The following is a 113,110-nucleotide window of genomic DNA, read 5'->3' on the forward strand; positions in this document are numbered from 1 at the left end:
GGCCAGCTTGGAAGAGCCTCGCACCAACAAGCTGGCACCCATGACCAGCAAGAAAAGCCCGCCGAGAAATAGAAGGATGTTCATGACTGAGAACTGTAGCTAAGAATCAAGTGGCACAGCTTACCAGAGAGCCTCCATGCATGCCATAGCTCGCCATAAGTCCTCCTTATCGAGCGTCGGCTTCTGGCCGCGTGCCGCCGGCTACAGGCGATGACTATGATCGTCGGGCCACGTGCTCACGTGGCCGGATGGCCTGTTCAGTAACAGTGGTATCCGCAGAGCACGACGTTGCTCAGTAGGTACTTCGAGGTCCCCGGACACGCTGCGAGCACGTTGGATGAACCTCGCCATGGGTTCGGTCAGGCGCGCCAGGGGATGCAGGAGGTAAGCCATCACGACGGTCGGTGCGCCAGCCAGCGGCCGCGCGGCGATGCCGCGGTTCAGGTAGCCAGCAAGCCTCGCAGACGGCGCGACGACGAGGCCGTACCCGGCTGACACGAGCGTCATCGCGATGTCGAAGGAGCTGACCAGCTGCTCCCGATCCTGCAGCGCATCCCCGAGGACACGCTGCGCCACAGCGCGCCACGGCTCGCCGGCCGTTGACTGCGCACGGATCAACGGCTGCTTGAGCACTTCCTGGCACGGCACTTCACGGTAGGCCAGCAAGTGGGAGCGCTTGGCCACGGCGACCGCCAGCGTGTCATGCCACAGCGGTTCGCATACCCAGCCAGGCCACTGCCGGGCAACCGCAGACAAGGCGAAGTCGAAGCCGTCGCCCGGCAGCTCCGCGCCCCGACCGGGATCTGTCCATCCAGCCAGGACGGCATGGGTCTCCGGCTCTTCGGCGCGCTGCAGGGCTAGCACGTCGGCGAGCTGGGGAGGCACCCATTCGCCGAGGACGGCCATGCGAATTTCGGCGGTGATGTCGCTCGATTCCACGTCCAGCTCCCCCCAGGCGGTGAATGTCGTGGCAACTGATCTCGGAGCCATTGAATGAGTTAAGTTTAACGTGGTTTAAATCGTGACCTTGTTCGACGCTTTTGGCAATGCAAAAGCGTTCGATCCAAAGAGGCCGCCCCGTCGGCACTACTACCTACGAAGCGGAACCAGCCATCGCGTTTGGGGCCGCCGTGCGGGAAGAAAGAACCAACCAGGGTATCGCTCAGGAAACGCTGGCCCACTTGGCTGGCATCGAACGGTCGCACATGGGCAAGATCGCCCGCGCGCTGAAATGCAGTTCTGCTCACTTGATGACTCTGACCGAAGCCAAGCTGGCGGAGTCGGCCCCATCCGCAGATTGAAGCCGGCCTTACCCCTGATCGTCGTTGTCCTTGCCGCCAAAGGCTGAATCTTCGCGCTTTGCGGCCTCGTTGAGGAGCCGCAGGTATGGGTTGTCTGGCGGCGTCTCCTGGAACAGCGCATCCGGGCTGGCGAGCAGATAGCCGTGCAGCCGGCGCGACTTGCGCGGCCCCGTGACTTCGCAGGTCCAGATGTTCAGCCCGCTGGGCTGCTTGCGGTGCTGCCCCAGCTTCTCGAACCGCTTCTGCACCCACTGCCACCCCTCCAGCTTCTCCTGCTTGGCCAGCGCGGCGACTTGAAGGTACTCCTGTGCATAGCGCTGAAACACGCCGGGGCTGACGAGGTAGGCCGTGCCGGCGACGGTATGCACCAGAGCCTTGGCGTCGTTGATGATCAGCTTGCGCGTCTGGATGCTCTGACGCAGCCAGGCCATGAAGTGCGCCCCGGAGGGCTCCGCGCGATCCTGGGAAGGCACGAGGTTCATCTGCGGCGGTGGCACGGTCAAAGGGGCCGGCTCGGGCTCGGCAACAGGGCAACTCGGGATCTCCGGTGCTGTAGGTGCAGTGGTGTCGCCCAGCAGGTCGAGCAGCGCGGCCACGCCCGGGTCTGTGGCTGCGGATGCGATCGGCGCCGTGCTCGCGGGTGCAGCATCGATGCCTTCCGCGCGCGGCACATCGGCCACCGCCGGCGCCTGCGGCTCCGCTTGTTCCTCTTCGACCTGCACACGGCCTGCGAACGGCGCCGGCCGATCGGCGGCATCCCAGATCATCGCCGGCGAGAGTTTCAGGAAGGTGAAGGCGTGCGACCAGCCGGCGTCGCTGGTGACGGTAGCCTTCCAGATCGCCTTGCCATCCGGCGTCGGTTGCACGATGCCGTGATCCTGCAGCACGTTGAACACGGCCGTATTGCTCGCCGGGATGCCGTCGATGCCCTGCGACAGCAGATGTGCGCGCAGCTTGTCGGAGACGGTCTTGCTCACCAGCCACAAAGCCTCTTGGGTCAGCCAACCGTCCGCCGGGCCGCCCTGGTTCAACTTGAACTCTTCCTTGAGCAGGTAGCGCAAGCCGTCGAGCAATTTGCGTTGCAGCGCATGCTTGGGTGCCGCCAGCGCCTTGCTGGGATCGCCGCCGAGTTCCTGGGCGACCGATGCCTGGTCGGCCTGCACGACCAGCTCGCCGAGCGTGCCGGCGTGCTCGTACTGGCCGGCCAGCACGTACAGCAGCGCGGCCCAGAGGTCGGGATAGCCGCTGAGCCAGTCGAAGATGTCCCGATCGAGAAGGCGCGCGTAGAGCAGCCCGGTGGCGGCGCTGTGCAGGCGGTACTCACGCTCCTTTCGGTAACGAAAGCGGTAGGGCTTTCGCACCGGGCCGTGCCAGGGATGCCAGGCGCTGCCGTCGGCATGCTCGACGTGCAGATCGACCGCTATCTTGCCGATGTCGTGCAGCAGGGCCGCGTAGGCCGTGCCTGCGGTCCAGGCTTCGGCCTGCGCCGCCTGTGCCTCTGGCGTGACGCCCGCAGGCAGCAGGTAAGACTGCCGCAATTTCAGCGCGTAGGCGACGATCTCCAGGCCGTGGTCCAGCATGCCGCCCGGATAGGCGTGGTGGTGGCTTTCGGACGCAGGGAACTGCTGGACCAGTTCGGCGTAGCGTTCCAGCGGCGCCAGGTACAGCGTGGCGAATTGCCCGCGCGACAGCGAGGTGCGCTGCCAGATGTGTTCCAGCAGCTTCTGCCGGCGCGGTGTTGCCAGCAGCGATGCGGCCGACTCGGGCCGCGTCAGCCCTTTGGGTGTCTCGGTGGAGGGAGTGGATGGTGCGCCGGAGGCCGGCAGCATCCGTTTGCGAAACAGCGAGAGCATGGCGAACCTCGGATGAGAGGCTGCTCAGGGGTGCCTTTCGGCCTTTTCGGGTAGGGCCTTTCCCCTTGGCCCCATTCCCTTGCCCCTTCCCAGCCCTTGCGGCCTTTTTGGAAGCCTTTGGGTATAGGGGCAGCGCGTGTCGCGTGCCGCAATCAATGCGGCATGGGGCAACCCCGGCAAGCCGGGAATACTTCTGCCGCCGCGTCAGATCTGGCCCAGGCCGGCATCGAGCGCAGCGGCTTGCGCGGCGAAGTCCTTGGGGCGCTTTTTGCGAAAGGTCTCCAGGTTGTTGAGCTTCCAGCGCAGTGCCGGCAGTTGCGCGGCGTGCTGGCATTGCACCAGCGACCAGTCCGGTTCTGCGCGTACCAGGCCGCTCAGGAACCGCCTGTGCGCCTTCGTCAGCCGTTGCTGCAACTCGCTTCGCAACTGCGCGCGAGCGTCCAGCAGCGTGTCCAAGGGGCAGTCCACTTCGGCCATACCGACAAAGGCCCGTTCGTACTCGCCGGCGATGTCCTTGTCGTTGCCGAACAGCACTTCGTGGGGCGGCCGGTTGTGCCCGGCCAGGTAGACCACGAAGCACTCGACCATGCCATCGCTGATGCCGCCCGATTCGTAGAGCTGCCACACGTCGAACAGATCGCGCGGATGCTGTCGATCCAGCGCAGCCACCAGCTTGCTGGCGTACAGCTCGTCCGGCGCCAGGATCGGCAGCTCGAACTCGACGCCGAACAGATCGCGGGTCTTGGCGCTCAGTGGTCGCCGCTCGACGGGCAGCACACTGCCACGGAACACGACATTGACCTCGATCTTCACCTGGCCGACGTCGTTCTCGACGATCAGCTTGGTGTCCCCCAGGTCCTTGGCGCGAACCAGGCGTGTCTGCACACCCAGTGGTGCAACGCGCGCGGCGATGGCGGCCAGTTCCTGGTTGATGGCTTGCAGCGCTTCGTCGCGCGGCGTCTGCCACGGGAGGTACACCACGTCGATGTCCACCGACAGGCGTGGCATGTCCTGCACGAAGAGATTGATGGCCGTGCCGCCCTTCATAGCGAAGATGCCATTCGCGAAAACATCGGGCGCGACAGCCAGCAGCAGGCGAACGGTGTCCGCGTAGGTCTTATCCATGGGACTTCAGACTCAACAGGCTGCCGTCGTCGAGTCGGCTCATCCAGCGCGTGGCGCTGCCGGTGCGAACCGGGTACTGTTCCAGCAAGGCATCGACGTCCACGAGGCTTGTTTCCCGCGCCCAGGTGAGGAACAGGCGCACGGCCTTGACGCTGGTACAGCAGGACAGCAGTTGTCCGAGCATGTCCTTGCGGGGCGAGCGCAGTCCGTCGAAGACGTTGCGCGCTTCTTCGAGGCTCTGCTTGACACCGGCTTCGTACAGCAGCTCCAGAACGGCACGCTCGGGGGCTGCCACCCGCAGATCCTCGGGCAGGCCAGGCGGCGTGGACAGGGTCTTGCTGGCCAGCGCCGTGTCCGGCCAGTCGAACAGGCGGGCATGGACGTAGCGGGCCGGGAAGCGCGAGGTGAACCAGACCGGCAGCGCGTAGCGGTTGTCGCCCCACAGCACCAGCGTGTCGCGGCTGCTCAGGTTGTGCCGCACGCCCTGCAGGGCCAGGGCGCTCTTGCCGCCGACATGCAGGCCGGGCACGCGCTGCCGCAGGAACTTCAGCGCACCGTAGACCCCAAAGTCATCGTTCGGGAATGCATAGACACCCTGGGCCAGGCGCACGAGCCAGCCCCCGTCGGCGTAGTGGGCAGCGAGCTGGGGCGACACCCCGAACTGGCTCAGGGTGGCCAGATCGAACGGTGCTCCGCGGGGAAGCTCCGCCTGCAGACGCTTGATTACTTGGTGCTTGGAATTTCCATCCATGTTATAAAAATAACACGAAATCCAATCACGCCCTAGCGCTGCCACAGACATTTGCACAGAAAGTAGCATCATGTTTTACTTTTGGAGCATAATCTAATCATGATCGGCAGCCCAGGCCAATCCGACTCGCCGATCGCAACCTCGCCTTCTGGATCGCGGTCTATGCTGGAGGGCGAACGACAACGCCTCCCCCCATGAGGTGAGGCACCACTGAAACCGAGGCACATGAGCATGACCACCAACACGCACAACGGGCGCTGGAGCCACCGGCTGGGCCGGGGGGCTGGCCGCGCCTGGCGTGGCTACCTGCGTCGTGAGCAACGTGCCGCCGGCTGGCTGGTGGCGCGTGGAGTGCCTGCAGATGCGGCCAAGGCGGTGCTCTGGATCGTCAAGCTCGCCGTGTTCGGTGTCCTGCTCTACGCTGCATCCTGGCTGGCCTTGCTGCTGGTCTTTGCGGTGGCCGCCGCATGGCTTGCGCGGAACGCCGATGCGGATGATGAGAACCAGCCAGAGTGGCGTGAAGGACACTCCGGCCATGGTCTGTACGACAAGAACGAGTGGCGCCACGACATGGGCGACTCTGACGAGTCGTAGCTGCCCCATCGGTACGAAAGGATGCGTTTTACTTCGCGCCGCCTTTCGATGCAGCTGTCATCGCAAGGCGAGAACCACTACCTCCAGCCGCCTTTGCGTCGCCGGTAGCGACGGTAAGCGCACCAAGGATATTGCCTGCCCGTACACCAGCCCAGGCCAGTGCCATCACCCAGAACGTCGGCAGCACGATGAACATCATCGCCATGACGAAGTTCAGCAGCATGTCCCCGAACGCATTGTTCAGACCGATCAAAGGATCGAAGTTGCTGTGCGGCCGGTTCGCGCCGAAGCCCCAGCCGTAGAGCGCGTCGAGGATCGTGCTGTCGATCCAGCGCGCGAGCTGGAACCAGAAGTCCACGAAGAACAGCGCGAACTTCACGCAGCTCACCGTCACCGTCGTCTTGAGGTCGTAGGTGCCCACCAAGAGCACCAACGGGATGCAGATGACGAGCGCCATCTTGAGCATCGTCAGCACCATCGGCAGCGCCTGACGCACCACGTCCATCGCCGGGAAGAAGCCCAGCGAGCCCACGGTCAGCCCCAGGTCGCTCGCGCCGCGCGTGACGATGTTCGGCAAGGTCTTGTCGATCTGCCCGCCGTAGTCGGTGTAGACGGCGCCCTGGTTCATCTTCTGCTGTCGCGGTGAGACCACGGCGCGGATCACCGAATCATTGACCTCGCTCTGCGACAGGAAGCCCGCCCAGCGGCCGATGCGGGTCAGCAGGTCCGGGTCGACCTGTGCCAGCAGCCGGCTGCGCAGTCCCTGGCTGCCATCGGCCCACCACTGCCGGCAGGACGGATAGCCGCCGCCACTGTCCACCTGAGCCAGCCCCGCATCGCGCGTGGCGTCATAGGGCCAGACGATGCGCGGCGTCTTGGAGCGGTAGGTGTCGTAGAAGCCCGGCGTGCTGAGGAAGTAGCTCGACCCGATCCATGTCACGTCGTTCATCTGCTCCTCGGTGAGCGTCGGCCGATTCATGAACAGCTTGGCGCGCGAAGGCCCGTAGCAGTCGTGTGTGAAGTCTGCGACCTCCTGGGCCAGCACCGGGTCGTCGGTGCGCGTGGCATCCACATCCATCCGTATTTGCCGCAGGTCCGTGCCGCAGGGAATCGCTGCAACCGCCGCGCCCGTCACGGCTTTCGACAGCGCGTGCATGGCGAACCACCACACCGGCACGAGCGCGCTCTGGTTGTTGAGCGTGGTGTAGGCGTTGGACCAGCCCGTGTCCTGGGGCTGCGGGACATTGACCTGGCATTGTGCGGAGCGGGTCGTGTCGAAGCGGATGATACTGAGGTCGACCGGAACGAACGGGATGCCGGCGAACAGGATCACCACGATGGCCACCCACACACGGTTCTCGATGCGCAGCGAGGACAGCACGCCCTTGTTGCCTTCGTCCGCGCCCTCGCTGCGCGCCCGGAGCCATTCGTGGATGACGATGACAACGAACGGCAGCGCGAACACGCCGCTGGCCACCAGCAGGTTCCAGATGCCGTTGTTGACGATCCAGCCCACCAGCGTGAGGTAGTACTCCAGATAGTCCGTCGTGTAGAGCGTCATGCCCGTCTCCCGGTCTCAGCCGTGCCGCAGCAACTGACTGCCTTCCAGCAGCACGAGGGCTGTCACGGCCGCGATCTCCGTGCGCCGCAGGCGCTGATGCGCCTCGGCCGACGGTTCACGTTGCCGCAGGCGCCCGCGCATCCACCACCAGCCGTAGGCTGTTGCTGCGTAGAGCAGAAGCCGCCACAGGAAGAAGTGGCCCGCATGCGCCCTCAACCAGTTCTCCCAGCCATCGACGCCGCCGACCACGTGGATGCCCGCGATGTTCACCGCCACCGCGGCGGCGACCACCAGCAAGGTCCACAGCAGCGCCACGCCAACGCGGCGGTTGAACAGCCACGGCAGCCGCAGCCAGGCCAGCCGGCTCATGGCGTACCGCTCCGCGGCTTCTCGATCTCCCGCAGCCGGTCGCGTGTGGTGTCGCCCTCGAAGACACCGCGCGAGCCGGCGGCGCGGGTGCTGTGGCGCTGGATGATCGCCATCGCCGAGTTGCCGGCCAACGTGCGCCGCAGCTCCAGCTCGGTCTTGAGGTTGTTGATCTCTTGCTCCAGCGCGGCGTTCTCCTGATCGACCGCCTGCACGGCCAGCTCGTTGGCTGCGACGTTGGGCTCCTTCTTGCCCGTCAGCAGCGTGCGCTGCAGCAGCAAGGCTTTTTCCAGCACGCTCGACAGTGCGGCCTCGGATGCGAGACGCCGGCCCAGCACGTCCTGATCGGGCTCGTCGCGTAGCGCTTCGATCACGCCACGGGTGATCGGCAGCGAGCTGCTGCCGGCGGCTTCGAGATGGGCCGGCGTCGTCGGCCGCGCCCCTGTCACCAGCTCTTGCAGCGACTGCAGCTTGGTTTCGTACTCTTCCTGGATCATCGGCGTGAGCCCGACGCCTGGGGTGGTCTGCGTCTTGGTGCAGCTCTCGCAGGTGCGCTGCTCACGCTCGCCCAGCACGCGGATCGCCCAGGCCGAGGCCGCCTGCGGCGATGGCCAAGTCTGGCAGGTCAGGCGGTTGCCGCAGGCGCTGGACGCAATCGGCGACGCATCGCCGACGCTGCGGCCGTTGAGCAGGTTGTAGCCCGCACGCGTCACGTCGCCCACCACCTTGATCGAGCTTTGGCCGTTGCCGCCGGCATTGCTGCCGCCAACCCAGGGCACGCCGTTGTTGCCCCGGTTGGTCTCGGCCTGCTCGATGGCGGACACGGCATCGGTGCTGGCGACCGCATCGCGCAGCGCCAGGCCCTCGGCGAGCTGGTTCCAGCCGGCTTGACCGCCAGCCATGTCGGCCATCCGCTCGGCGATCGCACGGCAGGTCATCTTGGAGCGGTCGAAGTCCAGCCGCGCCTGCAAGATGCCGTTGGTGAGCAGGTTGTAGAGCCCGGGATCTGCGCGCTGGATGATCAGCGCCGGCAGCGACGCCACCGCGGCAGTAGCGTTCTGGATCACGTTCGACATGATCGTCTGGAAGCCATTGGTGAGGCCGTTCAACTGGTTCTGCAGCGTCGTGGTGATGCTCATGTCGCCGCAGATGAGGTTGCTGTTCCAGCCGATGCCGACACCGATGCTCTGCATGTTCCCCGCACCGCCCATGGACACGGCGCGGCCACCGCCGATGCTGTAGAGCACGTCGTCGCCGATCACGCTGCCGCTGACATTCACGCCATTGGGGTCGATGCGGGTCTGCGCCCAGGCGGCGCCGACGGCCAGCGTGATGGCCGCCACGAGCAGCGTGGCCCGCAGGTGCGACTTCGCGCGGCGCAGGAAGTCAGGGAGGGAGGCGTTCATCGTGGGTTCCTCACATGAAATCGACGCTGCCGAGGAAGACCTGGCCACGGCGCCGGCAGCAGGAGTACGGCCGCCACAAGGCCCAGGCGTAGTCGCCTTGCTGGGCCTGCACGCGGGTGCGGCTGTGCGGGAAGACCACGCAACTGTTCGAGAGCGTGGGCGTCAGCTCCTGCCACTTGCCCGTCGAGGCGTCGGTCTCCATCAGCGCGCCGGCCGGCCAGTAGCCGTCGCGGGCGTTGGCCAGCAGCGGCTGGTACACGTGGATCTGGCCGCGGCGCGTCACGATGTCACCCGCACGCTGCGCGACCACGGCACCGCTCTTGTAGTCGTCGGTCTGGTGCAGGAAACCGCCACGCGGATAGACGTTGCCCCACAGGTTCAGGCCGGCGCGCGTGCCGATCTCGCGCCGTCCGGGAATCAGAGCTTCGGGGTAGAACGCTTCGGGGATGTTGTAGCGCCAGGCGATGGTATCGAGCGTGCTCAGCAGGTAGGGCATGAAGGCCGTGCCCGCACCCTCGCAGGAGTAGCCGGAGGTGGCGGCGAACTGGCTGAACACCAGGCCGGCGGGGTGGCCGATCACGTCAGCGTTCTTGAACTTCGCCAGGTTGTTCTCGTTGTCGTGGTTGGTGGTGCCGTCGCCGCCGGCCTTGGCGGTCGGATTCGGCATGCTCATCGCCCGCACTTCCAGCCAGGGGTTCTCACCCGTGTTGCTGTAGCTCGACACGACGGCATCGGGCACGTAGTGGCGTACCTTCACCGAGGTGCGCACCGAGCAGCCGAACGGCGTGCAGTACAGCCAGTAGCAGATGCCGACGACACGGTACTCCAGGCAGTCGGGCGACAACGCCGAAGAGACGATGGTGGCGGTGTTCAGGGCGAACGCCGAGGTGGCCGCGCCCAGCATCAGCGAGGCGACGATGGCGCGCAGGCGCCGGGAAGTCATCAGGCGGCTCATGGGCGTGCGCTCCGGTAGGCGTCGATGCGCGCGACGGCGCGGGCCACGTCGGGCTCGCCGTAGACCACGTAGCGCCGATCGACCACCACAGCAGGGATCTTGACGATGCCCAGTCCCCAGGCATCGGCGACGCCCTGGTAGGCCTGGCCGATTCGGCGCTGCAGGTCGGCGCCGCCATCGAGCAGCCGCTGCCGTACCAGGGCCTCCGCCTGGGCTGGGTCAGCGGGCAGGTGCGCCGTGAGTTCGGCCTCGATGTGCGCCGGCTGGTCCAGCTCGATGACACGCACGCCGGCCAGGGCCTGCACCGGATGACGGCTGTCGGTGACGACGAGCACGTCCGCCGCCACCGCAGCCTGGCTGAACATGAACAGAACTGCCCACAGTCCGGGGGCAATGCTGATGATCAGCAGCTGGGGCGAAGCCCTGAAGAAGGGGGCCGGCATATCGGGTGTCCTTGAAATCGATCAAGGTCGCAGTCGACTTCAAGTGCCGATGTGGCGCGACAAAGAAACCGCAGTCGGGCCCTGCCGGTTTCATGCCTATGCCGTTGTGAGCATTGCGTTTGCCTCCTGTAGGAGGCGGAGGTCAGGCGCGCGACGCTGAGGTGCCCGCGAACCCAAGAAACGCATGATGCAAGCGAATCGGCATCGACGGCTTGGAGCGCGCATGTAGGCTCTGCCAAGTCCCTTCACTGATGTCGCTCGGGGCGAGGCGATCTACCGAGCGCGAAACTCGTCTCAAGTAAGCGTTGACGCCATCCGCGGAGTCCGGAGGCGAGCCGGAGAGAACATAGCCCACCATGAAGCCGATTGCGTGGTTCTCCCCGTACGGAGGTGGATATTCTTGGTGGTCAGCAGCGGGAGCCGTGCCGACAGGTCGAAGCGCATCTGATGGCCGAACAGGCTCAACGTCCCGGTGCCGGTGCGGTCGCTTTTTTTAGCGCCCCATGCGCGAGGACGTGACGCAACAACCGCAGGAATTGCCGCTCCATCGAGTCGCCGCTTCCGCTCATCGCATTGCCCCACGTCCATCGATCTCCGACAGGACGCGCCGAACCGCGCCCGTCAATAGCGAAAGGTCCTGCGGCTCGATCACGTAGGCCGGCATCATGTAGACCAGGCGGCCGAAAGGACGCAGCCAGATCCCGGCCTCCACGAATCGCGGCGTCAGCGCGCGCAGGTCCACCGGCGCATGCATCTCGATGACGCCGATCGCGCCCAGCACCCGCACCTCCCGCACCGTCGCCAGCGCGGCACAGGGGGCCAGTTCCGCGCGCAATTGGCGCTCGATGTCCCGCACCCGCGCCTGCCAGTCCTGATCCAGCAGCAGGTCGACACTCGCCACGGCCACGGCGCAGGCGAGCGGATTGGCCATGAAGGTCGGCCCGTGCATGAAACAGCCGGCGCCGCCGCGGGAGATGGTCTCCGCGACCTCGGCGGTGGTGAGCGTGGCGGCGAGCGTCAGGTAGCCGCCGGTGAGCGCCTTGCCCAGGCACAGGATGTCCGGGGCGATGCCGGCGTGCTCGCAGGCGAACAGCCTCCCGCTGCGCCCGAAGCCGGTGGCGATCTCGTCGGCGATCAGCAGCACGCCGTGCGCGTCGCACAGGGCGCGCACCTGGCGCAGGTACTCGGGGTGGTAGAACCACATGCCGCCCGCGCCCTGCACGACGGGCTCCAGAATCACCGCCGCGAGTTCGTCGCGGTGCGTCTCGATCAGGCGCGCGAACCCGGCGATGTCGGACGGATTCCAGGCGTCGTCGAACCGGCAGCCGGGGCGCGGCGCGAAGAGCTGCTCGGGCAGTGTCCCTCTGAAGAGGTGGTGCATGCCGGTTACCGGGTCGCACACCGACATGGCGGCGAAGGTGTCACCGTGATAGCCACCACGCAGAGCGAGCAACCGGCGCTTGTCCGGGCGGCCCCGGGCCTGCCAGTACTGGATCGCCATCTTGATGGCCACCTCCACCGCCACCGAACCCGAGTCGCACAAAAATACCTTTTCGAGCGGAGCGGGCGTCAGCGCCACCAGCCGCCGCGACAGTTCGATCGCCGGCGCGTGGGTCAAACCGCCGAACATCACGTGCGCCATGCCCCGTAGTTGATCCTCCACCGCGCGGTTGAGCCGGGGGTGGTTATAGCCGTGGATCGCCGCCCACCACGAGGCCATGCCGTCGACCAGTTCGCGCCCGTCGGCGAGCTTCAAGCGCACCCCCTCGGCACCGATCACCGGCCACGCCGGCAGCGGATCGGTCATCGAGCCATAGGGATGCCAGAGATGGGCGCGGTCGAAGGCCAGCGCGTCCGCCCAGTCCGGCCCAACCTTGACTTCGCTGTCAATTCCCATCGGCAGCCTGTGCCAGGGCGGCTCCCATCGCTCGAGTCAGATCTGTCATGGCTTCAATCGGTCACCGCCCCCTTGCTCGCCGACGATACCTGCTTGGCGTACTTCGCCAATACGCCCCGCGTGTAGCGGGGTGCAGGCGGTTGCCAAGCTTTGCTTCGGCGCGCGATTTCGTCCTCGGGCACGTTGAGTTGCAGCAAGCGTTGTTCCGCGTCCAGGGTAATCGAGTCGCCCTCCTCGACCAGCGCGATCGTGCCGCCCACAAAGGCCTCGGGTGCAACGTGACCGACCACCATGCCGTAGGTGCCGCCGGAGAAACGGCCGTCGGTGATCAAACCCACGCTGTCACCCATGCCCGCGCCGACCAGGGCGGAGGTGGGCGAGAGCATCTCGCGCATGCCGGGGCCGCCCCTCGGGCCTTCGTAACGGATCACCACCACGTCGCCCGCCTTGATTTTCTGCGCCAGGATCGCTTCCATGCACGCCTCTTCCGAGTCGAACACACGTGCGGGGCCTGTGATCCTCGGAACCTTCACCCCGCTGGTCTTGGCCACCGCCCCCTCGATGGCAAGATTGCCTTTGAGGATGGCGAGATGGCCGTGCGGATACATGGGCCGGCCCCAGGGCCGGATGACATCCTGATCATGGCGCGGCTCTTCGGGCACGCTCTCGAGCGCCTCGGCCAGAGTCTGGCCGGTCACGGTCAGCGCGTCTCCGTGCAACAGGCCGTGGGCGAGCAGCATCTTCATCACTTGCGGGATGCCGCCCGCTTGGTGTAGATCGGTGGCGACGTAGCGTCCGGACGGTTTCAGATCGCACAGCACCGGCACGCGCCTGCTGAATGCATCGAAATCATCGAGTGTCAGCTTCACTCCCGCGGCGTGCGCGATGGCGGGCAGGTGCAGCACGGCGTTGGTGGAGCCGCCCAGCGCCATCAACACGGCGATGGCGTTCTCGAACGCCCGGCGGGTGAGGAGGTCGCGCGGCAGGATTTGTTTACGGATCGCCTGCACCAGCACCTCGGCCGATTTCGCCGCGCTGTCGGCCTTTTCCGCGTCCTCCGCGGCCATGGTCGAGGAATACGGCAGGCTCATGCCCATGGCCTCGAAGAGCGAGGCCATGGTGTTGGCGGTATACATGCCGCCGCAGGAGCCCGCGCCCGGGCAGGCGCGGCGCTCGATCTCCAGTAACTCGTTTTGGTCAATTTTATGCGCGGTGTACTCACCGACCGCTTCGAAGGCGCTCACAATGGTGAGATTGCAGCCCTTATAGTGGCCCGGCTTGATGGTGCCGCCATAAACAAAGATCGCCGGGATGTTGAGGCGCGCGATGGCGATCATCGCCCCCGGCATATTCTTGTCGCAGCCGCCGAGGGCGAGCACCCCGTCCATGCTCTGGCCGTTGCACACGGTTTCGATGGAATCCGCGATCACCTCGCGCGACACCAGTGAATATTTCATGCCCTCGGTGCCCATCGAAATGCCATCCGAGATGGTGATGGTGCCGAACATCTGCGGCATGGCACCGGCTTTTTTCAACGCGGCATCGGCGCGCGCGGCGAGCGCGCCGATGCCCATGTTGCACGGCGTGACGGTGCTGTGCGCGTTCGCCACGCCGACGATGGGTTTGTCGAAATCCCCATCGTCGAACCCCGTGGCGCGCAACAGGGCGCGGTTGGGCGAGCGCTGCACGCCTTGGGTGACGGTTTTGCTTCTGCGGTTGTCGGGCATGATTTATCTCCTGATATGAGCCGTGCCCAAAGCGCCGTGACCGGGGACATTGGGTGTGGAATCTTGCAAACGAATGCCTTACGAGTTCACTCTGCCAACCGCCACGCAATCGTTTCCCCGGCGCGCAGCGGCACGCCTGTTTCCTTTCCGAAACGCAGCTCCTCGGGCACGGTCCAGTCCTGGCGCTCCAGTGTGATGCGCCCCGTATTGCGCGGCAGCCCATAGAAATCGGGGCCGTGGAAACTGGCGAACGCCTCCAGCCGGTCGAGCGCGCCGGCCTGCTCGAAGGCCTCTGCATACAGTTCGATGGCGGCGTGCGCGGTGTAGATGCCGGCGCAACCGCAGGCCGACTCCTTGGCGCGGCGCAGGTGCGGGGCGCTGTCGGTGCCGAGGAAGAATTTCGGGTTGCCGCTGGTGGCGGCGGCAATCAGCACCTGGCGGTGCGGCTCGCGCTTCAATACCGGCAGGCAGTAGGCATGCGGGCGGATGCCGCCGGCGAACATCGCGTTGCGATTCAGCAATAAATGGTGCGCAGTGATGGTGGCGGCCACGTTGGGGCCGGCCCGCTCGACGAACGTGACCACCTCGCGCGTGGTGATGTGTTCCAGTACCACCTTGAGGCGCGGAAAACGCTCGATGATGCGCTGCAGATGTCGCTCGATGAACACCGCCTCGCGGTCGAACACGTCGATCTCGGGATCGGTCACCTCGCCATGCAGCAGCAGCGGCAGACCGGTCTCCTCCATGGCCGCGAACACCGCGTCGCAGCGCGCGAAATCGGTGACGCCAAATGAAGAGTTGGTTGTTGCGCCAACGAGAAAGGCTTCACCCACCGCGTGCACGAAACCGCTCGCCCTGGCCCGCAGGATCTCTTCGGGCGTGGTGTGGTCGGTGAGATAGAGCGTCATCAACGGCTCGAAGGCCATGCCCGCCGGCAGCGCTGCCAGGATGCGCGCGCGGTAGGCGCGGGCCTCGTCCACCGTGCGCACGGGTGGATCGAGATTGGGCATGACCATGGCGCGCGCAAACCGCCGCGCGGTGTCGGGCAGGACCGCGGCCAGTGCATCACCGTCGCGCAGGTGCAGGTGCCAGTCGTCGGGACGGGTGAGGGTCAGGCGTGCTGTGGCCATTGATGGGATCTCATGGATTGCAGTAATCGCAGCGCCCCGGATCGGCGTACTGCGGCTCGGGGCGCTCGCGCGTTTCGCGATGCGCGCACTTCAGGCAGCCGTACACCTCGGCGCGGGTCTCGCGGGTCGGGGCGCCGCAGTCGCCACAGAGCAGGCCCGCAATGCGCTCGACGAGCCAGAACCCCGGCGCGCCGCAGGCCGGACAGGGCGAGCCGAGCTTGGCGACCAGGTCCTCGGCCGCAAGCCGGATCATCTCCATGCGCGTGGGGTTGGCGTGGGCCCGCAGGTCGGTCTCCAGGAACACCTGGCCGCTCGCCGATTGCGCCTGCGCCCAGGCGAACGCGGCTTTAAGCTCCTCCCAGGCGGCGATCCCCTTGCGCAGGCGCGGGTCGTTCTCGCCCTCGGGGCGCACGACCAGATGGTGCGCGGGAAACGCCGCCTGCCGGGCGAAGGCCTCGGCCGCCGTCCAGTCGCCGGTCAGAAGATGCGCGTGGATCGCCTTGCCCTGCGCGACGCCGACGATCTCGAGCCCCTGCTCGTCGTCGATGAAGATGAGGAACTCCACGTTCCAGGGGAACATCCCCACCATCGGGTCCGGCCCGAACGAGCCCTCGCTGGCGAGCCCGAGCGAAAGTCCGGACATCTCCATGCCGAGGCGCGCCTTCTTGCGCGCCGCCTCGAGCTGCTTGCCGGCGCGCGGGATCTCGCGGGTGAAGGTGCCGAGGAGATCGGTGTCGTAGCCGCCGACCCGTTCCACCTGGCAGCCGAGCGCTGTGTCGAGCACCGAGGCAATCACGCGCTCCTTGCCGTGCTGGGTGAGCAGGGCGATGCGTGTTCCGGCGTAGACAACGCGGGTCATGGCGCCGCAGCGGTCGGCAGCGTCCGATGGCGCGCCAGCAGCACAATCAGCGTGATGACTGTGAGCGGCAGCACGAAGCCCAGCATGGTGGCGCTGTACGCCGGCAGTGCCATGTGCTGCGTGGCCGCAAGAATCAGGTACGACACATAGACGGCGTAATAGCCGAGGAACAGCGCCCCCTCCCAGCGCGCGATCCGGTGGCCGGTGGCGAAGATGGGCAGGCACGCGAGCGCCACCGCGATCATCACCGGCAGATCGAAGCGGACCAGCGCGGCGGCCACGTCGAGCCCGCCGGGCGTGACCAAGGCGGCGATGCCGGCGATTGCCAGGAGATTGAACAGGCTGCTGCCGATCACGTTGCCCACGGCGATGTCGCGCTCGCCGCGCAGCGCGGCCACCAGGGAAGTGGCCAGCTCGGGCAGGCTGGTGCCGACGGCGACGATGGTCAGGCCGATGACGATCTCGCTCACCCCGAAGGCGTGCGCGATCGCCACCGCGCTGTCGACCAGCCAGGTGGCGCCGAGCACGAGCAGCGCCAGGCCCGCGGCGATGAAGACGATCTGGACCGGCAACCGGTCGATCCATGCGCTCGCGCCGCCGTCGAACTCCCGCGCATATTCGGCCTGTATTTCCGGGCTTTCCTGGCGACTCTGGCGGATAGCGAAGACCGTATAAGCCACGATGCCGGCCGTGAGCAGCAGACCATCGAACAGGCCGATGCGGCCATCGAGCGCCATGACCCAAAACAGCACCGACACACCGATCACCAGCGGCACGTCGAAGCGGACGAGCTGCTGCTGAACCACCAGCGGCGCGATGAGCGCAGAAAGCCCGAGCACCACCAGCACGTTGAAGATGTTGCTGCCAACGATGTTGCCGACGGCGATGTCTGCCTGTCCCGAAAGACCGGACTGAACGCTGACCGCCAGCTCCGGCGAACTGGTGCCGAAGGCGACCACGGTGAGTCCGATCACCAGCGGCGAAATCCCGAAACGGGCCGCGAGGCGCGCGGCGCCGCGCACCAGCAACTCGGCGCCAGCCACCAGCAGCACCAGGCCCAGCACCAGAAAAACAACAACCGTAAGCGTCATGAAATCAAAGCCTCAAGAAGTCTGACCAAAAGATGCGCGCACTGTGGGGAAAACCCGCATCGCCGATCACCGCCCGCGCACCATGGCCATGACCCGCCCCATATCGAGCGTTGCAGCCTGTTGCTGGATCTGGGGCAGGTATTGCGTTTGCATCTGCTTGGCGGGGCCGAGCAGGTTCTGGAACGTATCCTTAAGCATCACCGTATTCATCACCCGGCCGCCGGCGTAATAGCGTTTGGCGAGCTGCCCCAGGGCGTAGGTGGTGGCGAAGGAGAACGCCATGCCGGTGGCCGCGCTTCCCACCTTGCCGAAGGTCCTGCCCGCTGCCTTGCCGAGCAGGCCGCCCAGCAGCTTGCGGCCGAACTGCTCCAGATATTGCGAGGTGAGGCCGACCCCGGCGGCGGCGATGAATTCCTTGATGTGGCCCTGGTCGAGCTGGACGCCGTGGGCGCTGCCGATGCCGTAGACCATCTTGATCTGCAGCGGGATGATGGCCATCGATGCCCAGGACTGCGGCAGTAGTTCCAGCGCACCGTTCATCAAGGCGTAGTTGAGGATGGACTTGTCGAGTTCCGCCTCGGACACGTTCGGCTGCGCCGCCACCACCGGCCCGGGCGCGGCGGCTACAGCGGCGGCGCCTGCCGCGGCTACGGGGGCCGCGGCCTCGCTGAGCTCGACAATGGCGTCGGCCTCGCGCTCGAAGGCGGCGGTCTGCCCCGCATCGAGCTTCAACAGGGCTTTCAGCTCGTTCAGGAAGCGCTGCTCGGCCTCGCTCTGGCGACCGTCGGCGTCGCACACGCACACCGCCATTTCATAGGCCAGCTGGCGTTCATGCCCTTCAGGGTGCTCGCCGGGGTCTTGCAACGCGGTAACGGCGGCATCCAGGCTGATGCGCTTGAGCAGCACGTCCTGATAGAGGCGGGCGAGATCAGGCGCGCCCGCTTCGCCGCCCAGCGACTCGGCGATGCGGCGGATTTCCTCGCGCTCGCGGTCGTGCTTGGCGCCGTCGGCGAAGGCGGCGTGGAGGGCGATGGCGAGGATGGCTTTCTGCTGTTCGGGGTTCATTGCGGGTTCTTCCATCTGATCTGGAATTCGATTTCTTCCGACTCGCCTTCCCGTTCGTGTTCGATGTTGCAGACCGCCCGCACCGGCACCGAGATTCTTTCGCCCGCGATCTGGATTTCAAAGCGTTCGCCCTGTTCGAGCGCATCGGCCAGGCGCCGCAATTTCGCAATGAACTCCGGCAGGGGGTAGGTTTTTTCCACATCGCGTTCAGGTTTGCTGTTCATGCGTGTCCTTTCAGTGCTTCGGTGAGTTTCAGTCCGGCCAACTCGCGGAGGGAGCGCGCCAGGAAATAGAGCGCGGCCATCATGATCAACATGGAGGGCAGCGCGATCATGGGATAGCTAAACAGGGTGAGCCGCCCCAGCTCTTCGTTGAAGGCGGGGGAGCCGGATGGACTGGTGACGATCCAGGTGGCGAGAAAGTAGTTCATGACGGAGGAAAAAAAGAACGAGCCGGCCAGCATCCAGGTGGCGGCCCGCAGGCGCGTCTTGAAGGCGGCACGCTTGCCGCGTTCGTCCAGGCCGCGCTGAATCCGCTCGACATCCATCAGCGCCGGCGTGAACAGCAGCACCCGCACCAGCGGGTAGCGGCTATGGGCGGAAATGGCCACGGCCAGACCGATCAGGCCGGGAATGGCGGCTTCCTTGATGGCCAGCCACCGCGTGTCCAGTTGCAGCAGGCCGATCCCGCCGGTAAGCAGGATGCTGACCAGACCGAGCACGGCGAACAGGTTGAGCTTGCGCCGGGTAAGCAAATCCCGCGCGCCCCAGGCCAGCGGGAAAGCCAGCGCCAGCAGCAGCGCGTTGACGGCGCCCAGGTCTTCCGGGCCGCTCAGCTTCATCAGGATCAGAGAGGGAATGACGATAGCGATCAGCAGTTCGATCAGTGGGTTGTTTTTCCCGGATGCCGAAGAAGGTGCAGTGGAATGGCACGCCGCCCCCCGGCGCGCCCCGTGCTTGATTTCAGCCACGATTTCGCCACCACTTCTCGAGACCGATCACCGGCAGGATGAGGGCGCCGACAACGATGCTCAAAAGCACGTCGCCAGCGGAGAGGGGCGCGGACGCGAAGATCTCGTGCATGAACGGGGCGTAGACGAACAGCGCCTGCAGCACGAGGATCGCCGCGATCCCGACGAACACGGTCTTGTTGCTGAACACCCCGATCTTCAGCATCGAGTCACGCAGCGAGCGGCAGTTGAGCAGGTAGAAGATCTGGAACATGATCACCGTGGTGACGGCCATCGTTTGCGCCTTGGCGAGCGCTGCGGGTCCGCTGTCTCCCGCGGCTCGGAACTCGTAGAGGAAGAGCCCGAGCGCCCCGGCGGTCATCAGGATCGCCACCACGAAGGTGCGCATGACGACGAACCCGCTCAGCACTGGCGCGGCCGGGTTGCGCGGTGGGCGCCTCATGACGTTGGGCTCTTTCGCCTCGAACGCGAGCGGCAGCGCCAGCGCCACCGCCGCTACCAGATTGATCCATAGCAACTGCGCCGGCGTCATCGGCATCAGCAGCTCGCGCATCGTATGGGCGACGCCGTCGATGACGTGCGTGACATCGGCGAACGGGAAAAAGGCTACCGCCCACATCAGGATCAGCGCCAGCCCGAGGTTGGTCGGCAGCACGAAGGCGAGCGACTTGATGAGGTTGTCGTAGACGCGCCGCCCTTCCTCGACCGCCGCGGCGATGGAAGCGAAGTTGTCGTCGGCGAGCACGATCCCCGCCGCCTCCTTGGAGACGCTGGTCCCGGTGATCCCCATCGCCACGCCGATATTCGCCTGCTTGAGCGCGGGCGCATCGTTGACGCCGTCGCCGGTCATCGCGACCACTTCGTTGCGGCTCTGCAGGGCACGCACCAGGCCGAGCTTGTGCTCCGGCGCGACGCGCGCAAAGACGTTGCACGCGCCCGCCGCATCACGCAGCTGCACTTCGGACATCTGCGCGAGCTGGGCCCCGGCGATCGCCTTGGGTGCTGCGGGATTCTTAGGGAGGATGTTGAGCTGGTCCGCGATCGCCTGCGCCGTGCCCTGGTGGTCGCCGGTGATCATCTTCACGGTAATCCCGGCCTGATGGCAGAGCGCGATCGCCGCGATTGCCTCGGGACGCGGCGGGTCGATCATGCCCTGGAGCCCGAGGAAGGTGAACCCGCTTTGCGTGTCGTGCATCTCGATGCCAGTCTGCCCGCGCGCGGGCTGGGCGGCGAACGCCAGCACCCGCATCCCCTTGGCGGCCAGCTTTTCGACCTCGCGTAGCACCGCCTCCATATCGAGCACACGGCCGCCCGGCGTCGTGGCGCAACGCTTTAGCACGGCCTCCGGCGCACCCTTGAGCAGGATGCGTCCGCCGTCCTGCGCGTGGAGTGTGGCCATGAACTGGTTCTCGGACTCGAACGGAATCGTATCCAGGCGCTTGTGTTGCGCCCGCGCTTTCTCCACGTCCAGCGCGACCTTTTCCGCGGCGACAACGAGCGCGCCCTCCGTCGGATCGCCATGGATCTTCCACTGCCCCTCCTCGTTCGCGAGCGAGGCGTCGTTGCACAGCACCCCGGCGAGCAGCAGATCAGTCAGGTCCGCAGGCGCCGTCTTGACGAGCGTTCCCTCGCGCTGCAGTTGCCCCTTGGGCGCGTAGCCGACGCCCGACACGGCAAAGGCGCCGGAGGCGGGCGTCCAGAGCTCCTGCACGGTCATCTCGTTGCGGGTAAGGGTCCCGGTCTTGTCAGAGCAGATGACGGTGGTCGAGCCGAGGGTCTCGACGGCGGGGAGCTTGCGCACCACGGCACGGCGCGTCGCCATGCGCTGCACGCCGATCGCCAGCGCGATGGTCACGATCGCCGGCAGCCCCTCGGGGATGGCGCCCACCGCCAGCGCGATGGCGAAGATGACCGTCTCGCGCAGGGCCGGAAGCCACTCGACCCCGGTCTCGGCCATGGTTCGCCAGGTCCCGAGCAAGAGGATTCCGATCGCGATGACAACGATCGCGATGGTGATGTACCAGCCGATTTTGGCCAGCGCCTTGGTGAGCGGAGTCTGCAGATCGGTCGTTTCCCTCAGCATGGTGGAGATGCGGCCGAGCTCGGTCCTGGCGCCGGTCTCGACCACCACCGCGGTCCCCGTCCCGTAGGTGACCAGCGTGCCGCCAAAGACCATGCAGGTTCGGTCGCCGATGCCCGCCTCGGATGCCACCGGGGCGAGCCGTTTCTCCGTCGGCACCGACTCGCCGGTGAGCGCCGCCTCCTCGATCTGCAGGTTGCGCAACTGGATCAGGCGCATGTCCGCGGGCACCTTGTCTCCGCTGGCGAGCAGGACCATGTCGCCGGGGACGAGATCCGCTGCCGGGAGGGTGAGTTTGCGGCCCTCGCGCAAGGCGGAAACATTCTCCGGCACCATGCGGCTGAGCGCCTCGATCGCCTTGCCGGCCTTGAACTCCTGCACGAAGCCGATGATCGTGTTGAGCACCACCACCGCCAGGATCACCAGCCCGTTCTTGACCCCGCCGGTGGGGTCGACAGCCATCGCCACCAGCGCCGACACGATCAGCACCCAGATCAAGGGGTTGTTGACCTGCCGCCAGATCAGGTCGAGGGCGGTGTCCCCTTTGCCCCGGGGGATCACATTGGACCCGTAGGTCTTCAGACGCTGCACGGCTTCCGCGTTGGTGAGGCCATCCGGACGCGTCTCCATACGCGCGACCGTCTCGTCCACGCCCAGTGCGTGCCACGGCTGCCGATCCGGCATGCCCGCAGCGCCGCTGGAACCACCATTCATAGCAGACGCGTTGCTCGTGATGGCTTGTTGCGCCGTTGCTTTCATGCTCAGCTTGTGCACGCGTTCTTCTTGGTTGCCAGGGAGTCGACTCATGGCAATCATTCGGCGGCTGCAAAGAACAACGATGCCAAGCCCGTGCCGACGCCGGCTGGAATGCCGTAGCGTTCCAGCGGGGACACCGGGTCTCCTGCCACAACCTTGACCGGGACGGTCGTCAGCTCAATCACCTTGTTGATCGTCGAGTTCTCGACCATCCGGATCAGCGAGCTCTTGCGTGCGGCACCCACCACGATATGGTCGCAGTGGAGGCGGCGCGCCGCGTCGGTAATGACGTATGCCTTTTCCCCAAGTTCCATGTGCGCTTCATAGGGCACCCCGAACCTGTCTAGCATCTGTCTGCTTGGCAGCAGCGCCAACTCGGCCTGATCGCGATGGAAATCGTGGCGATCTCTTCTGCTCACGAATCGTGAAACGTATTGGGAAAATGGCGTCTGAACATTCAATAGATGAATTTCCAACGCCGCGTTCTTCCTGAATTCATTGACGACGTGCAGCACCGCATGGAGCGAGTTGCTTGAGCCGTCGACCGGAACGAGTATTTTCAACATGGCGCGGGTTCCTTTCCAATGGCCAGCTATAGTCGGGAAATCAGATCGAACGGCAGTAGGACTCAGACCACCACCGCGCCCAGCAACAGGCGGGCTGCAAGCCGCGTGCGCATTCATTGCGCTGCCTTGAGCGCCGCGATGCGTTTGGTCAGCGGCGGGTGGGTCATGAACAGGCGCTTGAGACCCGACGCACCTCCGCCGGCGATGCCGAAGGCCGTCATCTTGTCGGGCAGGGACGCAGGCTGCAGCGCACTGAGCCGCTCCAACGCTGCAATCATGGCGCCGCGCCCGGCCAGTGACGCGCCGCCCGCGTCGGCGCGGAACTCCCGTTGGCGCGAGAACCACATGACGATGAGGGAGGCCAGGATGCCCAGCACCAAGTCGGCGATGATGACCGTCACCCAGAATGCCGGGCCGTGCCCGTTCTCGCTCTTGAAGATTATCCGGTCCACCGTGTGGCCGATCACCCGCGAGAGGAACAGCACGAAGGTGTTCACCACGCCCTGGATCAGCGCCAGCGTCACCATGTCGCCATTGGCGGCGTGCGCGACTTCATGGCCCAGCACGGCTTCTGCCTCCTCGCGCGTCATCTGCTGCAAGAGGCCGGTGGAGACGGCGATCAGCGCCTTGTTCCTGCTCATCCCGGTGGCGAAGGCGTTGACGTCGGGCGCGTCGTAAATGCCTACCTCGGGCATGCCTATGCCCGCCTGCCGCGCGTACTTGCGAACCGTATCTACCAGCCAGGCTTCGGTCGTATTCGATGGCGCCTTGATCACCCGCACGCCCATCATCTTCTTGGCCATCCACTTGGAGACGGCCAGCGAGATGAGCGATCCGCCGAAGCCCATCACCGCGGCGAAGATCAGCAGCGCCGTCAAGTTCAGTCCCTGTTCGTTCAGCCATGGCTCCACCCCCAGCAGGCGCATGCTGACCGAGAGCACCAGCAAAATGGCCAGGTTGGTGGCGAGAAACAGGACGATGCGCTTCATGCTCGGCTCCCTGGCATCATTGCCGTGAGGAATGTTGCAAACGAACTTCGATCAAACCGCCCGGGCGGCGCATCAGCGCGAACTCGATGGACTCCTGACTATGTCGAAACCGGTGCCTTTCCTCCTCTGGCATGGCGGAAATCACCTCCTGGACGAACCCGGCGTCGGCGAAGCCCCGGACATAGTGCGCCAGCGCCGCGTCGAAACCCGCGCGGCCGGCGTAACGCACTTCGGTCGTCTCGCCATCGCGCGCGTAATGACTGCGCACCAGGCCTGGGAAGCGCGGGACCGGGCCGAGGTCGGTGCCGCTGACATCGCGCGCGGGCGGCGCTTCGCCGAGGCCCGGCAGCCACCGGTCCGCCTGCTCCTGAATGCCCGGCAGCCAGCGCTCCGCCTGCTCTTTGAGACCGGGCGCTGCCTGTTCAACCGTTGCCGCCGCCTCGTCGGCCAAACGCTTGCCGGTCTCCGTCGCCACCGGCGCCTGCGCCCACAGCCAGGACAACAGCGCGATGCCGGCCCAGACGAGCAGGCCGACGATGGCGAAGGCGAGCCCGCCCAGGATCAGCCAGGTGCGCGCCCGAATATTTCCCAGCCACGATGCGGCCTGCGCCAAGTTTCTTTTTGCCATCAGAACTTCTCCGGCCGCAGCACCGCGACGTCGGACACGAACAGGATCATGGCGTAGTTCTCGTAGTAGCGGGCCTGCAGATGTGCGGCGATGGCCTCGGCGGTCGCCGCATCGCATACGACCTCGATGCGGATGTTGCTGCTCGCATCCCACGCGGAGCTGCGCACGCCCCGGCTGCCCTTGCCGCGGGCGTCGGTAATGGTGTAGCCCCGGACTCCCAGGCGTTCGAGGTCCTTGATCAAGACGCTCTCCAGGGCGGCCTCGGTGATGATGGTCAGCAGTTTGCGCATCGAACTGTTCATGAACCTAGCCTCCGGTCAGGGCGAATGCTTGCGTCGCCATGGCGTGATAGAGCGGAATGCCGACCAGGACGTTGAACGGGAAAGTGACGCCCAAGGAAGCGGCCAGCGACAGCGTCGGGTTGGCCTCCGGCACCGAAATGCGCATGGCGGCGGGCACGGCGATGTAGGACGCACTCGCTGCCAGGATGGCCAGCATGGCCGTGCCCCCCAGCGACAGCCCGAGTCCGTAACCCAGCGCGATGCCCACCACGGAGGAGAACAGCGGCATGCCGATGCCGAACAGCACGAGGAACAGGCCGTGCCGCCGCAGGCTGCCGAACTGGGCGGCCGTGATCAGCCCCATTTCCAGGAGGAACAGGGCAAGGATTCCCTTGAACAGATCGAAGAACAGCGGCTTGACGGAAGTCAGTCCCTCCGGGCCGGCGGCCCAGCCGATCAGCAGCCCGCCGACGAGCAGCACGATGCCCTTGCCCAGAAACACCTCATGCGCGACCGTGCCGATCCGCATGTCACGGGAGAACCCGCGGGCCAGCAGGATCCCCACCAGGATGGCCGGGATCTCCAGCACGGCGAGCAGGAACGGCATGTGCGACTCGAACTCGATCTGCCGGCTGGCGAAATAGGTGGTGGCGACGGCATAGGTGCCGACGCTCACCGAGCCATAGTGGGCGGCAACGGATGCCGCGTCCGCACGGGGGAAACGCCCCATGAACCGCAGCACCGGAAAGGCGACCAGCGGCAACAGTACGCCCATCGCCATGACCGCGAGGGCTTGCAGCGCGAGGTCACCGAAGGGTTGCCTGGCGAGTTCGATGCCGCCCTTGAGGCCGATGGCGAGCAGCAGCAGCATGCTCACCAGTTCATAGACGGCCGCGGGCAGTCGCAGCTCCGAGCGCAGCAGGCCAGCGGCCAAGCCGAGCAGGAAGAACAGCAGGACGGGGTCGAGGGTGCTCAAGATGGCGTTCCTTCATCGTGCGGCTGCGCCGATGGCAGGACCAGGCTGCCGCCGGCGTCCTGGTAGATCGGCGGCAGCACGAGTTCCGGGTAGCGTGCTTCGAGCACCTGCAGCTCCGCGCTCACGCTGGAGTCGGGCGCATTGCCTGCGAAGACCGGGATGAAGCGTGCGGCGAGCGTGGTCGCGTCTTCATGGCCGAAGCAGTCCAACAGCGCCGCCACCAGGTCGACGCGGGAGACGGCGCTTGCCGCCGTCTCGAGCCAGCACAGCATCCAGATCCCGTTGATCCCTGTTGTCTCCAGGATACGGACGGTTCGCCGCGCGCCGGCCGCATCCGGCAGAACCAGCGCGCACGGCAAGTTCGCCACGCCTTCTTCGTCGATCCAGATGCCTTGCACGGTTTCAACGTCGCTGGCGGGCAACCGGCGGCGCAGAATCGACAGGTAAGCGGCCAGATCTTCGCTGGCGCGCTCCAGATCCCCATCGCTGCGCACGAGCAAGAAGGCGCTTCTGGACTCGGTCGGCATGTCTTCATCCCCTGCGTAGGTGGCGGGCACTGGACGCTTCTCACCACGAGCGCCTGAGGCGCGAAAGGCCGTGCAGGACCCGTCCTGTTGTTACCCGGAAGGTAACCTGGTGAATTTTGACGGTCTGGATGATTCATGTAAAGTCGAATATAATTCACAGACACTTCGTAAAAAGTTGCGAATAGCAGATAATGAATCTCAAACACCTGCGCTACTTCTGGGCGGTGGCCCACGCCGGGAGTGTGGCGGCGGCGTCCAATAAGTTGCATCTGACGCCGCAAACCGTCAGCGCCCAAATCAAGCTGCTCGAGGACGACCTCGGAACGGCCTTGTTCAAGCCTGCCGGACGCGGACTCGAACTCACCGAGGCGGGGCGCGTTGCGCTGTCCTACGCCGACGAGATCTTCGCGCTGGGTCACGAGATGGTCTCCTCGCTGCGGGCGAACGCAATCCCGGAGCAGACGATGGCTACGTTTCGCGTCGGTATTTCCGATGCGATCCCCAAGTCGCTGACACACCGGTTGCTGGCTTCGCTGAAGAGGGTGGAGAAGCCGATACGGCTGGTGTGCCACGAGGGCACGATCGACTGGTTGCTCGGGGAATTGGCACTGCACCGGCTGGAGATGGTGCTGGCCGATCGCCCGATGCCGGCAGGGTTGGCGGTCCGCGGCCACAGCCGCAAGCTGGGTGAAAGTGCCGTCGCCTTTTTTGCCGCGCCCGAGCTGGCGCGGCGCGGCGCGGCTTTTCCAGCCTGTCTGAACGGGGCGCCACTGCTGCTGCCCGGTCAGAACGCGGCGGTACGGGGCGAGATCGACCTCTGGCTGGGCGAGTCACGCCTGTACCCACGGGTCATCGGGGAGTTCGATGACAGCGCCCTGATGAAGGTCTTTGCACAGGCGGGTGAAGGCTATTTCCCCGCGCCCGCGATCCTCTCGGACGAGATCTGCGCGCGCTACGGCGTCAGCGAGGTGGGGCGGCTGGAGGAGGTGCGCGAGGCATTCTGGCTGATCAGCACGGAACGGCGCATCCAGCATCCGGAGGTTCGCGCCGTCCTGGAAGCCGCCCGCGGCGCGGTCTTCGTTCCGCAGGGCGACGGCCAAATGGCGCGGTAAATGCGGGAGTCCTGATCATGTTGCAACTTACTTCCCACCCGGACGATCTGTCCACCGCCGTGAACCTGCTGCGGGCGGGGGAACTCGTGGCGCTGCCTTTCGAGACCGTTTATGGGTTGGCCGCCGATGCGACCAACCCCGATGCCTTGCGCGCGATCTTTCGCGCCAAAGGCCGCCCGGCCGATCACCCGCTGATCGTGCATCTCGCCGCCACCGAGCAACTGTCGGACTGGGTCACCGAGGTACCGGAGGTGGTCTGGCGGCTGGCTTCGGCCTTTTGGCCAGGTCCGCTCACCCTGGTGCTGCCTGCCGCGCGAACGGTTTCGCCGCTGGTGACCGGCGGCCAAACGACCGTCGCGCTACGCGTGCCGGCACATCCGGTACCGCAGGCCGTCTTGCGACAGTTCGGTCGGGGCCTGGCCGCGCCATCCGCGAATCCTTTTGGTCAAATCAGTCCGACCACGGCGGCGCATGTGCGGCGACACCTGGCCGGAAAGATCGCGGCGGTGGTCGATGGCGGCCCCTGCCTGGTCGGCATCGAGTCGACCATCGTCGATCTCAGTCGTGAACATCCGCGCATTCTGCGTCCCGGCGCCATCACCACCGATATGCTCGCGCGCCACCTGTTTCTTGCGGGCACCGTTGCTGCGGCAGCGCCTCGCGTGCCAGGCGCCCTGGCCTCGCATTACGCGCCGCGCACGCCGTGCTACCGGATCCCGGCCGGGCTGGCCCCGGCCGGGCTGGCCGAGGCGCCGTTTCCAGGCCGGCGTACCGGGCTGCTTGCGCAGCGCCCCGCAAATTGGCCGGTGGCGAAGTTCTGGCCGATGCCCTCGCAGTCCGAAGACTATGCGCGCGCGCTTTACGCGGCTTTGCACGAGGCCGATGCCACCAGTTGCGAGGTCTTGCTGATTGCGCTGCCGCCGGACGAACCGGCATGGGCGGCCATACACGACCGCTTGCGCCGTGCGACCCGATCTCTTTAGCGGACGGTGGCAGCGCAGCTTGGCGGAACGCCGCCTCAATGCGTGCGGGAGCGAGCAGTTCACGAGGGCACGCAACTAAAGCAGGGGCGCGCGGACGCCTGAACGCAGCGACGCAAATCGCGGCTTCGCTGATGTCCACGCCATAGACTCGCCCGTAGAGCGTCGAGCGAATCACCTCCCTCGTGGACGGCTGACCTTGCGAGCGAAGATGAACGAAGCGCCACAACGCTTCGGCCTGGAAGACACCGGAGCAGCACGTCAAATCCAGCACCGCTCCCGTCCAGATAGGCCATCCATGACCTCATCGAGGATCAGCGAGACGACGACGGACAGTCGCGTGTAGTGCACGCCGTTTTGCAACGCTTCTGTGCGCTTTCCATCTGTCCACGGCTCAGCGTGCGCGAACTGCTCGTAGATCGAGCTGATGAGCTCGATCGGAATCACCTCGAACTGGTAGGGGAAGAAGCTGAGCTGCCCGCTTTCAGGATCGACAGCCGCCAGGAACTCCGCAACCCGCGTCAAGTGGTGAGCGGCCGGTGTCGTTTTCACCAAAGAAGGCGGAAACATATCGCCGTTGAGGGTCTGGGCCAGCCATGCGAACAGCTTGCTGGTCGCTGGCCGGTCGCGCAGTCCCGCCGGCAACGCCGTGCGGCCGCATACCCGCTTCAACCGCGTCGCACTAACGATCTGGCGGTCTGGCCCAGCGAGCACACTCCTATCACCCGTCGGTCTTAGGCGGAGTCTCGTTAGAAAATTTGCTATTTTCTTCCACGTATGGGCGTGCTTCTCAACAGGGATAGGCCGGTTCAGCCGCCTATCCCACAAGCTTTCCAAGCATCCGAAAATTGTGACCATCAGAGCGCATCGCGAACGTGGCAACCGGAGCCTTCCAGAGCAGTTCTTGTGGAGATGGGCAAGAGGCACAGGCGCCCCCGGAAGGGGCGCCTGCGGACTACAACAAGCCGGCTTCGGCGAACGAGTACGGACTGCCCTTGCCGACGATGAAGTGATCCAGCACCCGGACATCGACGGTGGCCAGGGCGCTCTTCAGCCGCTCGGTGATCGCACGATCAGCGGCCGATGGCTCGGTGTTTCCCGAGGGGTGCTGATGCGCCAGGATCAGCGCCGAGGCGTTGAGCGTCAGCGCACGCTGGACAACCACCCTCGGATAAACCGAAGTCTGGTCGACCGTGCCCTTGAACAGCGGCTCAAAGGCGAGCACCTGGTGCTGGCTGTCGAGAAACACGACGGCGAAGATTTCGTTCGGCTCCGCGACCAGTTTCAGGCGCAGGTAGTCGCGCACGACGGCGGGACTGCCCAGCGCTGGACCGGCCTTGAACACGCGGTTCTCCAGCAGGGAGATGGCCTGCCGGATGATCCAGTCTTCGTGCTGGGCGGCGATCAGGGTGAGCGACTCCGGGCGGGAGTCGGCGATGACAAAAGACATGACGAACCTCCAATGGATGAGATCGGAGGGCGCCTGCCCCTGGAGGGCAAACCCTCCTGGGGACGATGGGGATGAAACAGGTGACGAGCGGGCATCCACCACCGCGGACGCAGTGGCTGTTCGCGTCAAGGGATGCGATGCGAACGGGTTTCGATCAACGCGGACAAGCCGCGCCGTAGCCTTGAAGATCGATGGCTACCTGGGCATGTCACCGGCAACGCCGGCGGGCATGTCTGGGGAGTGGGCGGGTTCGGCTACGGTCGTGTTGCCGGCGGCGAGCAGGTCGATGGCCGACAGCAAAGCATCGCCTTCGACGGGGCCGTGCAGCAGAATGGACTTGCCGGACTCGCGATCGCGCAGTTGCAAGGCCGGCGTGGCCGCGATGCCCTGCTGCGCTGCTTCCACCGCCTGGGCGCGGATCACGGCATCGGGGCGATCGCTGTCGAGACAACCCAGCATGGTTGGCGTGAGGTCGGGATAGCGCAGGCCCTCCGGCAGGCCCTGGCCGTCGCCACGGGTGTTCGAGTAGAGCCACGCCACCGCCTGCCAGAACGCGGCATGCCCGCCCACCTCGCCCGCGCACTCGGCCAGGCGTGCCCCGGCGGTCGCGGCAGGCTCGTGCATGGACAGCGGCAGGTGATGCCACTGCCAGTTCACCTCGCGGTGGGCGTCGATCCAGCGCTGCAGCGTCGGGAAGTACGCCCGGCAGTACGGGCACTCCAGGTCGGCGTAACCGACCACCGTGAAGCGGGCATCGCTGCGGCCGTACAGCCACGGCGGCCCGGCCGGCTTCGGTGGCTCGGGCACGGTCGTGATCGGATGCATGAACTCCGGGGTCGCATCGGGCGTGCGCAGGAGTAGCCACCCGGCGGCGGCCACCGCCGCGACCAGCAGCGCGATCAGGGTATGGCGTCGAGTGAACGAAGGCAGGCGCATGCTGTTCCTCCTTCAGGCCAATGCATCCAGCGCCAGCGGCTCGATGCCGCGGGCGCGGTCGATCTTCTCGGCCACGCGGAAGGCGGCATCCAGCTCGCTGATGCCGTGCTGCTGCATCAACTGGAAGCGTTCGGCCTTCTCCTCGGGCTCGGTCATCGCCATCGCCAGGTAGAGACTGGGCGGCACGGCGCGGAACAGCACTTCCATGCTCTTGGAGAGGATGACGCCCTCCGAGAAGGCGCCGGCCTGCTTGCGCGCGGACAGCATCAGCGCCTTCTGCGAAGCGTTGAGTTCGCGGAAGCGCGCGACCTTCTCCACCTCATCCGGCGGCATCGACAGGCAGATCCACCACTCGATCATGTTGAGCATGGGCTCGGCCGCCTTGGGCAAGTCGTCGAGGTTTTGCGTGGCCAGCCAGAACCAGGCGCCGAGCTTGCGCCACATCTTGGTGATCTTGACGATGTACGGCGAGAGCAGCGGGTTCTTGGTGATGATGTGGCCTTCGTCCGTCACGTTGACGATGGGCCGGCCCAGGTACTGGTCCCGCTCGGCGATGTTGTTCACCGTGTTGATGAGCGAGATGTAGGCAATGGAGAGCTGCGCGTTGTAGCCCTCGCGGGCGAAGGTGGCGAGATCCACGATCGTGATGTCAGCCTCGGGCCACGGCGTTCCCGGACGGTCGAACATCTCACCGTCCACGCCCTGGCAGAACATATCCATCGCGTCCGCCATCTCCTGCAGCCGCGCCCGCCGCGCCTCCGGCAGCGTGGCATCGCGGCTGCGCTCGCGCAGCGCGTCGCGCACGTCGCGCGTAAGCACCGTGCGTTGCTCGGCCACGCAACGCCGCGCCGCATCGAGGATGCACTGGCGGATCAGGCTGCGGTCGGCGCGCGTCATGCGCGCTTCCTCACGCTCTTCACCGCCCGTGATCATCAGCCGCGCCGTGATCTCCAACTCGCCGAGCACGTCGCGCTGCTCGTCGCCTTCCATCGCCGCGGCAGTTTCGGCGCGGTCCTCGTCGAGCGCGTCGGCGTCGAGCGTCTGCACCTGGCCCGGCGTATCGACCAGGCGCCATGCATCGGCAAACGGGGCCAGGCTGACGCCCGAGCCTGGTGCGAGCTTCACGCGGTTGACTCCGAGCCCAAGGCGCGCGGCGAAGTCGCCGAACAGCCCGAACGAGTTGCCCGCCTCGACGATGAACAGCCGCGGCCGGTAGATGGCGGTGACCTGGTTGAGCAGGTTGTTGAGGGTCGCGGATTTGCCCGAACCCGTGGGACCGAACAAGAACAGATGCGCATTCATCTGCCGGTCGAGCCGGTTCAGTGGGTCGAAGCTGATCGTGCCGCCGCCGCGGTTGAAGAAGGTGATGCCGGGGTGGCCTGTGCCCTGGCTGCGGCCCCAGACCGGCGCCAGGTTCGCGGCGTGCTGCGCGAACATGAGCTGCGTGTACCACCCGCGCTTGTCGGCGGCCGGGTCGTAAACGCAGGGCAGCCAGCGCAGGTAGCTGTTCAGTGGCGCCACCTCGTCTTCCTCGCGCACCGGCTGCAGGCCCGCGTTGAGCATCACGTTGACGAGTTGCAGGCCGCGCGCGTCGAGCTGGGCCTGATCTCGACCACGCAGGTAGAACGCCAGCGCGCCGCGGTAGAGCTTGTGCGCGCTGCCTATCAGGCCGCGGGCCTGCTGCACATCCGCGCGCGTCTGTTCGGAGGCCAGGGTTTCGCCGACGGCCTTCTTGGCGAGGTGATTGAGATGGCTTTCCAGCACGTCCTGCGGTGTCGCCACCACGGTCAGGCACATCACCGTGTCTTCCGGCATCTGGTCGAACAGCGCGTTCATGGCGTCGCCGCCCTTGCGCGTCTCGCCCGTCAGGTGTCCGGTCGCCGGCGGCGTGCGCAGGCGATCCATCACGATGACGCGATGCGGGAGCCCATCGAAGAACCACAGGCCCTGCTCGACATCCGAGCGCGGCGGGCCGAAGAACAGCCGCTGCGCGAAGTCGGTGCCGCTGGAGAGTTCGACTTCGCCCTCCTCGGGCTCGTCGGGGTAGCGGGTCAGCGCATAGAAGCGCTCGCGGTCTTCGGCGTTCGGGCCGAGCAGGGTCGGATGTGGATTGAACCAGCGCAGCAGCCAGGCGTGGATGTCCGCCGCGCCGAGGCGCCGGGCCTTCACCCCGGCATTCGCCAGCCCGCCCACCAGGCGGTCGCAGATCGTGGTCAGCGCCTGCTCGGGCGACTGGCCGCGCCGCGTGGCCGCGGCCGTGGGCGTGCGGCGGTAGACCACCATGCGCACGCGCCGCACCTGGCCGCGCCACGGCAGACGGGTGACGGTGGTGTCCTCGAACAACCCGCCCGGCTTGGCGATGGCGCGCAGGTGGTGGGCAAAGAAGCGCAGGTAGAACTCGCTGAACGCGCTGCCCTGCGCACGCGGCTGCACGTAGCCCGCCAAGTTGCTCAGGTAGTGGTTCCAATCGGCTTCGTCCTGGGCGTAGAGCTGCACCACCCAGGGGTTCTCATCGAGTTCGTCGAAGGAGTCCTGCAGGGCGTTCTCCAGCGCATCGCGGGCCTGCCACAGCCAGGCCAGCTCGCGGCCTTCAGTGCCCACCGGCAGCAGCTCGAAGAACGCGGCCACCGACTGCCCGTCTTCGAGCAGCATGATCTTCGAGCCCGGCAGGTACTCGACCCACGGCAGCATGTCCGCGAACGACGGCGCGACGGTGTAGAGCGCGTCGTGGTCGGCCTGGGTCGCGGGCCGGCGCTGGCCGGCGAGCGCGCCGCCGGGCTCGGGTATGCCCTGTGCGGCCAGCGTCGACAAATGCCGTTCCCAGGCGTCGGCTGCACGAGCCCCTGCGGCGGGCGACGGGGCCGCCTTCCGCGGCCATGGCAGCGACCAGGCCATCAATAGTCCTCCACCCGCTCGCCGGGCATTGCGTACTGCACGCGCTGGTACAACGGGAACACCGTGCTGTAGCCAGGCACCGGCACCGGGTCGGTGCCGGTCAGATGCGGGTACACGTACATCACCAGGTCGGGATTCGGCAGGCGATGAAACTGCCGGTAGATTTCGTTGCCCGCGGTGCGCGTGTAGCGCTCCTGCACGGCGGGCGCGGCCTGCACGTCGGCTTCGGTCAACGGCCGACGCAGGCTCTGGCGTGCGTCGAGCAGTTGCCGTGCGATGGGGCCGCTGCCTTCGCCGCCGCCGGTCTCCTGCTGCCAGATGTCGAGCATGGTGTTGTGGCCGTGGGGCAGCAACTTCTCCTTGCTGGTCGCGCAGCCGCCGAGCAAGGCAGCCGCCAGCAACACGGCGGCCGCGTCAATCCAGGTCCGAGGCATGGGCTTCTCCGATGCGGTGGCTCACCCGACGCCCCTGGGCGTCGTGGTCGATGTGGAGCGGCTGCTCCAGATGTACGGCGACCCTGGCGCCGGGCTGCACGTAGACGGCCGCGAAGGCCTGGCCATACAACTTGTTGACCCAATCGGCCATGTCGCGCACGCCACCGGCCAGGATGCGGCCCATCGCTTCGTTGCCGCCGATGCCGACCGTGCCGAGCGAGCCGTTGCCGTTGGCGACCACGGCGACGCTGCCGTTGTCGGATTTGATGAGCGAGGCCGCGCCCGCGCCGGCCGCGGTGATCAGCGCCTGGCTGCCGAGGTACTGCTGCGCGTTGCTGCGCCGCTCGCCGCTGACGCAGGGAATGCCATAGGGATCGCTGATCCAGCCGAGGCCGCCTTGCGTGGCACTCGTCGTGCTGTTGGCGCTGGCTTGCCCGCCGCGCTGGTCCCGGTTGCCGTCCTCGGGCACGGTGCGGATGGTGCCGTCGTGGAACACGAAAGTGACCGAACGGATTTGCCCGCGCACGCACGAAAGCGTCCAGTCCCCAGAGGCCGTGCCGCTGACCACGGCGCCGGCCACGTCGGGGATGTCGATGCCGTTTGCCGTCAGGTTGTCCGGGCCGATCAGCACCTTGAAGGGGTACGGGTCATTGACCGTGCCGTCGATGGGCACGCGGCCGATCAGCGCCGTCATCGCCACCGAACCCATCAGCGTTGCATTGCGCGGCACCGTGTAGAACGGCGTCGTGGTAGCACCCACGGCGCCGACCACCGCACGCCCGCCGGCGTCGGCGACGGACTCCACGGCGGCCGACAGGGTTTTCTGCGCCGGGCCGAAGCTCAGCGGAAAGCTCGGTTCCTTGCTGCTGTTGCGGGCATCGGTCTTGGCATCGCCTGGTTCGACCCAGTGTGTGCCGTTGCCTGCGCCGCTGCCGTCATCGTTGCCGAAGCGCTTGCCGTCGCCTTCTTCCAGACCCAGCCCGACGGGCAGGTCGATCTGGCCGCCTTTGCCTGAGAGGCCATCGAGCCGCTGCTGCAGATCCTGCAGCAACCCCTGCGTCTGCTGCTTCTCGCTCGCCACCTGCTCGCGTTCCTGCTGCAAGCGGCTGCGTTCGCTTTCGAGCGCGGTCTGGATGCGCTGGTCGATCGCGCTCTCGCGGGTGCGCAGGCGCTCGTTCTCGGTCTTCTGCTGCCGGTTGTCGCCCAGCGCGGTCTGCAGCTCGGTGCGCAACTGTTTCACCTGCGCGACCAGCGTGGCCACCGTGTCGCGCGGCGTGTCGCCCTCGATGCCCAGGGCCTTCATCTCCTCGGGCGTGAGCGGGTTGGCCGTGCCCGACAGCGCGGGCCGCTGGCCGGCGGGGCCGGAGAACAGCTTGATGCCGACGAACACCAGCAGCAGGATCACGGGGATCAGCAGCCACTTGAGCAGCGGGTTACTTTTCATAGGACGCTCCTCCTGCCGTGCCGGCGGCACCGGACGGCGGCAGATTCACGCTGGCGTCGATGGGGCTCAGCCTGGGCAGCAGCGCCTCGGCCAGACCGCGGCCGCGCGTGACCAGGTAGACCACGGTGGTGTCGGACGCGTGGCCGGCCGGCCCCAGGTTCGGGTGCTGGAAGGTGGCCGCCACGAAATTGCCCTGCAGCGCACGCGGATCGAGGTCCAGCCAGCGCGCCGCCGTGTTGGTGAGCCGCACCGCCGTCACCCACTGGTCTTCGAGCCGCCAGGCGGCCAAGGCCCGCGCCTGCACCGGCAGCGTCGGCAGCAGGGTGTCCAGCGGGAGGTCGCGGCGCAGGTTCACGCGGCCGATCCCGGCGACCGGCTCGACGGTACGCAACGGCGCGTACAGGTTCTGCGCGGCGTAACGTGTCAAAACGACCGGGACGGGTGTTTCGCGCTTGCGCACTGGCCGATCCGGCGCGGCGGCTTCCGTGGCGCTGGCCGTCTCGCCGCCGTAGCGCGTGGCGGGCGACTGCTGCGCGTCCACGATGCGCACTGGCTCCAGCAGGGGCTGTCCGTCCTGCGCTGATTCGGCAGCGATGTCGAGCAGAATCAGCGCGCCGGATTCCACGTCCTGCAACTGCAGTCGCGTCGGCGGCAGCGGCTCGCTCGCCCGCAGGTAAATCGCACCGCCGGCGCTCTGCACCCGCAGGTGCGCGGCCGCGCTGTCCGGTACGCCGACACGCACGTTGCGGTCGATGAAGATCACGCGCTCCTGGCCGACCACCAGCGGCACCGCCAGCGGCAGGCGTTCCCAGCGCAGGATTTCTACAGCCTGAGCCGGCGCGAGCGCGAGCCACAGCAAGACGCCGGCAAAGGCCGACAGGGCATGGCGTTTCATGGGGAGTCTCCCTGCGAGTGGCCGGATGCGGCGCCGGGCGTCGGCGACGTCTCGATGCGCTGAGGCGCGCTGGCATGGCAGTCCAGCGCCAGGCCGAAGGGGTTGCGCTCGGGATCGACGTCCATGCGCACAACCTTCAGGGCGTAGCGCACCAGGGCACGCTTGACCTGCTCGGAGCCGTGGTACTCGTCGGCGCTCACGTCCAGCGTGACGATCCAGTCGCGGTCGGAGACCGCCTTGACGCGCGTGCTGGGGCTGTCGCCATAGCCGCGGCCGGGAATCTCGTAGATGCCGCGCACGCGCTGCCGCAGCTCGCCGCTTGCGCGACGGTACTCGTAGTCCTGTTGCAGGAAGGCCCGGCAGCTCGGCGTCAGGTAGGCCGACAGCGCGTGCAGGTTGCGCGGGTAGTCGGTCTCGCCGTTGGTGGGCCAGCGCTGCACCTGCTGCCAGATGTAGAAGCTGAACGCGTACACGCTCTCGGGCGGCACGTCCCACCACTTGCGCACGCTGCCCGAGCGCAGGTCGGGGGGCACGTGGATGGTCAGATCGCGCGGCGCGCTCCACCAGCCGAAGCCGAGCAGCAGCGCCACCACAAACAGCGCCGCGCCGCCCAGGCGCAGCGTCTTCACGTGTGCCTGCAGGTGCGCGACCTCATTCTTGAAACGGCTCATGCCGCACCTCGGTGGGCCGTGCGCCGTGTGCTCCACCAGCCCGTGCGGATGATCAGACGGCACCCGCCCAGGTGAGCGGCGAGCACTGGATAGCGCAAGGTCAGGCGACACGGCGACGAACACTATCACCAAGATGGGCAATGACATTGCCGACACCGTGATTACGCCTCGGCTGCGCGACAGATTTCAGGAAGAGATCGTCAGGCTTGCGGCCTCGAAGGTTCGCGTCGAAATCGTGCGCTCCGGCGGCAAGTACGGCTCACCGCAGTATCAGGTGCGCCTCTTCGCAAAGCCGGATGCCAAGGTCCACGAAATCCTGAGCGAAGGGGAAAAGACCTGCGTGGCGCTGGCCGCCTTCATGACCGAGCTTGCCACCGCGATGCACCGCTCTGCTCTGGTCTTCGATGACCCGGTGTCCTCGTTGGACCATCGCTGGCGTGGGCAGGTGGCCAAGCGTCTCGTGGAAGAAGCGGAGAACCGTCAGGTCATCGTCTTCACGCATGATCTGGTGTTCGTGAACGATCTGAATGACCACGCGACGAAGACCGGGCGGGCAGTGCGGCTCACGACGCTCAGTCGTGGCGCCGCGGGAGCCGGTATGGTAGCCGACGGCCTGCCCTGGAAGGCCCAGAGCGTCGAAGATCGCATCGACAAGCTGGAGAAGGCTGCACGTGCGGCAAAGCTGCTGCATGACAACAACCAGGAAGACGAGTACGCGGTCGAGGTGGCAAAGCTCTACAACTCGCTGCGCGCCACATGGGAGCGCGGCCTGGAGGACATCGCTTTCGTCCGCGTTATTCAACGCCATAGGGACTACATCAACGCCAGGGACCTGAAGAAGGTCAGTGCGCTCACCGAGGCTGACTGCGATGCTTTTGCCGCCGGATTCAAGAAGTGCTGCGACATTGTTGACGCACACGATCCATCCAGCGGTAGGAATGCCGTGCCGCCACCACCTGCTGATCTTTTTCAGGACATCCAGGCTTTGAAGAACTGGGCCGCGTCTCTGCGAGACAGGCAGAAGAAGATTGCTTGAGATGTATTCGTTCACGCCGATGCTGGAGTACTTGACGAAGCAGAGAACCGAAACTGTGGCATCGTTCATCTGATCTGGCGCAGGGCTGCAGCTACAGATATTTCTTGAACGTCGCCGCCGCAATGCACACCGCCACGCCGAGCAATGCGGCGCTGGGCAGCAGGATCAGCAGCGGGTTCACGCTGACCGGCAGTGCGAGGTAAGTCACCCACGGCAGCACGGCCAGCGGGATCAGGCTGGCCCTGGCGCGGTGATAGATGAACCCCGATTCGCGGCCCGCGCCGAAGCGGCGCACATCCCGGCGCACCAGGCCGTCCACCAGCCCGACGAAGGCGGCCATCAGGAACAGCGGCAGGGTCAGGCAAAGCACCAGCAGCCGCACGAGGAAGACCAGCGTCGTGTAGGCCGCCGCGATCAGGTAGCTCTCCACGTTCACGTAGACCAGGCCGATGTAGTAGCGGAAATCCTTGGTCGGGCGATGGCTGCCGGCGCTGGCCTGCGCCGAGGCGTCGTGTATCCAGTCCAGCAGGCCGCTTTTCACGAACAGCCAGTCGTAGCCCTCCTCGACCAGCCGGTGCGCGGTGCGCCCCGGCTCCTGCACCAGCGCGCTGCGCGTGAAATGCGTGGAGAGCTGATCCAGCTCGTAGTGCAGCATGCCCTGGGCGTGACGCCAGCCCTGATCGGGCCAGAAGAAGTGCATGCCGACGCATTCGATCAGGATGCACAGCAGCAGCGCGCCGCACAGCACGCCGAAGAAGCGGAACGGCAACGTGACCAGGCCGGCGATCAGCCCCTGCTGTCGTTGCTGCTGGCGCTGTGCCGCGACGGCCGGGTCGCTCATGCTTCCACTCCGTCAGCGGCGGTCGCCATCTGTTTGAAGTCGTCCAGCAGGTCGGCGGGCAATGCGCCGTCCTGCAGGCCCTGCATGCCTTGGTTCTCCCACCAGTCGCCGGCCTCGACGTAGTGCTGGCGCATGTAGCCGGCCAACTGCTGCAGATCCTGGGGCATGGCCTCGTCGGGGTCGGGGGCCGGCAAGGGCATGCGCACCTTCCAGAGCGTGCCGCCCTCGATCAGCGCGAAGCACTGCCCCTTGGGCAAGGCCACCACATGTGCGGGCTCGATCAGCGGCACGCTGGTCGTGCTGATGCGGTCCTGGGTGCTGGACGTGAAGGCGGTGTTGCCGAGCGGATCGGAGCTGTCGGTGGCGCCGCTCATGATCGCGGTGGCATGGACATCGACCTTGGGCAGTTGCCGCGTCAGCAGTTCCGCGGTGGCGGTCTCTCTTACCCTCAACATGAAGAGGTTGTTGAAGTTGCCGATCACCTGGCCGGCTTTGGCGCGGTTGCCGATGCGCGCCTCGATGTCCGAGAGCGTTTGCGTGTAGGCCGTCACCTGCACGCCCGCGCCGCCGCCCTTATTGACCATCGGGATGAACTCGTCGCCCATGAGTTCGTTGAACTCGTCGGCATGGACGTTGATGGGCACCTTCACGCCAGTCGCCGATCCGGGCAGGCCGTCGTCGATGCCGAACTTGTAGATGTGCCCCGCGACGGAAACGAGGTCGGAGAACATGGAGTTGCCCACCGCTGCGGCCACTTCGGCATCGGACAACGCATCCAGCCCCACGTAGACCACCGCGCGTTTGCGGATGATTTGCATCCAGTCGAAGATCGGCCGCGGGTCGGACAGGTCCGAATAGTTCGGTGCGAGCAGTTGCGCGATCTTGCCGGTGGTCAGCTTCTCCAGCAGCGGCAGCAGCGAGGCGACGATCTTGTCGAAGTAGGTCCGGTCGTAACGCACGGCGCTGCGCAGGCCATCGAGCACCGGGTCGTAGACGCGCACCTGCGACAGGTACTGCTCCAGCGCCACGACGCGCTTCTCGCGCCCGATCATGTTGCGCGGGATGTTCTTGTCGTTGAGCCTGGCTTCGAGCTGGACGATGACCTCCCAGGCCTTCGGCTCGTTCTTGGCGAAGTAGTGCTGGGCGTACTCGATGAACAGCGCGTCGATGTTGATGACGTGGCGCTGGATCAGCAGGTAGTCGGGCCGCTGCCCCAGCTCCACCAGGGCGCGGGCTATGATGTTGACGAAGCGCCAGGCGAACTCGCGGAATGCGGCGCTGTTGCCTTCGCCGGAGAGCTGGCCCGCGATGCGGGTGGCGACCTCGGAGATGCGCCCGAAGCGGCCCACCGCGTTGTAGCGCGCGCTGATGTCCGGCCAGCCCAGGTGGAAGACGTAGAACTCGCCTTCGCGCCCCGCGCGCTTGGCCTCCACGTACATGCGTTTCAAGAGGTCGGCATCGCCCTTGGGGTCGAAAACGATCACCACCTCGTACTCGCCTGCCGCATTGCGGCGGCGGATGTCCTGCGTGATGAACAGCTCGGCCAGCCGCGTCTTGCCCACGCGCGTGGTGCCGAGCACAAGCGAGTGGCCCACGCGCTCGCCCAGCGGCAGCGTCACGTCGGTCTCGTGGGGTTCGATGCCGTGCAGCCGTGGCTGTCCGCCCACCGGCGGCAGCGGCCGGGCCGGATTGAAAGGGCTGTCCCAGGCCAGGACCCGCGCAAGCTTCGATAGTGGAAACGGCGCGAATTCCAGCCGCTCCTCCATCCGCCGCGCCGCGCGGTAGATCGCGGTCGGCTCCACGAATCGGCGGAACTCCGGCCGGTAGGTCTGCATCAGCCGGTGCGTGTGCCGCTGCTCCCACTTGAAACCCCGGCCGATGAACAGCCGTTGCTGGCTCACCGGCACGTCGCGGCTGATCATCACGTAGCGCGGCAGGCGGCGGATGTTGCGCCGGTAGCGCAGAATCGCCCAGGCGTCATTAAGGCGGATGGCGCCGAAGGTCAGGAAAGCCAGCGCCGCGCCCAGGCCGAGCAGCGGATTCAGCGCGAGCGACCACGGTGCCACCAGGCACAGAATCGCGGCGCCGGTGCAGACCGCCACGGTGTAAAGCTCCACCGCTGGCCGCAGCAGAACCTCGACCGCATGCGGCTGGGCCATTTGCGCACCTACTGCTCGACGCCGGTGGACGTGATGAGCACCGGGTAGTGGCGCAGGCCCAGGCGCTGGGCCAGGTCGTCGCCCGAGGCCGGCGCGAGGGTCAGGCCGGGCGCCAGGTGGCGCAGCTCGACCAGCGCCGCCGTCGACTCCACGTTGACCACCAGGCCCACGGCGCCCAGCTCTCGCAACGTGGCGTGGCGCTGCCGCAGCCAAGCGCGCGAGCGTGTGTCGTCGCCGACCAGGAACAGCGGCGTCAGGCCCGGCGCGCGGATCACGCGGCGCGGCACGTCACCCGGTGACAGGTTCGCCGAGCGCACTGGCAGCATCGCGACTTCGGCCTCGGCCGAGTTGCCCACGCGCGGGCGTGGCAGCGGGGCTGGCCGCGCGGTGTCGTCCGGCTGCGGATTCAAGGGCTGGTAGTACGGCAGTGCGGACGCGCCGCCGCGGTCCTCGACCACGATCAGTGGCGCGGAGGCGGTCTGGGCGAAGACGGTGGTCGTGGACAGCAGCCCGATGGCGGCGATGAGGACAATGTGGTTCATGGCGTGGTGCCCTGGAGGGTTGTAACGGGAGCGCCAGGGCCGAGCACGCGAGTCAGGTGCCGATGCACGCTGCGCCGGTAGCGCGCTGCGGGGGCGCCCCCGGCCGGGCGGTGGTAGCGGCCGATGGCGAGCAGCCAGTCCTCGCCCGGCGTGTGCTGCTCGCGCAGGATCTCGGTGGCGATGGCGAGGTTGCGGTAGGGGTCCAGCAGTTCGCAGGGCTGCGCATAGCGCTGCGCGTGGTAGCCGAGATTGACCTGGCCGAGCCCGGCGTCGATGCGGGTGGCAGACGTGCGCTTGAGCGCCTGGCGCAGTCCCGCGCAGGCCTCGGCGCGGGTGGCATAGCGGTACGGCTTGCCGGCGACGTTGAGCGTCCACGGCCAGGGCACCAGGCGCCCGCGCAGCCGGGTGCCGCTCTCTTGCAGGGCCACGGCGTACAGCACCGCCGCTGGTACGTCTGCACGATGCGCCGCCAGTTGATAGGCCGGCGGCGGCACTTCCCGCGCCAGGGCGGCCAACGCCCAGCCGCCGGTGGCGAGCAGCAGCACGGCGCTGGCGCAGCGGATGGCGACGCGGGATGGCCGACGCTCCCGGCCCGGAATACCTATTGCCGCTGCCATTGGCCGTTCACCTCGCGCACGACGGCCGGCAGATCGCCGGGGAGGCTGAGCGACAGCCAGCGCCCTGCATCGTGGTTGAGCGTGATGGTGCGGGCGCGCACCCTGGCCGGGTCGATGCCCGCCCGGGTGGCCCACTGCCGGATTCGCGCGTCGTCCTGACGGCTGCCGACCATGTAGAGATCGAAGGCCGTGCCGGCCGCCTGCAACTGCTGCACGCGCTGCGCGCACGGTGCGCAGTCGGCCTTGACGAAGACCGCTAGGCGCCCGGAACCGGTGTTTCCGGCGCCCTGCGCCTTGGCGCCGGGCAGGCTCACGCGCGGCTGGCCGGGAAACAGGCGCTGCCACGCCGCGTCGTAGGCCCGCTGGTAGGCCAGCGTCTTGCCGACGCGCCGGGCCTCGGCCTGCACCTGCAACTCCGCGTAGCGCCTGCGCTCCTCCTCGCTGCGGGCCTCGATGCCCAGCGCCGTGAGCGGATCGAGCTGGGGGGAATGCACGCCGAGCGGCCCCTGCATCAATTGTCGGAAGCGTGCCCACTCCTCGGGTTGCAGGCCCCAGTCCCGCGCTTGACGCTCGTCGAGCGCCGCATCGGTGTTGGGCTGTACCTGGCTGGGCACCACGCGCGCATTCGTCACCGGAGATTGCGCGGAGGCCCCCAGGGAGACGGACAGAAGAACGGCAGCAAGCATCGGCCGCAGGGTCATGGCCCGCCCTCCTACGGCACGGCAAGGCGCTGCACCTGGCCGTCCACGCGGAACACGGCGGCGCGAGCCTCGATGGATTGCAGGTGCCAGCCGCTCTCCGCGTCACCCTCGCGCAGCAGCCGGACACTGCCGAGCGAGGTGGCGGCCATGGGTGCGACCGACAGGAAGCGCTCGCCGCCGCGCAGTTCCACGCCGACCACCTGGAACGGTGGAGCCGGCAGCGCCGGCTTTGTCACCTCGGGTGCTCGACGGGCGGCGACGGCGGTAGTTTTGCGGGCTTCTTCCAGACGGGTTTCGATCCCGTGCACACGAGCCTGCAAGGTCTGCAGGTCGATGGCGAGGCTGTCCGCAGACTGTGCCGCCTCGACACGCGCGATGCGCTCGTCCAGCGCCTGTTGCGCGGTGGCGAATTCGGCCTGGCTGAGCGGCGTAGGCCGGCGCCTGTCCACCTCGGCCTGCTGTTCGAGTTCGGCCAGCCGCAGGCCCAGCGCCTGGACATGGGCGTCCTGCGCACTGGCCTCGGCCTGTTCGGTGAGACGCGACAGGCCGACACTGTTGACGACGGCCAGGGTGCTTGTGAGCAGCAGCCAGACGGTCGCGGCGATCTTGAGCCAACGCGTGCGGGAACTGCGCTCGGATGGCGCTTGGGGAAAGGTCATGGCTGCAGTTCCTCGGGCCGGTGGGCGTCCGGCACGGGCGTGGCGGTGCCGGGCGGGTTGGCGGAAAGGAAGGTGGGAGCACCGTGCCGGCTGAAGCAGACCTGGCGGGTCAAGTCATCGACCGACAGCTCCCAGGTGGGGCCGGCAAGGGTCAGCAAGGCATCGCGCAGCATCAGCGGACCCACGTGCAGATGTGCGGCAGGCAGCGGCAGCGCGTAAAGCGTGGCGGCCTCGGCCGCATCGCAGAGCCGGTAGCCCGAGCGCAGGAGCACATGGCGCATGGCATCGCCCACGCTGGCATCGAGCATGGGCGGAATCGAGACCACCACCGCCTGCTGCAAGAGATCACGCTGCGCGGGCTCCGGCACCAGCTCGACCAGGGTGTAGCGGCCGTAGCGGGCCACGGGCACCAGTCGCTGCTCCGAAGCTGGCTCGTCGGGCGGTGCTTCTATGTGGTCAGGGGTGGCCGGTGTCGTCGTGCAGCCGGACAGCAGGCCGCTGAGCACGGCGAAGATGCAGAGAAAACGAGGCAGAGACGGCAGCATGTGGCACCCCATGGCGATGAGATGCCTTCACCATTGCAGAACCGTGCTGCGCGGGATGCCGGAAATCCGAAACGCGCGGCGCCCCGTTTCCGAGGGAAGTCAGGACGGGTTCGGGCCCGTCATTTCGCCGGTGGCGATGGCGCTCGGGTTCGCCGTTGAAGACGCCGCCCGGTCCGGCAAGTGCGGCCGCACCGGTTCGATCCGCTCGATGAACCGGCGAAGTTGCTCCGGTGACTCGGTGCTCCGACACGGCAGCTGGTCTTCGATGATCAGGATGCGCATGACGGCACCGTTCCAGACGGATGCCGTCAATCTATGGCCCGCTTCGCGACCGGTCTACTGAAGTGTTTCTGACTTTCCCATCAGGATCGGGCGCGGGGACCGGCCTCACGGCGTCGCCTCCCCGTGCCGTCGGAAGGCGCGCCAGAGCGCGAGGTCATAGGCAATCTTCAGCGCGCCACAGGCCACCAGCGGTGCGGCCAGCCAGCCGGCGGCGAACAGCGCGCCACCGATGGCCGGGCTCACCGCGGCCGCGAGGCTCCTGGGCACGGCGGTGAAGCTTGCCGCCGCGGCGCGCTCAGCCGGCGTGACTACCGCCATGACGAAGGCCGAGCGCGTCGGCACGTCCATCTGCGACAGGGCGCTGCGCAGGAACAGCAACGCGAGCGCCACCGGCAGACTCTCGGCGAGGGCGGCGAGGATCAGGCAGACGCTCGACGGGATGTGGGTGAACACCATCGTGTTGACGAGGCCGATGCGGCGCGCCACCCAGGGCGCTGCGAGCTGGGAGCCTGCCGAGAGCAGCCCCGCCCAGAAGAAGAACTGGCCGGCGGCGGCGAGCGAGAGGTCGAAGCGCTCGAACAGCCAGAGCGCGAGCAAGGTGTTGACGATCAGTCCTCCGGCGAAGGCGTCGACCGAGAACAGCGCGGCCAGTTTGATCACGATGCCGCGCGAAGGCCCCAGTGGTGCGGGCGGCGCCGCCTGTGCGTGGACCGGATGGTTCGGCAGCGTGCGGTAAAGAAGGAAGATCGCGACGCCGGTCAGCCCGTAGGCGACGAACATGAGGCGCAGCGCGTCGAGCTGCACCAGGCCCGCATTCGTCAGGGTTTGCGGAATGGCCGTCGCCAGGGAACCGGCCGCGGCGCACAAGGCGCCGACGAAGGTGTAGCGCGCGAAGAGGAAGGTGCGCGCCTCGCCCTGCGCCGACTCGGCCAAGCGGGCGTGCTCCAGCGGCAGGAAGACGCTGACGTCGCCGGAGCTGGGATTCATCGTGCCGACGAAGGCGACGAGCAGCAGCGGCCAGAAGTCGCCAACGCCACCCAGGCCGGCCAGCAGCAGACCGGTCAGGCACATCAGTCCGGCGGCGGCGAGCAGCAGCCGGCGCTGCGGGAAGTGATGTCCCCACTGGCCTACCGCCAGGGTCGCCAGCGCCGAGCCGAGCAGTGTGGCGGTACTGATCAGCCCGACTTCCCATGTGCCCAGCCCCAAGGCCAGCAGATAGACCGGCAGCAGGATGGCGACATAACCGTCGGTGAAGGCCCGCAGCGCCCGGCCGACGAGCAGCAGGCGCGCCTCGGGCGCGGCCCCGGCGGGTAGCAGCATCACTTCGAGCCGAGCAGCCGCGCGACCTTCTTCAGCGGCGTATCCGCACACCAGGCGTAGAGCGCGTCGTACATCACTATGCCTGCCTTCAGCATCTCGTGGTCGTCGGCGAAGTTGAGCGACAGCCCTTTCGAGATGGCCAGCAGGCCGGCCGCTTCCTTCGCCAGTTGCGGCTGGGCGCAGTCGGCGGCGCGCACGATGATGGCCAGCTTCTGCAAGGACGGGTCCGTCAGCTGGTATTTGGCGATGAAAGCATCGAAGCTGCATTGATCGCCGTGGTGACCCAGTTCCACCCCGGAGACGTCATAGGGGGTAGCCCCAGTCTCGGCGGCGATCCTCATGACGTCGCCCGACGGCACGTAGAGAAACTCCGGGCTTTCGTCGATGAAGCGGGCAATCAGCCAGGGACAGGCGATGCGGTCGATTTTCGGGCGTTCACGGGTAATCCATTGCATGACGGTCTCCTACTCTTGTTTCTGAGCGTTCGAACTGCCAGCCCTCGCCGCAATCAGGCAAGCCACGAGGCAGGGCAAAGAGCGCCAGGGGCCGGCCCGCGTCATTTCACGGCCTTCTGTGCGTCCAAAGTCCTTTTCAACGACTGCGCCAGCTCCGCCGCTTTGCCTTTGCCCCAGTAGTGCAGAAAGACGTAGCGCGGCTCCTCGTGCGTCATGTGGTTGTGGATCGCCACGATGTTGATTCCTTCTCGCCGCAACACCTTGAGTACGGTCTGGAGTTCCTCCTCACGCATCGCGAAGTCACCGTCCACCACGGCCCGCTCGTCGGTCCCTGCAAACGCAGCCCAGGTGTTGACGCCCATCTCATTGCCGACGGGTGTGCCGTACATCTTCGCCTCGCGCCCGAAGCTCACCTTGACCATGCCGTCCTTCACTTGCGGCTTGGCGCCGAGGATTTCCTCGATGCGCGCCGCGGTGATGCTGCTGGGCGTGGGAATGCTGCCGCCAAAGGCCTTTGCGGGTTTGGGTTGGCTTGCTCGCACCTGCGCGACCCGGTCATACACAGCCTTGACCCCTGTGGCCAGTTGCCGCGCATCGCCCATCCCGCCGATGTGCATGAAGTAAACCTTGGGCTGGTCGAAGAAGAAGTGGTTGTGCAGCGCCGTCACTTCCAGGCCGGCTTCAAGAGCGGCGCTCATGGCCGGATTGACCTCGTCCTCGAACAGCACCGTGTCGCCCATCATCATCGTGCTGCCGCCCATCGGCGTGAATGCAGCCCACGATGTCAGGCCCATGAAGGGGGGCATCGTCCAGCGATCCACGCTGATCTTCACGTCATCGCGCGGCTTGCTGACCTTGAAGACGTTCTCGGTCTTGTTGTAGTTGCCCTTGAGTCCCGTCACGGACTCGATCGTTGCCGTGTCGACCGTCGGTCCGGCCGCAACGGCCATTTGCATGCAGACTGCTGTTGCTGCGGCGAAAAGGATTCGGGTTTTACGGGTCATATTACCTCCTGGTGGGGATAAACGATCAACACATCGTTCCGGGCGCCTCCCTCCCGCAGCAGGATTGAACGTACTGGCGAGTTCGGATTTCGGGGTTTCGGGTTTGATGGTGCGGTCCATGTTCAGGCTCCCAATCGGGTGAAAGCCGCTTCGGCGGTGGTCCAGGACAGGTTTTGCATGAAGGCGTCCACGTAAGCCCCGGCCTTGGCGCCGAAGTCCATGTGGTAGCTGTGCTCGTACATGTCGAGGGCGATCAGCGGCGTGGCGCCGGGCAGGTTGTGGGCGTGGTCGGCGGCCCAGGCGTTCACGAGACGCCCCCGGCGCGGACTCCACACCAACAGGGTCCAGCCGGAGCCGCCGCCCTGGGCCTTGCCCATGGCCGTGAATTGGGCGCGCCAGGCGTCCATGGAGCCGAAATCGCGCACGATGGCCGCCTTCAGCGTCCCGCCAGGGTCGCCTCCCGCGCCACCGAGGGAATCGAAGTACACCTCGTGCAGGATCATGGAACCGCTGGCGATCATCTCCTCGCGCTTGAGGCCGTTGATCTCGAACACCGGCGCCGCTCCCCAGTTCAATTGCGCCAGCTCTTGCTCGATGGCGTTGAGACGCTTGACAGCGCCGCCGTAGTTGTTCTCCCAATGGCTGACGATGAGTTTCTCAGACAGGCCGGTGAGTTTGGCCGGATCGCATGAAAGGGACTTCAGTTCGTAAGGCATCTTGGCTTCCTCAGCAAGGTGGATCGGAAACGGCGCGACGAAGGCTGACTCGATCAGGTTCAGCCTTGGCCCGGAAACACCAGCCACCCCGCCAGTCCCGCCGCGAGGATCACGACGACGACGTTGAGCTTGTTCTTCCAGACATAAAGGAATGCCAGGGCCGCGGCGAAGATCGACATGCCCGCCGTCAGCGATGGCACGCGTTCGGCAGTGACCCGCGCCAAGTCGATTGTGGTTGCGCCGATCAGGCCGACTACCCCAGCCGCGACGCCGTCCAGAAAGGCGTGTAGCCGTTTGTTCTCCACGACCGCCTCCAGCCGGTCGTAGAAAATCAGCGAGAACGCAAAGGCCGGAAGAAACACACCCACCGTCATGGCCACCGCCCCGATCGGCCCCCCCGCCACATAGCCGACGAACGTGGCGAAGATGATGAGCGGTGCCGGCAGCACACCGGACAGCGCCAGGCCGTCCAGGAACTGCCCATCCGTCATCCACCCGCGCCCGACGGCGTCGTTGCGAACGAACGGAATCGCTGTGTAGGCGCCGCCGAAGGTGAGCAAGCCGGCCTTGAGGCCTGAGGCGAAGATGAGCAACACCGAGGCTTGGCCCCGAACGACCGTTTCCACCAGCTTTGCTGTTGGCTCAGCCCAAAATGCCATGGCCGTGGCCAGCGCCACCGCTGCCAGCGTCACTAGCAGTGCTGAGGCCCGATGCTTGAGCACGAGCAGGGCGTACACAAGCCCACCCACGGGCAGGGTGATCCAAAAGTCGACACGAACTATGGCTGCCAGCGCGCAAACGATGGCAATGGCCCACAACCAGCGATCGAGCAGGATGTGCTCGCCGATGCGGTGCACGGCGCGCACGATCAGGGCGATCACGGCCGCCTGTACGCCAAGGAACGCAGCGCCCAGCGCGGTACCCACGATGTCAATCTGGAAGTACAACCAGGACAGCGCGAACATCAGCAAGAATCCGGGAAGCATGAACCCGAGTCCCGCCAGCATGCCACCCAGCCGCCCTTTCGCTCGGATGCCCAAATGAACGCATAATTCGTGGGCTTCGGGTCCGGGCAGCACCTGCATCACCGCAAGCAGCTTGTTGAAGCGTTTGACGGAGATCCAGCGTTCCTCGTCCACGAGCTCGCGGCGCAACATGCCGATCTGAGCCACAGGCCCGCCCCATGCGAGCAAGCCGAACTTGAGGAAGCGAACGAAGAGCTGCAGGTAGCTCATCGCTGGAGGGACGGCTTCAGTCGTGGCATCCGTCTGAGGACGGGTCAGGGTGTTCACGTTATTTTTTCCTCGTAACTCTTCAACAGCCAATCAAAAACTTCGCACGCGCGAACAAGCAGCGCGTCGTCGTCGGATTCGGATGCCCTCAGGCCCGCGAGCAGCTGTTCGATGCCCGGCGCTTCCGGTACCGGCAGTCCGCCCACGTCCAGGCAATGCACCACTTCGCCCAGGCGCGTCAGCGCCCGGTCGTCCTCCAGGCCAAAACTCGCCAGCAGCGTCTCGAAGGTGACCTTGGTACCGACGTGGCTGAACGTCGCACCGTCGAAATCGAAGCCGAGCCAATCGGCTTTGCAGTCGGCGGGACTCGTCAGCCAGACGATGCGGGCCTTCGGGTCGATAAACCGGCGGATCAGCCAGGCCGAGGCGAGCCGGTCGACCCACGGACGGGCCCGCGTGGCCCAGACACGGCCCCGATAGTCGGCCCGCTCCAGTCGCGGAATGTCAGCCTGCCGAGGGGTCGGCTCGTCGGGAGAAAGCCGGCGGGTGAGCGCGTCGCGCAGGTCGTCGAGCAGGCTCAAGGTCTGCCGCTGCGCCTCGCCGGGGAAGAAGTCGATGCGCGCCACCTGCTCGAAGCGGCGCACGAGCGGCTGGAGCTTACGCGCGGCGGCTGCGCCGTCCAGGGATGCCAGGCTCCGTCCGAGCCCTTTGATCTCCTCGACGATGCCCGCGTACTCCTCGCCCCGGTCGAACAGGGCGCGCAGCGCGGCTTCCTGAGCTTCGTCACACCCCGACAGTCGATAGACCTCGCCGCTGCCCCGGGCCTCGACCGACTGCGCCGCCACTTCGTCCAGCGCCGTAGCGCTATCGGCCGAGTCGGGCAGCAGATAGACCCCATCGCGCAGCGTCGCGCAGCCCAGCGCCTTGACGGAGCGCCAGACGCGCATGCGGCCGGTCGATGCCTTGGTGGGCAGGCTGATGAACAGCGCGAGAAAGCTCAAGCACGGACTCCTTTATCGCCAAGGGGTGGGTAATGAGTTATATATCTTACTGCATGTTATAGATCAAACGAAATCTACGAAGTTGCGTAGCGAGTCCGTCGGATCTGATCCCAAATCGCATGGTGCCCGCCGATGCGCCGACCAGCCTTATCAAGGAACGCTGGGAGAAGCTGGTGATGGCCGATGCTGGCATTGACCGGCACTACTACGGCCGCGCTTTTTTGTTTTCTGAAACGCTCCCCTGAAATAGCGACTGCGGCAACGACCGAAGACAAGAATTCGGCCCCCGAAGGGGCCGATCAAGAGGGAAACAATCTCAATGCACCAACTGCCGCGCCAACGCCACCTCCACCGAGTCGCCATCCTGGTTCAGGACATCGAGCCCTGATTCGGGCACGTCGCCGGAGGTGGATTGCGACACCATGATCTTCTTGGCCATCAGCCCCAGGCAGGTCATCTGCGAGGAGTTGGCGTAGCCGAGGTAGATCACCTTGACCGACTGCTTCTGACCGATACGCCATGAACGGCGTGCGGCCTGCTGCAGCGAATACACGTTGTAGCCCGACTGCATGAACACGATCGTCGGGAACTCCAACAGGTCCAGGCCGGTTTTCACCAGCTCTGGATTGGTGACGAGCACGTCGATACCGCGGTCCAGCTGCTCGGCGATCCAGTCTTCCCGGCGGGAGGCATCCACGCTCGCGCGCAGTACCGCCACCTTGAAGCCTTCCTGCTCCAGCAGCACCTTCAGGCGCGACGTGGTGTCGCGCGTGCCGGTGTAGACCGTATAGACCAGGGTCTTGCGACCTTCTGCTTTCTCCTGCTTGCAGATATCAATCAGCTCGCGCTCCTTGGGCATCACCTCCAGCTCGTTGAACTGAGCCGGGACGAAGGCCAGGGTGTTGCGCGTGCGTGGATGCACCACCGTCTCCGACCGGAAGCAGCAATCCGGCCAGGCCAGCAGCACGTTGAGGACCACACCCAGCAGCGTCGTGTCGCGCTTCGCCAGGGCCTGCTTCAGCTCCGCGGTCAGCCGTCCCGCCAGATCGCGATAGGCCGCGGATTGCGCCGTGTCCATCGTGACCTCACGGAACTCCTCGTCGTAGGGCGGCAGCACGTTGCCGCCGATGTCCTTCAACTTGAGGAAGACGGTGAACGGCAGAACGCAACGCAGCACGCCCTTCGGACCGAAGCCCGGCGCCTTGACCGTGCGCACCGATACTTTGGTGCCCTTGGCGGTCTTGTGCGCCGTGCCCGTGCTCTCGGAGTAGATGTCCTTGAGCACGCCGTGATCGCGCATGAACGCCATCGCGGCCGACGTCATGGAACCTTGCTTGGTCGGCCGGTAGCCGTCTTCGATCATCCGCCCAGGCAGGGCGCGGAACAGCAGGTGGAACAGGTCGTCGCCGTAGCCGCCCATCAGCGTGCCGGTGAGCAGCAGCGTCTTGCGCGCCTTGGCCGCCAACACCCCCATGGCCTGGCCCTGTGCGGAGCCGCCGTTCTTGTACTCGTGCGCCTCGTCGGCGATGAGCAGGTCGAACGCGCCTTGGGGAAGCTGCCTCTTGATGAACTCGGACGGCTGGTAGCCGCCCTCGCCGAAGCCGAACTCCATGTTGGCCATCGCACGTTCCATGCGATGGGCTTGCCGGTCCGAGAAGACCAGCTCGCCGTTGCCATCCATCAGGTTGATGAACTCGTGGATGTTGTCCCCGAGCATCGACGCGAGAAAGGCGTCACCGAACTTCTGCATCAGCTTCTGCGCGGTGACTTCGCCAATCGTGGGAATACGCTTCAGCGCCTTGAGCACGGTCGAGGACTGGTCACTGGCGGACAAGCCCCTGGGACGGATCAGCGTCCACAGCGGTGCGGCGCAATGGCTGCACTTGCGGCGGCTCTCTTCGGCTTCGAGTTCGACCGGGTTGATGGGCTCGCCGTCGAGGTCGGTGATGATGTGGCCGCAGTCCGGGCACGCCGCCACGTCGCCGTGGGGCGTGCGCCGCCGGGTGAAGACGGGCTTCCAGTGGAACCCCATCCGCATCCGCACGCGGCCCAGGACGAAGAACTCCTGACCCTGCGCCGGTACACCCAACTGCTCGCGCAGCTTCAGCAGCTTGACCAGCGTGTCCGGGCCGTTGAGCACCCAGACCTTGGCGCCGGCCACCGTCTCCTGGATTTCCCGCCGCCACTTGTAGACCAGATGCGGCGGAGAAAGAACCAAGGTTCGGCGGTAGCCTTCGGCGTTGAGCACGGCGGCGGTGGCAATAGCGGACGCAGCTGCTCAGCGGGCGGGCATGCCTGCTACCGGTGTGTCCGATGGGGGATAGATCACGGTCAGGAACTGCCTGCCGTTGTGATCGCGGAAGCACGTGCCGTCCGGTACGGCAACCCAGGTGATCCAGTCATGGACCTCCAGCGTCGTGCCGCGAACGATTCGGGCTCTGAACCAGCGGCCGGGCAGTTGGCCGTCGCCGTAGAACCCGGCGCTGGTGCGCGCGTGATGCGCGTTGAGCCGCCGGACGATTTGTCTGAGCGTCAGGGACATGTGCCACTCCTGAGATGAAGAGGAGGAACACGGCCCCGGCAGGGACACGTGTCCCTCGTAGGGTTGGAGAAAAGGTGCGAGTGCGACGGCGAGGCAGGCTCACCAACCGTTGTAGTTGAGGACCAAGTCGGCGATGACCTTGCGCCGCTCCAGATCGAGGCCGCCGAAGTCGGACAGCCCCTCGAAGCCGCAACGCTTGAGCATCGCGCCGCCTTCGCGGGCGTTGTAGAAGCTCACCATCGCGGACAGGAACATCCGCTGGCCACTGCTCAGGACACCCAGGGCGTCGTTGAGCATCAGCATGTTGGGCCGCAGCTCCCACTTGGTCGTGGCACGCTGCAAGCCTTCGCGGGTGCCGTCGCCGAACCACTCGGCGCCGGCGATCTCGGCACCGCGCTTCCAGGCCTGGAAGAACGCGGACGGGGCCTGGGTGAAATGCGCATCTTCCCGCGCGATCTGATCGAACACTTCTTGAGTCAATGACAAGCTCATGAGGAATCTCCTTGGATGGCAGGGGCAATCACGGGTGCGAGCGCTGTGTCCACGCGCCTGTCGCCAGGGCTTTGGCTGCGGCGTCGCGGCTGGGGAAGTACTCGAAGGACTCGCGGGAGCAAGGTCCGTCGTGGTCATCGAACGCGCCGATGTAGTAACCAGCGGCACTGCGAAGAACCTGCAGAGGCAGGCGCTTGCCGACAAAGGTCAGGGCCAGGTAGCCGATGGAATCGGCTCGGGCCGCCTGTGCCGTGATGGGTGGCGAAGTGGAAGCAAGGGACATGGGGCTCTCCATGGGGAAAATGGAAAGCTCAATCCCGACGGGATGAAGGAACTTCCCGTGAGGTGGATCGAAGCATCGACGCCAGGTATCGGCGGCGTCCGCGCGGGCGATGCGAAGCGGACTGGTTCGGTCTACGCGGAAGGTTCCGCGGCGCAGCCTTGAAGACCGGAGCTGCCTGGGCATGGCGCTGACGGAGTCAGCAACGCATGGGCTTAGCTTCGGAGAGCAGTGCGAGCTTGTCGTGCAACAAATCGAAGCTGCGCGGTTCCTGATTTCCAAGCGCTGGATAGCGCTGTCGCCATTTAGCAGCGCACACGAAAAGGCCCCGCAGTGCGGAGCCGGTTGTGAAACAGGGAGCAGAGGTTGTCGGCCGTGCGGCCGGCGTGTTTCAGGACAAGGAAAGACCAAGGTGCCGAAGGCTGGAGGCCTTCGGCTGGATGACAAAGGAGTGCCACCCGTGGGCTGCTACAGGCGTGGGGCCGTCGTCAAAGCCGCCGCTGCACCAGCAATCGCACTCGACCGGTATCGTGGCTGGGGTCGATATCCTCTGGCACGCATCCGCGCACAAAGGGCGCCCGTTTTTTCACCGGCGGGCACCGGCACCGAATACCGTCGACCCCGAAGAGTCTCCTGGCGGCTCGCGAGACGAGGCGCCAGGAGACTCTTCTGAGTGAACGGAAGAACCGCGGATCAAGGGAATCGCGTGGGGCGCCATTCGCGGACCAACTGCCTTCTCGCCCTGTGGCCACACGTGCCAGGCAGGACGCGCACACCGTCGCAGAAGGGATCGCGTGCTGGGGAGGCCCCGCAACGCGCGGGGCGCATGCCTCGCCGCCGGGGGAGCGGCAGGCGCGGCAGACGTGTTTTCAGGCTTCAGGACGCCTTGGGTGACGCGCGCCGCTTGCGCGGCGCCGGGCGTTTGCCCGTCGAAGATTCGACAGGCAGTGTGCCCTTGCAGTCTGGGTAGCGGCTGCACGACCAAAAGATGCCGCTCTTGCCGGTGCGCTGGCGCATCGGCGACGTGCACAACGGGCAGGCCGGCGTCGGCGGCAGCTTGAGGGACAACCTGGTGCCGCGGTGCTGCTGGACCAACTGCGTGATCCAGGCCGACTGCTTCTCGATAAAGGTGTCCAGCGTCATCTGGCCGGCCTCGATCATGTCCAGCGCCTGCTCCCAGATCGCCGTGGTGCCCGGATCGGCAATCGCCACCGGCACCGCATCGATCAGCGTGAAGGCCGCATCCGACGCGCGGATGGCGCGGCCTTTCTTCAGCAGATAGCTACGGCCCAGCAGGCCGTTGATGATGCTGGCGCGCGTGGCTTCGGTGCCGATACCCGTCGTTTCCTTGAGCTTCTGCTTCAGTCGCGGGTCGGTCACCAACTTGGCAACACCCTTCATGGCCTTGATCAGTTCGCCCTGGGTGTAGGGCTTGGGTGGCAAGGTCTTCAGCGCCTTCATCTCAACTTGCTCGACGCCGCACTGCATGCCGCTGGTCAGCGGCGGCAGGATCTGACCGCGCTGCGCCGGCTCATCATCCGACTTCTCCGGACCAGCATTGACCAACGCCAGGCGCCAGCCAGGCACGACCACCTGCTTGCCGGTCGCCTGCAGTGGCTGGCCACCGCTGGTCAACACCGCTGTGGTCCGATCGAACTCATGGTGCGGCAGGAACTGCGCCAGGTAGTGGGACCGGATCAGGCCGTACACCGCCTGTTCCTTCTCCGACATGGCTGAAAGCCGGGTGGGTTCCAGCGTCGGGATGATGCCGTGGTGAGCCGTCACCTTGTCGTCATTCCACGCGCGTGAACGTTGGCTGCGGTCCAGCTTATCGATTAGCGGTCGCAGGCCGGGATCGGTGGCGAGCAAGGCACCGAGGACGGCCGGCACTTCGGCCAGCATGCTTTCGGGCAGGTAGCCCGAGTCGGAGCGTGGATAGGTCGTCGCCTTGTGCGTTTCGTACAGCGCCTGGGCAATGTCCAGCGTCTCCTGCACATCGAGGCCGAGCTGGCGCGAACACACTTCCTGCAAGGTACCCAGGTCGAACGGCAGCGGTGCGGCTTCCCGCACGCGCTCGGTCTCGACCGACACCACCCGCGCCTCGCGGTCGGCGCGGATACGATCGGCTGCGTGCTGCGCCACCGGCTGCTGGAGGCAGCGTCCCGCCGCATCGGAGGTGCTGTCGGGCGGCAGCCAATGGGCGCCGAAGGAGTGGCCCGACTGAGCCAGCAAGACCTCGACCGTCCAGTACGGCACGGATACGAACCTAGCGATCTCGCGGTCGCGGTCGACCACCAGGCGCAGCGTGGGGGTCTGTACCCGACCGACCGACAGCACGCCCGAGTAGCCGGCTTGGCGTCCGAGCACGGTGAACAGCCGACTCAGGTTCATGCCGATCAGCCAGTCGGCACGCGAGCGGGCCAGGGCCGAGTAGTACAACGACAGCGTCTCGGCCGAAGGCTTCAACGCGCCCAGCGCTTTGCGGATCGATGCATCGTTGAGCGCCGACAGCCACAGCCGCTGGATTGGGCCGCGGTAGCTGCACAGGTCGAGGATTTCGCGGGCGATCATTTCGCCTTCGCGATCGGCGTCGGTGGCGATCACCAACTCGCTCGCTTGGGCGACGAGGTGCTTGACCACCTTGAATTGCGCTGCGACCGAAGCCTTGACCTCGACGCGCCAGCGCTCGGGAATGATAGGTAGTTGCTCGATGGACCAGCGCTTGTACTGCTCGCCGTAGCCTTCGGGCGGAACCGCTTCGATCAGATGGCCGATGCACCAGGTCACGACGGTACCCGAACCGCTGTAGCAGCCGGAACCTCGCTGGCCGGCGCCCAGCACGCGGGCGATGTCCTTGCCTTGCGAAGGCTTCTCGCACAGGAACACGCGCATGGAGCCTCCTCGGATACGTGCTGTTGATCGGATGGACGACAGCATGTCCGCGCAGGGAGAACTCGACAGCAAGGAAGCGGAACGGGATGGACACCGATTTGTGTGGACGACAGGAAAACGCCGCCCGCAGCGGTGTGGGCAGGTCGCTGCGGAAGGCGTTACGGAAGCGTCGTGTCGGGAGGGCGACTGGAAGCCGATGGACGTCGATGACGCTATCCCCAGGGGATAACTGGTGCATGGCGGGCGGTTGACGGTTGCTACAGCCGCCCTCGAAGGACATCTATTGGCCGGCGGCCGGCTTGGTGCCGAGCACCACCGCCTCGACGCGATACGGCAGGATGCCCACACGCCTGGCCTCGATCTTGAACGTGACCCGTTCGTTCTCGTCGGCATCCTCCCACTCGTCGCGCACCGTGCGGCCATCGACCAGTACGCGCATGCCTTTCTGGTAGAGACTGGCCCAGTGCTCGGCATCGCGATGCCACAGTTCCACCGGCGCCCAAAAGCCGCCGCGGTCCTCGTATTCACCGTCCTTCTTCGGCACCGGGTTGTCGAAGTAGACGTTCAGGCGCAGCAGACGCCGCGGTTCGTCGTTGCCGTTGGTGAACTCGCGGTACTCGGGCGCAGAACCGATGTTGCCTTCGCCGCTGAAATGCGTGCTCATGGTGCCTCCTGTCGCGTGGTGGGTTGGATCGAAACGCCGTGCCCGTGGTGGACACGGCGCAGGTAGACCGCCTCGGCCTGGGACATCTTGTCGGCGCATTCCAGGGCCTGGCGGGCAATGCTGTGAGTCAGGCTGATCTGCATGTTCAGCGCGATGCGCTGCAGCTCCATCGCGTAGAGATCGTCGACCAGGCGATCGGGCGTGGACGGGCTGGCGATGAGGTGCTGCCACAGCGTCACACCCATGCTGGACCGGTCGAGGTTGCGCCAGCGCAGGAAGGTCGTGCCTGCGCCAGTGGTCTGCTGAGCCAGTGGTCTGCTGAGCCAGTTGCGAGCCGAGCAGGTTGAAGGGGTAGGTGCGTGCCTGCGGCAGCACTCGTCTCATCGCCAGCGCGATCAAGTCGTCGCGCAGCGCCATGCATTGGCTGGCCCAGGCCTCCAGACTTCCCTTACCTTTAAAAGGCTTCAAAAGGCCTTTTAGGTAGGCGGCGTGTTCCAGTCGCTGGAAGTCGGGCTGTTCCAGCGGCATGAAGTGTCGAGGCGCCGCGGAGGATTGCGCCGTCATGCTGGTGCATCCCCATCGGTGGATTCGGTCGCCTTGGCGGACTTCCTCGACCTCTTGGGTTTGTCGGGCTTGGCGGTGTCCTCGTCCGTCGCAACGGCTTCGGCCTCGTCCGCGGTTGCCGCCGGTGTGCTGGCCCTGGCCTCGGCAGGTTCGCGCTGCATGGCGGTCAGTGGAGTGCGGCGCACCAAGGGCGGCGCGAAGCGCGAGCGGTGTGTGCCTTCGAGCACCTCCTGCGGCAGCGGCCCGTATTTCTCCAGTGCGACACGCGCCGCGGCGTTGTTCGCAGCGAAGTCATCGCGCTGGGTGCCGGAATAGCGGTACTGCTGGGCCAGCGAGAACAGGCTGCGCAAGGCGTGCGCGCCATCGTTGAGCCAGCGCTCCAAGGTGCTGCGGTCGATCAGCGCCGTGTGGTGGGCCAGGATCAGCTTGCGGGCCAGGTCGTCGTAGTCGGCCAGCAGGTAGACCGCCATGAAGCCGAGCTGTGCATTCACGAACAGCGGCAGCTTCACCGGCTGCACGTTCATGTTCTCGCCCAGCGACAGCGCTGGCGGCACGTCGGCCAGGGCCTGATCCACCTGTTCGCGCAGGGTCTGCAGGCGGGTCTTGGTGTCGGCGAGCTTGTCTTCGATCCGCAACATCCACCAGTCCGAGTACGGGTCGTCCTGCTCGGCGCCGCGCTTCATCTTGTTCATGGCGCCGATGAAGCCGTTGAGTCCGATGATGCCGGGGCGCCCCTCGGTCGGCGCACGGCCGTGCCAGATGCGCGAAGCGTGGTGCGTGTGCAGCGTCAGCGACATCGCGCTGCGCAGCGATCCGAGATTCAGTTGCAGGGGTTCTGTGCGTTCGTTGGCCATGGGAGCGACTCGCGGTGAAGGGGCGAGTCGCCAGCATCGGCATCGGCCGGAAGGCTGTCAGTCAACAAACCGCAGCCCATGCGCGCCCGGTTTTGTTCCGCACGGAAGGCTGTGAGTGCCGGCTATCCCCTGGGGATAGCTAGGCGAAGTTGTTCGCGGCTCGCGCGGAGGTGAGACCGCGTTGCGGGGCTATGCCTCGCGAGGTCTGTACCAGGCGGCCCGTTGCCCCTCCACCTCACGGTAGCGAAGCTCGAACAGGCGGCACTCGTGCACCACCTGCCGCCAACTGCTGCAGCCGTACTTGGCTGGAAGCTGCTCGGGATGCCGGTCCGCGATCCAGCGGCCAGCGGCGACGATGGGTGTCCAGCCCTCGACGGCCAACTGCGCGGCGGCCTCGCGCAGCGCGCGAACGATGCCGGCGGCCGGCCAGTCCACCGTGCCGTCCGGCGCGATGCCATTGACCACCAGGTCGTGGAACACATCCGACTGGACGAACTCCGCTGCCAGGCGCCGCGCCTGATCCATGTGCTCGGCCCAGCCGCGCAGCTGCTCGAAGTGTTGATCGATGCGCGTGTAGGCGGAACCGAGTTCGTCCTGTGCAGCGCGGCACCCGTCCACGGTCCATAGATCGTGCTGGTCGATGAAGTGGTGCACCAAGGTGTTGCGCAGCGAGACCAGGTCTTTGAGGTCGGCCTGGGTCTTGGCGTAGTCCTGCGCAGACAGGCTCAGTTGCACGCGCGTGCGAAAGGAAATCACGTCGCCGGGAAGATCGTCGTCGCGTTCCTTGCCACCATTTCCATCGGTGACGACATACGAACCAAACAGTTGTCCGACCAACGTGCCCAGGGTCTTGGTCGCGGCATCTTCGATCCGCGCTGCGCGAATGGCCTCCTGCGAATGCGCCGGGCCTGAAATCTCGTGGTGCGCCACGATGGCTTTCATGAGGCGCTCGTATTGTTGAAGGCGCAACAGGCACCTGCCCAGCAAGCGCTGAACGTCTCGCTGTAGTGGTTGCAGTGCGTTTGTGACGGGGGAAGTCGTCATGTCCATCGTCGGCCGGGCTCGTGCGTGGCTGTCCTCGTCTGATTCACAGGCGACAGTTTCGCCTGTCGTTCGGCGGGCGGCAATCGAGCACGGCGGAAGGGTGTCTGTTCCAGCTATCCCCTGGGGATAGTCAACATCAGCGTTCACGCAAGGCTTCTCGGAGCTGTGCCAGGTAGGCACGTGCCACCTCGGGGTCAGCCACACGGGATGCCGGCGGTGACGATGGCGCAGGTGGCGGGGGCGCTGGCGGCGCCGATGCACTTTCTCCGGCCCAGGCCTTGAACTCCCCGCGGATCGCCTTCTGGATGATGCCAAACAGGTAGCCGGCCGGGTTGCGTACCGCGCTGTTGCGGCAGCGTGCCGCCCACTCGTCGAGAACGGCCTGCCGCTGCGCCTCGTCCACCTGCTGCAGCGCCACCAGCGCGCCGGCCTGCTGTTCGTCCTTCAAGCGCAGGAAACGCTCGGGCAGCCGCAGGTTCTGCAAGACCCTCGCGCGCGGTACTGTACGTACTTCATTTATACGATCATTACGTACTGTACGGTCCTCCTTCGGAATCCGAAGAGAGCCGTCCAGCGCGGGTTTCGGCCCTGCTTCGGATTCCGAAGACGGGCGCGCGCCATTCCGAAGCAGGGCTTCCTGGCCTTCTTCGGATTCGTGGTCCGCACCCTCCTGTGGATAACTCCCCGTCGTCCAGCCATGCCGCGCCATGCGCTGTGCCAGCACCTGCAAGCGCGTCGGCAGCGTGCGCCCGCTGAGCAGCGGGTCTTCGGCGATCTCCCGCAGGGTGTTCATGCCCACGACCTGCACCGCCTTCGCCGCGTGCGTGAGCGCCTGGCTCACCAGGCCCAGGTAGTCGGGGTCGAGTTGCATCGCCTCGAAGGGCGACAGCGGTTCGTCGTGCAGCACGTAGAGGTTGCCTTGGATACGGCCGGTCTTGGGATCGCGCCGCCGCCGCACCAGGCTGAGCCAGCGCGTCAGCCGCAGCAGCGTCAAGGCGCGCGCCACGGTCTCGTGCGAGGCTTGCGCCGCGCAGGGCATGGACGCCAGATAGGGGCGGAGCTGGTCGTAGGTGGGAAAGGCAGTCACGCCGTCGTCGTTGAGCTGCAAGCGGAACACCTGCCAGGCGTTTCGCTCCAGCGGCGTCAGGCGCCGGTCGAGGAACAGCGCGCGCGGGACGCTCTCGTGCCGGTTGCCGCTGTAGAGAAAGCCGTCCTGGCTCGGCGCCGTGCCCTGCGCCGGTTCCTTCGGCTCAAGGTGCCGCAGCGCCTCGTCGAACAACATCGACAGCGCAACCGGGCCATCGCGCCGTGGTGCGCTGCCCGTGGTCATGGCTACACCAGCCCCTGGTCGATCCAGTTCCGTATCGCCGACCAGATCACCGACATGGGCAGGGTCATGGCCTCGGCCAGGTCCATGGTCAGCGCCAGCATCGCCATGTCGTCGGTCAGGGCGATATGGCGCTCGGCGACGCCGGCCTTCCAGCGCTCCCACAAGGCCACGTCCTGCGCCTCGTCGAGCACCGGATGCCGGCCCTTGCGCTTGGGCAGCCCGAGGATGTCGCGGCGCAGCGCCACTTCCTGATGCGTGAGGCCGTAGAACTTGCTGACCATCTCCGTGCTCGCCCCCAGGCGCAGCATGCGGTCCACCGTGGCGATCTCCCGCTCCACGTCGTGCACCTGGCTCAGCAGCCGCTTCAACACTTCCCGGTTCACCGACACCGAGCACCACGACACCGTGGCATTCACCAGCATGCTCACGAGTTCGGGGTGCTTCAGCGCATCCAGCTCCTCCTCGCCGAAGCCCATGGCCTTGCAGCGGCGCAACTGGCCGTTGCGCAGGTCATGCAGGGCCTGGGCGATCACGGCCTGGTTGAGCGGGTGCGGTGCCGACATACGGGAGCCTCCTGCGCTCAGGATTCCTGGCCCGCTACGCCGGCTTCCTGGTCCAGCAGCCGGCGCGCCAGACGCAGCAGACGGAACAGCTTCACCAGTGCAGCATCGCTCAGGCGTGTGGCCGAGCCGCCGTGGCCATGCAGCAGCGCCGCCAGCTCGTCGGCCAGCCGCGCGCGGTCCAATCCGTTCGCGGAGGGCGGAGCCGCACTCAGCGCATGCAGCAGGGTCAGCACCGCCCGCGCGAACGCCGGCAGCGCCTTCGCCTGGCCCACAACTGGCGCCACGCAGACGAAGCCGATGCCGCCGTCGCTGGCCTCGATGTGATCGGCTACCGCCGCTTCCCCGGCGATCTCGCGCGCGAACTGCGCGATGTGCACGCGCAGGCGATCCGGTACGTCCAGCCCCGGCTCGACGTACCAAACGTCCGAGATGGGATAGAGCCCGCCGACCTGCACGGGGATCGCGCGCAGCGCATCGGCCTCGAAGTCGGGCAGCTTGTCGCCGAGCTGGTCCGCGACCATCCGCTGGATGGACTGCAGGCGGTCGGTGGTCGGTGCCGGTGTCACGATGTGCCCTTGCAGGCGCTCGTCGCGTTGCCCGTGTTGGTCCTCCGGCGCTTCGGGCGATGCAGGCGGTGTCGCTGCTGGCGCCGCAGGCGCGACCGGCGTGGTGTCGCGCGGCACAGACGAGACGGGTGGCTGCTGAGACGCGGAGACCTGCGGGGGAGGAGCAGCAGGCACGACAGGCGCTGCAGGTGGCGTCGGCGCCGCCGGTTCGCTGGTCAGCGCACGCTGGCGGCTTTCGCTGTCGTTGATCTCCAGCGCCAGCGTGTCGTAGTCCGCCTCCAGCAACTCGGCCATCTGGCCCACCAGCTCGTCCTGCACTCGCTGCGGCGAGAAGTCGTCCGGCTGTGTGTCGAACTGCGTCAGCACGTCCTGAAACAAGGTGGCGAAGTCCACGGCCACGGTGCGGCCCAGCGCACGCCGCTCCCAGGTGCGCTCGCACGCCTTGCGCAGCACCGCGAGCCGGTCCACCTGATGCCGGCCCAATCCGCCGTACAACAGCGTCGGGATCGCCGGCAGCAGATAGCGCACCGCATCGTTCATGCGGCTGATGTGTGACTGCGGCACCGGATAGCCGTCGGCAGTCAGCCGCCGCGCGAGTTCGCTCTGCGACAGCGCCTGGCCGCTTTCCTGCTCGTAGAACTCGCGCGCCTTCTCGATGCCCAAGGCCCGCTCGATGAAGGTCAGCCCGCCGCGCAGCTCGTTCTCGGCCAGATGTCCGGTCAGCGCCACGATTTCGCCGCGCGCCGGCCACGGGCGGAACAGGCACGCAATGCGGAAGAAGCGTTCCTCCTTGGTCTCGCTCCACAACTCGCGCAGGATCGCCAGCCGCGTATTGCCGCCGTTGCGAATGATGTAGTGCGCCTCGCCCGGCCTGCGCGTGATCGCGGGGGGCGCGTCGAGCCCGCGTTCGCGGATGGACGCCTTGATCTCCGCATAGGCCGGGTTGCGCGTCACGCGCGGGTCGTGGTCGTAGGGCCGCAACTGGTCCAGCGTCACCGCCATCGGCGTGTCGGCGATGGGGTCGCTCAAGGTCGCGGCCGAAGGGCCGCTGCGCTCGAAACCGGTGGCCAGCAGCTTGGCAGCCATGTCCTGCGGCGTCAGCTCAGCCACGGCCGTTCTCCTGCGCCTGCCGGTCGGCGCGGCGAAGTTGCGCGCGGGCATTGCGGTCGGCACGGTGGTCGCTCGCAGTCGAGCTGGTGTAGATCGACGCGTAGCCTTGTTTCGTGAACTTCAGGTGCCCGCCGGACGTGCGCACCACGCGCCAGCCTTCGCCCAGCGCGAACTCGATCAGCGCGCGCAGCCGTTCACGGCCGCGCGCCAGTTCATGCGCGCTCGCCATGGCCGGCCCCTCCCGCATCGGCCCGGCCGGTGACCAGCGCGAAGCGCTCCCGCCACGCGGGGAACAGCTCGCCAGCCAGCGTGCGCATGGTGTCCAGCGCCGCGGGCGCCGTGCGCCCAGCCGGCCGCCGGTACTCCACCCGATGCACCGGCAATCCTCGTGTCGCAGCGCGCGGATAGGCTTCGATGGCCGGCACGTCGGTGTCCAGCACCTGCACGCCGGCCTGTTCCTGGAACACCTGTCGCAGCGCCTGCTGGACCAGCCGCGCGTTCGACGACACCGGATGCACACGGTTGATGAGCAGGCGCAGCGGCGGCGGCTCGATGCCCAGGTGCCGATACGGCGCGATGTCCTCGATCAGTTGCAGCGTGCCGCGCCGCAGCTCGCGCGCCGCGAGGATTTCCGGCGTCACCGGCGACAGCGCCAGGTCGGACGCCAGCACCGCCATCTCCAGCAGCACGCTGCGCGCGCCCTGCGTGTCGATCAACAGCAAGTCATAGTGCGTGCGGAAGACGGGAAGCAAATGGCGCAGTCGCAGGCGCCCATCCGGTGCGTGCAGCAGCAGCGTGTTCAGTTCGCCGCGGTCGTCGTTGGAGAGCACCAGGTCCAGGCCCGCGATCGCGGTGCGCGACACCAGTTGCTCGATGCTCCGCTCGTTGAAGGCCAGCATCTCGTAGATGCCGCCGGGCGCGCGCACGTCCAGCGTGAAGTAGCTCGACAGCGTGGGCTGCACGTCCAGGTCCAGCAGCAGCACTCGCAGCCCGGCATCGGCGATGAAGCCGCCCAGGTTGGCCGCCGTCGTGGTCTTGCCCACGCCGCCCTTGGTCGAAATGATGGACACCACCTGCATGAGCTTCTCCTCGTCGAATGGCATGAACCGAGAAGAAGCGTCAGGCGCGTTCTTTGAGGCGATCGGCGATCCACTGTTCGATCTCCACCGAGTCCCAGCCCACCGCGCGCACGCCCAGACGTAGCGCCTTGGGGAACTTGCCTTCCTTCATCAGGCTGTAGATGTGCGCGCGCTTGAAGCCGGTCTTGGCTTCGACCTCGGCGCGGCGCAGGATGCGGTGTTCGGTCGGTGCTGCCGTGGCGGCGGTCTGCGAAGACATGAGGGTCACTCCTTAACGCTCAGTGGCGCTGATTGGCGTGACTCGAATTAAGAACGCCGCGTTGAAGAAAGACACCGCAAATGCGGTATTCGCGACCGCAGATACGGTCTGGCATCGCTCAGGAAGTTGTGCTCTGCAAATTGCGCCGAGCCAGTGCGAACTTGGCCTGCAGGGTGCGCTCGGTGATGCCCATCGCGTTGCCGTGGTGCGCCACCATCGCGCTGATGATGGCCTCCTGCGTCAGGAAGCTGGAATACGGCATGCCGCTGGGCGACTTGCCCAGCAGCAGCGTCAGTAACCCGCCAACGATGTTCAGGTAGGTCGATTCGCTGCGCGGCCCCGGCGTGTTCGCACGCTCCGCGTCGGCCGCGCAGGCGGCGTGCGTTCTGAGCAGCGCCTCATGCTCGGCGCGCAGCGTCTCGTGCACGCCCAAGTGTTCCGCCAGCCGCGCCTTGATCGCTTCCCGCTCGACCAGCAATGCGCCCACTGTGTCCAGGCTGATCGCCGGGTGAAGCGCACGCTCGATCTCATCGAACAGAAACGCCGGTTTCTCGCCGGGGTAGTAGTGCGCCATCCAGGCTTTCAGATCGACGTGCCGCACCGTCAGCGACGAGTCGTCCATCGCCAGGCCTTGCGTGTCCCGCCCCAAGCCCTCCTTGCCATACGGCATGTCGCCGTGAGCCATCGCATCGAAGATTCTTTCGGCGTTCAACCGCAGCATCGGCCAGCGCGGAAACTCCGTTGCCTCCGGCAGAGGCCGCTGTCCCAAGGTCGCCAGGATGCGCCGCTCGAAGCGCAGCAATCCGCTCCAGCGGATTGCCGCCTCGATCGGGCGGTAGTAGATCTTGGCGCCATCGGCCAGGCTGCTCGACTTCGGCATATCGCGCGCCTCCATTCGTCATCGCACCGAGTCCAAGCACGCGCACCCGCCGTACAGGCGGCGTGCGTGGCTGTCCAGGAATCTCCGGGCGAAACGAGCAGGTGGCGAAGCGGCGAAGACCGTGGCATCGGTGATGCCGCCGGTTTCGTTGCGAGATGCGCGCCTTGCTGCGCATGGCGCCATCACTCACAATTCGCAAGCCGCGAAACACGCTGTCACCAGCGTCATTCGCGGGCACCATGCTTGACCCGGATAACCAGGCCAAAGTCTTTGCAGGGAAAGAGGCCCAGTAAAGCGCGATCAGATCAACACGCCAGAGCCGATGCGCATACGGCAAGCACTGTTGCGCCGCGCGTCTTCGCTGTGATGCGCCACGATGGGCATGCGAGTTTCACGCAGGATGCCAACCGCAACCGCGAGCAACGCCTGAGTGCAGCGCGCCCGTGCACCGCGTCAATGGAAACCCGCTTTGACAAAACAGGTCTGCCGGTTTGACCAAAATGGAATCGGCCAACCCGCCTGAAACAGCCTCATGCGAGCCGTTGCGTATCCAACGGCATATGGCCGACACGCTGCGCACGGTCGATGAAGTGGCGCAGTGGCTCCGACATCGCGCCCTCGGGATGTAGCAGGTAGGTCGTCAGCGCCGCCGAGTCTTCATCCAGCGGCCGGACGATTACGTCCGCCTGTCGGCATGCCACCACGTGCGCCGCGGTGGAAAATCCCACGCCATAGCCGGCCGCCACCAGGGCCAGCATCAGCGAGTGGGTCGTCACGTACTCGGCCACGACCGACGGTGTCTCCACCAGGCGCAGCAGGCGCTCGCATTGCCGGCTGCACTCCGCACACACCTGCGGGTGGCACAGCACCAGCGGGTAGCCCACCACCTCTTCCAGCGGCACCCGCTTGTGCGCCAGCAAGGGGTGCCGCGCGGGTATGGCCACCACCAGCGGATCTTGCCACACCGGCATGGCGACCACCCCGGCCTCCATCTCGCCGGCCATCGCAAAGGCCGCGTCGTACAGGTCGTTGCCCAGCCCGCCCACCACCTGCGACAGCGGCGCCTCGAACAGCCGGATGCCCACTTCCGGCGCCTCCTCCCGGCACAGCGCGAGCAGCGCCGACAGCCGGGTCCGCCCGACGCCGCCGGCCAAGGCGATGCGCAGGGTGCCCCGGTGTCCCGCCGCCACCGCCCGCGCCTTGGTCTGGGCTTGCTCAAAGGCCAGCAGCACGCGCCGGGCCTCCTCCAAGAACACCTGCCCGGCCGGGGTCAGGCGCACGCCGCGCGACGTGCGCTCCAGTAGCGTCACGCCCAGGTCCGCCTCCAGTTGGCGAATCGTCCGCGACAGGGGCGACTGCTCCACATGCAGCCGCCGCGCCGCCCGGCCAAAGTGCAACTCCTCGGCCACGGCGATGAAACAGCGAAGATGGCGTAAGTTCATGTAATTCCCCCCAGAAAGTGGAGTCCATTCCTCTGGCCGTAGGGAACGGCATGAGTGCTTCCCGGTGGCGATGCCGGTCACAGAGGCTTTCCAGTTGCCGCCATCCGGCCTTCCAGTCGCCGGCGAGGGGGCGAGTGTCCAGGCAAGGCCGGGTTATTCCATCGGTGTTGCCATATCACACGAAACCACGGACAATCAATAATAGTTCTCATTAGCATCTGTGTCTGAATGGAGTGAAGCCGATCAAGCCCGACGTGGCGAACCTGTCCGTCACCACCCACGGCAGCGTGTTCTGGAACGACGAACGCATGGGCGACGAGCAGCTCGTGCAGCGGCTGCAGGCCTCCGCGCCGCGGCAACCGCAGCCCGAGGACTTCATCCGCGGCGACCGCCTGGTGGATCTACGAGCGCGTCGCCCAGGGGATGGCGGCTACGCAGAAGTCCGGGGTGTTGGAGCTGCGCTTCGTGACCGACTAGGCCACGACCGGGGTGAGCCGAAAGACACCCCCATGAAACTGCATCGGCACGCCCGCCCTGACGCCGGCGTGACGTCGTCGGCTGCACCGATCGCGGACTCCAGCACACGTGAGCGCCTGCGCGCCGTGCCCGGCGCACCAAGCGGGCATGAGGCTTTGACGCGATGCCATCGAAGGAGGTGCTGACGGGATGCGGATGGAGATGCTGGCGCCCGATTGCGTTTCTATCTGGATGCCGGCCGCTATGAGGCGAGCCGCGGCGGACGGGACGGCATACTTGAGACCAGTCGCCATATGGGCGATGTGTTACGGGCAAAAGGCTACACGGTGACGCAGGTGGAGCACGACACGGGACACGACTACCTGCATTGGCAAGGCTCTTTGGGTTGCGGGCTTGTTGCCTTGCTGAATCCGGCCGCGTATGGGCGTGGTTTGCCGGCGTGCGGCAACGGTGTCGGGCCATAGCCGTAGCACCGCTGCATGCCGGCTCTTCGCCGCAGCCTAGGCTGCGCGAGCCAGTGCCCAGACGCTGTCCGGCTGGCCGTGCTTCTGGCGCCGCCGTGTGGCGACGGCCATCCACGCCATGCACGCTGTCCCGATGACGGCGCCGATGTCCACTCCCATGCTGGCCGGCGACGTATTGGCCCACAGCCCTGTCGCAGGAATCAGCCAGGCGGCAAGGCTGGTCAAGGGAATGGCGGCAGTCGCGGCGGCGCACACCCACAACAGCTCCACCGCACTGCGCGAGGCCCCGCGTAGAAAGGCCCAGGCGATACTCAGGAAGAATACGGCGTAATACACGATGACATGCCAGGTATTCAAGCTGTCGACATGTCCGTGCAGCCACTTGCCGGCCACGAGGCTGGCCGAAATGCCCGCGATGCAGCCCAGGCACACGCCGACGGTCAGCGAAGACATGACGCGCACCGATTTTTTCTGTTCGGGCAGGCCATCTTTCCGGGCTCGGCGACGGCGGGATTCTATCCACAGGAGATTACCCGAATAGAATAGAAATGCTCCGGCCAGCCCGAGCAGGAAATAGATCCATTGAACCGTCGCGCCGCCAAAAGAGGCGAAGTGCAGGGCGAAGAAAACCGTCAGCCAGGTTGTCCAGCCAGTTGTATGGCCCGGCAGATAGCTGCCATTGATGATTTCGCCGGTAAAGGGATTCACGACCGCGAACCCGTCGTAGCGCATCATGTAGTTGGGATCGACACCATGAATGCGCACCGTCGGACGTTTGCTGTCCAAATCATGGTAGTCCATGTAGTGCGGCTCGAACCCGGGCGAGAGCGCACGCAAATCGGCCAGCAGGCGGGCTGGCGAAACCAGGGTCTGGCCTTGGTCGGCCGCGGGCGTGTCGGCGTTGACCGACAGGCTGGGCGCCGCCACCGTGGGGGCGGGCAGTCTCCATTGTTCCATCATCCCGCCGTCATAGATGAGTACGTCCTGGGTATCGTAGATCTGATCATGGAATGCAAAAACGACGGTGGTCAGCGCAATGACCAGATGGAACGGCAAGCTGAAAAAACCCAGGGCGTTGTGGGCGTCCTTCCACATCAGCTTAAGGTTCTTGCCCAGGCGCAAAGCGAAGAGATCCTTGACCAGCGTAGGCAGCAGGATGATCACTCCCGATACTAGCGCCAGGCCGTACATCATGGCGATGACGCCGATGACCAGTATCCCGATTTCGACGTCGCCCGGCACGAAGCCGGCGGTTCGGTGCAGGTTGTCGACCAGGTCCGCAACCGCCGTCGGCTCTCGTTCACTGATCTGCAGTTCGCCCGATGTGTCGAACATTGCATGGTACTGCCGTGTGCCGTCAGGGCTTTTCCACGACAGCTGCGCGGGCTCGGCATCGGTCGCGCGCAGCCTTAGCGTGAAGTCATGCGCCGCATCGGGCCGTGCCTTGAGCGTCTGTTCCATGAGGCTGGCGGCTTCCTGCGGGTCCACCGGGCGCGTGTCCTGCATGGGCGCCGATACCCAGGCGGCAAGGTCATGCTTGAAGACGGTGAGGGCGCCGGCATAAAAGGCAATGAACAAGGCTAGGCCCGCGATGATGCCGGTCCAGGTATGAACGGCCTTGTAGATGTCCAGAACCTCTTTTCTTATCTTCATCCTGCCAGCCCCTTGAACAACGCGAAACCCGCGATGCTGATGCCGCCCAGCCATAACCAGGCGCGCATGGCATCGCGAAAAAGATAGCAGCACGACAGTATTGCCAGCCAGATGGGCGGGACTATCCACATGGCGATTTGGTACTTGTCGTAGACCGTATTGTTCCTGGTGTCGGGCAGCATGAAGAATGCGCTGGCGATCAGGGCGATGGCCAATCCGCAAACGACGCCCGCCAAGGTTTTGCCCACCCAGCCTTTCGAAAGATCGGTGCGCCGCCTGGCGACGCGGGCTTTGGCGGGCGGCGTGTCGCCGGAATCAATATCGACGTTGCGCAATTCGGTCATTGCCGGCCTCGCGTGTAAACAGCGATGAAAGGAAGGATTGACCAAAGCAACATCAACAGCGTCAGGAAAATGAAGGTGCCCGTAAGCGGCTGCGTCGCGTGTATCCATCCGCCCAGGGCAAGAAGGAGCAATAACGCAGAAACGGGGATGGACACTTTGTGCGAAAGCGGAGCTTCTCGCCATTGCTGGTGCCGGGAACCAAGGTACAGGCTAGCGGCACCCGCCAGCGTCAGCACGAAAGCCAAAAAACCGAACATGTGTGTCTCTGAGGTAGAAAAAGCCCGCAAGCGGAAGGATTCGTATGGTAAACCAGAATGATAATAGTTGCTATTCAGATACTATGTTCGGCTACGCGTAGCCTTGTGGCATCATCCGGCGCGGCGGCATTCAGAACGCCGTATCACTACAACCCTTGCAACTCACGAGAAATGGCAACCTCTACCGGCTGGTTTTATTGGGCAGTTTTATCTGCCATTTTTGCTGCACTGACCGCCATTTTTGCCAAGATCGGCATTCAGGATGTTGATTCCGATCTGGCCACCTTGATCCGGACAGCGATCATCATCGTCGTGCTGACGATATTCGTGGTATCCACCGGCAAGTGGACCAATCCCTTCGAGCTTTCATCCAGGACCTGGCTGTTTCTTGGATTATCCGGCCTGGCCATCGCTGCGCGAATGGTCGGGCATTGCCATGGTCGCAGGCGGTGTTCTTTTGCTTGCCTTCAAGCGTTAGCGTGGCAACGCGACGCATCCTCCCCGGCTTATCGGTGCTTGCCAGGAACCCCACCCTGCAATTCGCTCTTCAGGTGTTCGACAAAGGCCCGGACCGCGCGCGGAACATACGCGCTGTAGGGCCTTATTGCATAAATGGCGTCGCCAAATGCGCCCACAGGTTCCCAGTCGGGCAGCAGGTGCAGCAGGCGCTTTGCCGAGACATCCTCCTGTGAACTGAAGTCGGGCAATAGCGCTATGCCCTGGTCTGCCATCACAATGCCCCGCAGCGCCTCGCTATTGTTGGCGCAAAAATTTCCGCGTACCGCGACGCTGTAGCGGTCGGTATTGCGCCCGGCAGGGACGAAGCTCCATGCGGGCAACGCCGCGGACCGCAGGTAATACAGGCAATTGTGCGCAGCCAGGTCGTCCGGCGTCTTGGGCACGCCGCGCTTTTCCAGGTAGGCGGGGGTGGCGACCAGTAAGGTACGCGAGGGCTGCAGCAGCCATGCTACATGGGTTTCCGGCACGCTGCTGGTATGGCGTATGGCCAGGTCGAAACCTTCCTGGGCCAGGGAACTCAGGTGGTCCGATAGCTCTATTTCCACGCGCACATCGGGGCAGGCTTCCAGGAACTTGCTGATCAGGGGAATAATCTTTTGGCGGCCGAGCGCAACCGGTACGGTGACGCGCACCACGCCTCGGGGAATCTCGGCCAGGTCCAGGATATTGTCGAAGCTGCGCTCGATAGCGGTGAAGGCCTGCTCCGATCCGTCGACCAGGGCCAGTCCGGCCTGGGTGAGGCGCACGCTGCGGGTGGTGCGCCGTACCAACGCCACCCCCGCGAGCTGCTCAAGTTCGCTAATGCGCTGGCTTACCGCGCCCTTGCTGACACCCAGGCGCCTGGCTGCTGCGGTATAGCTGCCTGCGGTCCCCAGCATGCTCAACCAGTAAATGTGCGACCACGGTAATTCGGTCTTGTGTTCTTTCATGGCTCTTCCTACCGTTTCGCTCCATTGTCCATTAAATTAAACAATGTTTCCAGTGATATGGACTTGTGAGGGCTCTCTCCGACACCTATACTTTTTTCATCAAGAACCCAAGCAAAGGACAGGAAAATGAAAGATCAGCACGCCAGTGCCGCCAGCCCGGCCAATCCCCAGGCCGCGTATGTCGATAACGGTGATATCGTGAATTTTATCGGGGGCCAGGTTAGGGCAAGCAGTGGCGACCGCAAGCAAGGTGTCTACAACCCATCCACCGGTGAGGTCACCCGACATGTTGCGTTGTCGTCCGTCGACGATGTGAATGCGGCGGTAGCTGCCGCCAAAGCGGCCTCCCAGGCATGGGCGGATACGCCGCCGGTACGGCGCGCGCGCATCATGAACCGGTTTCTTCAGTTGATGAATGAGAACACCGATGTGCTGGCGGCCATGATTACCGCCGAACATGGGAAAGTATTCACCGATGCGCAGGGCGAAGTGGCGCGCGGTATTGACGTCATCGAGTTCGCTTGCGGCATTCCTCAGTTGCTCAAGGGTGACTATACCGAGCAGGTTGCCACGGGAATCGACAACTGGACCCTACGCCAGCCCCTGGGCGTCGTTGCGGGTATCACTCCCTTTAATTTCCCCTGCATGGTGCCTTGCTGGATGTTCCCTGTCGCTATCGCTGCCGGCAATACGTTCATCCTCAAGCCCAGTGAGCGCGACCCCAGCGTTTCCATCCTGATGGCAAAATTGTTCAAGCAAGCGGGCTTGCCCGATGGCGTCTTCAATGTGGTCCAGGGTGACAAGATCGTTGTGGATGCCTTGCTGGAGCACGCAGACGTTGCAGCCCTGAGCTTCGTGGGCTCGACGCCGATCGCGCAGTACATCTACGAACGTGGCGCGCATTTTGGTAAACGCGTGCAGGCTTTGGGGGGCGCGAAGAACCATATGGTGATCATGCCCGATGCCGATATCGAACGCACTGTCGACGCGCTTGTGGGTGCAGCCTATGGTTCGGCGGGCGAGCGCTGCATGGCGATCTCGGTCGCCGTGCTGGTGGGAGAGGTCGGCAAGAAAATCATGCCTGTGCTGCAAGAGCGCGCTCAGTCGCTCAAGATCAAGGACGGCATGGCGCTGGACGCTGAAATGGGGCCGGTGGTGACCAAGGAAGCCTTGCAGCGCATCGAAAACTACATTGCCATCGGCCAGGAAGAGGGCGCCGAGCTACTGGTTGACGGCCGCGGCTATAAGGTGGCCGGTCATGAAGGCGGCTTTTATGTCGGCGGCACCTTGTTCGACAAGGTGACCCCCGCAATGAGAATATACAAGGAAGAAATATTCGGCCCGGTCCTCGTTTGCATCCATGTCGACGATCTGGGCGCCGCCATCGACCTTGTCAACAACCATGAATTTGGCAATGGGGTATCGTGCTTTACCAGCGATGGCCATACGGCACGGGAATTTTCACGCCGCATCCAGGTGGGCATGGTGGGCGTAAACGTGCCCATTCCTGTTCCAATGTCGTGGCACGGCTTCGGCGGCTGGAAGCGCAGCCTGTTCGGCGATATGCACACCTACGGCGAAGAAGGTGTTCGTTTCTACACCAAGCAGAAGTCCATCATGCAGCGCTGGCCGGAAAGCATCAACAAGGGCAATGAGTTCAACATGCCGACCATGTAAGGTATGTTGTCGACGTGGCGCCAACGCGGCGCCACGCCTGCCGGACGGCGTCGATTACCCGCCCTGTGTCGGCGTCACCCGCCAGATGGTATTTGACAGGTCGTCGGCGACGATAAGCGCGCCGCGCGGATCCACCGTCACGCCAACTGGACGACCTCGCGTGGTGCCGTCGTCATCGCGAAAGCCGGCAACGAAATCCACGGGAGGACCGGCAGGCTTGCCATCCTGAAACGGGACGAAGACCACCTTGTAGCCGACGGGATCCTTGCGGTTCCAGCTACCGTGCTCGCCAACGAAGACGCCATCGGCAAACTTTTCGCCCATGGTTTCGGTGGAGAAGTCGACCCCCAGCGCCGCGACGTGGGCCCCGAGGCTATAGTCGGGCTTGATGGCCGAAGCGACCTTTTCCGGATTTTGCGGCCGGACGCGATCGTCCACGTTCTGCCCCCAATAACTGTATGGCCAACCATAGAAGCCGCCTTCGCGGACAGCGGTAAGATAATCGGGGACTAGGTTTGGACCGATCTCGTCGCGTTCGTTCACGACCACCCACAACTGGCCGGTATCGGGCTGGATGGTGAGTGCGGTCGGATTGCGCAGCCCGGTAGCATAGGGTTTGTGTGCGCCGCTGCCGGCATTCACTTGCCATATCATGGCCCGATCGACCTCCGCCGTCATGCCGCGTTCAGTGATGTTGCTGTTGGAACCGATGGCCACATAGAGGTACTGCCCGTCTTGGCTGGCAGTCAGTGCCTTGGTCCAGTGGTGGTTGATGGCCGACGGCAAAGCGGTGACGGTCTCGGGAGGGGCTTCGGCTTTGGTCTGGCCCTCCTTGTAGTCGAACCGCACCAGCGCATCTTGGTTGGCGACGTAGAGGCTGTCGTTCACCAACGCGAGCCCGTAGGGTGCGTTGAGATTCTCCGCAAAGACCGTTTGCAATTCATAGACGCCGTCGCCCTCCGCATCACGCAGCAGGGTCAGGCGGTTACCGCCCTTGACCGAGGTATTGCCCTTGGCCTTGATGGGGCCGGCGATTATGTCTTTCGGCTTGAGTTTCGGCGCATTGCCACCCCGGCCTTCCGCCACCAGGATGTCGCCATTGGGCAGCACCAGCGTCTGGCGTGGAATCTTGAGGTCGGTGGCGATGGCGCTGATCGTATAACCGTCCGGTACCGTCGGCCGCTTGTCTCCCCATTCTGCAGGCTCTGCGATGACCATATCGGGCATCACATCGCGATAAGGCTGTGGCAGTTCAGGGGCGGCGCCGTACTGCAAGGGTTCCGTATCGCCGTTGCCGCATGCCGCCAGCAGGGCAGAGAGGGTGATGGTGGTAAGCAGGTAGGAGGTTCTCATTTTGCACCTCCGATACGTGGAGTGCAAAAACCCAGCCATGTGGCGATGCAGGCGAGCACAGTAACGATCACCGACAAGACCAGGCCGGTGGGCATGCTTGCCCAAGCGTCTCGCGCGTGCATCAGTGCATTAATGAAGCCCGCCACCCAGGTGGCCAGTAATATCACCGCATAGAGGAAAATGCCTGGGGCACGTCGATGCGCTTGGCACAGGTCGATGATCGCGAAAATAAGGGCGATACCCGCAAACACGAGACCGCCTGCGATCAGCCAGGACGCAAAGTTGTTCCACTGGATCTCGTAGGATGAGGCGTAGGCTGCATCGCTGAGCGCCGCGCCCAGGAACAGGGGGACGGTTCCCGCGAGAAACACCGCATGCAGCGGGTAGACGGTTTGGGAATACCGATGGTTGATGGTATGTATCACTGTGATCTCCTCCTTGACGGACGGGCGCGGGTTGCTTCGATTGTAAATGGCGAGACAGCAATCAGCGTGCCCGGCGATGTCAAACCGCACTGTTTAGGTGATTTGAAGTGATCCCCTTGCGCCCATCAGCAGATCCACGACATTGGGTGCGGATATGACTTCGAAATGCGGGTTCATCTGCCGCACCCGGTTTTCCGAGTTCGACAGCCTCTACCATCAGGATGATGGTGGCGGTATGGCCCTTCAATATAGCGTTAAGTGCCATGGTGAACGCGACGGTGACCTTATTGGGATTGCCCTTGCCGTCGAAGACCGTCGCGATGAAGTCAGTCTGTTGCATGGTGAATTCCTGGTTGTTCCGATACCTTGCTGTGAAACCCGATGCAGCCATCGCAGCGTACGGCCACGCCGATCGCAAGCGCGATCAGCTCTTTGGTCTTGGCGTCGAGCGCGCCATCGGTAATGGCCGCCTTTCCTATATCCCCGAAGCCTTTCATGACCCGAGGTATGTTCTGATGCAGAGGGGCCAGATTGCTCATGACTTTATCGGTGAGTGCGTCGTAGTGAGTTGTCATCGGATAATCCTTCATTAACAAGGTTTCAAGCAGAAATTGATCGGGCAGCAGGTCGCCGGCATGCCGACCACCAACCCCCGATGGTGTAGAAAAGGATGGTCGATCCGATTAACCCCAGGCCAAATACCAGGGCGATCAAGAACCAGTCTGCAGGCCCGCCGGGATCGGTGAAGCCAGACGACGACACTTGGAACATCAACATCACGGCTACGCCGCCGCCGAGCACGCCCAACGCCTGCGACCGTATCAGGCGGTGGGATACCACACCCCGCTCGCGGATCAGTAAAACGATGAGAGCCAGGGCATTTAGCAACACGACTGCCAGTAACAGCCATAGCAGCGGCCCGAGCAATTCCTGGAATACAGCTAGCAGCGTGAATGGATCGAGTTCTTTCATGGTGCAGCTCCTTATGCGCGGCCACGCAACATGCTGATGTAGGTGGGCTTCAGTGCCATGGTTTTCATGACCCAACTGACCCACAGCTCTTCAAGCGGCGCGATCAAGCCCGGGAAAGAGGGAGTAAGGTTGTTCTGGTAGTCGAACTCCACCAGCATGGCCCGACCCAACCGAGTAATCAGCGGGCACGATGTGTAGCCCGTGTAGCGCGCATTTGAGGTTTTGCCTGCGATCTGCGCTACCAAGTGGTCCACCGCCACCGGTACCTGCCACTTTACGCTGGCTGCTGTCTTGCCCTTGGGAACACCCGCGATGTCGCCCACGCCGAAGACATTTGAGTAACGCACGTGGCGTAGCGTGCCCTTGTCTACCTCCATCCAGCCTTCTTCGGCCCAGGCACCCGTCTTCCAGGACAGCGGACTGTTGCGGATAGCCTCGGGCGCGCGCATCGGCGGGATTACGTGGATGAAGTCGTAGCCTTGTTCCTCGGAGCCTTCAGGCGTGCTGAAAGTGGCGATGCGCCTGCCCGGATCAATCGCCTTGAGCACGCGCTCGTAGTTGACCTGGATGCCGCGCTCTTGGAACAGCATGCGCACCTTCTCCGATACGATGGGCACGCTGAACAACACCTTGTTGTTGGCGTTGTAAACGATCTCGGCTTTGCTCCGCCGGCCACGCCGCGTCAGATAGTCCTCGGTGATAAACGTGTACTTGAGCGGCGCGCCCGCGCACTTCATCTCGGTGGCCGGGCGCAGAAAGACGCCCTGACCACCGCGGTCCGCGAATGCCGACATGGTCTGCCAGGTTGCCTGTGCCGCCGCTGGGCTGTGATAGATGCTGCCCACGCCTGCCTTGCCGATCAATTTCTCGTTCATGCCTTCGATCAGGCCGTACTCCAGCGTCAGGCCGGTGGCGACGATGAGGAAATCGTAGGCAAGCGACTTGCCGCTGTCGGTGACGACGCGATTGCTTTCTGGATCGAACTCGGCCACGCTCTCCGCGATGAGCTCAACACCCGGCGGTACGTAGTCGGCGGTGCGGGACACGACATAGTCCTTCCGTTTGATACCGGCTCCTCCCAAGGTGAAGCCGGGCTGATAGAAGTGCTGCTTGTGCGCATCGATCAGGGTAATCTTCGCAGCGTCCAGTGTTTCGGCCAACCGGGAGGCGGCAGCCAAGCCGGCGGCACCGGCGCCAACGATGATGATGCGCGCCTGAGCCCGGGTTTTGCCGCCCGCGCTGGCGACGTGAGGCTTGAGGATGGCCCCGGCGGCAACCGCCGCCGCCAAGCTCAGGAATGCACGCCGTCGGTTGCGCGCGAGAAATTCGCTGTTTTTTGTGTCGTTATGGTTATGGTCGTTTTCCATGGCTTCAGCTCCATTCACTTCGGGGTGCAGTAGATGTCCCAGAGCGTGCGCATGATGCGCACGGCATTGTCATTGGCCAGTCGGTAATAGACGTACTTTCCGTCCTTCTCGGTGTCGACCAACCCTTCTTGGCGCAATACGCTCAGTTGCTGGGACAACGTGGGCTGATGAATACCCGTGATTGCCGCCAGTTCACTCACATTGAGGCGCGCGGAGGCGAGTTGGCACAGCAACAACAGGCGGTCCTCATTGGCGAGCGTCTTGAGTAAAGCGCAGGCCTCGCCTGCGTGCTCACGCAACTGTTCGGGTGTCATGGAGGGGCGCTGTTTGGTGGTCGGCATGTTGATTTTCGCTGATTTCAATATATAAAATAATAAACTATAAAAAATGAAAATGAAATAGTGGCGTGGCCATGGAATTTAGCTCCCCGGATGATGATGATTGACTATTTATAAGAATATGCTAAATTAGCTACTTCTAATGTTTAATCAAGCCCATGGCCTCCAAAGAGAAAGACCTGTTGTTCCTGCAAGAGGGCGCTGCAAAGGCAGCGGCTATGTTGCGGGCCGTAGGGAACGAGCGCCGGTTGTTGGTTTTGTGTTTGCTGATCGAGCATGGTGAGTTGACGGTGGGTGCGCTGCACGAGCATGTGGCGCTGAGCCAATCGGCGCTCTCTCAGCATTTGGCCAAGATGCGTGAAGAGGGGCTGGTGACCTTCAGGCGAGAATCTCAAACCTTGTTCTATCGCATCGATAATCCCGACGTAGCCAAGATTATCGCTACGCTCAAATCCATCTTTTGCCCATGACGGCACGAGCAAACACCATGTCCCTGAAGTCCATCGCTCCCAACGGTGCCTACGAGCTCACGAAAGAAGGCGCGGTGCTCATTGATATCCGCTCCTCGGACGAATACGCGCGTGAGCACATTGCGTTGGCGCATCACGTGCCGATGGAACGCCTGGTCACCGGTGCTCTGCCCATCGATAGTCTTGCGGTCCCCATCTATTACTGTCTTTCGGGCAGCCGCACTTGGGCGTATGCGCAAGCGCTCGCCGCGTGCGCGCCCTGCGACGCCTATATGCTGGAAGGTGGGCTGAATGCCTGGAAGAAAATGGGATTGCCGGTGGTGACCGATGCGTCACGGCCCATAGAGTTGCAGCGCCAAGTCCAGATAGCCGCAGGCTCGATGATCGTGCTAGGCGCGCTGCTTGGGGGCACCGTGTCGCCCTGGTTTCACTGGCTGTCGGGTCTGGTCGGTTCAGGGCTGGTGTTCGCGGGCCTTTCCGGTTTTTGCGGCTTGGCCCGTGTGCTGGTGAAGATGCCGTGGAACAGGCAGCTAAGAGGTGGTCTGTGAATGATGCGGGGCGCATCGCTTCTTCTTATGGGCGCCGACGCTGATAATTTTTGTTGAACTATAGGAGTAAACATGAAATCGAACGTAGCTGGTATTGAACGCGTCCTTCGCATTATTTTGGGTATCGTCCTGATCGCTCTGGCTGCTACCGGGACGGTGGGTTGGTGGGGCTGGCTGGGTGTAGTGCCATTATTGACCGGATTGGCCGGCTTTTGTCCGTTGTATATGTTTCTTGGACGCAACGCATGTCCGATGCGGTCCAGGAAGTCATAGGTATCGGCCGATATCCGTTTTTCGATAGGCAGCATGCAGTGCGTGGGGGCTGATTCCTTCACGCGCTCCATGTCTGGCTTAGCTTCCCCGCATGACAGTGATGGGATCGAAGTGTGTCGTCACATCCAGTACGGGTTCGTACTGCATGACGCGCTTGCGCGCTTCTGTCGCAATGGCATGGCCTTGGGCTATCGTCAGCGTGCCGTCCATTTCCAGGTCGACTTCGACCCAGATCATGTCCCCCAGCTTGCGGGTTTTCAATGCATGGATGCCATGTACGCCAGGCGTAGACAGTAAATGGTCGCGTATGCGCTTTTCGGTATCTTCGTCCACCGCCTGATCCATCAGGTCGTTGAACGACACAAAGAAGAACTTCCATCCCATGCGTACGATCATCAGTCCCACGATCAGCGCGGCCAATGGATCGGCCAAAGGAAAGCCGCTGATGTTGGCCAGGATACCTATGGCTACCACGAGGGACGATGCGGCGTCGGACCGGGCATGCCAGGCATTGGCGGCCAGCATGGACGAACGTACGCGCTTGGCCACGTGCAGCAGGTAGCGGAACAGAATTTCCTTGGAAACAAGAGCCAGCAGGGCCACGGCCAGCGCACTGCTGTGCACCTGCGGGATAAGCCCGGGACTCTGCAGTTTTACGAAGCTGGCCCAAAGCATGCCCAGCCCTACCGACAGCAGCAGTGCACCGATGATCAGCGAAGCGGCTGTCTCGAAACGGCGGTGGCCGTAGGGGTGGTCGGCGTCGGGTGCCTTCAGGCTGTGCTTGTTGGCTACCAGCACCACGCCATCGGACACCAGGTCGGACAGTGAATGTATGGCATCGGCGACGAGCGCCGTTGAATGGGCGAACAGGCCGATAAGCAGCTGGACGATGGTCAACACGATGTTGACCACGACGCTGACCATCGTGCTGCGATGGCCTTCTGCCTGGCGGTTAGGGTCAACGTGCACGGCCATGATGCCGCCTTAGTTGATGCGCATGCCCGGCTGGGCGCCTGGCCATGGCTCCAGGATGTAAATGCCGCTGTCGACCTTGTCGTCGTTATGGCTGGCAGCCAGCACCATGCCTTCCGACACACCGAAGCGCATCTTGCGCGGCGCCAGGTTGGCAACCAGGACGGTCAGCTTGCCGATCAGGTCGGCAGGTTGGTAGGCCGTTTTAATGCCCGAGAACACTTGACGATGGCGGCCTTCGCCGGCATCCAGCGTAAGGCACAGCAGTTTGTCGGAGCCTTCCACCGCCTCGCAGTTGACGATATGTGCGATGCGCAGGTCGATCTTGGCGAAATCCTTGATATCGATGATATCGGCAATGGCTTCACCACCCGGAACGACGACAGGTGCCGCCGGCGGCTCGAACAAATCGTCCAGCATCTTGGGTTCGACCCGCTGCATCAGGTGCTTGAACGGCGAAATCTGTCCGGGCAGCTCGCCGGCGTCGGTCCAAAGGTAGCTGTTTTCCGCAGCAAAAAGCTCGCGCGCGACCTTGTCGGTAAGCACCGGCAACACCGGCGTCAGCATCACCGAAAGCGCCTTGAAACCGGCCAGGGCGCGCGAGCATACGTCCTGCAGTGCCGCTTTTAGGTCGGCGTCTGCATTGGCAATGCCTTTTGCCATCACCCAGGGTTGCGCGGCATCGAAGGCTTGGTTGATGTGGTCGGCGTGCGCCATGATGTGGCGGATCGCGCGACCATACTCGCGCAGTTCAAAATCGGCCCGCACTTGCTCGGTGACCTGTTTCAGTTCATTTTGGAGGGCGGGAACATCGCCCAGGTACGCCAGCTTACCGTCGAAATGCTTGCTGATGAAGTTGGCCGCGCGGCTGGCGATATTGACGTACTTGCCGATGAGGTCGCTATTGACACGCGCAATGAAATCGTCGGGATTGAAATCCAGGTCTTCGACGTGTGCGTTGAGCTTGGCGGCAATGTAGTAACGCATCCATTCGGCGTTCATGCCGAGTTCCAGGTAACGCAGCGGCGAAATCCCGGTACCACGGCTTTTTGACATTTTCTCGCCGCTCACGGTGATAAACCCGTGTACATGCAGCCCGTCCGGGGCCTTGCGTCCGGAGAACTTGAGCATGGCCGGCCAGAACAGGGCGTGGAAGTAGACGATGTCCTTGCCGATGAAATGCACTTGCTCGGTGTCGCTCTCCGGGTCCAGCAGTGCGTCGAAATCGATGCCCTGCTGCGTGCAGTAGGCTTTCAGCGAGGCCAGGTAGCCCACCGGCGCGTCCAGCCAGACATAGAAAAACTTGCCGGGCGCATCGGGTATGGGGATGCCAAAGTACGGTTCGTCGCGGGAGATGTCCCAGTCGGCAAGGTTAGCTTCGCTGTCTGCCGTGCCGGTGCCCAGCCATTCGCGTGTCTTGGCCAGCACTTCGGATTGCAGACGCTTGTTGCCGCTGGCATTGCTGCCTGTGGTCCAGGCCTGCAGGAACTCCACGCAGCGCGGATCCGACAGCTTGAAGAAAAAGTGTTCCGACGACTTCAATACCGGAGTGGCATTGGTCAGGGTGGAATAGGGCTTGATCAGTTCGGTGGCGGCGTACACGGCGCCGCACACTTCGCAGGAGTCGCCGTATTGGTCTTTGGCGTGGCAGCGCGGGCATTCGCCCTTGATGTAGCGGTCGGGCAGGAACATGCCTTTGACCGGATCATAGAATTGTTCGATGACCCGGGAATTGATGAAACCGGCCGCTTTCAGGCGCCTGTAGATGTCTTGCGACAGCTCCACGTTCTCGACCGAATCGGTCGAATGCCAGTGATCGAACTTGATATGAAAGCCGTTAAGGTACTGGGGGCGTTCCGCGGCGTAGCGAGCGACAAGCGCCTGGGGCGTGATGCCTTCGCTTTCAGCCTTGAGCATGATGGGCGCGCCATGGGCGTCATCGGCGCCGACGAAGTGCACGGTATGTTGCGACATTCGCATCGACCTCACCCAGATATCGGCCTGGATGTATTCCATGATGTGGCCGATATGAAATGATCCATTGGCGTAGGGCAGGGCGGTAGTGACGAATATCGTGCGCGGCATGTCGAATCGTTATAAAAGACTAAAGAAAACGATTTTAGGGCTTTCGCGCGTATGTTGCTCGAATGGCACTAAAGCCGTCCTGGCGGTCGGGCTAGCCAAGGCGTAATTGTGTGGATTCGTAAGCAATGGTGTGGTGACGGATACCCGGCATGCCTGGATCCCTCGACCAGCCCGGCTTAGCAGGGCGTTACGGAATTTCCCGCATCTCGATATCGGTTACGTCTTTGTTTTTAAAGACGTTATTGGCTTCGCTGGCCTTGCGGCGATCGGCCCAGTAGGCCTTGACGCCAAATGGACGGCCTTTGATACGGGCCACGACATACAGCAGGCCGATTGCAATGGCGGTGGACGCCATGAATACAATCGCCATCGCCATGCCGAAAATGGCCAGGACAAAGAAGAGGATGCCGCGGATAATTTGATTAAATATATTCATCGTAACTATGTAGACCCCTTGCGGGGAAAATAATTCCCTCAATCCGCTATTCTTCAGGCTTCGGTGTAAATTTCCACGTAAGGCTACAACTATGAGCTCGAATCCCGACCAAATAATTGCTGCGCTATCCGAAGTGATAGACCCCAATACAAAGAAAAAGCTGGCGGTCACTTCAAAAAATTGCGAAATCCAGTTTGAGGGCATGGATGCAACTGTCACTGTACCCCTCGGTTATCCATCGCACAATGGGCACGCCGAACTACAGAAACGTATTGAAACCGCTTTGGCCGCAAAAGGCGTAAAGCTCAAGGCCTTGCGCTTTACGACCAAGATTGCCACGCATGCGGTTCAGCCCGGCCTCAAGCCCATGCCGAATGTGCGCAACATCATTGCGGTCGCATCCGGAAAAGGCGGGGTCGGCAAAAGCACGACAGCCGTGAATATTGCCCTTGCCCTGGCAAGCCAGGGTGCCCGCGTGGGTTTGCTGGATGCCGATATTTACGGGCCAAGCGTGCCCATCATGCTGGGTTTGTCCGGCAAACCAAAAAGCCTTGACGGCAAGACCATGGAGCCGCTGGTGGGCCATGGCCTGCAAGCCAATTCAATTGGCTTTCTTATCGATGAAGACTCACCCGCCATATGGCGCGGTCCCATGGTCACGCAGGCGCTCACACAGTTGTTGACACAAAGCAACTGGAACGATCTTGACTATCTGATTGTCGACATGCCACCCGGCACCGGCGATATTGCCCTGACCATGGCGCAGAAGGTGCCGCTTACCGGGGCCATTATCGTGACCACGCCGCAGGATCTCGCACTGGCCGATGCGCGGCGCGGCCTGCGCATGTTCCAGAAGGTGAACGTGCCGGTGCTGGGCGTTGTCGAAAACATGTCTGTGCATATTTGTTCCAATTGTGGTCATGCCGAACCTATATTCGGCGAACACGGGGGTCGAAACATGGCTGCTGAATTCAATCTGCCCTGGTTGGGCGCCTTGCCCTTGCAACTGAGCATCCGCACGCAGACCGATTCCGGAACGCCTAGTGTGGTCGCCGAGCCGCAAGGCGAGCCGGCCCGCGCCTACCATGCCATCGCCACGGCGCTGGCAGCCAACGTCGCGGCATTGCCGCGCGATATGGCTGCCAAGATGCCCGGTGTGGTCGTGCGGAAGGCCTGACTTAATGCGGCGTGGCATTGTCTGCCTGCTCTGGGCGCTTGGCATGGCGCAGGGCGCCCACGCGGCCAAACCAGAGGTTGTCATTGACCCGGGCGGTGTTTCGCCCGCGGCCTTGCAGTCGATCAATGGCGCCATCGAAGCGATTACCCGGCTGGCCGAAGACCAGGACGGCGGCGAAGTGACGCGGCTGCGCCGGCGCGCGCGCGATGCCACCTTGTCGGCGCTTCAAACACAGGGTTACTTCGACCCGAAAGTGACGCTCGAAGTAGGCCAGGATATAGGCGGGGAAACCTGGGACATCATTATCGAACCCGGTGAAGTCTCTATGGTGGACGACGTGCAGCTGGGCTTTAGCGGTCAGATCACGCGCCCCGAGTTCACCGGCCGAGTTGCATCGTTGAAAAAACAATGGCCTCTGGAAAAAGGCATGCCGTTTATCAACCAGGCCTGGAGCAATGCAAAGTCGACCTTGCTGGACGATGTCAGCCGCAAGGACTTCTTCTTCGCGCGCCTGACCAACACGCAGGCCACGATAGACGCCGAAAACGCCCAGGCCGATCTCTTCGTGGAAGTCGAAAGCGGGCCGCGCGTCAGAATGGGCGAGATCACCATGATAGGGCTCAAGCGGGTACCGCCCGAACTGATCAATCGTTATATCCAGTACACGCCGGGCGATCCTTATGACCAGGACAAGCTCGATGAATGGCAACAAGCCTTGCAGTCCACCTCCTTCTTTCGCGGCGCCTTTGTCACGCTGAACCAGGATCAGGCCGCCCAGAAGGTGCTGCCCAATGGCGAAATGGAATTACCCCTGCGGGTCCAGGTGTCCGAGGCTCCCGCACGGCGCGTGACAACATCCATAGGCATAGACAGCGACAACGGCCTGGGCGTGGAAGGCCTGTACCGGCAGAATGTGGTGTTTGGCAAGCCGGTCTGGATAGAGACCGGCCTGGGACTGGACAAGAATCGCCAGCGGTTTTTCTTCGACGTGAACCTGCCGCCTACCAGCAAGGGCTACAAGGATGCCGTCGGCGTGCTGTATGAGCACAGCGATATCGAGGGGCTGGATAACTCGCGCATAGGGCTGGGCTGGAAGCGCCGCCAGGAACGCAAGGCCGCCGGCGATAGCCGGGTTGAATACGAGACCCAGTGGGGGCTCGTTGCCGCCTACGACAATACGGATATCAGCGGCGCGGAAACCTATGAAGTGCCCACAATGGTTGGCACCTGGCAGTGGCTGCGCCGCGATGTCGACGCAAAATACGATCCCCGCGAGGGCAACTTGGTCGATTTTGGCTTGGGCGCCGGTGTGACGTTGGACAAGGGCGAGCCTTTTTACCGCAGTGGCCTGCGCGTGCAGCAGTGGTGGCCCGTCGGGGCACGCGACGTCCTGACTGTGCGCGGCGAGGTCGGCAAGGTATGGTCGCAAACTGATAGGCTGCCCCAGGACTTCGGCTATCGCACGGGCGGTGCGCGATCCATACGCGGTTACCGTTATCAAAGCATAGGCCTGGAGCGCGGCGATGCCATTATCGGCGCGCCTGCGCTGGCCGTCGTCAGCGTGGAGTACACGCACTACTTTACCGAAATGCTGGGCATGAATTTTTTCGTGGATGCCGGCGATGCGGCGGAATCGTTCGGAGAGATGGACGTGGCATTGGGTTATGGCCTGGGACTTGCTGTCAGGACGCCCGCCGGGCCATTTTTTGTTGACGTCGCTTACGGACAGCGCGAGCGCCGCCTGCGTCTGCATTTCTCCCTGGGTATTGCGTTTTGAGCACTGTGTTGCGCTGGTTGCGCGGGATTTTCATCTGGATCGGTCCCATCATCGTCGTGCTGCTGCTAGTGTGCAGCAGCTTTCTGTATTGGGTGCTTGCCACGCCGGCGGGCAGCCGGTGGGCCGTCATCACGGCGGCCGAGCAGCTGGGCGGCCAAGTGGCGGGCGTGTCGGGAAGTATTTGGAACGGCCTTTATGTCGATGACTTCGATGCCGGCTTTCCCGGTGCGAGCGTCAAGCTGGGTCGTTTTCATGTGCAGGCGCGCTGGCCGGAATTGTTGCAGCGTCGTTTGCATGTGCAGGAACTGGCTGCTGAATCTGTCACGATCAACCTCGCGCCCAGCGCCGACGAGACGCCGGGCGAGCCTTTTTCCATGCCGGCCTTGCCCTTCAGCATTGCCATTGATCGTCTGGCTCTGGATGAATTGATCGTTCACCAGAACGGCGACCTCATTCCGATGAGCATTCGTGATCTCGCCACGTCGATCACCCTGGACCAGAATGGCGGGAAGCTGGTCATCGATAGCGTGGAGTTGGGGCACGAGCAGGGGCTCGCCACCTTCAAAGGCGAGCTTGATGTGCTGAGTCTGAGTGATCCATGGCCGAGCCGGGCGCATCTGACGACCCAGGCGGTAGGCCTGACCGCCGATTCGCCACTATGCCTGAATCGTTTCCTGCCCTCCTTGCCGGCGAAGAAAACCGAAGGACAGGCGGGTACCGTGATTGCGCCGGCGCAGGAGGGAGAAAGCGTTCCCTGTTCGCTGGACATCGACACGACGATTGAAGGCAGCATGGAGTCGCTTGGCGTCGTCATCAAGGGCAGCGGCCAAGGAATGAGCCTGGACGCCGATATATCGCTCGCGCCGCGCGCCGCGTTTCCCCTGAAAGGCGGGAAAGTCGCATTGCAGCTGGCAGACGATTCGTCCTTGCATGCCGATCTGGACTGGTCGTCCAGCGTGGCTGGTGACGTAATACTGGACCGCGTGGTGGGTACGCTGCGTACAGAAAAGCTGGATGTGGGTGCGCTTGTCGGCGATTCCATACCGCCGGCCGTCATAACGACTTCAGCCGATTTCGATGTGGCGCTGCGCGGCCACAGTGAGCTGGTGTCGGGCGATGTAGCCTTGAGCTTTGCCGATGGCTCGCACTGGAACAAGCAACCGCTGTCTGGCGAGTTGAAGGGCAAGATGGTCAACGCGGCAACGCCCTCGCCGGTAGCAGCTCCAGCCGCAACCGTGCCGTCGCCCGTCGCGCCGCTATGGCAGTCCCTGCAACTGGCATCGCTGAACATGGATCTGCGCCTGGGCAAGAATCATCTTCGCGCGCAAGGTGGACTTGGCTCGGTCCACACTGATTTGAAGCTGGATTTGGCGGCGCCTGATCTTGCGGCTTTCTGGCCGGGTGTGACGGGTGGCGCAAGCTTGATCGGACAGGTGGCCGGGACGCCCGCGAATCACAGCGCGCAGATTACCGCCCAATACACGCCGGACAAGAGCAAGCCGCAGCAGGTCGGTAGTGCACCAGCCAAGGCAACGATAAAGCTGGAAGGCGCATGGGGAAAAGGGCCTACGGAACAGGACAGCATCCACGGCTGGCGCGGGAAAATATTGGCGCTGGACGTCGATCATGCCGGCTTGGGCCTGCACTCGGACTCGACCACCATTATCAGCTTTTTGCCCGGCCAGGTGGCGCCGGCATGGCAGTGGCAGGTCGGGAGCACCCGTGTGGATGTCCAAATGGGCGCACGTACATTGTTCACATTGAGCCACAAGGGTTCGCGGGGCGGGCCGGGACGCTGGGAAACCGAGGGTGCTATCGCCAGCTTGCCGGTTTCCGCGGCGCTGGTTGAGGAACTGCGCAAGAAGCTGGATGTCGAGGCCAAGGAAGAGGCCGATCGCGGCGGCATCACGATCAAGGCCAACAAGGGCGACGACAAGTCCGAGGTCGTGTTTGCCCTGGACTGGGATCTGAAATTTGCCGGCGCGCTGGAAGGCCGTGCGCACATTGAGCGCGTTTCGGGCGATGTCATGGTTCCCGCCGAGCCGGCATTCCCGCTGGGCCTGCAAGCTTTTTCCCTGGACGTGAATGCCAAGGCCACCAACGGCTCAACCAGCCGTTTGACCGCCGACCTGGATCTGAAGACCGCCCGCATGGGCGAGGTTTCGGCCAGCGCCGAAACCTTGATCCACGCCACGCCCGGCGGCGGCATCGTACTTAACCCCAAGGACGCCAAGACGGTAAAACTCGATGCCAATATCGACGACCTGGGCTGGACCAGTCTTTTCCTGGACGACGCGATGGAGCTGGGCGGGGCCGTGCAGGCAAATGTCGAATTGCAGAGCAAGCCTGACGGTACCTGGAACAGTACTGGAACCATTTCCGGCCAGAAGATACGTCTTGTCCGCATTGATGACGGCATACGGTTGCTGGACGGTACGCTGTCGGCCAGGCTGCAGGACGAGCGGCTGATTCTTGATAGCCTGAACTTTCCGGCGCTGCTGCGGGTCGAGCCTAAAGAATGGCGCACGGCAGAATGGCTGAAGACGAATCCGGATGCCAAAAACGGCAAGTTGACGATTACCGGCGACTGGAACTTGTTCGAGTCCAGCGGAATCATCGACCTGGATCTTTACCGCTATCCGATACTGCAGCGTTCGGACCGCTATGCCATGATCACCGGCAAGTTGCGCCTCGCCATAGAACTGCCCAAGATCGCCATCAATGGCGCCATTACGGCCGATGCCGGCTGGTTCGATCTTGACATGCTGGGCGGCATTCCCACGGTCGACAGCGACGTGGTGGTGATGCGCCCCGGCGACGCCAAGAAAGCGCCCGCCGTGCCCATGGACATTTCCATGGACCTGGATGTCGATCTTGGTCGCCGCTTCTATCTGACTGGCTACGGACTGAATTCCGGATTGATCGGACAGCTGCACATCACGATGAGACAGGGGAAGCTGACCGGTGTTGGCGCCTTGAATACCCGAGGCGGTGCGATTGAAGCCTATGGCCAGCGCTTGCAGCTGCGCCGAGGCACCATCACCTTCCAGGGCGATATCACCAGCCCGGTCCTTGACATCGAGGCCTTGCGCACAGGCCTGGCCGTCGAGGCAGGCGTGCGCGTGGCCGGAACCGCCAAGCGGCCACGCATAGACCTGGTGTCTTATCCGGCAGTCAGCGAAATCGAAAAACTGTCATGGCTGTTGTTGGGCCATGCGGCGGATGAATCGGGTGGGGACATGGCCTTGCTGTTCTCGGTCGGCACCTCTTTCCTGGGCAGCGGCGAGCCGTTTTATCGCAAGTTTGGCATCGACGAGGTAAGCATGAAGTCAGGCCAGCTGGGCAGCGCGGGCAGCATCCTGCCGGCCGAGAGCGTCGTCAGCGGCCTGGATAGCGGCACCAGCGATATCGAACGCAAATTCGTGTCGGTCAGCAAGACGCTGACCAACGGTATTAACTTGAGTATTCAACAGGCGCTGTCCGACACCGGTACGGTCGGACGGGCCACCTACCGCCTGGCGCGCGGGCTTACTGCCGAGCTCAGCGTGGGAACCATAAACGGGCTTGCCCTGGTGTATCGATGGTTCTCGAGGGATTGATTTTGTTTTTTTTCCACTGTGGGCGTGCTGACTGCGTAAGAGCGATAAAATACGCGCCACTTTACTAAGGTCAGGGCTATGAGCATTAAACATGATGGCTGGATCCGGCGCGTTGCCGCCGCCGACGGCATGATTGAACCTTTCGAGCCGGGCCAGGTGCGGTCGGTCAACGGCAACAAGATTGTCAGCTACGGCACCAGCAGCTATGGTTACGACGTACGCTGCGCCGATGAATTCAAGATATTCACGAATATCAACTCGACCATCGTCGACCCCAAGGCGTTCGACGAGAAGTCCTTTGTCGACTTCAAGGGCGACGTATGTATCATTCCGCCGAATTCCTTCGCCCTGGCCCGTACCGTCGAGTACTTCCGGATCCCGCGGAGTATTCTCACCATATGCCTGGGGAAAAGCACATATGCCCGTTGCGGCATCATCGTCAACGTGACGCCTCTGGAACCTGAATGGGAAGGGCACGTCACGCTGGAATTTTCCAATACTACGCCGTTGCCAGCCAAGATCTACGCGGGTGAAGGCTGCGCGCAGATGCTGTTCTTCGAAGGCGACGAAGTTTGTGAAACATCTTACCGTGATCGTGGCGGCAAGTACCAGGGTCAGCGCGGCGTGACCCTGCCTCGCACTTAGCAGGAGCTATTAAATGAAATTCCGATTCCCCATCGTTATCATCGATGAAGACTACCGCTCCGAAAACGCTTCCGGCTTTGGTATCCGCGCCCTCGCGGCCGCCATCGAGAACGAGGGCGTCGAGGTATTGGGCGTTACCAGCTACGGCGACCTCAGTTCGTTTGCGCAACAGCAAAGTCGCGCCAGTGCGTTTATCTTGTCGATCGACGATGAGGAGTTCGACGTCGATTCGCCCGAAGACGTGGCCAATGCCATCAAGAACCTGCGGTCCTTCATCGGCGAACTGCGTTTCCGCAACGAAGACATCCCCATCTACCTATATGGTGAAACGCGTACTTCCCAGCATATCCCCAACGATATCCTGCGCGAATTGCACGGCTTTATTCACATGTTCGAGGACACCCCCGAATTCGTGGCGCGGCACATCATTCGCGAGGCACGCTCCTACCTGGACGGCCTGGCGCCGCCGTTTTTCCGCGAGCTGGTCAAGTACGCATCCGATGGCTCGTATTCCTGGCATTGTCCCGGCCACTCGGGCGGCGTTGCTTTCCTGAAGAGCCCGGTCGGCCAGATGTTTCACCAATTCTTTGGTGAAAACATGTTGCGTGCCGACGTCTGTAATGCGGTCGACGAGCTTGGGCAGTTGCTGGACCACACCGGGCCGATCGCCGAATCGGAATTGAATGCCGCGCGCATATTCCACGCCGACCACTGCTTTTTCGTGACGAACGGTACCTCCACGTCCAATAAAATCGTGTGGCACGCCAATGTGGCGTCCGACGACGTGGTGGTGGTGGATCGCAATTGCCATAAATCCATACTGCACGCCATTACCATGACCGGCGCCATTCCTGTGTTCCTGCGTCCCACGCGCAACCACCTGGGCATCATCGGTCCGATACCACTGGCCGAGTTCGAGCCGGAAAACATCCGCAAGAAGATCGAAGCCAATCCGTTCGCGCGCAATGCCAAGAACAAGAAGCCGCGCATCCTGACACTGACGCAAAGCACTTACGACGGCGTCATCTACAACGTGGAAATGATCAAGGAAAAGCTCGGCTCCGAAATCGATACGCTGCATTTCGATGAAGCCTGGCTGCCGCACGCCTCGTTCCACGAGTTCTACAAAGACATGCACGCCATCGGCGAGAATCGTCCGCTTAGCACGGACGCCATGGTGTTTGCCACGCACTCGACGCACAAGTTGCTGGCCGGCCTGTCACAGGCCTCGCAGATTCTGGTGCAGGACTCCGTCAATCGCAAGCTGGACCGCAATGTGTTCAACGAGGCTTACCTCATGCACACGTCGACGTCGCCGCAATATTCCATTATTGCTTCCTGCGACGTGGCCGCTGCCATGATGGAACCTCCCGGCGGCACTGCGCTGGTGGAAGAAAGCATCTCGGAAGCCCTGGATTTCCGCCGCGCTATGCGCAAGGTGGAGTCCGAATTCGGCAAGAACGACTGGTGGTTCAAGGTCTGGGGGCCGAATCGCTTGGTGGCGGATGGCATAGGCCATCGCGATGATTGGCTCCTGGTGTCGAACGACGAATGGCACGGCTTCGGCGACCTGGCCGAAGACTTCAATATGCTGGACCCGATCAAGGCCACGGTGGTGACGCCGGGGCTCGATATTTCGGGCACCTTTGCCGAGACGGGCGTGCCGGCGGCACTGGTTTCTAAGTACCTGGCCGAACATGGCGTGGTCATCGAAAAGACGGGGCTGTATTCCTTCTTCATCCTGTTTACCATAGGCATCACCAAGGGCCGCTGGAATACGCTGGTGACCGCGCTGCAACAGTTCAAGGACGATTACGACTTGAATAGGCCGCTTTGGCGCATATTGCCCGATTTCTGCAAGCAGCACCGCATGTACGAAAAAATGGGCATGGGCGACTTGTGCCAGCAGATCCATGAAACCTATCGCAAGTACGACCTCGCTCGCCTGACGACCGAGGTTTACCTTAGCGATATGGTTCCGGCCATGAAGCCGTCCGACGCGTACGCCAAGATGGCCCACCGCGAGGCCGAGCGGGTTTCCATCGACGACCTGGAGGGTCGCGTCACCGGTGTGCTGCTTACGCCGTATCCGCCCGGCATTCCCTTGTTGATTCCGGGCGAACGCTTCAATAAGCGTATCGTGAATTACCTGCAGTTTGCGCGCGAATTCAACGCCAAGTTCCCCGGCTTTGAAACCTATGTTCATGGCTTGGCGCACGATATCGACGCCGATGGCAAGGAAAGGTATTACGTCGACTGCATCAAAGAAGAAGAATAGCGCGCGTGACCAGTCGTTTTGATGTGGCCGTGATCGGTGCGGGGGCGGCGGGCATGATGGCCGCCGCCGTGGCCGGCCAGCGCGGCCAGCGCGTGGTATTGATTGATCATGCCTCCAAGCTGGCCGAGAAAATTCGCATCTCGGGCGGTGGACGCTGCAACTTCACCAATATCGGCACCACGCCCGCCAACTTCCTGTCGCAGAATCCCAATTTCTGCCGCTCGGCGCTGGCGGCCTACACGCCGCGCGATTTCATCGACCTGGTCGAGAAACACGGCATACGCTGGCATGAGAAACATCGAGGGCAACTGTTCTGCGATGAGTCCAGCGAAGATATCATCGCCATGCTCAAGCGCGAGTGCGATGAAGGCCGCGTGGCATGGCGCATGCCTTGTTCGGTCAATGAGATTGCGCAGGACCAGGGTGGCTTCATGCTGCGCACCAGCCTGGGCGCAATATCGGCGCGCCAGCTGGTCATGGCGACGGGCGGCATGGCCATTCCTCAATTGGGCGCGACGGACTTCGCCCTGGGCATAGCCCGTCAGTTCGGCCTGAAGGTGGTAGAACCCCGACCGGCGTTGGTGCCGCTGACTTTCGACGCCCAGCAGTGGCAGCCATTTGCCGCACTCAGCGGCTTGGCGCTGGAGGTCATCGTGAAAAATGACGTCGGCACACGCAAGAAGCCTGCTGCGGGTAAAGCACGGCAAACGGAATTCCTGGAAGACCTGCTGTTCACGCACCGGGGCCTGTCCGGCCCGGCCATCCTGCAGATATCCAGTTTCTGGAATCCCGGGGAACCCATACACGTGGATCTGGCACCGCATCAGGACCTGGAGTCCGATCTGTTGGACGTCAAGTCCGGCAATCGCCAGCAACTGAGTACGGTGCTGGCGGGCTTATGGCCCAAGCGCCTTGCGGATCAGTGGCTGGCCAATATCGAAGGCATGGGCGACGACCCTGGCGCCATGCGCCTGGCCGATACGCCGGACAAGATGCTGCGGCATCTGGCACAGCAGATCCATTCGTGGTCGTTGGTGCCCAATGGCACCGCCGGCTATAAAAAGGCCGAGGTCATGCGCGGCGGCGTGGACACGCGCGCCTTGAACCAGAAAAGCATGGAAGTCACCGCCGTGCCCGGCCTGTATTTCGTGGGCGAGGCGGTGGACGTAACTGGCTGGCTGGGCGGCTACAACTTCCAATGGGCATGGGCATCGGGGGTAGCGTGTGGGCGGGCCGTCTCCGGCTAACCTGGTTGACCAGCGCGCGCCTCGGCAAGGGCGATGGTCAGGTGCTGGACTTTCTTTTTCAGCTGATCGCGCTCTTCCATCAGCGCGGCAAGCAATTGATTCAGCCGATGGATTTCGGCCTCCTCGGGTGTTGCGTCGATGGGCGCTTCTTCGACTAGCGGCCTGGGCTTGGATGCCAGGCGCGACTCGCGGACCTGGCGGGCCGCCTCGCGCAGCTCTTTTTTGCCTCCTGCAACGGCTGCCACTTGCTTCTCGCTGGGCAGGGAAGCCACCGCCGCGGCGGCGTTGATGGACACCACGCCCGATTTCACGGCACTGACCAGCTCGGGAGCCGCCGTTTTCTGGATTTTTTCAATCTGGCCAAGTGTTGCGCTGCTCACCCTTGCTGCCCGTGCGACGGCTTCGCGGGTCCAGGGCGGTTCTGGTTGCGATGGATGCGCGGCTTCCGGTGCGCCCGCCAGTTCCGCAGCGGCCTGTTCGGCCTGTTCCTGCGCCAGGCGCGCCGATACGATTTCTTTCTTGCGTAGCGCGAGTACGCCTCGCTGGAAATCCGATACGCTGCGCCGCCCCAGATGATTGTCTATCATCCACAGGTGGACGTCGTCCATGGACTTGAATGTGGTGTTCTGGATGGTGTTGAACGCAATGCCATGCTTCTGGCAGATGCCATAGCGATTGTGTCCGTCCACCAGGACATCGCCCCACAACACCAGCGCATCGCGGCACCCTTCGGCAAGCAGGCTGCGCTCCAGCGCAGCGTATTCGTCGGAGGTGAGTGGGTCGATATAGGCCCGTAGGCTTTCGTTGATGGTAATGGTCATGTTCGGGTGAAAGATAACGATAGCGAAACAGTGTACACAGGCGCCAACTTTCCGTTTGTCGTTCTTGCGCTTTCGCGTTATGCTTTGCGACTGCTGTCATTACACAGAGTGGGAGAGTGCCGGGTTTCCGGCCACCGAAGGCGCAATTCGCCCAGAATCGCTCAGGTACCCTGTACCGCTCTTGTATTGTCTGGTTCTTGAAACATACAAGGCAGCACTCTGGAGAGACTCGCGCTGCCACTATGGCACCGCTGCGGGCGCCGAAGGTGAACTCCCTGTACAAGGGCTAACTCTCAGGCAAAAGGACAGAAGGGCGGTGGTGGCCACATACCGGTGGCCTGCGTCGTTCCTTTTTCTGTTCTGCCTGGAGTCCTCATGTCGCCCGCCCTGAAGCATACCCCCCTGCACGCCGTCCATATTCAGTCCGGCGCCAAAATGGTCGATTTCGGCGGATGGGACATGCCCGTCGCCTATGGCTCGCAACTGGAAGAACATCATTCCGTGCGCCAGGATGCCGGCATGTTCGACGTTTCGCACATGCTGAATGTCGACGTTGGCGGCCCCGATGCCGAAGCCTTCCTGAAGCGCCTGCTGGCCAACGACGTCAGCAAACTGACGATACCCGGCAAAGCGCTCTATTCGTGCATGCTTAATCCACAAGGCGGCGTCATCGACGACCTGATCGTCTACTTCTTCAGTGCCGACCAATGGCGCGTGGTGGTCAACGCCGGCACGGCCGACAACGATATCGCCTGGATGCAGGAACAGGCACAGGCCGGAAACTTTGACGTCAGTATCACGCCGCGCCGCGACCTTGCCATGGTCGCCATCCAGGGGCCCAATGCTCGCAACAAGGTATGGGCCGCACGTCCGGCCTGGGAAGCGGACACATACGCATTGGCCGCCTTTACGGGGGCATTCGTCGACGATGACATCCTGGTTGCCCGTACCGGCTACACCGGTGAGGACGGCTTTGAAGTCGTGTTGCCTGCCGAGCAGGTTGAAGCCTTCTGGCGTGACCTGCAAGAGAACGGGGTGCGCCCCTGCGGACTGGGTGCGCGCGACACATTACGCCTGGAAGCCGGCATGAACCTGTATGGCCAGGACATGAACGAACAGGTCACCCCGCTGGTATCGGCATTGGGCTGGACCGTTGCACTCAAAGATCCCGAACGCCAGTTCATTGGGCGCGAAGCGCTTGAATCTGCTGCTGTCGACCGCACTCTGGTCGGACTCAAGCTGCTTGAGCGCGGCGTAATGCGCAGCCACATGAAGGTGCGCACGCAGCAGGGTGAAGGCGAGGTCACCAGCGGATCCATGTCGCCGACGATAGGCGTCTCCATCGGCATGGCCCGGGTTCCCCTCGGTGTCAAGCCCGGTGACCCGGTCCAGGTGGAAATCCGTGGCAAATGGCTGCCGGCGGAAATCGTGAAAATGCCATTTGTGCGCAATGGCCAAATTGTTGCCTAATACAGCTTCCAACAACGAACATTTTTTCTTTATACGGGGTTAATCATGAATCTTCCAAGCGATCGCAAATATACGTCCTCGCACGAGTGGGTAAAAGTCGATGGCGACGTGCTGGCCGTCGGCATTACCGATAACGCCCAGGAACAATTGGGCGACCTGGTGTTTGTGGGCGATGTGAACCCCGGCACCGCGCTGACCCAAGGTGAAACCGCCGGCGTCGTCGAATCGGTCAAGGCGGCCTCCGACATCTACGCCCCTGTCGACGGCGAAATCGTTGCCTACAACGAAGCCCTTGCCGATCAGCCCAACCTGATCAATGACGCTGCCTTCGACACCTGGATCTTCAAGATCAAGCCCAACGACATGGCCGATTTCGACGGCCTGCTCGATGCCGATGGCTACCAGGCCATTGCCGACAACGGCTGATTCCATTAACGCATTTGCGGCACACCCGTACTGTTAGGTTGATTTATGTTGCGTGAACTAGACCCCCATACTGATTTTATTCCCCGCCACATCGGGCCTGCTGCGGCCGACCAGGCAAAAATGCTGTCCGTCATCGGGGTTGCCGACCTGCATGCCCTGGTGCAGGAAGTCGTGCCGCCCAGCATCCTGAAACGCGGGGCGTTGAAACTGCCCGCATCCCGCAGCGAAGCCGACGCCTTGGCCGAGCTCAAGGAAATTGCCGGGCGCAATCAGGTTTTCCGCAACTATATCGGCCAGGGCTACTACGGCACGCACGTGCCCAATGTCATCCTGCGCAACATCTTCGAGAATCCGGCCTGGTACACGGCTTACACGCCGTACCAGCCCGAGATCTCGCAGGGCCGCCTTGAGGCCCTGCTCAACTACCAGACCATGGTCGCCGATCTTACCGGCCTTGATATCTCCAATGCGTCGCTGCTGGACGAAGGCACCGCGGCGGCAGAGGCCATGGGGCTTGCGCGGCGCGGCTCGCGATCCAAAAGCAATGTGTTCTTTGCTTCTGTGCACTGCCATCCTCAAACGCTGGAAGTCCTGCGCACGCGCGCAATTGGTCTCGATATCAGTGTCGTCGTGGGCGACGAAGCGCAGGGGCTGCCCGACTGCTTCGGCGTCTTGCTGCAGTATCCGCACAGCCTGGGCGGCATCGGCGACTACCGGGCATTGACCGAAACAGCCCATGCCCAAGGGGCAGTCGTGGCCGTAGCAACTGACCTGCTTGCACTGGCGCTGCTGACGCCCCCCGGTGAGTGGGGCGCCGATATCGCCATCGGGTCGGCGCAACGCTTCGGCGTGCCGCTGGGCTTTGGCGGCCCGCACGCCGGTTTCATGGCCTGCAAAGATTCCTTCAAACGCAATATGCCTGGCCGTCTGGTGGGCGTGTCCAAAGACAGTCAGGGGGCTCCGGCGCTGCGCCTTGCCCTGCAAACGCGCGAGCAGCATATCCGGCGCGAAAAAGCCACCTCGAATATTTGCACCGCGCAAGTTTTGCTGGCGGTCATGGCCGGCATGTATGCCGTATGGCACGGTCCCGCCGGCTTGAAGCGTATCGCCGAACGCGTCGCCTACCTTACCGCTTTCCTTGGCAAGTCGCTGGGCGACCTGGGCATCGGCATCGCGAACACATCATATTTCGACACCTTGTTGCTCGACACGGGCACCCACACGGCGGCTATCGTCAAGGCCGCACAAGCCGCGTCCATCAACCTGCGCCAGGTCAGCGCCACAAGCCTGGCCGTATCGCTGGATGAAACCGTTACCGTCGCCGACGTGCATGGCCTGCTTCAGGTGTTCGCCGCCGGCGTGGGCAAGTCCTGGGATGCCGCTGGTAACCATGAGCTGCCCGCAAGCCATGGTGTTCCGGCAGCGCTGTTGCGCACTTCGCCCGTCCTGTCGCATCCCGTGTTTTCACGTGTGCGCTCCGAGACCGACATGCTGCGCTATCTGCGCGGGCTGGCCGACAAGGATCTTGCACTGGATCGCACCATGATCCCCTTGGGATCGTGCACCATGAAGCTCAACGCCACGGCCGAGATGATCCCGGTCACCTGGCCGGAATTCAGCAACATGCATCCCTTTGCTCCGGCCTCGCAAAGCCAGGGCTATAAGGAGCTTATCGATCGCCTTTCGGCCTCGCTGTGCGAGATCACGGGCTACGACTCGATCAGCCTGCAGCCCAACTCCGGTGCACAGGGCGAATTCGCCGGTCTGCTGGCCATACGTGGCTACCATCAGGCCAATGGCCAGCATCAGCGCGACGTCTGCCTGATTCCCGCCTCCGCCCATGGCACCAATCCCGCTTCGGCACAAATGGCCGGCATGGAAGTCGTGGTGGTGGCGTCCGACGAAAATGGCAACGTCGACGTGGCCGACCTGAAGGCAAAGATTGCCAAGGTGGGCGATCGCCTGGCGGCCTTGATGATCACCTATCCGTCCACGCACGGGGTCTTCGAGCTAGCAATCACCGAGATTTGCGAGCTGGTGCACGAGGCAGGCGGCCAGGTGTACCTGGATGGCGCGAACATGAATGCCATGGTGGGCCTGGCCCAACCGGGCAAGTTCGGCTCCGATGTTTCGCACCTTAACCTGCACAAGACCTTCTGCATTCCCCACGGAGGTGGTGGGCCGGGCGTAGGTCCGGTAGCGGTTCGCTCGCACCTGGCGCCCTACCTGCCCGGCATTCTCGACGAAGCCGGCCAGCTGCCGTCCGGTACGGCAGTGGGTCCGGTATCGGCGGCGCCTTATGGTTCGGCCAGCATTCTGCCTATTCCCTACCTGTACATCACGCTGATGGGATCGGAAGGTTTGCTGGAAGCCACCGAGGTGGCCATCCTGAACGCCAACTACATCGCGGCAAGACTGCAGAAGCATTACCCGATCCTCTACGCCGGCCGCAATGGCCGGGTGGCGCACGAATGCATCCTGGACATACGGCCCATCAAGGACAGCTGCGGGATTTCCGCTGAGGACATCGCCAAGCGCCTGGTCGACTACGGCTTCCATGCGCCCACCATGAGCTTCCCGGTCGCGGGAACACTGATGGTCGAGCCTACTGAATCCGAAGGCCTGGCCGAGCTCGATCGTTTCATCGACGCCATGATAGCCATTCGCGGCGAAATCGAAGCCGTGGAGAAGGGCCTCAGCGACGCCGAGGACAACGTGTTGAAGAACGCGCCGCACACCGCGCAGATGCTGATGGTCACCGAATGGCACCACGACTACACGCGCGAGCAGGCGGCCTATCCACTGGCCAGCTTGCGGGCCGGCAAGTATTGGCCGCCGGTCGCGCGCGTGGACAACGCCTATGGCGATCGCAACCTTGTATGTTCTTGCCCGCCGCTGGAAGACTACATTGAAGACGGGGCGGCGACGGAGCCGTCGGCTGCGTAATAAAGTGCAGGTACAGATCTCGCCGGCGGTGACCGGCGGGATCTGTATGCCACGATTTTATTCGACCGTTTTCAGCACTTCTCCGATCTTCCCGAATATCTCGCCGATTTGCCCTTCTTCGATAATGAGTGGGGGCGAAATGGCGATGATGTCGCCGGTGTACCGGACCATGAGACCCTGGTCGAAGCACTTCCTGAACACCTCTGCCGCGCGCGCTCCGGGCGCATCAGGGCGCGGCGCAAGCTCTATGCCCGCGACCAGGCCCAGATTGCGCACGTCAATGACGTGGCGCGCGTTTGCAAGCTGGTGGGCTGCATGCTCGAACGCCGGCGACAGTCCGCGCGCGCGCTGGAACAATTGATCGCGTTCGTAGATCTCCAGCGTGGCCATGATGGCCGCGGTCGCCAGGGGATGGGCCGAGTAGGTGTAGCCATGGAAAAATTCAATGCCATTGGCCGCGGCCGCCAGGATGGTGTCGTGAACGTTGCGCTTGACCGCCACCGCACCGGCCGGCACGCTGGCGTTGCTGATGCCCTTGGCCAGAGCCATGATGTCGGGCGTGATGCCGAAGTACTCGCTGGCCGTGGCCGCGCCGAGACGGCCGAAGGCCGTGATGACTTCGTCGAATATCAGCAGGATGCCATGCTTCTCGGTAATGGCGCGCAGCTTTTCCAGATAACCCTTGGGCGGGACCAACACCCCCGTTGAACCCGCCAGCGGCTCGACAATAACAGCGGCGATGGTGGACGCATCATGCAGCGCAATGATGCGTTCCAGGTCGTCGGCAAGGTTTTCGCCGTGCGTGGGTTGTCCGCGGGAATGGGCATTTTTCGACAGATCGTGCGTGTGGGGAAGGTGATCCACTGCGGGCAGCAATGCACCCGAGAAGGTTTTGCGATTGGGCGAGATGCCGCCCACCGAAATGCCACCGAATCCCACACCGTGATAACCGCGTTCGCGACCGATCAACCGAGTGCGCTGACCTTCGCCGCGTGCCCGATGGTAGGCCAGCGCAATTTTCAACGCCGTGTCGACCGACTCGGAGCCCGAGTTCGTGAAGAAAATGCGGTCCATGCCGGCGGGCATCATTTTGGCGACCGCCGTGGCCGCGGTAAAGGAGTCGCTATGGCCCAGCTGGAAGCTGGGTGCGTAGTCGAGTTCGGCAGCCTGACGCGAGATGGCGTCGATGATTTCCTGGCGGCCATGGCCGGCGTTCACGCACCACAAGCCCGCTGTCCCGTCCAGGACCTGCTGCCCATCAACCGTTGTGTAATGCATACCCTTGGCCTTCGCCAGCAGGCGCGGCTGTTCTTTGAACTGGCGGTTTGCGGTGAAGGGCATCCAAAGATTGGACAGATCGGGAATACTAGCCTGGGACATGGTCACCTCGGTGAATAGGTAATGAACTGACGATAGCCGTATTATCGCCGTTCGTGGCGACAGGGGGAATCGGATGCGGGGATCCAAGTATCGGAGTCCTGGTGTGCCATGACGTGACGCCCTGCACGGCTATCGCGACGGCCAATATATTGGCTTCGTCAAACGCTTTGCCGACCAATTGCATGCCGACGGGCAGTTTCTGCCTGTCAAAGCCCGCCGGTATGGAAATCGAGCACGCATCCACAACGTTGACAAAGCGTGTGAAAAAGCCGAACGGAGTCTGGCTTTCGTCCACACTCGATAGCGGCGCGGCCGTGAATGGCGTAGAAGGCAGCAGCACGGCGTCCATATTGGCCATCCACGCTTGCCAGCACTCTTTCATGCGCTTTTGCGCTTCCAGCAGATCCAGGTATTCATGCGCCGGTATATCCTGGGCACTCAGCATGCGCTCGCGTACGTACTGGCCTACCCGCAAGGAAGGTTCGGAAATATATTCCTTATGTACGTGATAGCCTTCGCACGCGATGATTTTCCCGGCCTTGGTCATCAGGTCCTCAATACCGAAGGGCAGTGGGCGGACGATGATTTTTGCCCCGAGTTCCTTGAGCGTTGCTATCATCGACTGATGGACATACAAGACGTCGTCCTGGACATCGATGCCATATTGGGCTGGCGGCACCACGCAGATAACCTTGCCTGCCAGCGCATCCGCCGCATCGGGCCGCCGTATAGCTGCCATGGCTTTTGCATAGCCGAAATGTGGCGCGTCACACAATGCCGCGGTCAGCAAAGCCGCATCTGACGCCGTCCGGGTCATGGGACCTATTGTGTCCAATGTGTGCGACAAGGGAAACGTGCCATCCAGGCAGATCAGTCCTTTGGTCGTTTTCAGGCCGGTAATGCCATTAAGGGAGGAAGGCGTTCGCACCGAGCCACCGGTATCGGTGCCTATCGCGCATGGCGCGAGGCCGGCCGCAACGGCAACGCCGGAGCCGCTCGACGAGCCGCCCGGTATCCGGTGCTCGGTCATGTCCCAAGGGTTCCAGGGCGTTCCCATCAATGGGTTGGTTCCCCAGCCGCCAAACGCAAACTCGACCATTTGCGTCTTACCCAAAATAACTGCGCCGGCAGCGAGCAGCTTTTTCACGATATCGGCGGTCACCGTGCTTTGTCGGTGTTCCCATTGCCGGGAGCCGACCGTCGTGGTGGTCCCTTCGATTTCACACAGGTCCTTCACGGCAATGGGTATGCCGTCAAGAGCCCCGAGTGCCAGGCCATGCCGGCGCCGCAAGTCCGACGCCCGGGCCAATGCCATTGCGGATTCGTGGAACACCACGCTGTACGCATTCAGCTTGGGGTTGAGCTCGTCGATACGTTGTAGAAATATGCCGGTCAGTGCCTCGGAGGTAATGGATTTCTGCTGCAGGCGCAGCGCCAGGCTTTCTATGGATGCAAAAGCAATATCTTTCATGGTCTTTCCTGAAAATCCTGCTTACGCCAAACCGGCCTGGGCCAGCATGGCGTGCAGCAGCACATTGCAGCCTGCCTCGATATGTTCGGGCGTGGCGTCTTCGATCTCGTTGTGGCTGATGCCATCTTTGCATGGAATGAAGATCATTGCAGACGGACAAACGCGGGCCAGGTAGACGGCGTCGTGCCCGGCGCCGCTTACCAGCCGGGAATGGGGCAGGCCCAGTGCGCCAGCCATGTTCTCGACCACGGCGATTTTTTCTTCATCGAAAGGTTGAGGAGGGAAGTACACCACTTCCTCGACCGAGACCGACATGTTCGAGTCCTGTCCGACCTGTGTGCATTTTGCCTTCAATGCAGTATCCATGCGGGTAAGGATATCGTCGCTTGGAGCCCGCAGATCGACGCTGAAGCTGACCTTGCCCGGGATGACATTGCGCGAATTCGGGAAAACATCGAACCAGCCGACTGTTCCCCTGGCATCGGGCGGATAGACCAGCGCGATGGCATTGACTTCCTGGATCAGGCTGGCGGCTGCCAGCAATGCATCTTTACGCAACTCCATGGGCGTCGAGCCGGCATGTGACTCCGTGCCTTGCACTACAACGTTGTACCAACGCTGGCCCAGCGCGCCGGTCACCACGCCGATAACATCCTGCCGCGCCTCGAGTACCGGGCCTTGCTCGATATGGGCTTCGAAATAGCTGTTGATGGGGAAGTGCCGGCACGGGGTCGCGCCGTCGTATCCGATCTCTTTCAATGCCGTCCGTACCGAAATATTGTTCCGGTCGGTACTGTCCAGGGCGGTATCGATACTGAATGCGTCGGTGAACACGCCCGAACCCATCATCACCGGTACAAAGCGCGATCCTTCCTCATTGGTCCAGACGACGACTTCAATGGGCGCTTCCGTCTGAATGTTGTGGTCATTCAGTGTGCGCAGTACTTCCAGGCCGGCGAGCACGCCGTAGTTTCCATCGAATTTGCCGCCTGTGGGCTGAGTGTCGATGTGACTGCCGGTCATCACTGGCGGCAAGTCGGCATTCCGGCCCTCGCGCCGCGCGAAAATATTGCCAATGGCATCGACCCGGACGGTGCAGCCGCAATCACGGGCCCATGACGTGAACAGGTCGCGTCCCTGCCTGTCCAGGTCGGTCAGGGCCAGGCGGCACACACCGCCCTTGGGCGTGGCACCGATATCGGCCAGTGACATCAAGGACGCCCACAGGCGATCGCCGTTGACTTTGAATTCAGTGGATGTGGTGGAAATCTGCATGGTTACAGCCTTACATTAAGAGACGAGAAAGCAACTGACGAAATGATGGGAACCCACTTGCCTGCGTTCGGGAATGTGGCTTTGGCATTGGTCGTTTGCAAAGGCACAGCGTGGCGCGAAGGTGCAGCCGCCCGGCAAGTTGGATAGGTCGGGAGGAGAGCCGCTGATGACGTCCAAGGGCTTGCCACGCGCCATGCCATGCTGGCGGCTCTTCAGCAAAGCCTTGGTATAGGGGTGGCGGGCGTCTTTCATGATCGATCCTATCGTTCCTTCTTCGACGATGCGGCCTCCGTACATCACTGCGACCCGGTCGGCGATTTCGACCGCCGCGCCAATGTCGTGGGTGACGAAAATAATCGAGAGCCCCAGTTTCTTCTGCAAATCCCGCATCAGGATCAGGACCTGGATTTGTACGGTTGCATCAAGCGCGGTGGTGGGCTCGTCCGCCAACAGCACCTGGGGGTCTGCGCAGAGTGCCAGCGCAATCATCGCCCGCTGCCTCATGCCGCCGGACATCTCATGCGGATACGAGGCCAGCCGCTTTTCCGGGCTGGGTATGCGCACCGCCTCGAGCGCACGCAAGGCGATTTGCCTGGCGTCCGCCTTCGACACGGGCTTGTGCCTGCGTATGCATTCAATGATTTGCTGGCCTACCGTGTAGACCGGGTCAAGCGCCAACAGGGGCTCCTGGAAGATCATGGCGGCCTGCTTGCCTCGGAATTTCTGTACTTCCTTTTCGGACATGCCCAGCACGTCGTGGCCACCGATCTCGATGAGTCCCTGGATCTTCGTTTGGCCAGCGGGGTGCAAGCGCATCAGCGCCCGCAGCGTCACGCTTTTACCCGAGCCCGATTCGCCGATCAAAGCCAGGGCTTCCCCCTGCTTGACCGCCAGCGAAACGCCATTGACCGCCTGTATCGTTTTGTTGGCACGCGTAAAGGTAACGTGCAAGTCCCGCACATCTATCATTGCATTGGCTGTATGCACGACATCCGGGGCGGCTTGGATAAAGGCTGCGTTGCTATTCATTGGTTTTTCCGTATGCCGGTTCATTTCGCCCGGGCCATGGAAGGCCTGGAGGCATCGGGCGTGCTCATGCCCACCTTGTCGTTGACCAGGAGGCATGCCACCTGGTGTTGTGCATTGCCTAGGAGCAGGGGTATGTTCACCGAGCAAATCGACTCCGCTTCTTTGCACCGGGGATGAAAGGTGCAGCCAGAAGGAGGATTGATGGGGTTCGGCGGGTCGCCCGCCAGAGGCGGCTCCAGTGTCCTGCTGTCCGGATCCATGGATGGCATGGACGACAACAAGGCCTTGGTATAAGGATGGGCGGGGTGCTTGAATATCGTCCCCGCTTTTCCTATTTCGGCTACTTTCCCCAGGTACATGACCATGACGCGGTCGCATAGGTATTCGACGACGCTCAGGTCATGGCTGATGAAGATGAACGTCAGGTTGAATTCTTTCTTCAAGTCGGACAACAAGTTGAGCACCTGGGCTTCGACTGACTTGTCCAGTGCCGACACCGCTTCGTCCAGGATGATCAGGCGGGGCCGCAAGGCCAGGGCGCGGGCAATGTTGACGCGTTGCCGTTGGCCCCCCGAAAGCTCATGGGGATATCTTCCCGCGAACCTGACGGGATCAAGTCCTACCTTGTTCAACAGGTAGTGGGCTCGCTCCAGGGCGATATATTTTGGTACGCCGTGTACGATTGGAGCAAACGAGATGATTTCCTCGATGGTCATCCGGGGATTGAGCGACGAATAGCTATCCTGGAAGACCATTTGGACCTGCCTGCGGAACTCCGTCATCGGCAGGCGGGGCGAGCCGACGACCTGCCCGTCGAAAATGAGCTCGCCGGTATCCTGCCCGATCAGTTGCATCAGTAGCCGCGCGGTCGTCGATTTCCCGCAACCCGATTCGCCGACGATGCCCAGCGTTTCATGCTTGAAGACCTCGAAATTCACGCCGTCCACGGCTTTGACCGCGCCGGTTTTGCGGCCCAGAATCGGCGATCGCAATGGGAAGTGCTTGAGGACGTCCTTGACGATCAGCAAGGGCTGGGCGGGTCCGCCGACGTCTTTGGGCGACCGATCGAACATAGTGTCGATTAAGCTGTCGTGCATGGCTAATCCTTGATTTCCATAGATTGACGCAAGCCATCGGCAAGCAGGTTGAATGAGATGGACGTAATGAAAATCATCAGGCCCGGCAGCGCGGCGACCCACGGCTGAACGTAAATGGCAGTACGCAATGTGTTGAGCATCAGGCCCCATTCGGGTTCGGGCGGCTTGACGCCCAGACCCAGGAAGGACAGCCCCGATGCCAGGATCATCGAGACGGAAATGAGGCTGGTGGCAAAGACGAAGATGGGCCCGAGTACGTTGTTCAGGATCTGGGCGGTCACTATCTTGTAGGATGAGGCGCCCGACGCCCTCGCGGCCTCGACGAATTCCTGGGTCCGGACCTGGGTCGTCACGCTTTCTGCGACACGCACGATCTGCGGAATGAATACGATGGTCAACGACAGCAGCGAGTTGCCTATGCCCGCACCCAGTGTCCCTGACAAGGCGATGGCCAGCAGTACCGAGGGAAAGGCATACAGGATGTCGATGAAGCGCATGATCAGCGAATTGGTCAGCCCGCCGGCAAAGCCGGCAAAGATTCCTATGGCGCTGCCGATGGCGAAGGCAATGATGACCGGTGTGATGCCCATGAATAAGGACAGGCGGCCGCCCAGCATGAGCCTGGACAGCATGTCGCGGCCTAGCTCGTCGCTGCCCAGCGGGAAATTTTCAGTCCCGATGGGCTTGAGTCGCGTCATGATGGACGACTTGTACGGGTCTCCAGGCATGAGCCAGGGCGCGAAAATCGCCAGGATGAAAAGTATGAGCAGCACAATGGCGGCGGCGACGGCAAGCCTGTTGCGCAACAGCTTGCTGAATACCTGCTTCCAGTAGCCGGGCGAGCGTTCGATGGCTGGGCTGGCGACATGGGAGTTCGCGGTGATGGCAGTCGTCATGGGTCAACCTCTTTGGATACGGGGATCAAGAAACGTTTGCATCGTGTCGACCACCAGGTTGAGCAAGACGAAAAACACGGCCAGTATCAGGATGGTGCCCTGAAGCAAGGGGAAGTCTCGTTGGAAAATTGCGGAATTCAGCAGAAAGCCGGTGCCGGGCCAGGAAAACACCGTTTCGATCAGTATGGAACCGCCCAGCAAATAGCCCAGTTGCAGGCCCATGACAGACAGCGCCGTAGGCGCAACATTCTTGACGACGTGCCTGAAAATGGCGGGCAGGGACAGTCCACGCGCTTTCAGTCCCACGATGAATTCGTTGGACAGGATATCGGCCACCAGCGCCCGGACTGTTCTTGCCACGATGCCCATCGGTATGACCGACATGGTGACTGCGGGAAGAATTATGTATTTCACGTGCGCCCAGTCCCACGCCCAATCGCCCGATCCACTGTCTCCGGCGCCGGTGGCAGGCAGCCAGTTCAGGAAGACCGAGAAGACGATGACCAGTACCATGCCCAACCAGTAATGCGGGATGCTCACGCCGAACACTGAAACAATCGAGGCAATCCTGTCGATGAAGGTATTGCGGAAGTAGCCGGACAAGAACCCCAGGAGTGCGCCGGCGGTAAATCCCAGTAGGGTGGCAAGCAAGGCCAGGCGTATGGAATTCACCACGGCATTGACTACCTCCGGCATGACGGGCCGGTTGGTCGCGATGGACGTGCCCAGATCCCCTTGCAGCGCTCTTAGCAGCCAGCTCCAGAATTGGGTAAGGAAGGGCTTATCGAATCCATACAAGGCAATAAGCTGCTGCCGCAATTGTTCAGATGCATCGGCCGGCAGGACCGAAACCAGTGGATCCCCGGGTGCGATGAAGATCAGGGAAAAGCAGAGAAAGGCTACGCCCAGAAGAATGGGAAGCGAATAAACGAGACGGCGTAAGAAATATTGCATGTTTAGTGGCCAGCAAGGTGTGTAGAGGTTCGCCGTAAGGTTCGCCGCAAGGCTTGCCGAAGGCTTTCTGCGATCCCATGCGAACCAGGCTGCGGCCCGCATGGGATGTTTATGCCGCTACTCCATGGACATGGTGGCTATATCGATAAACCAGCTTTTGGGCTGAACGACGCCTTTCACTTTTGGCGACATGGCGCGCGGTCCGACGTCATGTGCTACGAAGATGAACGGCGCCTCTTCCACAATGCGCGCATGCAGCTTGGCCAGCTCGGCGTCGCGTGCCTCGGGCTCGAACGAGGTTCTTGCCGCCGTGATGATCTCGTCGAATTCCGCGCTCTGGAAGAGTCCCCAGTTGTTCGAGACCGGTGGCAACGCCTTGCTGCTGACGAATCGCACCATCGCGAAGAATGGATCCATGGCCGCGGCGCTGACATTGGTGGCGTGCGCGCCATGCGCACCCGGGTCCTTGGCACCCAGGCGCCAGCTGGTAAAGAGCGTGTTCCACTCCACAACATCGAATTCAACGTCGATGAAGCACTCTTTGAGGTTCTGCTGGATATACTCGTTCATCGGCAGCGGTTGCATCTGGCCTGAGCCGGACGCCGAAATCTGCGTCTTGACCTTCATGGGCTTGGCGACCGAGTATCCCGCTTCGGTCATCAGCTTTCTGCCGGCGTCGGCATCGTATTTGATTTCGAATGACGGATTGCCCCACCAGGGACTGTCTTTCGAAGTGATCCCAGATGCCTCGGACATAAGGCCGCCGAGCATGCTCTTCATTCCGCTGCGGTCGATGCAGAGATTGGCCGCATGCCTTACGCGTTTGTCCAGCCATGGCGATCCCTCGGCGAAGGAAAGCTGCCACGGCCAGATATGAGGCTGTGCATTGGAATAGATGATGTTCCCACGGCCTTTGATGGCTTCAAGGGCATCGGGCGATGGCGCTTCAATCCAGTCCACCTGGCCGGATAACAGGGCGGCGGTTCGCGCGCTGGCTTCAGGCATGGGTATCATGACGACTTTGTCGATCTTGGGTACCCGGGCTGGATTCCAGTATTCGCTGTTCTTTTCAAGCTCCAGCCGTTCGCGCGGTACCAGCTTGGCCAGCTTGAATGGCCCGGTGCCCGCGGGGTTGGACGCAAATGCGGTCCATGCCTGCTTGGAGCGCTCCAATGGATCTTTCACCGCAGCAGGAACTTGACTGTACTTGCTTTCCCATTGCGTAGGCGAAACCATGAAAAGGTTGGTCAAGTTATAAGGCAGGAACGAATCCGGTTCGCTGCTCGTTATCTCAATCGTCAAGTCGTCGATCTTGCGGGCCGACCGTAGGGTCGGCATCCGGGATGCCGTAACGCCGATCTGGCTGGGGTCGTAGTGCTTCGCTTCTTTGTTTAGGACCTTGTCAACATTCCAGACGACCGCATCGGCATTGAATGGCGAACCATCATGGAACTTGACCCCGGGGCGCAGCTTGAATATCCATTTCGTCTTGTCGTTATCCACTACCTGCCACTCGGTGGCCAGGCCCGGAGTCAGTGGTGTGGGGCCCTTGTCGGATGAAAGGTCCCAGTGGACCAGCGCATCGTACATGGGGATCCCGGTAAAGCGATTGCCCTCAAAGCCCTGATCGGGTTGTCCCAGTGTCCGGGGTATATCGGCGGCCGTCATCGCAATGCGAAGCACGCTCGCTGCGTTGGCGCCAAGGGGAACGACGGCGGATGCAACCAGCACGGATGCAGCCAGTAATTGGAATTTTTTGTGAATAGCGCTTGGATGTGACATTTTGGATCCCTATGTTGAACGTCTCATAGGGGTCTAAGCACATCTCATGCCAGTTTTGCTGCACTGCAGAAGCGTGGTGGCACGGGCCTTTTCGAGGCAATCGAAGTGAGCGGGCCCGTCAAGCGATCTATTTTGGTGCAGTGCGGGATACGGCACCGGGCATGGTGGGCGCTCAGCCGCATGTGCAGGTCAAGCCAGGTTGCGCCGGTACACCACGAAGTCAAAGGAATAGCCGTTCTCGTCCGGCTGAGGCTGCCTGTCAACTTCGCGCCATGCGGCGGGGTCGATATCGGGAAAGTAGGTGTCGCCGTCGACATCGGCGTGCACTTCGGTGGCGACGATTTCGTTAGCGATGGCCAGGGCGTGCTTGAAGATCTGTTCGCCGCCAATAACGCAGATGCGCTTGGCATCCTGGCTGGCGGCCAGGGCGGCTTCAAGCGTGGGGAAAACGGTAGCGCCTGCTGCCTGATAGTCGGGGTTGCGGCTGATGACGAGGTTGGGGCGCCCGGGCAGCGGCCGGCCCAGCGATTCCCAAGTATTTCGACCCATCAGTATGGGTTGCCCCATTGTGATGCGCTTGAAATGCGCCAGGTCGGCCGGCAAGCGCCAGGGGAGGGCGTTGTCGCGGCCAATGACGCGGTTGCTGGAGTAGGCGACGATGAGCTGGATGGTAGGAGTGAGCATGCTTTCGATTATAAAGACTATACGTCCTATACTTGCACCATCAACGGACTGAGTGACCGCACGTGAAACAATATCTTGAACTTTTAAGCGACATCCTCGAAAACGGAGAGCAGAAGGGCGACCGTACAGGGACGGGAACGACATCTGTTTTCGGCAGGCAAATACGCCATGATCTGTCCAAAGGCTTTCCCCTTCTTACAACCAAGAAGCTCCATTTCAAAAGCATTGCCAATGAATTGATTTGGTTCCTTAGCGGCAATACGAATGTCGGCTGGTTGAATGAAAACGGCGTGACCATTTGGAATGAATGGGCAACCGACGAAGGCGAACTTGGCCCGGTCTATGGGAAGCAGTGGACGGCGTGGCCGACCAAGGATGGCGGCGCCATCAATCAGATTGACTACGTGGTCAACACCCTGCGAAACAACCCGAACAGCAGGCGTATTCTCTTTCATGGCTGGAACCCGGAGTATTTGCCGGATGAATCGCTAAGCCCCAAGGAAAACGCCAGGCATGGGCGGATGGCGCTTCCGCCCTGCCATTTGTTGTATCAGTTCTATGTGGCCAACAATAGGCTATCGGCTCAGCTTTACATCAGAAGCTCGGACAGCTTTCTTGGTTTGCCCTACAACATTGCGTCCCTCGCTTTGCTGACGCATATGCTGGCCCAGCAGTGTGATCTCGTACCGCATGAGATTGTTGTCAGCATAGGTGACCTGCATGCGTACTCAAATCATATGAACCAGATTCGGACTCAGCTGGCACGGGATACCCGTGTTCTGCCCCAATTGCTTCTTAAACGGAAGCCGCAGTCAATTTACGATTACAGGTTCGAGGACTTTGAAATCGTGGGTTACGACCCTCATCCCTCGATTGCGGCCCCCATCGCTGTCTGAGACGGAGCCGCCCACTTCATCGGACGAAGATCGTTCAGGCTTCGATTATCGTTACGGAATGGGTGATGTCTGCGGTCTTGGCCAGCATGGCCGAGGCCGAGCAGTACTTATCGTGCGACAGTTGCACGGCGCGCTCCACGGCTGCGGCGGGCAGGTTCTTGCCAGTGACCTGGAAGGCGAAGTGGATTTTCGTGAACACCTTGGGGTCCGTCTCGGCCCGCTCGGCGGTCAGTTTGACCTGGCAGTCGCTTATCGCATGTCGCCCGCGTTTCAGGATGAGCACCACATCGTAAGCGGCGCAGCCGCCCGTTCCGGCCAGAAGCATCTCCATCGGCCTGGGCGCCAGATTATGTCCGCCACCATCAGGGGCGCCGTCCATGGTGGCAACATGACCGCTACCCGTGCGGGCCACAAACAACATGCCCTCCGGGCCGCCCCAATCGATCGTGCATTCCATGCTAATTAATTCCTGTGTCTCGTTGAAGCATTAATCATTGCTCATTAAGAGCCATTGTGCAATCAAGGAGCGTCGACGCGGCGTGGGCTGTGAGCAGTAGCGGCGAAACACCGAAGATTGCCCGGCCTGTTTCTTGCTGCGTGGATAGTGCGCTATTGTTATGATGAAATGAATGCAGTTGCGCCGCCGCTCCTCTGGAGCAGGCTGCCGATGTCGGACAATAAGGATTCTATGAGCACACACACCACGATGCAGGATCAACCCGCTTTTTCGCGCCGCATGAGCGTGCTCGACGGACTGCTGTCCGAAGTGGGAAGGGCTGTTCAAGTACTTGATGGCTCTGTGCATGCGGGTCGCCCCAACCCGGCTGGCAAGCATCGCATTCCGGCAGGGCAGGCTGCAGCCAGGCCTGAACTGACAGCCGCCGAACAAAAGCATGCGGCGGGTCTTATGAGGGTTAACCATGTGGGCGAAATCTGCGCACAGGCTTTATATCGTGGCCAAGCTCTGTTTTGCGGCGACGCAGCAATCGAGAAAGTGTTCGTCAAGGCGGCCAACGAAGAGGTGGACCATTTGGTGTGGTGCAGGCAGCGTCTGGTCGAGCTCGACAGTCGACCGAGTCTTCTGAACCCTTTGTGGTATGCCGGTTCGTTTTCGCTCGGCATGCTCGCAAGTCGTGCCGGTACCGCTAGAAATCTTGGATTCATGGCCGAGACGGAACGCCAGGTGGAAGAGCATCTGGATGAGCATCTCAAGGATTTACCTCTTGTGGACGAGCGTTCGCGAGCTATTGTCGCGCAAATGCGCGACGACGAAATCGGGCATCGCACCACGGCTGAAAGAAGTGGCGCCAGCAAACTTGGGCCGATAGTCCGGCTTGCAATGCGCGGAATGTCTAAAATCATGACCGTGACCGCTTATCGGATCTAGTCCTGCGGTCTCATTTGTAACAAAACAAGGACGAGGGTTTACACGGAATTACTTTTTTCGCTTTCTATGAGTGCGTCAGTGCAAAAAAAACGACAAAACATCAACTCACCCAATTTTTTGCTCAACTTATCTTGCGCCGCACAAAAGAACGCTATATACTTCAGTTATCGGATGTCGAAACGTGATTGCAAGGGAAAACCCCAGTCACCGAGGTCTCAAGCTAAACAAGCTTTTGTAGCCCGACATGCCAAGGTTGTCTCCTCCACCCTCCTCCTTTGGTGGATTTAGCCCAAGATCGCAAGATCTTGGGCTTTTTTTTGTCTTTCAGCCTATGGTTTTATTCTGCACGTTGTGTAATGTATGGCGTATGCCATGAAAAGTGGACTAAATACCACGTCAGGCAAGTAACATTTCTTGTTGCATCTATTTCCCGCCGCAGCGGCGTCCTGTTACAAAAACATCCGATAATGTATTGCTAACTTTGTTCTTGGGGATTGTGTGATTTCGCCTCACCTTTGGGGATCTTTTACCTGGTTTTATATCTGTATTGTCGCGTTCATGGTCGGCGGCCTGATCGTTGCCTCCGAACGCTGGCACGGCTCGTTTACCGGCGACTCCGACATGAGCAAGCCGCAGGCTTCGCACTCTCGACCTACGCCCCGCGTGGGCGGCCTGGCGGTGCTGGCCGGAACGCTGGCGGGCTTGCTTGTGCTAGGCCCCAGCAACATGACGCTTACTTGGCTGTGGCCGGTGCTTTTCATTGCGGCCATGCCGGTGTTCGTGGCGGGTTTACTTGAAGATATCACCAAGGACGTGGGTTCCGGCAAACGGCTGATGGCTGCTTTTTTGTCGGCCGCGATTGCATGGTGGCTGTTGGGAGGCGTATCGCGTGTTGGCTTGGGTTGGGCCGACTGGATTCTGTCGTTCTGGCCTATTTCCCTGTTCTTCACGATGATTGCCGTAGGTGGCTGTACGCACGCCCTGAATATCGTGGACGGAATGAACGGGCTGGCCGGCATGATTGCGACATTGATGGCAATCTCGCTGGCGCTGGTTGCCTTGCAAGTCCAGGACATCCCCATTTTCCTGATTGCCGCGGCCCTGGCTTCGGCTACGCTGGGTTTCCTGGTCTGGAATTTCCCGTTTGGCCGGGTATTCCTGGGCGATGGCGGGGCGTATTTCCTGGGTTTCATGCTGGCGGAACTGGCCGTGCAACTGGTCGTACGCAATCCCAGCGTTTCGCCGTTTTACGCGTTGGCGGTTTTGTTTTATCCGGTTTTCGAGACGCTGTTTTCCATCTGGCGCCGACGCTTCAAGCGTGGTGTGCCGGTCGACCAGCCCGACGCCCTGCACCTGCATCAGTTGGTGTTCCGGCGCCTGGTCCGGGTCACGTTCAGCCGCGACGGTCGTCATGCGGTGCCTGCCTTGTGCAACGCCATGGCGTCGCCGTACCTGTGGGTTCTTGCCCTGATCGGCCTGGTTCCCGCCACCATATTTTGGGATAACGCCTGGGCGCTGTGTGGCAGCCTGGCCGTGTTCATCTGGGTGTACATATGGCTGTATTCCCGCCTGGTGTCATGGCGCAGGCCTGCATGGCTGCTCCTGCCGTCGCTGGGCCGGCACAGCCACCGCAAGTAGGCCAGTCTTTGCCTACGCGCCCGTATCTTTTTTCTTTACGCACATAGCCTCGGAGAATAAGTTGGAAATTCAAGAAATCAAGCTTGCAGTCGTTGGTCTGGGCTATGTAGGCCTGCCCCTGGCAGTGGAATTCGGTAAAAAACGTTCGGTGCTGGGCTTCGATATCAATGCCCGCCGGATTGCCGAACTGAAAGATGGCCAGGACCATACCCTGGAAGTCGATTCGAAGGAACTCGCTGAAGCCTCTCAGCTGCGCTTCACCAGCGAGGCGACTCATCTGGCCGAAGCCAA

111 protein-coding genes, 4 pseudogenes and 2 riboswitches (1 of these 117 cut by a window edge) are annotated in these 113,110 nt (G+C 63.5%); of the genes and pseudogenes, 26 read left to right on the forward strand and 89 right to left on the reverse strand.

The window, feature by feature from the left end:
* Positions 1–315: 315 nt before the first annotated feature.
* Positions 316–939: pseudogene (locus CR159_RS09680) on the reverse strand (substrate-binding domain-containing protein); the annotation flags it as partial.
* Between the two features lie 107 nt (positions 940–1,046).
* Between CR159_RS09680 and CR159_RS09685 the strand changes: the two are divergent.
* Complete coding sequence (locus tag CR159_RS09685; protein ID WP_102073820.1) at positions 1,047–1,301, forward strand: helix-turn-helix domain-containing protein; 255 nt, start codon at positions 1,047–1,049, stop codon at positions 1,299–1,301.
* A gap of 8 nt (positions 1,302–1,309) precedes the next feature.
* Here CR159_RS09685 and mobH read toward each other — a convergent pair whose 3' ends face one another.
* From mobH to CR159_RS09700, 3 genes are all read right to left on the reverse strand, one after another.
* On the reverse strand, positions 1,310–3,154 hold the full coding sequence (gene mobH, locus CR159_RS09690; protein WP_033470454.1) for a MobH family relaxase: 1,845 nt from the start codon (positions 3,152–3,154) through the stop codon (positions 1,310–1,312).
* A gap of 204 nt (positions 3,155–3,358) precedes the next feature.
* Entirely contained in the window at positions 3,359–4,279 is a 921-nt protein-coding gene (locus CR159_RS09695; RefSeq protein ID WP_033470456.1) for a nucleotidyl transferase AbiEii/AbiGii toxin family protein, read from the reverse strand.
* A complete protein-coding gene (locus CR159_RS09700; RefSeq protein ID WP_033470458.1) occupies positions 4,272–5,030 on the reverse strand; it encodes a type IV toxin-antitoxin system AbiEi family antitoxin domain-containing protein in 759 nt (252 codons plus the stop codon). Before CR159_RS09700 ends, CR159_RS09695 begins: the two co-directional genes overlap by 8 nt.
* Before the next feature lie 231 nt (positions 5,031–5,261).
* Here CR159_RS09700 and CR159_RS09705 point away from each other — a divergent pair, with 231 nt between their 5' ends.
* A complete protein-coding gene (locus CR159_RS09705; RefSeq protein ID WP_439650516.1) occupies positions 5,262–5,624 on the forward strand; it encodes a DUF3742 family protein in 363 nt (120 codons plus the stop codon).
* Between the two features lie 28 nt (positions 5,625–5,652).
* Here the strand turns inward: CR159_RS09705 and CR159_RS09710 are convergent, their stop codons facing one another.
* The 21 genes and pseudogenes from CR159_RS09710 to CR159_RS09815 form a co-directional block, all read right to left on the reverse strand.
* Entirely contained in the window at positions 5,653–7,185 is a 1,533-nt protein-coding gene (locus tag CR159_RS09710) for a conjugal transfer protein TraG N-terminal domain-containing protein (protein ID WP_033470462.1), read from the reverse strand.
* A gap of 15 nt (positions 7,186–7,200) precedes the next feature.
* Positions 7,201–7,554 carry a hypothetical protein gene (locus CR159_RS09715; RefSeq protein ID WP_033470464.1) on the reverse strand — a complete coding sequence of 118 codons (354 nt, stop codon included), beginning with the start codon at positions 7,552–7,554 and terminating at the stop codon, positions 7,201–7,203.
* Complete coding sequence (locus tag CR159_RS09720) at positions 7,551–8,957, reverse strand: integrating conjugative element protein (protein WP_033470466.1); 1,407 nt, start codon at positions 8,955–8,957, stop codon at positions 7,551–7,553. The genes CR159_RS09715 and CR159_RS09720 overlap by 4 nt, the downstream gene beginning before the upstream one ends.
* A gap of 10 nt (positions 8,958–8,967) precedes the next feature.
* Positions 8,968–9,912 (reverse strand): TIGR03756 family integrating conjugative element protein, encoded by a 945-nt coding sequence (locus CR159_RS09725; protein ID WP_033470467.1) that lies wholly within the window; start codon positions 9,910–9,912, stop codon positions 8,968–8,970.
* The gene (locus CR159_RS09730) at positions 9,909–10,355 is read right to left on the reverse strand and encodes a TIGR03757 family integrating conjugative element protein (RefSeq protein ID WP_033470469.1); all 447 of its coding nucleotides are present in this window, start codon (positions 10,353–10,355) and stop codon (positions 9,909–9,911) included. The genes CR159_RS09725 and CR159_RS09730 overlap by 4 nt, the downstream gene beginning before the upstream one ends.
* Positions 10,356–10,736: 381 nt before the next feature.
* Positions 10,737–10,903: pseudogene (locus CR159_RS21825) on the reverse strand (thymidylate synthase); the annotation flags it as partial.
* 17 nt (positions 10,904–10,920) lie between these two features.
* On the reverse strand, positions 10,921–12,252 hold the full coding sequence (gene bioA, locus CR159_RS09745; protein ID WP_086077261.1) for an adenosylmethionine--8-amino-7-oxononanoate transaminase: 1,332 nt from the start codon (positions 12,250–12,252) through the stop codon (positions 10,921–10,923).
* 53 nt (positions 12,253–12,305) lie between these two features.
* Positions 12,306–13,979 (reverse strand): dihydroxy-acid dehydratase, encoded by a 1,674-nt coding sequence (gene ilvD, locus CR159_RS09750; protein ID WP_086077262.1) that lies wholly within the window; start codon positions 13,977–13,979, stop codon positions 12,306–12,308.
* A gap of 86 nt (positions 13,980–14,065) precedes the next feature.
* Positions 14,066–15,109, reverse strand: coding sequence for a dihydroorotase (gene pyrC / locus CR159_RS09755; protein ID WP_033470473.1), 1,044 nt, complete (start codon positions 15,107–15,109; stop codon positions 14,066–14,068).
* A 10-nt stretch (positions 15,110–15,119) separates the two neighbouring features.
* Positions 15,120–15,968: a DUF6671 family protein gene (locus CR159_RS09760; protein WP_042928636.1), complete on the reverse strand. Its 849-nt coding sequence runs from the start codon at positions 15,966–15,968 to the stop codon at positions 15,120–15,122.
* Positions 15,965–17,059, reverse strand: coding sequence for a calcium/sodium antiporter (locus CR159_RS09765; protein WP_042928637.1), 1,095 nt, complete (start codon positions 17,057–17,059; stop codon positions 15,965–15,967). Before CR159_RS09765 ends, CR159_RS09760 begins: the two co-directional genes overlap by 4 nt.
* Positions 17,060–17,125: 66 nt before the next feature.
* Entirely contained in the window at positions 17,126–18,124 is a 999-nt protein-coding gene (locus CR159_RS09770; RefSeq protein WP_033470479.1) for a YcjF family protein, read from the reverse strand.
* Positions 18,121–18,348, reverse strand: coding sequence for an amphi-Trp domain-containing protein (locus tag CR159_RS09775; RefSeq protein WP_042928639.1), 228 nt, complete (start codon positions 18,346–18,348; stop codon positions 18,121–18,123). The genes CR159_RS09770 and CR159_RS09775 overlap by 4 nt, the downstream gene beginning before the upstream one ends.
* Positions 18,345–19,094: a VC0807 family protein gene (locus CR159_RS09780; protein WP_207949512.1), complete on the reverse strand. Its 750-nt coding sequence runs from the start codon at positions 19,092–19,094 to the stop codon at positions 18,345–18,347. Before CR159_RS09780 ends, CR159_RS09775 begins: the two co-directional genes overlap by 4 nt.
* The gene (locus CR159_RS09785) at positions 19,087–21,990 is read right to left on the reverse strand and encodes a cation-translocating P-type ATPase (RefSeq protein ID WP_199173282.1); all 2,904 of its coding nucleotides are present in this window, start codon (positions 21,988–21,990) and stop codon (positions 19,087–19,089) included. The genes CR159_RS09780 and CR159_RS09785 overlap by 8 nt, the downstream gene beginning before the upstream one ends.
* Positions 21,987–22,496: a universal stress protein gene (locus CR159_RS09790; RefSeq protein WP_102073821.1), complete on the reverse strand. Its 510-nt coding sequence runs from the start codon at positions 22,494–22,496 to the stop codon at positions 21,987–21,989. The genes CR159_RS09785 and CR159_RS09790 overlap by 4 nt, the downstream gene beginning before the upstream one ends.
* A 113-nt stretch (positions 22,497–22,609) precedes the next feature.
* Positions 22,610–23,485, reverse strand: a complete 876-nt coding sequence (gene htpX / locus CR159_RS09795; protein ID WP_042928641.1) for a protease HtpX — start codon at positions 23,483–23,485, stop codon at positions 22,610–22,612.
* 16 nt (positions 23,486–23,501) lie between these two features.
* Positions 23,502–24,113 carry a hypothetical protein gene (locus CR159_RS09800; RefSeq protein WP_048512751.1) on the reverse strand — a complete coding sequence of 204 codons (612 nt, stop codon included), beginning with the start codon at positions 24,111–24,113 and terminating at the stop codon, positions 23,502–23,504.
* A complete protein-coding gene (locus CR159_RS09805; protein WP_042928643.1) occupies positions 24,113–24,415 on the reverse strand; it encodes a P-II family nitrogen regulator in 303 nt (100 codons plus the stop codon). Before CR159_RS09805 ends, CR159_RS09800 begins: the two co-directional genes overlap by 1 nt.
* Before the next feature lie 4 nt (positions 24,416–24,419).
* Positions 24,420–25,370, reverse strand: coding sequence for a sodium-dependent bicarbonate transport family permease (locus CR159_RS09810; protein ID WP_042928645.1), 951 nt, complete (start codon positions 25,368–25,370; stop codon positions 24,420–24,422).
* A complete protein-coding gene (locus CR159_RS09815) occupies positions 25,367–25,897 on the reverse strand; it encodes a hypothetical protein (RefSeq protein WP_042928646.1) in 531 nt (176 codons plus the stop codon). The genes CR159_RS09810 and CR159_RS09815 overlap by 4 nt, the downstream gene beginning before the upstream one ends.
* Before the next feature lie 191 nt (positions 25,898–26,088).
* On the opposite strand from CR159_RS09815, the gene nhaR reads away from it, so the two are divergent.
* Together nhaR and CR159_RS09825 are read left to right on the forward strand one after the other, a co-directional pair.
* Positions 26,089–27,009, forward strand: coding sequence for a transcriptional activator NhaR (gene nhaR / locus CR159_RS09820; RefSeq protein ID WP_050485079.1), 921 nt, complete (start codon positions 26,089–26,091; stop codon positions 27,007–27,009).
* Positions 27,010–27,029: 20 nt separating this feature from the next.
* A complete protein-coding gene (locus CR159_RS09825) occupies positions 27,030–27,992 on the forward strand; it encodes an L-threonylcarbamoyladenylate synthase (RefSeq protein WP_439650519.1) in 963 nt (320 codons plus the stop codon).
* 258 nt (positions 27,993–28,250) lie between these two features.
* On the opposite strand, the gene CR159_RS09830 is transcribed toward CR159_RS09825, so the two are convergent.
* From CR159_RS09830 to CR159_RS09865, 8 genes are all read right to left on the reverse strand, one after another.
* On the reverse strand, positions 28,251–28,703 hold the full coding sequence (locus tag CR159_RS09830; RefSeq protein ID WP_033470501.1) for a hypothetical protein: 453 nt from the start codon (positions 28,701–28,703) through the stop codon (positions 28,251–28,253).
* A 241-nt stretch (positions 28,704–28,944) separates the two neighbouring features.
* Positions 28,945–29,439, reverse strand: a complete 495-nt coding sequence (gene radC / locus CR159_RS09835) for a RadC family protein (RefSeq protein WP_086077263.1) — start codon at positions 29,437–29,439, stop codon at positions 28,945–28,947.
* A gap of 195 nt (positions 29,440–29,634) precedes the next feature.
* The gene (locus tag CR159_RS09840) at positions 29,635–30,375 is read right to left on the reverse strand and encodes a DsbA family protein (protein WP_086077264.1); all 741 of its coding nucleotides are present in this window, start codon (positions 30,373–30,375) and stop codon (positions 29,635–29,637) included.
* A gap of 12 nt (positions 30,376–30,387) precedes the next feature.
* Complete coding sequence (locus CR159_RS09845; RefSeq protein ID WP_086077265.1) at positions 30,388–33,270, reverse strand: conjugative transfer ATPase; 2,883 nt, start codon at positions 33,268–33,270, stop codon at positions 30,388–30,390.
* Entirely contained in the window at positions 33,270–33,704 is a 435-nt protein-coding gene (locus CR159_RS09850) for a TIGR03751 family conjugal transfer lipoprotein (protein ID WP_086077266.1), read from the reverse strand. The genes CR159_RS09845 and CR159_RS09850 overlap by 1 nt, the downstream gene beginning before the upstream one ends.
* The gene (locus CR159_RS09855) at positions 33,685–35,148 is read right to left on the reverse strand and encodes a TIGR03752 family integrating conjugative element protein (protein WP_086077267.1); all 1,464 of its coding nucleotides are present in this window, start codon (positions 35,146–35,148) and stop codon (positions 33,685–33,687) included. Before CR159_RS09855 ends, CR159_RS09850 begins: the two co-directional genes overlap by 20 nt.
* Positions 35,138–36,043 carry a TIGR03749 family integrating conjugative element protein gene (locus CR159_RS09860; RefSeq protein WP_086077268.1) on the reverse strand — a complete coding sequence of 302 codons (906 nt, stop codon included), beginning with the start codon at positions 36,041–36,043 and terminating at the stop codon, positions 35,138–35,140. The genes CR159_RS09855 and CR159_RS09860 overlap by 11 nt, the downstream gene beginning before the upstream one ends.
* On the reverse strand, positions 36,040–36,714 hold the full coding sequence (locus CR159_RS09865) for a PFL_4703 family integrating conjugative element protein (protein ID WP_086077269.1): 675 nt from the start codon (positions 36,712–36,714) through the stop codon (positions 36,040–36,042). The genes CR159_RS09860 and CR159_RS09865 overlap by 4 nt, the downstream gene beginning before the upstream one ends.
* Positions 36,715–36,847: 133 nt before the next feature.
* Between CR159_RS09865 and CR159_RS09875 the strand changes: the two genes are divergently transcribed.
* On the forward strand, positions 36,848–37,750 hold the full coding sequence (locus tag CR159_RS09875; RefSeq protein ID WP_233208245.1) for an AAA family ATPase: 903 nt from the start codon (positions 36,848–36,850) through the stop codon (positions 37,748–37,750).
* Between the two features lie 91 nt (positions 37,751–37,841).
* Here CR159_RS09875 and CR159_RS09880 read toward each other — a convergent pair whose 3' ends face one another.
* The 14 genes from CR159_RS09880 to CR159_RS09945 all read right to left on the reverse strand — a co-directional run bounded on the left by CR159_RS09880 (position 37,842) and on the right by CR159_RS09945 (position 49,824).
* The gene (locus tag CR159_RS09880; RefSeq protein ID WP_086077278.1) at positions 37,842–38,591 is read right to left on the reverse strand and encodes a TIGR03747 family integrating conjugative element membrane protein; all 750 of its coding nucleotides are present in this window, start codon (positions 38,589–38,591) and stop codon (positions 37,842–37,844) included.
* The gene (traD, locus tag CR159_RS09885) at positions 38,588–40,750 is read right to left on the reverse strand and encodes a type IV conjugative transfer system coupling protein TraD (RefSeq protein WP_086077279.1); all 2,163 of its coding nucleotides are present in this window, start codon (positions 40,748–40,750) and stop codon (positions 38,588–38,590) included. The genes CR159_RS09880 and traD overlap by 4 nt, the downstream gene beginning before the upstream one ends.
* Before the next feature lie 8 nt (positions 40,751–40,758).
* Positions 40,759–41,292, reverse strand: coding sequence for an integrating conjugative element protein (locus CR159_RS09890; protein WP_086077280.1), 534 nt, complete (start codon positions 41,290–41,292; stop codon positions 40,759–40,761).
* On the reverse strand, positions 41,289–41,909 hold the full coding sequence (locus CR159_RS09895; RefSeq protein ID WP_086077281.1) for a lysozyme family protein: 621 nt from the start codon (positions 41,907–41,909) through the stop codon (positions 41,289–41,291). The genes CR159_RS09890 and CR159_RS09895 overlap by 4 nt, the downstream gene beginning before the upstream one ends.
* Positions 41,894–42,610, reverse strand: coding sequence for a TIGR03759 family integrating conjugative element protein (locus tag CR159_RS09900; RefSeq protein ID WP_086077282.1), 717 nt, complete (start codon positions 42,608–42,610; stop codon positions 41,894–41,896). The genes CR159_RS09895 and CR159_RS09900 overlap by 16 nt, the downstream gene beginning before the upstream one ends.
* An 11-nt stretch (positions 42,611–42,621) precedes the next feature.
* The gene (locus CR159_RS09905; RefSeq protein WP_033470558.1) at positions 42,622–43,269 is read right to left on the reverse strand and encodes a hypothetical protein; all 648 of its coding nucleotides are present in this window, start codon (positions 43,267–43,269) and stop codon (positions 42,622–42,624) included.
* Positions 43,266–43,814 carry a PFGI-1 class ICE element type IV pilus protein PilL2 gene (pilL2, locus tag CR159_RS09910; RefSeq protein WP_033470561.1) on the reverse strand — a complete coding sequence of 183 codons (549 nt, stop codon included), beginning with the start codon at positions 43,812–43,814 and terminating at the stop codon, positions 43,266–43,268. Before pilL2 ends, CR159_RS09905 begins: the two co-directional genes overlap by 4 nt.
* A gap of 99 nt (positions 43,815–43,913) precedes the next feature.
* On the reverse strand, positions 43,914–44,096 hold the full coding sequence (locus CR159_RS09915; protein ID WP_033470563.1) for a hypothetical protein: 183 nt from the start codon (positions 44,094–44,096) through the stop codon (positions 43,914–43,916).
* Between the two features lie 105 nt (positions 44,097–44,201).
* A complete protein-coding gene (locus CR159_RS09920; RefSeq protein WP_033470565.1) occupies positions 44,202–45,416 on the reverse strand; it encodes an MFS transporter in 1,215 nt (404 codons plus the stop codon).
* A complete protein-coding gene (locus CR159_RS09925) occupies positions 45,416–45,871 on the reverse strand; it encodes a chromate resistance protein ChrB domain-containing protein (protein WP_033470567.1) in 456 nt (151 codons plus the stop codon). The genes CR159_RS09920 and CR159_RS09925 overlap by 1 nt, the downstream gene beginning before the upstream one ends.
* 101 nt (positions 45,872–45,972) lie before the next feature.
* A complete protein-coding gene (locus CR159_RS09930) occupies positions 45,973–46,827 on the reverse strand; it encodes a DUF1259 domain-containing protein (RefSeq protein ID WP_048512706.1) in 855 nt (284 codons plus the stop codon).
* 170 nt (positions 46,828–46,997) lie between these two features.
* Positions 46,998–47,591 (reverse strand): superoxide dismutase, encoded by a 594-nt coding sequence (locus CR159_RS09935; protein WP_033470572.1) that lies wholly within the window; start codon positions 47,589–47,591, stop codon positions 46,998–47,000.
* A gap of 59 nt (positions 47,592–47,650) precedes the next feature.
* Entirely contained in the window at positions 47,651–48,826 is a 1,176-nt protein-coding gene (chrA, locus tag CR159_RS09940; protein WP_033470574.1) for a chromate resistance efflux protein ChrA, read from the reverse strand.
* A 53-nt stretch (positions 48,827–48,879) separates the two neighbouring features.
* On the reverse strand, positions 48,880–49,824 hold the full coding sequence (locus CR159_RS09945) for a chromate resistance protein ChrB domain-containing protein (protein WP_102073823.1): 945 nt from the start codon (positions 49,822–49,824) through the stop codon (positions 48,880–48,882).
* A 119-nt stretch (positions 49,825–49,943) separates the two neighbouring features.
* Here CR159_RS09945 and CR159_RS22090 point away from each other — a divergent pair, with 119 nt between their 5' ends.
* Positions 49,944–50,069, forward strand: a complete 126-nt coding sequence (locus CR159_RS22090; RefSeq protein ID WP_255398788.1) for a hypothetical protein — start codon at positions 49,944–49,946, stop codon at positions 50,067–50,069.
* Between the two features lie 71 nt (positions 50,070–50,140).
* Here the strand turns inward: CR159_RS22090 and CR159_RS09950 are convergent, their stop codons facing one another.
* From CR159_RS09950 to CR159_RS09970, 5 genes are all read right to left on the reverse strand, one after another.
* Positions 50,141–52,087: a helicase-related protein gene (locus tag CR159_RS09950; RefSeq protein ID WP_439650525.1), complete on the reverse strand. Its 1,947-nt coding sequence runs from the start codon at positions 52,085–52,087 to the stop codon at positions 50,141–50,143.
* 15 nt (positions 52,088–52,102) lie between these two features.
* Positions 52,103–52,366, reverse strand: coding sequence for a hypothetical protein (locus tag CR159_RS09955; protein ID WP_033470604.1), 264 nt, complete (start codon positions 52,364–52,366; stop codon positions 52,103–52,105).
* A 99-nt stretch (positions 52,367–52,465) separates the two neighbouring features.
* Positions 52,466–52,858, reverse strand: coding sequence for a hypothetical protein (locus CR159_RS09960; RefSeq protein WP_102073824.1), 393 nt, complete (start codon positions 52,856–52,858; stop codon positions 52,466–52,468).
* A 28-nt stretch (positions 52,859–52,886) separates the two neighbouring features.
* Positions 52,887–53,141 (reverse strand): hypothetical protein, encoded by a 255-nt coding sequence (locus CR159_RS09965; RefSeq protein WP_033470653.1) that lies wholly within the window; start codon positions 53,139–53,141, stop codon positions 52,887–52,889.
* A gap of 873 nt (positions 53,142–54,014) precedes the next feature.
* Positions 54,015–56,030, reverse strand: a complete 2,016-nt coding sequence (locus CR159_RS09970; RefSeq protein ID WP_086077285.1) for a DNA topoisomerase III — start codon at positions 56,028–56,030, stop codon at positions 54,015–54,017.
* Between CR159_RS09970 and CR159_RS09975 the strand changes: the two genes are divergently transcribed.
* Positions 56,029–56,259, forward strand: a complete 231-nt coding sequence (locus tag CR159_RS09975) for a hypothetical protein (protein ID WP_102073825.1) — start codon at positions 56,029–56,031, stop codon at positions 56,257–56,259. The two genes, CR159_RS09970 and CR159_RS09975, sit on opposite strands and share 2 nt — an antisense overlap.
* Positions 56,260–56,310: 51 nt before the next feature.
* Here the strand turns inward: CR159_RS09975 and CR159_RS09980 are convergent, their stop codons facing one another.
* The 12 genes and pseudogenes from CR159_RS09980 to CR159_RS10040 form a co-directional block, all read right to left on the reverse strand.
* Positions 56,311–56,694: a single-stranded DNA-binding protein gene (locus CR159_RS09980; protein WP_020685569.1), complete on the reverse strand. Its 384-nt coding sequence runs from the start codon at positions 56,692–56,694 to the stop codon at positions 56,311–56,313.
* Positions 56,691–57,258: pseudogene (locus CR159_RS09985) on the reverse strand (DUF3158 family protein). The gene CR159_RS09980 and the pseudogene CR159_RS09985 overlap by 4 nt, the downstream one beginning before the upstream one ends.
* Complete coding sequence (locus tag CR159_RS09990) at positions 57,255–58,112, reverse strand: PFL_4669 family integrating conjugative element protein (protein ID WP_232468106.1); 858 nt, start codon at positions 58,110–58,112, stop codon at positions 57,255–57,257. The pseudogene CR159_RS09985 and the gene CR159_RS09990 overlap by 4 nt, the downstream one beginning before the upstream one ends.
* A 189-nt stretch (positions 58,113–58,301) precedes the next feature.
* Positions 58,302–59,054: an OST-HTH/LOTUS domain-containing protein gene (locus tag CR159_RS09995; protein ID WP_033470616.1), complete on the reverse strand. Its 753-nt coding sequence runs from the start codon at positions 59,052–59,054 to the stop codon at positions 58,302–58,304.
* A 238-nt stretch (positions 59,055–59,292) separates the two neighbouring features.
* Positions 59,293–60,486: an STY4528 family pathogenicity island replication protein gene (locus CR159_RS10000; RefSeq protein ID WP_033470619.1), complete on the reverse strand. Its 1,194-nt coding sequence runs from the start codon at positions 60,484–60,486 to the stop codon at positions 59,293–59,295.
* Between the two features lie 2 nt (positions 60,487–60,488).
* Complete coding sequence (locus CR159_RS10005) at positions 60,489–61,049, reverse strand: DUF2857 domain-containing protein (RefSeq protein ID WP_004255086.1); 561 nt, start codon at positions 61,047–61,049, stop codon at positions 60,489–60,491.
* A 17-nt stretch (positions 61,050–61,066) separates the two neighbouring features.
* Entirely contained in the window at positions 61,067–62,725 is a 1,659-nt protein-coding gene (locus CR159_RS10010) for a ParB family protein (RefSeq protein WP_033470622.1), read from the reverse strand.
* Entirely contained in the window at positions 62,718–62,954 is a 237-nt protein-coding gene (locus CR159_RS10015; RefSeq protein WP_033470625.1) for a hypothetical protein, read from the reverse strand. The genes CR159_RS10010 and CR159_RS10015 overlap by 8 nt, the downstream gene beginning before the upstream one ends.
* The gene (locus CR159_RS10020) at positions 62,938–63,804 is read right to left on the reverse strand and encodes a ParA family protein (protein ID WP_086077287.1); all 867 of its coding nucleotides are present in this window, start codon (positions 63,802–63,804) and stop codon (positions 62,938–62,940) included. Before CR159_RS10020 ends, CR159_RS10015 begins: the two co-directional genes overlap by 17 nt.
* 40 nt (positions 63,805–63,844) lie before the next feature.
* Positions 63,845–64,063 (reverse strand): AlpA family transcriptional regulator, encoded by a 219-nt coding sequence (locus CR159_RS10025; RefSeq protein WP_018076211.1) that lies wholly within the window; start codon positions 64,061–64,063, stop codon positions 63,845–63,847.
* Between the two features lie 118 nt (positions 64,064–64,181).
* Positions 64,182–64,943, reverse strand: coding sequence for a hypothetical protein (locus CR159_RS10030; protein ID WP_026177189.1), 762 nt, complete (start codon positions 64,941–64,943; stop codon positions 64,182–64,184).
* Between the two features lie 530 nt (positions 64,944–65,473).
* Complete coding sequence (locus tag CR159_RS10040; protein WP_018076209.1) at positions 65,474–66,385, reverse strand: LysR family transcriptional regulator; 912 nt, start codon at positions 66,383–66,385, stop codon at positions 65,474–65,476.
* Between the two features lie 326 nt (positions 66,386–66,711).
* On the opposite strand from CR159_RS10040, the gene CR159_RS10045 reads away from it, so the two are divergent.
* Positions 66,712–67,047, forward strand: coding sequence for a hypothetical protein (locus tag CR159_RS10045; RefSeq protein WP_233208246.1), 336 nt, complete (start codon positions 66,712–66,714; stop codon positions 67,045–67,047).
* 30 nt (positions 67,048–67,077) lie between these two features.
* Positions 67,078–67,326, forward strand: a pseudogene (locus CR159_RS10050) (enterochelin esterase domain-containing protein); the annotation flags it as partial.
* A gap of 36 nt (positions 67,327–67,362) precedes the next feature.
* Here CR159_RS10050 and CR159_RS10055 read toward each other — a convergent pair.
* The 4 genes from CR159_RS10055 to CR159_RS10075 all read right to left on the reverse strand — a co-directional run bounded on the left by CR159_RS10055 (position 67,363) and on the right by CR159_RS10075 (position 71,028).
* On the reverse strand, positions 67,363–68,979 hold the full coding sequence (locus tag CR159_RS10055) for a PepSY-associated TM helix domain-containing protein (RefSeq protein ID WP_233208247.1): 1,617 nt from the start codon (positions 68,977–68,979) through the stop codon (positions 67,363–67,365).
* Positions 68,976–69,323: a hypothetical protein gene (locus CR159_RS10060; RefSeq protein WP_233208248.1), complete on the reverse strand. Its 348-nt coding sequence runs from the start codon at positions 69,321–69,323 to the stop codon at positions 68,976–68,978. The genes CR159_RS10055 and CR159_RS10060 overlap by 4 nt, the downstream gene beginning before the upstream one ends.
* Entirely contained in the window at positions 69,320–69,580 is a 261-nt protein-coding gene (locus tag CR159_RS10065) for a hypothetical protein (protein WP_102073827.1), read from the reverse strand. Before CR159_RS10065 ends, CR159_RS10060 begins: the two co-directional genes overlap by 4 nt.
* 506 nt (positions 69,581–70,086) lie before the next feature.
* Entirely contained in the window at positions 70,087–71,028 is a 942-nt protein-coding gene (locus CR159_RS10075; RefSeq protein WP_102073828.1) for a LysR family transcriptional regulator, read from the reverse strand.
* A 126-nt stretch (positions 71,029–71,154) separates the two neighbouring features.
* Between CR159_RS10075 and CR159_RS10080 the strand changes: the two genes are divergently transcribed.
* A complete protein-coding gene (locus CR159_RS10080; RefSeq protein WP_102073829.1) occupies positions 71,155–72,705 on the forward strand; it encodes a CoA-acylating methylmalonate-semialdehyde dehydrogenase in 1,551 nt (516 codons plus the stop codon).
* A 54-nt stretch (positions 72,706–72,759) separates the two neighbouring features.
* On the opposite strand, the gene CR159_RS10085 is transcribed toward CR159_RS10080, so the two are convergent.
* From CR159_RS10085 to CR159_RS10115, 7 genes are all read right to left on the reverse strand, one after another.
* Positions 72,760–74,058: a PQQ-dependent sugar dehydrogenase gene (locus CR159_RS10085; RefSeq protein ID WP_102073830.1), complete on the reverse strand. Its 1,299-nt coding sequence runs from the start codon at positions 74,056–74,058 to the stop codon at positions 72,760–72,762.
* Positions 74,055–74,483 (reverse strand): DUF2231 domain-containing protein, encoded by a 429-nt coding sequence (locus CR159_RS10090; protein WP_102073831.1) that lies wholly within the window; start codon positions 74,481–74,483, stop codon positions 74,055–74,057. The genes CR159_RS10085 and CR159_RS10090 overlap by 4 nt, the downstream gene beginning before the upstream one ends.
* Before the next feature lie 79 nt (positions 74,484–74,562).
* Entirely contained in the window at positions 74,563–74,823 is a 261-nt protein-coding gene (locus CR159_RS10095; protein ID WP_233208249.1) for a hypothetical protein, read from the reverse strand.
* The gene (locus CR159_RS10100; RefSeq protein ID WP_102073918.1) at positions 74,810–75,058 is read right to left on the reverse strand and encodes a carboxymuconolactone decarboxylase family protein; all 249 of its coding nucleotides are present in this window, start codon (positions 75,056–75,058) and stop codon (positions 74,810–74,812) included. The genes CR159_RS10095 and CR159_RS10100 overlap by 14 nt, the downstream gene beginning before the upstream one ends.
* Before the next feature lie 25 nt (positions 75,059–75,083).
* Complete coding sequence (locus CR159_RS10105) at positions 75,084–75,455, reverse strand: DUF5368 domain-containing protein (protein ID WP_102073832.1); 372 nt, start codon at positions 75,453–75,455, stop codon at positions 75,084–75,086.
* 11 nt (positions 75,456–75,466) lie between these two features.
* Positions 75,467–76,822, reverse strand: a complete 1,356-nt coding sequence (locus tag CR159_RS10110) for an NAD(P)/FAD-dependent oxidoreductase (RefSeq protein ID WP_102073833.1) — start codon at positions 76,820–76,822, stop codon at positions 75,467–75,469.
* Between the two features lie 14 nt (positions 76,823–76,836).
* Positions 76,837–77,163 carry an ArsR/SmtB family transcription factor gene (locus tag CR159_RS10115; RefSeq protein ID WP_102073834.1) on the reverse strand — a complete coding sequence of 109 codons (327 nt, stop codon included), beginning with the start codon at positions 77,161–77,163 and terminating at the stop codon, positions 76,837–76,839.
* A 155-nt stretch (positions 77,164–77,318) separates the two neighbouring features.
* On the opposite strand from CR159_RS10115, the gene CR159_RS10120 reads away from it, so the two are divergent.
* The 3 genes from CR159_RS10120 to CR159_RS10130 all read left to right on the forward strand — a co-directional run bounded on the left by CR159_RS10120 (position 77,319) and on the right by CR159_RS10130 (position 78,451).
* Positions 77,319–77,630, forward strand: coding sequence for an ArsR/SmtB family transcription factor (locus CR159_RS10120; protein ID WP_102073835.1), 312 nt, complete (start codon positions 77,319–77,321; stop codon positions 77,628–77,630).
* 17 nt (positions 77,631–77,647) lie between these two features.
* Complete coding sequence (locus tag CR159_RS10125; RefSeq protein ID WP_102073836.1) at positions 77,648–78,178, forward strand: rhodanese family protein; 531 nt, start codon at positions 77,648–77,650, stop codon at positions 78,176–78,178.
* 72 nt (positions 78,179–78,250) lie between these two features.
* The gene (locus tag CR159_RS10130) at positions 78,251–78,451 is read left to right on the forward strand and encodes a YgaP family membrane protein (protein WP_102073837.1); all 201 of its coding nucleotides are present in this window, start codon (positions 78,251–78,253) and stop codon (positions 78,449–78,451) included.
* 78 nt (positions 78,452–78,529) lie between these two features.
* Here the strand turns inward: CR159_RS10130 and CR159_RS10135 are convergent, their stop codons facing one another.
* From CR159_RS10135 to CR159_RS10145, 3 genes are all read right to left on the reverse strand, one after another.
* Positions 78,530–79,426: a cation diffusion facilitator family transporter gene (locus CR159_RS10135; RefSeq protein WP_102073838.1), complete on the reverse strand. Its 897-nt coding sequence runs from the start codon at positions 79,424–79,426 to the stop codon at positions 78,530–78,532.
* Positions 79,427–79,435: 9 nt separating this feature from the next.
* Entirely contained in the window at positions 79,436–81,508 is a 2,073-nt protein-coding gene (gene metG / locus CR159_RS10140) for a methionine--tRNA ligase (protein WP_102073839.1), read from the reverse strand.
* 187 nt (positions 81,509–81,695) lie between these two features.
* Entirely contained in the window at positions 81,696–81,944 is a 249-nt protein-coding gene (locus CR159_RS10145) for a hypothetical protein (protein ID WP_102073840.1), read from the reverse strand.
* A gap of 91 nt (positions 81,945–82,035) precedes the next feature.
* Between CR159_RS10145 and apbC the strand changes: the two genes are divergently transcribed.
* From apbC to CR159_RS10175, 6 genes are all read left to right on the forward strand, one after another.
* Positions 82,036–83,121 (forward strand): iron-sulfur cluster carrier protein ApbC, encoded by a 1,086-nt coding sequence (gene apbC, locus CR159_RS10150; protein ID WP_102073841.1) that lies wholly within the window; start codon positions 82,036–82,038, stop codon positions 83,119–83,121.
* Positions 83,122–83,125: 4 nt separating this feature from the next.
* Complete coding sequence (locus tag CR159_RS10155; protein WP_102073842.1) at positions 83,126–84,898, forward strand: autotransporter assembly complex protein TamA; 1,773 nt, start codon at positions 83,126–83,128, stop codon at positions 84,896–84,898.
* Positions 84,899–84,903: 5 nt separating this feature from the next.
* Positions 84,904–88,497, forward strand: a complete 3,594-nt coding sequence (locus CR159_RS10160) for a translocation/assembly module TamB domain-containing protein (RefSeq protein WP_233208258.1) — start codon at positions 84,904–84,906, stop codon at positions 88,495–88,497.
* Between the two features lie 78 nt (positions 88,498–88,575).
* Positions 88,576–89,142, forward strand: a complete 567-nt coding sequence (gene dcd, locus CR159_RS10165; RefSeq protein ID WP_102073843.1) for a dCTP deaminase — start codon at positions 88,576–88,578, stop codon at positions 89,140–89,142.
* 13 nt (positions 89,143–89,155) lie between these two features.
* Positions 89,156–91,420, forward strand: a complete 2,265-nt coding sequence (locus CR159_RS10170) for an arginine/lysine/ornithine decarboxylase (RefSeq protein WP_102073844.1) — start codon at positions 89,156–89,158, stop codon at positions 91,418–91,420.
* A gap of 5 nt (positions 91,421–91,425) precedes the next feature.
* On the forward strand, positions 91,426–92,667 hold the full coding sequence (locus CR159_RS10175) for a BaiN/RdsA family NAD(P)/FAD-dependent oxidoreductase (protein ID WP_199173283.1): 1,242 nt from the start codon (positions 91,426–91,428) through the stop codon (positions 92,665–92,667).
* On the opposite strand, the gene CR159_RS10180 is transcribed toward CR159_RS10175, so the two are convergent.
* Positions 92,664–93,488: a ParB N-terminal domain-containing protein gene (locus tag CR159_RS10180; protein WP_102073845.1), complete on the reverse strand. Its 825-nt coding sequence runs from the start codon at positions 93,486–93,488 to the stop codon at positions 92,664–92,666. The genes CR159_RS10175 and CR159_RS10180 overlap by 4 nt on opposite strands.
* 99 nt (positions 93,489–93,587) lie before the next feature.
* Positions 93,588–93,676: riboswitch (glycine riboswitch) on the forward strand.
* Positions 93,677–93,697: 21 nt separating this feature from the next.
* Positions 93,698–93,807: riboswitch (glycine riboswitch) on the forward strand.
* Positions 93,808–93,863: 56 nt separating this feature from the next.
* Between CR159_RS10180 and gcvT the strand changes: the two genes are divergently transcribed.
* From gcvT to gcvP, 3 genes are read left to right on the forward strand one after another with little or no spacing between them, the layout of a single operon-like run.
* Positions 93,864–94,958: a glycine cleavage system aminomethyltransferase GcvT gene (gene gcvT, locus CR159_RS10185; RefSeq protein WP_102073846.1), complete on the forward strand. Its 1,095-nt coding sequence runs from the start codon at positions 93,864–93,866 to the stop codon at positions 94,956–94,958.
* A 45-nt stretch (positions 94,959–95,003) separates the two neighbouring features.
* Positions 95,004–95,384: a glycine cleavage system protein GcvH gene (gene gcvH / locus CR159_RS10190; RefSeq protein ID WP_102073847.1), complete on the forward strand. Its 381-nt coding sequence runs from the start codon at positions 95,004–95,006 to the stop codon at positions 95,382–95,384.
* 45 nt (positions 95,385–95,429) lie between these two features.
* The gene (gcvP, locus tag CR159_RS10195) at positions 95,430–98,330 is read left to right on the forward strand and encodes an aminomethyl-transferring glycine dehydrogenase (protein WP_102073848.1); all 2,901 of its coding nucleotides are present in this window, start codon (positions 95,430–95,432) and stop codon (positions 98,328–98,330) included.
* Between the two features lie 57 nt (positions 98,331–98,387).
* Here gcvP and aptA read toward each other — a convergent pair whose 3' ends face one another.
* The 9 genes from aptA to CR159_RS10240 form a co-directional block, all read right to left on the reverse strand.
* The gene (gene aptA / locus CR159_RS10200) at positions 98,388–99,710 is read right to left on the reverse strand and encodes an omega-aminotransferase AptA (protein ID WP_500796517.1); all 1,323 of its coding nucleotides are present in this window, start codon (positions 99,708–99,710) and stop codon (positions 98,388–98,390) included.
* Positions 99,697–101,181, reverse strand: coding sequence for an amidase (locus tag CR159_RS10205; protein ID WP_102073849.1), 1,485 nt, complete (start codon positions 101,179–101,181; stop codon positions 99,697–99,699). Before CR159_RS10205 ends, aptA begins: the two co-directional genes overlap by 14 nt.
* Positions 101,182–101,202: 21 nt before the next feature.
* The gene (locus tag CR159_RS10210) at positions 101,203–102,456 is read right to left on the reverse strand and encodes a Zn-dependent hydrolase (RefSeq protein WP_102073850.1); all 1,254 of its coding nucleotides are present in this window, start codon (positions 102,454–102,456) and stop codon (positions 101,203–101,205) included.
* Positions 102,457–102,471: 15 nt separating this feature from the next.
* On the reverse strand, positions 102,472–103,485 hold the full coding sequence (locus CR159_RS10215; protein WP_439650522.1) for an ABC transporter ATP-binding protein: 1,014 nt from the start codon (positions 103,483–103,485) through the stop codon (positions 102,472–102,474).
* 20 nt (positions 103,486–103,505) lie between these two features.
* Entirely contained in the window at positions 103,506–104,582 is a 1,077-nt protein-coding gene (locus tag CR159_RS10220; protein WP_233208250.1) for an ABC transporter ATP-binding protein, read from the reverse strand.
* A 2-nt stretch (positions 104,583–104,584) separates the two neighbouring features.
* Positions 104,585–105,478: an ABC transporter permease gene (locus CR159_RS10225; protein WP_102073851.1), complete on the reverse strand. Its 894-nt coding sequence runs from the start codon at positions 105,476–105,478 to the stop codon at positions 104,585–104,587.
* Between the two features lie 3 nt (positions 105,479–105,481).
* A complete protein-coding gene (locus tag CR159_RS10230; RefSeq protein ID WP_102073852.1) occupies positions 105,482–106,432 on the reverse strand; it encodes an ABC transporter permease in 951 nt (316 codons plus the stop codon).
* Positions 106,433–106,549: 117 nt separating this feature from the next.
* Positions 106,550–108,214 (reverse strand): ABC transporter substrate-binding protein, encoded by a 1,665-nt coding sequence (locus CR159_RS10235; RefSeq protein WP_102073853.1) that lies wholly within the window; start codon positions 108,212–108,214, stop codon positions 106,550–106,552.
* A gap of 189 nt (positions 108,215–108,403) precedes the next feature.
* A complete protein-coding gene (locus CR159_RS10240) occupies positions 108,404–108,898 on the reverse strand; it encodes a dihydrofolate reductase (protein ID WP_102073854.1) in 495 nt (164 codons plus the stop codon).
* 62 nt (positions 108,899–108,960) lie between these two features.
* Between CR159_RS10240 and CR159_RS10245 the strand changes: the two genes are divergently transcribed.
* Positions 108,961–109,794 (forward strand): thymidylate synthase, encoded by an 834-nt coding sequence (locus tag CR159_RS10245; RefSeq protein ID WP_102073855.1) that lies wholly within the window; start codon positions 108,961–108,963, stop codon positions 109,792–109,794.
* A gap of 34 nt (positions 109,795–109,828) precedes the next feature.
* Here the strand turns inward: CR159_RS10245 and CR159_RS10250 are convergent, their stop codons facing one another.
* Complete coding sequence (locus CR159_RS10250; protein WP_199173284.1) at positions 109,829–110,251, reverse strand: OsmC family protein; 423 nt, start codon at positions 110,249–110,251, stop codon at positions 109,829–109,831.
* A gap of 231 nt (positions 110,252–110,482) precedes the next feature.
* Here CR159_RS10250 and coq7 point away from each other — a divergent pair, with 231 nt between their 5' ends.
* From coq7 to tviB, 3 genes are all read left to right on the forward strand, one after another.
* Positions 110,483–111,181, forward strand: a complete 699-nt coding sequence (coq7, locus tag CR159_RS10255; RefSeq protein ID WP_102073924.1) for a 2-polyprenyl-3-methyl-6-methoxy-1,4-benzoquinone monooxygenase — start codon at positions 110,483–110,485, stop codon at positions 111,179–111,181.
* 558 nt (positions 111,182–111,739) lie between these two features.
* The gene (locus CR159_RS10260) at positions 111,740–112,819 is read left to right on the forward strand and encodes an MraY family glycosyltransferase (protein ID WP_102073857.1); all 1,080 of its coding nucleotides are present in this window, start codon (positions 111,740–111,742) and stop codon (positions 112,817–112,819) included.
* 61 nt (positions 112,820–112,880) lie between these two features.
* Positions 112,881–113,110 carry the 5' end (the start) of a Vi polysaccharide biosynthesis UDP-N-acetylglucosamine C-6 dehydrogenase TviB gene (gene tviB, locus CR159_RS10265; protein WP_102073858.1) on the forward strand. It continues 1,045 nt past the right edge of the window, so only the first 230 of its 1,275 coding nucleotides appear in the window; its start codon is at positions 112,881–112,883; the stop codon falls past the right edge of the window.

The organism is Pollutimonas subterranea, from assembly GCF_002849655.1.
Classification (GTDB): domain Bacteria; phylum Pseudomonadota; class Gammaproteobacteria; order Burkholderiales; family Burkholderiaceae_B; genus Pollutimonas; species Pollutimonas subterranea.

Coding starts and splice junctions, on each gene's coding strand:
- CR159_RS09685 (WP_102073820.1), top strand. CDS start 1,047: ATGCAAAAGCGTTCGATCCAAAGAGGCCGCCCCGTCGGCACTACTACC.
- mobH (WP_033470454.1), bottom strand. CDS start 3,154: ATGCTCTCGCTGTTTCGCAAACGGATGCTGCCGGCCTCCGGCGCACCA.
- CR159_RS09695 (WP_033470456.1), bottom strand. CDS start 4,279: ATGGATAAGACCTACGCGGACACCGTTCGCCTGCTGCTGGCTGTCGCG.
- CR159_RS09700 (WP_033470458.1), bottom strand. CDS start 5,030: ATGGATGGAAATTCCAAGCACCAAGTAATCAAGCGTCTGCAGGCGGAG.
- CR159_RS09705 (WP_439650516.1), top strand. CDS start 5,262: ATGACCACCAACACGCACAACGGGCGCTGGAGCCACCGGCTGGGCCGG.
- CR159_RS09710 (WP_033470462.1), bottom strand. CDS start 7,185: ATGACGCTCTACACGACGGACTATCTGGAGTACTACCTCACGCTGGTG.
- CR159_RS09715 (WP_033470464.1), bottom strand. CDS start 7,554: ATGAGCCGGCTGGCCTGGCTGCGGCTGCCGTGGCTGTTCAACCGCCGC.
- CR159_RS09720 (WP_033470466.1), bottom strand. CDS start 8,957: ATGAACGCCTCCCTCCCTGACTTCCTGCGCCGCGCGAAGTCGCACCTG.
- CR159_RS09725 (WP_033470467.1), bottom strand. CDS start 9,912: ATGAGCCGCCTGATGACTTCCCGGCGCCTGCGCGCCATCGTCGCCTCG.
- CR159_RS09730 (WP_033470469.1), bottom strand. CDS start 10,355: ATGCCGGCCCCCTTCTTCAGGGCTTCGCCCCAGCTGCTGATCATCAGC.
- bioA (WP_086077261.1), bottom strand. CDS start 12,252: ATGGGAATTGACAGCGAAGTCAAGGTTGGGCCGGACTGGGCGGACGCG.
- ilvD (WP_086077262.1), bottom strand. CDS start 13,979: ATGCCCGACAACCGCAGAAGCAAAACCGTCACCCAAGGCGTGCAGCGC.
- pyrC (WP_033470473.1), bottom strand. CDS start 15,109: ATGGCCACAGCACGCCTGACCCTCACCCGTCCCGACGACTGGCACCTG.
- CR159_RS09760 (WP_042928636.1), bottom strand. CDS start 15,968: ATGACCCGCGTTGTCTACGCCGGAACACGCATCGCCCTGCTCACCCAG.
- CR159_RS09765 (WP_042928637.1), bottom strand. CDS start 17,059: ATGACGCTTACGGTTGTTGTTTTTCTGGTGCTGGGCCTGGTGCTGCTG.
- CR159_RS09770 (WP_033470479.1), bottom strand. CDS start 18,124: ATGAACCCCGAACAGCAGAAAGCCATCCTCGCCATCGCCCTCCACGCC.
- CR159_RS09775 (WP_042928639.1), bottom strand. CDS start 18,348: ATGAACAGCAAACCTGAACGCGATGTGGAAAAAACCTACCCCCTGCCG.
- CR159_RS09785 (WP_199173282.1), bottom strand. CDS start 21,990: ATGATTGCCATGAGTCGACTCCCTGGCAACCAAGAAGAACGCGTGCAC.
- CR159_RS09790 (WP_102073821.1), bottom strand. CDS start 22,496: ATGTTGAAAATACTCGTTCCGGTCGACGGCTCAAGCAACTCGCTCCAT.
- htpX (WP_042928641.1), bottom strand. CDS start 23,485: ATGAAGCGCATCGTCCTGTTTCTCGCCACCAACCTGGCCATTTTGCTG.
- CR159_RS09800 (WP_048512751.1), bottom strand. CDS start 24,113: ATGGCAAAAAGAAACTTGGCGCAGGCCGCATCGTGGCTGGGAAATATT.
- CR159_RS09805 (WP_042928643.1), bottom strand. CDS start 24,415: ATGAACAGTTCGATGCGCAAACTGCTGACCATCATCACCGAGGCCGCC.
- CR159_RS09815 (WP_042928646.1), bottom strand. CDS start 25,897: ATGCCGACCGAGTCCAGAAGCGCCTTCTTGCTCGTGCGCAGCGATGGG.
- nhaR (WP_050485079.1), top strand. CDS start 26,089: ATGAATCTCAAACACCTGCGCTACTTCTGGGCGGTGGCCCACGCCGGG.
- radC (WP_086077263.1), bottom strand. CDS start 29,439: ATGTCTTTTGTCATCGCCGACTCCCGCCCGGAGTCGCTCACCCTGATC.
- CR159_RS09840 (WP_086077264.1), bottom strand. CDS start 30,375: ATGCGCCTGCCTTCGTTCACTCGACGCCATACCCTGATCGCGCTGCTG.
- CR159_RS09845 (WP_086077265.1), bottom strand. CDS start 33,270: ATGGCCTGGTCGCTGCCATGGCCGCGGAAGGCGGCCCCGTCGCCCGCC.
- CR159_RS09850 (WP_086077266.1), bottom strand. CDS start 33,704: ATGCCTCGGACCTGGATTGACGCGGCCGCCGTGTTGCTGGCGGCTGCC.
- CR159_RS09855 (WP_086077267.1), bottom strand. CDS start 35,148: ATGAAAAGTAACCCGCTGCTCAAGTGGCTGCTGATCCCCGTGATCCTG.
- CR159_RS09860 (WP_086077268.1), bottom strand. CDS start 36,043: ATGAAACGCCATGCCCTGTCGGCCTTTGCCGGCGTCTTGCTGTGGCTC.
- CR159_RS09865 (WP_086077269.1), bottom strand. CDS start 36,714: ATGAGCCGTTTCAAGAATGAGGTCGCGCACCTGCAGGCACACGTGAAG.
- CR159_RS09875 (WP_233208245.1), top strand. CDS start 36,848: ATGGGCAATGACATTGCCGACACCGTGATTACGCCTCGGCTGCGCGAC.
- CR159_RS09880 (WP_086077278.1), bottom strand. CDS start 38,591: ATGAGCGACCCGGCCGTCGCGGCACAGCGCCAGCAGCAACGACAGCAG.
- traD (WP_086077279.1), bottom strand. CDS start 40,750: ATGGCCCAGCCGCATGCGGTCGAGGTTCTGCTGCGGCCAGCGGTGGAG.
- CR159_RS09890 (WP_086077280.1), bottom strand. CDS start 41,292: ATGAACCACATTGTCCTCATCGCCGCCATCGGGCTGCTGTCCACGACC.
- CR159_RS09895 (WP_086077281.1), bottom strand. CDS start 41,909: ATGGCAGCGGCAATAGGTATTCCGGGCCGGGAGCGTCGGCCATCCCGC.
- CR159_RS09900 (WP_086077282.1), bottom strand. CDS start 42,610: ATGACCCTGCGGCCGATGCTTGCTGCCGTTCTTCTGTCCGTCTCCCTG.
- CR159_RS09905 (WP_033470558.1), bottom strand. CDS start 43,269: ATGACCTTTCCCCAAGCGCCATCCGAGCGCAGTTCCCGCACGCGTTGG.
- pilL2 (WP_033470561.1), bottom strand. CDS start 43,814: ATGCTGCCGTCTCTGCCTCGTTTTCTCTGCATCTTCGCCGTGCTCAGC.
- CR159_RS09915 (WP_033470563.1), bottom strand. CDS start 44,096: ATGCGCATCCTGATCATCGAAGACCAGCTGCCGTGTCGGAGCACCGAG.
- CR159_RS09920 (WP_033470565.1), bottom strand. CDS start 45,416: ATGCTGCTACCCGCCGGGGCCGCGCCCGAGGCGCGCCTGCTGCTCGTC.
- CR159_RS09925 (WP_033470567.1), bottom strand. CDS start 45,871: ATGCAATGGATTACCCGTGAACGCCCGAAAATCGACCGCATCGCCTGT.
- CR159_RS09930 (WP_048512706.1), bottom strand. CDS start 46,827: ATGCAAATGGCCGTTGCGGCCGGACCGACGGTCGACACGGCAACGATC.
- CR159_RS09935 (WP_033470572.1), bottom strand. CDS start 47,591: ATGCCTTACGAACTGAAGTCCCTTTCATGCGATCCGGCCAAACTCACC.
- chrA (WP_033470574.1), bottom strand. CDS start 48,826: ATGAGCTACCTGCAGCTCTTCGTTCGCTTCCTCAAGTTCGGCTTGCTC.
- CR159_RS22090 (WP_255398788.1), top strand. CDS start 49,944: ATGGTGCCCGCCGATGCGCCGACCAGCCTTATCAAGGAACGCTGGGAG.
- CR159_RS09955 (WP_033470604.1), bottom strand. CDS start 52,366: ATGTCCCTGACGCTCAGACAAATCGTCCGGCGGCTCAACGCGCATCAC.
- CR159_RS09960 (WP_102073824.1), bottom strand. CDS start 52,858: ATGAGCTTGTCATTGACTCAAGAAGTGTTCGATCAGATCGCGCGGGAA.
- CR159_RS09965 (WP_033470653.1), bottom strand. CDS start 53,141: ATGTCCCTTGCTTCCACTTCGCCACCCATCACGGCACAGGCGGCCCGA.
- CR159_RS09975 (WP_102073825.1), top strand. CDS start 56,029: ATGGAGCCTCCTCGGATACGTGCTGTTGATCGGATGGACGACAGCATG.
- CR159_RS09970 (WP_086077285.1), bottom strand. CDS start 56,030: ATGCGCGTGTTCCTGTGCGAGAAGCCTTCGCAAGGCAAGGACATCGCC.
- CR159_RS09980 (WP_020685569.1), bottom strand. CDS start 56,694: ATGAGCACGCATTTCAGCGGCGAAGGCAACATCGGTTCTGCGCCCGAG.
- CR159_RS09990 (WP_232468106.1), bottom strand. CDS start 58,112: ATGGCCAACGAACGCACAGAACCCCTGCAACTGAATCTCGGATCGCTG.
- CR159_RS09995 (WP_033470616.1), bottom strand. CDS start 59,054: ATGAAAGCCATCGTGGCGCACCACGAGATTTCAGGCCCGGCGCATTCG.
- CR159_RS10000 (WP_033470619.1), bottom strand. CDS start 60,486: ATGACCACGGGCAGCGCACCACGGCGCGATGGCCCGGTTGCGCTGTCG.
- CR159_RS10005 (WP_004255086.1), bottom strand. CDS start 61,049: ATGTCGGCACCGCACCCGCTCAACCAGGCCGTGATCGCCCAGGCCCTG.
- CR159_RS10015 (WP_033470625.1), bottom strand. CDS start 62,954: ATGGCGAGCGCGCATGAACTGGCGCGCGGCCGTGAACGGCTGCGCGCG.
- CR159_RS10020 (WP_086077287.1), bottom strand. CDS start 63,804: ATGCAGGTGGTGTCCATCATTTCGACCAAGGGCGGCGTGGGCAAGACC.
- CR159_RS10025 (WP_018076211.1), bottom strand. CDS start 64,063: ATGTCTTCGCAGACCGCCGCCACGGCAGCACCGACCGAACACCGCATC.
- CR159_RS10030 (WP_026177189.1), bottom strand. CDS start 64,943: ATGCCGAAGTCGAGCAGCCTGGCCGATGGCGCCAAGATCTACTACCGC.
- CR159_RS10040 (WP_018076209.1), bottom strand. CDS start 66,385: ATGAACTTACGCCATCTTCGCTGTTTCATCGCCGTGGCCGAGGAGTTG.
- CR159_RS10055 (WP_233208247.1), bottom strand. CDS start 68,979: ATGAAGATAAGAAAAGAGGTTCTGGACATCTACAAGGCCGTTCATACC.
- CR159_RS10060 (WP_233208248.1), bottom strand. CDS start 69,323: ATGACCGAATTGCGCAACGTCGATATTGATTCCGGCGACACGCCGCCC.
- CR159_RS10065 (WP_102073827.1), bottom strand. CDS start 69,580: ATGTTCGGTTTTTTGGCTTTCGTGCTGACGCTGGCGGGTGCCGCTAGC.
- CR159_RS10075 (WP_102073828.1), bottom strand. CDS start 71,028: ATGAAAGAACACAAGACCGAATTACCGTGGTCGCACATTTACTGGTTG.
- CR159_RS10080 (WP_102073829.1), top strand. CDS start 71,155: ATGAAAGATCAGCACGCCAGTGCCGCCAGCCCGGCCAATCCCCAGGCC.
- CR159_RS10085 (WP_102073830.1), bottom strand. CDS start 74,058: ATGAGAACCTCCTACCTGCTTACCACCATCACCCTCTCTGCCCTGCTG.
- CR159_RS10095 (WP_233208249.1), bottom strand. CDS start 74,823: ATGCAACAGACTGACTTCATCGCGACGGTCTTCGACGGCAAGGGCAAT.
- CR159_RS10100 (WP_102073918.1), bottom strand. CDS start 75,058: ATGACAACTCACTACGACGCACTCACCGATAAAGTCATGAGCAATCTG.
- CR159_RS10105 (WP_102073832.1), bottom strand. CDS start 75,455: ATGAAAGAACTCGATCCATTCACGCTGCTAGCTGTATTCCAGGAATTG.
- CR159_RS10110 (WP_102073833.1), bottom strand. CDS start 76,822: ATGGAAAACGACCATAACCATAACGACACAAAAAACAGCGAATTTCTC.
- CR159_RS10115 (WP_102073834.1), bottom strand. CDS start 77,163: ATGCCGACCACCAAACAGCGCCCCTCCATGACACCCGAACAGTTGCGT.
- CR159_RS10120 (WP_102073835.1), top strand. CDS start 77,319: ATGGCCTCCAAAGAGAAAGACCTGTTGTTCCTGCAAGAGGGCGCTGCA.
- CR159_RS10125 (WP_102073836.1), top strand. CDS start 77,648: ATGTCCCTGAAGTCCATCGCTCCCAACGGTGCCTACGAGCTCACGAAA.
- CR159_RS10130 (WP_102073837.1), top strand. CDS start 78,251: ATGAAATCGAACGTAGCTGGTATTGAACGCGTCCTTCGCATTATTTTG.
- CR159_RS10135 (WP_102073838.1), bottom strand. CDS start 79,426: ATGGCCGTGCACGTTGACCCTAACCGCCAGGCAGAAGGCCATCGCAGC.
- metG (WP_102073839.1), bottom strand. CDS start 81,508: ATGCCGCGCACGATATTCGTCACTACCGCCCTGCCCTACGCCAATGGA.
- CR159_RS10145 (WP_102073840.1), bottom strand. CDS start 81,944: ATGAATATATTTAATCAAATTATCCGCGGCATCCTCTTCTTTGTCCTG.
- apbC (WP_102073841.1), top strand. CDS start 82,036: ATGAGCTCGAATCCCGACCAAATAATTGCTGCGCTATCCGAAGTGATA.
- CR159_RS10155 (WP_102073842.1), top strand. CDS start 83,126: ATGCGGCGTGGCATTGTCTGCCTGCTCTGGGCGCTTGGCATGGCGCAG.
- dcd (WP_102073843.1), top strand. CDS start 88,576: ATGAGCATTAAACATGATGGCTGGATCCGGCGCGTTGCCGCCGCCGAC.
- CR159_RS10170 (WP_102073844.1), top strand. CDS start 89,156: ATGAAATTCCGATTCCCCATCGTTATCATCGATGAAGACTACCGCTCC.
- CR159_RS10180 (WP_102073845.1), bottom strand. CDS start 93,488: ATGACCATTACCATCAACGAAAGCCTACGGGCCTATATCGACCCACTC.
- gcvT (WP_102073846.1), top strand. CDS start 93,864: ATGTCGCCCGCCCTGAAGCATACCCCCCTGCACGCCGTCCATATTCAG.
- gcvH (WP_102073847.1), top strand. CDS start 95,004: ATGAATCTTCCAAGCGATCGCAAATATACGTCCTCGCACGAGTGGGTA.
- gcvP (WP_102073848.1), top strand. CDS start 95,430: ATGTTGCGTGAACTAGACCCCCATACTGATTTTATTCCCCGCCACATC.
- aptA (WP_500796517.1), bottom strand. CDS start 99,710: ATGTCCCAGGCTAGTATTCCCGATCTGTCCAATCTTTGGATGCCCTTC.
- CR159_RS10205 (WP_102073849.1), bottom strand. CDS start 101,181: ATGAAAGATATTGCTTTTGCATCCATAGAAAGCCTGGCGCTGCGCCTG.
- CR159_RS10210 (WP_102073850.1), bottom strand. CDS start 102,456: ATGCAGATTTCCACCACATCCACTGAATTCAAAGTCAACGGCGATCGC.
- CR159_RS10215 (WP_439650522.1), bottom strand. CDS start 103,485: ATGAATAGCAACGCAGCCTTTATCCAAGCCGCCCCGGATGTCGTGCAT.
- CR159_RS10220 (WP_233208250.1), bottom strand. CDS start 104,582: ATGCACGACAGCTTAATCGACACTATGTTCGATCGGTCGCCCAAAGAC.
- CR159_RS10225 (WP_102073851.1), bottom strand. CDS start 105,478: ATGACGACTGCCATCACCGCGAACTCCCATGTCGCCAGCCCAGCCATC.
- CR159_RS10230 (WP_102073852.1), bottom strand. CDS start 106,432: ATGCAATATTTCTTACGCCGTCTCGTTTATTCGCTTCCCATTCTTCTG.
- CR159_RS10235 (WP_102073853.1), bottom strand. CDS start 108,214: ATGTCACATCCAAGCGCTATTCACAAAAAATTCCAATTACTGGCTGCA.
- CR159_RS10240 (WP_102073854.1), bottom strand. CDS start 108,898: ATGCTCACTCCTACCATCCAGCTCATCGTCGCCTACTCCAGCAACCGC.
- CR159_RS10250 (WP_199173284.1), bottom strand. CDS start 110,251: ATGGAATGCACGATCGATTGGGGCGGCCCGGAGGGCATGTTGTTTGTG.
- coq7 (WP_102073924.1), top strand. CDS start 110,483: ATGAGCACACACACCACGATGCAGGATCAACCCGCTTTTTCGCGCCGC.
- CR159_RS10260 (WP_102073857.1), top strand. CDS start 111,740: ATGGTCGGCGGCCTGATCGTTGCCTCCGAACGCTGGCACGGCTCGTTT.